At 74.7% G+C, this 82,596-nt stretch carries 66 protein-coding genes (1 of these 66 cut by a window edge); 39 read left to right on the forward strand and 27 right to left on the reverse strand.

The features are described from left to right. The 7 genes from IE180_RS18175 to IE180_RS18205 form a co-directional block, all read left to right on the forward strand. Window positions 1–528, forward strand: partial view of an energy-coupling factor ABC transporter permease gene (locus IE180_RS18175; protein WP_190157925.1) — the 3' portion only. It extends 171 nt beyond the left edge of the window; 528 of the gene's 699 nt are visible here — the last part of the coding sequence; the start codon falls outside the window, past its left edge; the stop codon is at window positions 526–528. Beyond that, window positions 525–1,259 (forward strand): energy-coupling factor ABC transporter substrate-binding protein, encoded by a 735-nt coding sequence (locus tag IE180_RS37515; protein WP_373302794.1) that lies wholly within the window; start codon window positions 525–527, stop codon window positions 1,257–1,259. The genes IE180_RS18175 and IE180_RS37515 overlap by 4 nt, the downstream gene beginning before the upstream one ends. 5 nt (window positions 1,260–1,264) lie before the next feature. Continuing rightward, window positions 1,265–2,014 (forward strand): cobalt ECF transporter T component CbiQ, encoded by a 750-nt coding sequence (gene cbiQ, locus IE180_RS18185; protein WP_190157926.1) that lies wholly within the window; start codon window positions 1,265–1,267, stop codon window positions 2,012–2,014. Beyond that, window positions 2,011–2,883 (forward strand): ATP-binding cassette domain-containing protein, encoded by an 873-nt coding sequence (locus tag IE180_RS18190; protein WP_190157927.1) that lies wholly within the window; start codon window positions 2,011–2,013, stop codon window positions 2,881–2,883. The genes cbiQ and IE180_RS18190 overlap by 4 nt, the downstream gene beginning before the upstream one ends. Window positions 2,884–3,010: 127 nt before the next feature. After that, window positions 3,011–5,032 carry an NADPH-dependent 2,4-dienoyl-CoA reductase gene (locus IE180_RS18195; protein WP_190157928.1) on the forward strand — a complete coding sequence of 674 codons (2,022 nt, stop codon included), beginning with the start codon at window positions 3,011–3,013 and terminating at the stop codon, window positions 5,030–5,032. A gap of 46 nt (window positions 5,033–5,078) precedes the next feature. After that, window positions 5,079–5,618: a PadR family transcriptional regulator gene (locus tag IE180_RS18200; RefSeq protein ID WP_190157929.1), complete on the forward strand. Its 540-nt coding sequence runs from the start codon at window positions 5,079–5,081 to the stop codon at window positions 5,616–5,618. A 161-nt stretch (window positions 5,619–5,779) separates the two neighbouring features. Further along, window positions 5,780–7,174 (forward strand): NAD(P)/FAD-dependent oxidoreductase, encoded by a 1,395-nt coding sequence (locus tag IE180_RS18205; protein ID WP_190157930.1) that lies wholly within the window; start codon window positions 5,780–5,782, stop codon window positions 7,172–7,174. 99 nt (window positions 7,175–7,273) lie between these two features. On the opposite strand, the gene IE180_RS18210 is transcribed toward IE180_RS18205, so the two are convergent. Next, window positions 7,274–8,614: a DUF2252 domain-containing protein gene (locus tag IE180_RS18210; protein ID WP_190157931.1), complete on the reverse strand. Its 1,341-nt coding sequence runs from the start codon at window positions 8,612–8,614 to the stop codon at window positions 7,274–7,276. A gap of 183 nt (window positions 8,615–8,797) precedes the next feature. Between IE180_RS18210 and IE180_RS18215 the strand changes: the two genes are divergently transcribed. Next, window positions 8,798–9,553, forward strand: coding sequence for a GntR family transcriptional regulator (locus IE180_RS18215; RefSeq protein ID WP_190157932.1), 756 nt, complete (start codon window positions 8,798–8,800; stop codon window positions 9,551–9,553). An 82-nt stretch (window positions 9,554–9,635) separates the two neighbouring features. Here the strand turns inward: IE180_RS18215 and IE180_RS18220 are convergent, their stop codons facing one another. Then, window positions 9,636–11,165 (reverse strand): amino acid permease, encoded by a 1,530-nt coding sequence (locus tag IE180_RS18220; protein WP_190157933.1) that lies wholly within the window; start codon window positions 11,163–11,165, stop codon window positions 9,636–9,638. Window positions 11,166–11,227: 62 nt separating this feature from the next. Beyond that, on the reverse strand, window positions 11,228–12,202 hold the full coding sequence (locus tag IE180_RS18225) for a hypothetical protein (protein ID WP_190157934.1): 975 nt from the start codon (window positions 12,200–12,202) through the stop codon (window positions 11,228–11,230). A 302-nt stretch (window positions 12,203–12,504) separates the two neighbouring features. Here IE180_RS18225 and IE180_RS18230 point away from each other — a divergent pair, with 302 nt between their 5' ends. The 5 genes from IE180_RS18230 (at window position 12,505) to IE180_RS18250 (ending at window position 17,589) form a co-directional block, all read left to right on the forward strand. Continuing rightward, window positions 12,505–14,046, forward strand: coding sequence for an FGGY family carbohydrate kinase (locus IE180_RS18230; protein ID WP_229860570.1), 1,542 nt, complete (start codon window positions 12,505–12,507; stop codon window positions 14,044–14,046). Further along, window positions 14,043–15,479 carry an FAD-dependent oxidoreductase gene (locus tag IE180_RS18235; protein ID WP_190157935.1) on the forward strand — a complete coding sequence of 479 codons (1,437 nt, stop codon included), beginning with the start codon at window positions 14,043–14,045 and terminating at the stop codon, window positions 15,477–15,479. Before IE180_RS18230 ends, IE180_RS18235 begins: the two co-directional genes overlap by 4 nt. A gap of 66 nt (window positions 15,480–15,545) precedes the next feature. Further along, window positions 15,546–16,751, forward strand: coding sequence for an FAD-dependent oxidoreductase (locus IE180_RS18240; protein ID WP_190157936.1), 1,206 nt, complete (start codon window positions 15,546–15,548; stop codon window positions 16,749–16,751). Between the two features lie 53 nt (window positions 16,752–16,804). Next, window positions 16,805–17,281 carry an NUDIX hydrolase gene (locus IE180_RS18245; protein WP_190157937.1) on the forward strand — a complete coding sequence of 159 codons (477 nt, stop codon included), beginning with the start codon at window positions 16,805–16,807 and terminating at the stop codon, window positions 17,279–17,281. Window positions 17,282–17,343: 62 nt separating this feature from the next. After that, window positions 17,344–17,589, forward strand: a complete 246-nt coding sequence (locus IE180_RS18250) for a hypothetical protein (RefSeq protein ID WP_190157938.1) — start codon at window positions 17,344–17,346, stop codon at window positions 17,587–17,589. A gap of 12 nt (window positions 17,590–17,601) precedes the next feature. On the opposite strand, the gene IE180_RS18255 is transcribed toward IE180_RS18250, so the two are convergent. Further along, window positions 17,602–18,807 (reverse strand): cytochrome P450 family protein, encoded by a 1,206-nt coding sequence (locus tag IE180_RS18255; protein ID WP_190157992.1) that lies wholly within the window; start codon window positions 18,805–18,807, stop codon window positions 17,602–17,604. A 289-nt stretch (window positions 18,808–19,096) separates the two neighbouring features. Next, window positions 19,097–19,822, reverse strand: a complete 726-nt coding sequence (locus IE180_RS18260) for an SDR family NAD(P)-dependent oxidoreductase (RefSeq protein ID WP_190157939.1) — start codon at window positions 19,820–19,822, stop codon at window positions 19,097–19,099. A gap of 106 nt (window positions 19,823–19,928) precedes the next feature. Here IE180_RS18260 and IE180_RS18265 point away from each other — a divergent pair, with 106 nt between their 5' ends. The 3 genes from IE180_RS18265 (at window position 19,929) to IE180_RS18275 (ending at window position 23,039) form a co-directional block, all read left to right on the forward strand. Beyond that, window positions 19,929–20,786 carry a LysR family transcriptional regulator gene (locus IE180_RS18265; RefSeq protein WP_190157940.1) on the forward strand — a complete coding sequence of 286 codons (858 nt, stop codon included), beginning with the start codon at window positions 19,929–19,931 and terminating at the stop codon, window positions 20,784–20,786. A 168-nt stretch (window positions 20,787–20,954) separates the two neighbouring features. After that, window positions 20,955–22,226, forward strand: a complete 1,272-nt coding sequence (locus IE180_RS18270; protein WP_190157941.1) for a D-alanyl-D-alanine carboxypeptidase family protein — start codon at window positions 20,955–20,957, stop codon at window positions 22,224–22,226. A 156-nt stretch (window positions 22,227–22,382) separates the two neighbouring features. Continuing rightward, window positions 22,383–23,039 (forward strand): DUF6058 family natural product biosynthesis protein, encoded by a 657-nt coding sequence (locus tag IE180_RS18275; protein ID WP_229860572.1) that lies wholly within the window; start codon window positions 22,383–22,385, stop codon window positions 23,037–23,039. A 48-nt stretch (window positions 23,040–23,087) separates the two neighbouring features. Here the strand turns inward: IE180_RS18275 and IE180_RS18280 are convergent, their stop codons facing one another. Beyond that, complete coding sequence (locus IE180_RS18280) at window positions 23,088–25,475, reverse strand: excinuclease ABC subunit UvrA (RefSeq protein ID WP_190157994.1); 2,388 nt, start codon at window positions 25,473–25,475, stop codon at window positions 23,088–23,090. A 19-nt stretch (window positions 25,476–25,494) separates the two neighbouring features. Continuing rightward, entirely contained in the window at window positions 25,495–25,734 is a 240-nt protein-coding gene (locus tag IE180_RS18285) for a DUF5133 domain-containing protein (protein ID WP_190157942.1), read from the reverse strand. 143 nt (window positions 25,735–25,877) lie between these two features. Here IE180_RS18285 and IE180_RS18290 point away from each other — a divergent pair, with 143 nt between their 5' ends. Then, a complete protein-coding gene (locus IE180_RS18290) occupies window positions 25,878–26,915 on the forward strand; it encodes an NAD-dependent epimerase/dehydratase family protein (protein ID WP_190157943.1) in 1,038 nt (345 codons plus the stop codon). Between the two features lie 131 nt (window positions 26,916–27,046). Here the strand turns inward: IE180_RS18290 and IE180_RS18295 are convergent, their stop codons facing one another. Next, a complete protein-coding gene (locus tag IE180_RS18295) occupies window positions 27,047–27,910 on the reverse strand; it encodes a glutathione S-transferase C-terminal domain-containing protein (RefSeq protein ID WP_190157944.1) in 864 nt (287 codons plus the stop codon). Window positions 27,911–28,403: 493 nt separating this feature from the next. Between IE180_RS18295 and IE180_RS18300 the strand changes: the two genes are divergently transcribed. From IE180_RS18300 to IE180_RS18315, 4 genes are all read left to right on the forward strand, one after another. Beyond that, complete coding sequence (locus IE180_RS18300) at window positions 28,404–28,859, forward strand: RrF2 family transcriptional regulator (RefSeq protein WP_190157945.1); 456 nt, start codon at window positions 28,404–28,406, stop codon at window positions 28,857–28,859. 159 nt (window positions 28,860–29,018) lie between these two features. Beyond that, window positions 29,019–30,359: an acyl-CoA dehydrogenase family protein gene (locus IE180_RS18305; protein WP_190157946.1), complete on the forward strand. Its 1,341-nt coding sequence runs from the start codon at window positions 29,019–29,021 to the stop codon at window positions 30,357–30,359. 138 nt (window positions 30,360–30,497) lie between these two features. Next, window positions 30,498–31,370, forward strand: coding sequence for a universal stress protein (locus tag IE180_RS18310; RefSeq protein WP_190157947.1), 873 nt, complete (start codon window positions 30,498–30,500; stop codon window positions 31,368–31,370). 137 nt (window positions 31,371–31,507) lie between these two features. After that, the gene (locus IE180_RS18315) at window positions 31,508–32,185 is read left to right on the forward strand and encodes a CAP domain-containing protein (RefSeq protein ID WP_190157948.1); all 678 of its coding nucleotides are present in this window, start codon (window positions 31,508–31,510) and stop codon (window positions 32,183–32,185) included. A gap of 16 nt (window positions 32,186–32,201) precedes the next feature. Here IE180_RS18315 and IE180_RS18320 read toward each other — a convergent pair whose 3' ends face one another. The 5 genes from IE180_RS18320 to IE180_RS18340 form a co-directional block, all read right to left on the reverse strand. Further along, entirely contained in the window at window positions 32,202–33,725 is a 1,524-nt protein-coding gene (locus tag IE180_RS18320) for a sigma-70 family RNA polymerase sigma factor (RefSeq protein ID WP_190157949.1), read from the reverse strand. 88 nt (window positions 33,726–33,813) lie between these two features. Then, complete coding sequence (locus tag IE180_RS18325) at window positions 33,814–34,104, reverse strand: hypothetical protein (protein ID WP_093877461.1); 291 nt, start codon at window positions 34,102–34,104, stop codon at window positions 33,814–33,816. 96 nt (window positions 34,105–34,200) lie between these two features. Then, window positions 34,201–36,426: an NADP-dependent isocitrate dehydrogenase gene (locus IE180_RS18330; protein WP_190157950.1), complete on the reverse strand. Its 2,226-nt coding sequence runs from the start codon at window positions 36,424–36,426 to the stop codon at window positions 34,201–34,203. A gap of 43 nt (window positions 36,427–36,469) precedes the next feature. After that, window positions 36,470–37,543, reverse strand: a complete 1,074-nt coding sequence (locus IE180_RS18335) for a phosphatase PAP2 family protein (RefSeq protein WP_190157951.1) — start codon at window positions 37,541–37,543, stop codon at window positions 36,470–36,472. 238 nt (window positions 37,544–37,781) lie between these two features. After that, window positions 37,782–39,629 (reverse strand): glycoside hydrolase family 15 protein, encoded by a 1,848-nt coding sequence (locus IE180_RS18340; protein WP_190157952.1) that lies wholly within the window; start codon window positions 39,627–39,629, stop codon window positions 37,782–37,784. A 219-nt stretch (window positions 39,630–39,848) separates the two neighbouring features. Here IE180_RS18340 and IE180_RS18345 point away from each other — a divergent pair, with 219 nt between their 5' ends. From IE180_RS18345 to IE180_RS18360, 4 genes are all read left to right on the forward strand, one after another. Then, window positions 39,849–40,652 carry a glycosyltransferase family 2 protein gene (locus tag IE180_RS18345; RefSeq protein WP_190157953.1) on the forward strand — a complete coding sequence of 268 codons (804 nt, stop codon included), beginning with the start codon at window positions 39,849–39,851 and terminating at the stop codon, window positions 40,650–40,652. A 686-nt stretch (window positions 40,653–41,338) separates the two neighbouring features. Beyond that, window positions 41,339–43,183, forward strand: a complete 1,845-nt coding sequence (locus tag IE180_RS37205) for a glycosyltransferase family 4 protein (protein ID WP_190157954.1) — start codon at window positions 41,339–41,341, stop codon at window positions 43,181–43,183. After that, window positions 43,165–43,692: a hypothetical protein gene (locus tag IE180_RS18355; RefSeq protein ID WP_190157955.1), complete on the forward strand. Its 528-nt coding sequence runs from the start codon at window positions 43,165–43,167 to the stop codon at window positions 43,690–43,692. The genes IE180_RS37205 and IE180_RS18355 overlap by 19 nt, the downstream gene beginning before the upstream one ends. Beyond that, window positions 43,679–44,770 carry a glycosyltransferase gene (locus tag IE180_RS18360; RefSeq protein WP_190157956.1) on the forward strand — a complete coding sequence of 364 codons (1,092 nt, stop codon included), beginning with the start codon at window positions 43,679–43,681 and terminating at the stop codon, window positions 44,768–44,770. The genes IE180_RS18355 and IE180_RS18360 overlap by 14 nt, the downstream gene beginning before the upstream one ends. 94 nt (window positions 44,771–44,864) lie before the next feature. On the opposite strand, the gene IE180_RS18365 is transcribed toward IE180_RS18360, so the two are convergent. The 5 genes from IE180_RS18365 to IE180_RS18385 form a co-directional block, all read right to left on the reverse strand. Beyond that, entirely contained in the window at window positions 44,865–45,635 is a 771-nt protein-coding gene (locus IE180_RS18365) for a class I SAM-dependent methyltransferase (RefSeq protein WP_190157957.1), read from the reverse strand. Further along, on the reverse strand, window positions 45,635–50,116 hold the full coding sequence (locus IE180_RS18370) for an aminotransferase class I/II-fold pyridoxal phosphate-dependent enzyme (RefSeq protein ID WP_229860574.1): 4,482 nt from the start codon (window positions 50,114–50,116) through the stop codon (window positions 45,635–45,637). Before IE180_RS18370 ends, IE180_RS18365 begins: the two co-directional genes overlap by 1 nt. A 138-nt stretch (window positions 50,117–50,254) precedes the next feature. Then, window positions 50,255–51,289, reverse strand: a complete 1,035-nt coding sequence (locus IE180_RS18375) for a LacI family DNA-binding transcriptional regulator (protein WP_190157958.1) — start codon at window positions 51,287–51,289, stop codon at window positions 50,255–50,257. Between the two features lie 106 nt (window positions 51,290–51,395). Then, a complete protein-coding gene (locus tag IE180_RS18380) occupies window positions 51,396–51,725 on the reverse strand; it encodes a putative quinol monooxygenase (RefSeq protein ID WP_190157959.1) in 330 nt (109 codons plus the stop codon). A gap of 45 nt (window positions 51,726–51,770) precedes the next feature. After that, window positions 51,771–52,529: an IclR family transcriptional regulator gene (locus tag IE180_RS18385; RefSeq protein WP_190157960.1), complete on the reverse strand. Its 759-nt coding sequence runs from the start codon at window positions 52,527–52,529 to the stop codon at window positions 51,771–51,773. A 467-nt stretch (window positions 52,530–52,996) separates the two neighbouring features. Between IE180_RS18385 and IE180_RS18390 the strand changes: the two genes are divergently transcribed. The 3 genes from IE180_RS18390 to IE180_RS18400 all read left to right on the forward strand — a co-directional run bounded on the left by IE180_RS18390 (window position 52,997) and on the right by IE180_RS18400 (window position 56,640). Then, window positions 52,997–54,763: a VanW family protein gene (locus IE180_RS18390; RefSeq protein ID WP_190157996.1), complete on the forward strand. Its 1,767-nt coding sequence runs from the start codon at window positions 52,997–52,999 to the stop codon at window positions 54,761–54,763. A gap of 103 nt (window positions 54,764–54,866) precedes the next feature. Beyond that, window positions 54,867–55,898 carry a serine hydrolase domain-containing protein gene (locus tag IE180_RS18395; protein ID WP_190157961.1) on the forward strand — a complete coding sequence of 344 codons (1,032 nt, stop codon included), beginning with the start codon at window positions 54,867–54,869 and terminating at the stop codon, window positions 55,896–55,898. Window positions 55,899–55,998: 100 nt separating this feature from the next. Continuing rightward, window positions 55,999–56,640 (forward strand): GNAT family N-acetyltransferase, encoded by a 642-nt coding sequence (locus IE180_RS18400; protein ID WP_190157962.1) that lies wholly within the window; start codon window positions 55,999–56,001, stop codon window positions 56,638–56,640. Between the two features lie 181 nt (window positions 56,641–56,821). Here the strand turns inward: IE180_RS18400 and IE180_RS36495 are convergent, their stop codons facing one another. After that, window positions 56,822–60,175, reverse strand: coding sequence for an AfsR/SARP family transcriptional regulator (locus tag IE180_RS36495; RefSeq protein WP_268255468.1), 3,354 nt, complete (start codon window positions 60,173–60,175; stop codon window positions 56,822–56,824). Between the two features lie 138 nt (window positions 60,176–60,313). Here IE180_RS36495 and IE180_RS18415 point away from each other — a divergent pair, with 138 nt between their 5' ends. The 4 genes from IE180_RS18415 (at window position 60,314) to IE180_RS18430 (ending at window position 64,513) form a co-directional block, all read left to right on the forward strand. Beyond that, a complete protein-coding gene (locus tag IE180_RS18415; RefSeq protein ID WP_123458539.1) occupies window positions 60,314–61,759 on the forward strand; it encodes a glyceraldehyde-3-phosphate dehydrogenase in 1,446 nt (481 codons plus the stop codon). A 121-nt stretch (window positions 61,760–61,880) separates the two neighbouring features. Beyond that, the gene (locus IE180_RS18420) at window positions 61,881–62,696 is read left to right on the forward strand and encodes a DUF817 domain-containing protein (protein WP_229860576.1); all 816 of its coding nucleotides are present in this window, start codon (window positions 61,881–61,883) and stop codon (window positions 62,694–62,696) included. Window positions 62,697–62,838: 142 nt separating this feature from the next. After that, a complete protein-coding gene (locus IE180_RS18425) occupies window positions 62,839–63,042 on the forward strand; it encodes a cold-shock protein (protein ID WP_003991681.1) in 204 nt (67 codons plus the stop codon). 94 nt (window positions 63,043–63,136) lie between these two features. Then, the gene (locus tag IE180_RS18430) at window positions 63,137–64,513 is read left to right on the forward strand and encodes a DEAD/DEAH box helicase (RefSeq protein ID WP_190157963.1); all 1,377 of its coding nucleotides are present in this window, start codon (window positions 63,137–63,139) and stop codon (window positions 64,511–64,513) included. Window positions 64,514–64,702: 189 nt separating this feature from the next. Here the strand turns inward: IE180_RS18430 and IE180_RS18435 are convergent, their stop codons facing one another. Together IE180_RS18435 and IE180_RS18440 are read right to left on the reverse strand one after the other, a co-directional pair. Continuing rightward, window positions 64,703–65,314 carry a hypothetical protein gene (locus IE180_RS18435; RefSeq protein WP_190157964.1) on the reverse strand — a complete coding sequence of 204 codons (612 nt, stop codon included), beginning with the start codon at window positions 65,312–65,314 and terminating at the stop codon, window positions 64,703–64,705. A 114-nt stretch (window positions 65,315–65,428) separates the two neighbouring features. Beyond that, window positions 65,429–68,020, reverse strand: coding sequence for an MFS transporter (locus IE180_RS18440; RefSeq protein ID WP_190157965.1), 2,592 nt, complete (start codon window positions 68,018–68,020; stop codon window positions 65,429–65,431). 547 nt (window positions 68,021–68,567) lie between these two features. Here IE180_RS18440 and IE180_RS18445 point away from each other — a divergent pair. The 3 genes from IE180_RS18445 to IE180_RS18455 are packed head-to-tail and all read left to right on the forward strand — an operon-like array spanning window position 68,568 to window position 69,968. Further along, on the forward strand, window positions 68,568–69,008 hold the full coding sequence (locus tag IE180_RS18445; RefSeq protein ID WP_190157966.1) for a DUF3995 domain-containing protein: 441 nt from the start codon (window positions 68,568–68,570) through the stop codon (window positions 69,006–69,008). Then, entirely contained in the window at window positions 68,995–69,516 is a 522-nt protein-coding gene (locus IE180_RS18450) for an RNA polymerase sigma factor (RefSeq protein WP_190157967.1), read from the forward strand. Before IE180_RS18445 ends, IE180_RS18450 begins: the two co-directional genes overlap by 14 nt. After that, entirely contained in the window at window positions 69,513–69,968 is a 456-nt protein-coding gene (locus IE180_RS18455) for a hypothetical protein (RefSeq protein WP_229860578.1), read from the forward strand. The genes IE180_RS18450 and IE180_RS18455 overlap by 4 nt, the downstream gene beginning before the upstream one ends. On the opposite strand, the gene IE180_RS18460 is transcribed toward IE180_RS18455, so the two are convergent. The 5 genes from IE180_RS18460 to IE180_RS18480 all read right to left on the reverse strand — a co-directional run bounded on the left by IE180_RS18460 (window position 69,965) and on the right by IE180_RS18480 (window position 74,772). Then, window positions 69,965–71,386 carry an amidase gene (locus tag IE180_RS18460; RefSeq protein WP_190157969.1) on the reverse strand — a complete coding sequence of 474 codons (1,422 nt, stop codon included), beginning with the start codon at window positions 71,384–71,386 and terminating at the stop codon, window positions 69,965–69,967. The genes IE180_RS18455 and IE180_RS18460 overlap by 4 nt on opposite strands. Window positions 71,387–71,468: 82 nt before the next feature. Beyond that, the gene (locus IE180_RS18465) at window positions 71,469–72,590 is read right to left on the reverse strand and encodes a chitinase (RefSeq protein WP_190157970.1); all 1,122 of its coding nucleotides are present in this window, start codon (window positions 72,588–72,590) and stop codon (window positions 71,469–71,471) included. A 133-nt stretch (window positions 72,591–72,723) separates the two neighbouring features. Further along, window positions 72,724–73,545 (reverse strand): YhjD/YihY/BrkB family envelope integrity protein, encoded by an 822-nt coding sequence (locus IE180_RS18470; RefSeq protein WP_190157971.1) that lies wholly within the window; start codon window positions 73,543–73,545, stop codon window positions 72,724–72,726. Window positions 73,546–73,602: 57 nt separating this feature from the next. Further along, window positions 73,603–74,298 carry a DUF6766 family protein gene (locus tag IE180_RS18475; protein WP_190157972.1) on the reverse strand — a complete coding sequence of 232 codons (696 nt, stop codon included), beginning with the start codon at window positions 74,296–74,298 and terminating at the stop codon, window positions 73,603–73,605. A gap of 81 nt (window positions 74,299–74,379) precedes the next feature. Then, window positions 74,380–74,772, reverse strand: coding sequence for a hypothetical protein (locus IE180_RS18480; protein WP_229860592.1), 393 nt, complete (start codon window positions 74,770–74,772; stop codon window positions 74,380–74,382). 277 nt (window positions 74,773–75,049) lie between these two features. Between IE180_RS18480 and IE180_RS18485 the strand changes: the two genes are divergently transcribed. Continuing rightward, window positions 75,050–75,403: a PRC-barrel domain-containing protein gene (locus IE180_RS18485; RefSeq protein WP_190157973.1), complete on the forward strand. Its 354-nt coding sequence runs from the start codon at window positions 75,050–75,052 to the stop codon at window positions 75,401–75,403. Here IE180_RS18485 and IE180_RS18490 read toward each other — a convergent pair whose 3' ends face one another. Beyond that, complete coding sequence (locus IE180_RS18490; RefSeq protein WP_229860579.1) at window positions 75,404–76,702, reverse strand: MFS transporter; 1,299 nt, start codon at window positions 76,700–76,702, stop codon at window positions 75,404–75,406. Between the two features lie 570 nt (window positions 76,703–77,272). Here IE180_RS18490 and IE180_RS18495 point away from each other — a divergent pair. The 3 genes from IE180_RS18495 to IE180_RS18505 form a co-directional block, all read left to right on the forward strand. Beyond that, window positions 77,273–77,872, forward strand: a complete 600-nt coding sequence (locus tag IE180_RS18495; protein ID WP_190157974.1) for an RNA polymerase sigma factor — start codon at window positions 77,273–77,275, stop codon at window positions 77,870–77,872. Further along, entirely contained in the window at window positions 77,869–78,222 is a 354-nt protein-coding gene (locus tag IE180_RS18500; protein WP_190157975.1) for a hypothetical protein, read from the forward strand. The genes IE180_RS18495 and IE180_RS18500 overlap by 4 nt, the downstream gene beginning before the upstream one ends. Window positions 78,223–78,601: 379 nt before the next feature. Next, window positions 78,602–82,596, forward strand: a 3,995-nt coding sequence (locus IE180_RS18505; RefSeq protein WP_190157976.1) for a type I polyketide synthase, incomplete at its 3' end; no start/stop codon positions are given.

Consider the following 82,596-nt stretch of genomic DNA (forward strand, 5'->3'; position numbering starts at 1 on the left):
CTCAAGTTGCCTTCGGTCACCGGCAGTTGTTCGCACCCGACCGGTACGGGGCTCGGCGCGATCCTGTTCCGGCCGCCGATCATGGCGGTCCTCGGGACGATCACCCTGCTCTTCCAGGCCCTGCTGCTCGCCCACGGCGGGCTGACCACGCTCGGCGCGAACGCCTTCTCCATGGCGATCGTCGGCCCCTGGGCGGGGTACGGGACGTACCGGCTGCTGCGGCGGTTCGGCGCGCCCCTGATGGTGGCCGTCTTCTTCGGCGCGTTCGTCGCCGACCTGTCCACGTACTGCGTCACCAGCGTGCAGCTGGCCCTGGCGTTCCCCGACCCCGGCAGTGGCGTGCCCGGCGCGCTGGCCAAGTTCGGCGGGATCTTCGCCGTGACCCAGATTCCGCTGGCGGTGAGCGAGGGCCTGCTCACGGTGCTCGTGATGCGGCTGCTCACCCAGTCCAGCAAGGGCGAGCTGACGCGCCTCGGCGTCCTCGACCGGCCGCGGGCGGAGCGGCCCGAGGAGGTGGCCGCGCGATGAGCCGGAACGCGAAGGTCAACACCCTGCTGCTGCTCGTCGTCGCCGCGCTCGCGGTCCTGCCGCTCGCGCTGGGCCTCGGCGACCACAAGGAGCAGCCGTTCGCCGGGTCGGACGGGGAGGCGGAGACCGCGATCACGGAGCTCCGGCCGGACTACGAGCCGTGGTTCAGCCCGCTGTACGAGCCGCCGTCCGGCGAGATCGAGTCGGCGCTCTTCGCCCTCCAGGCGGCGATCGGCGCCGGGGTCCTGGCGTACTACTTCGGCCTGCGGCGCGGCCGCCGGCAGGGCGCGGCCCGCGCCGAGGCCGAGGCGGCGGGGACGAAGGGCGCGGCGGAGGAGGGCGACCCCGTCGGGGGCGGTGGTTCCGACGGGGCGCGGGGCGGGCCTGGCGCCGACGCCGCGAGCGGTGGGGCGGCCTCCGTCGACGCGAGCGGTCGAGCGGCCTCCACCGGTCCGAGTGCCGGGGGCGGCGCGGGTGCCGGGGCGGGGACGGGTGCCGGCGGAGCCGGGGCCGCCGGCGGCGGCGCCCGGGCGGATTCCGGCGCTCCGAGCGGCGGCGCCGGATCCGTCGTCCCGGGTCCCGGCGCCCCGGGCGCCGGCTCGGCTCCCCGTGGCACCGGTGCCCGCGCCGCCGACCTCGGCGCCCCGGGTCCCGGGGCCGGGGCCGGTGGCGGTGGGGCGGAGGCCCCCTCCGGTGACGGCTCCGTGCCGTTCGACGGCACGGGCGCGTAGCACCGATGCTGCCGATCGACGCGGCGGCGCACAGCAGTCGCTGGCGCCGCCGCCATCCCGTGGAGAAGGCCGCCCTCGGCTTCGGCCTGACGCTGTGCGCCGTGTCCCTGCCGCCGTGGCCGGGCGCCGTGCTCGTGGCGGCGGCCACGCTCGCGGTGCTGCTCGGTCCGGCCGGCGTGCCGGGTCGTCAGCTGTGGCGGGCGTTCCGCATCCCGCTCGGTTTCTGTGTCACGGGCGCCGTTCCGCTGCTCTTCGAGGTGGGCGGTGCGCGCGGGCCCGTGGCCCTCGCGCCCGGCGGTCCCGCGCACGCGGGCGAGCTGCTCCTCCGGACCGCCTCGGCCTCGCTGGGGGTGCTGCTCTTCGCCTTCACGACGCCGGTGTCCGACGTGCTGCCCCGGCTCGTCCGGGCGGGCGTCCCGGCGCCCGTGGTGGACGTGGCGCTCGTGATGTACCGGATCATCTTCCTGCTGCTCGACTCGCTGGCGAAGATCCGGCAGGCCCAGGCGGCCCGGCTCGGACACACCTCCCGGGCCGCGACCTGGCGTTCGCTGGCGGGCCTCGGCGCGACGACGTTCGTGCGGGCCTTCGACCGGGCGCAGCGCCTGCAGTCGGGGCTCGCCGGGCGCGGTTACGACGGGACGCTGCGGGTCCTGGTGCCGTCCTGCGCGGTCTCCCGGCGGTTCCTCACGGCGACGGGCGTGCTCCTCGCGGGGCTCGTCGCCCTCACCCTCGTACTGGAAAGGTTCCTTCCGTGACGTCTCCGACGCCGACGAAGCCCGTCGTGGAGCTGGTGAAGGCGGGTTTCGCCTACGAGGACGGGCCCGCCGTCCTGTCGGGCGTGGACTTCTCGGTGGCGGAAGGGCGCGCGATCGCGCTCCTCGGCCGCAACGGCAGCGGCAAGACGACGCTGCTGCGGCTCCTCAGCGGGGGGCTGCGGTGCGGGAGCGGGTCGCTGCTCCTGGACGGGGCCGAGGTGGCGTACGACCGGAAGGGGCTGACCCGGCTGCGGACCACCGTGCAGCTGGTCGTGCAGGATCCTGACGACCAGCTGTTCGCGGCCTCGGTCGGCCAGGACGTGTCGTTCGGTCCGACGAACCTGGGGCTGCCGGAGGAGGAGGTGCGGCTCCGGGTGCGGGAGGCCCTGGAGGCGCTGGACATCGTGGCCCTGGAGGACAGGCCGACGCACCTGCTGTCGTACGGGCAGCGGAAGCGGGCCGCGATCGCGGGCGCCGTGGCGATGCGGCCCCGGGTGCTGATCATGGACGAGCCGACGGCCGGGCTCGACCCGCACGGGCAGGAGCGGCTGCTCGACGCCCTCGCCCGGCTGCGGGAGACGGGGACGACGGTGGTGATGGCGACCCACGACGTGGACCTGGCGCTGCGCTGGGCCGACGAGGCCGCGGTGCTCTCCCCCGCCGGCCTGCGCACCGGTCCGGTCGCCGGGCTCCTCGCGGACGACGACCTGCTGGCCGCGGCGCGGCTGCGCCGGCCGTGGGGCACGTCGGTGGCCCGTCTCCTGCGGGCGCACGGTCTGCTGGGCGCGGGCGGGGCGGAGCCCCGGACGCCGGAGGACCTGGACGCGTGGCTCGCGGCCGGGGCGGCCGGGCCCCGCGGCTCCTCCTGAGGGCCTGCCCGGACCTTTGCTACCGAGTAGTAGACATCACTCCCGGATTCTTCTGCAACTAGTTGCAGAAGACGCGCGGGGTCGCCTAGAACTGAGGTCGACGACCCCTGCGCGAGGAGGCGCCCCCATGACCCCGACCCCGTACCCGCACCTGCTGAGCCCGCTCGACCTCGGGTTCACCACCCTGCCCAACCGGGTGATCATGGGGTCGATGCACGTCGGCCTGGAGGAGACCGAGCACGGCTTCGAGCGCATGGCCGCCTTCTACGCCGAGCGCGCCCGCGGCGGCGTGGGGCTCATCGTCACCGGCGGCATCGCCCCCAACGAGGCCGGCCGCCCCTGGGACGGCGGGGCCAAGCTGACCACGGCCGAGGAGGTCGCCGAGCACCGGCTGATCACCGACGCCGTGCACGCCGAGGGCGGCCGGATCGCGATGCAGATCCTGCACTTCGGCCGCTACGCCTACCACCCCGGTCTCGTCGGCCCCAGCCCGATCAAGGCGCCCATCAGCCCCTTCGTACCGAACGAGCTGACCGACGCCGAGGTCGAGCAGACCGTCGAGGACTACGCGCGCTGCGCCGAACTGGCCAAGGAGGCCGGATACGACGGCGTCGAGGTGATGGGCTCCGAGGGCTACCTCATCAACGAGTTCATCGCCTCCGCCACCAACCGGCGCACCGACCGCTGGGGCGGCTCGTACGAGAACCGGGTCCGCTTCCCGCTGGAGATCGTCCGCCGGATCCGCGAGCGCGTCGGCGAGGACTTCATCCTCGTCTACCGCCTCTCCATGCTGGACCTCGTCCCCGGCGGCTCCACCCTCGACGAGGTGATCTCCCTCGCCAAGGAGATCGAGGCCGCCGGCGCCACCCTCATCAACACCGGCATCGGCTGGCACGAGGCGCGCATCCCCACCATCGCCACCTCCGTGCCGCGCGGCGCCTACACCTGGGTGACGAAGAAGCTGATGGGCGCGGTCTCCGTGCCGCTCGTCACCTCCAACCGCATCAACACCCCCGAGGTCGCCGAGGAGATCCTCGCCGACGGCCGCGCCGACCTGGTATCGCTGGCCCGTCCCTTCCTCGCCGACCCCGCCTTCGTCGCCAAGGCGACGGCCGGCCGCGCCGACACCATCAACACCTGCATCGGCTGCAACCAGGCCTGCCTGGACCACACCTTCAACCTGAAGATCACCTCCTGCCTGGTCAACCCGCGCGCCTGCCACGAGACCGAGCTGGTCCTCTCCCCCACCCGCCTCGCCAAGCGCGTCGCCGTCGTCGGCGCGGGCCCGGCCGGACTCTCCTGCGCGGTGTCGGCGGCCGAGCGCGGCCACTCCGTCACCCTCTTCGACGGTGCCGCCGAGATCGGCGGCCAGCTCAACATCGCCAAGCGGGTGCCGGGCAAGGAGGAGTTCGACGAGACGCTGCGCTACTTCCGCGTGCAGCTCGCCGAGCACGGCATCGACGTCCGCCTGAACACGTACGTGTCCGCCGCCGACCTGGAGGAGTACGACGAGGTCGTCGTCGCCACCGGCGTCACCCCCCGCACGCCGGGGATCGCGGGCGAGGACCACCCGAGCGTCCTCAGCTACCTCGACGTGCTGCGGGACGGCGCCCCCGTCGGGGACCGGGTCGCGATCATCGGCGCGGGCGGCATCGGCTTCGACGTCGCCGAGTTCCTCACGGACGGCGGCGAGGGCGCGAGCCAGGACCCCGAGACGTACTTCCGCCAGTGGGGCGTCGACACCTCCTACGAGAACCGGGGCGGACTGCGCGCGCCCGAGCGGAACGCGCCGCCGCGCCAGGTGCACCTGCTCCAGCGCAAGACCACCAAGGTCGGCGCGGGCCTCGGCAAGACGACCGGCTGGATCCACCGCACCGAGCTCAAGCACCGCGGGGTCACCATGGTGGCGGGCGTGTCGTACGAGCGGATCGACGACGCCGGCCTGCACGTCACGATCGACGGCGAGCCGCAGCTGCTCCCCGTCGACACGGTCGTGCTCTGCGCCGGGCAGGAGCCGCGCCGCGACCTGTACGAGGAGCTGGTCGCCGCGGGCCGCCCGGCGCACCTCATCGGCGGCGCGGACGTCGCCGCCGAGCTGGACGCGAAGCGGGCCATCGACCAGGGCACCCGGCTCGCCGCCGCCCTGTGACGGCCGCTCCGTGATCACCGTGGCCGGCCGAACCTAGGATGCGAGCATGTCCCTCCCGCACGCGATCCTCACCGCGCTGCTCGAAAAGCCGTCCTCCGGCCTCGAACTGACGCGCCGCTTCGACAAGTCGATCGGCTACTTCTGGTCGGCCACGCACCAGCAGATCTACCGCGAGCTCGGAAAGCTGGAGCGGGCGGGGCACATCCGCGCCCTGCCCGCCCCGGTGCCCGCGCGGGGACAGAAGAAGGAGTACGAGGTGCTGCCCGCGGGCCGGGCGGAGCTGAGCGACTGGGTCGCGAGGTCCGAGGACCCGAAGCCGCTCCGGTCCGCGCTGCTGCTGCGGATGCGGGCCGCGGCGATGGTCGGGACGGCGGGGCTGCGGGCCGAACTCTCGCGCCACCTGGCCCTGCACCGGGCCCAGCTGGACGAGTACCTCGCGATCGAGGCGCGGGACTTCCCGGCGGAACGCCGCCGCACCGAACCGGACCGGCTGCAGCACCTCGTCCTGCGGGGCGGGGTCGAGCTGGAGCGGTTCTGGGTGGAATGGCTGACGAGCGCCCTGACGGAACTGGGCCCGGAGCGGTAGCCCGCACCCGGCGGGCCTGCGCGCCGCCCCCGCACGCGTGAGCTCGCGCCCCCGGGGGGGGGCGTCCACCCCGTCGAGTGCCTGTGGCTCGACGCACGCGACGGCGCACGCACCGACGTGGATACTGGGCAGTCGTAGGTCCACGACACGAAGGGGCGAGTATGGCCGACGACTTGGAGCGCCGCGCGACACGTCACGCGGTGGTCATCGGGGGAAGTCTCGCTGGACTGCTTGCCGCTCGGGTACTCGCCGAGCACGCCGAGAAGGTGACGGTCGTCGAGCGCGACCGCTACCCGGAGGGGCCCGAGGCCCGGCCGGGCGTCCCGCAGGGCCGGCACCTGCACGTGCTCATCGCGGGCGGCCAGGAGGCGTACGACGAACTGCTCCCGGGATTCATGGAGGAGCTGCGGGAGCTCGGCGCGCCCAAGGTGGGCGTGCCCGAGGACATGGTGCAGTGGCAGAACGGCAGGTGGATGCAGCGGTGGCCCGCCACCGTCCACTTCTACTCGGGCTCGCGCCCGCAGCTCGAATGGCTGGTGCGACAGCGGGTGCTCGCCGACCCCCGGATCGAACTGGTCGAGGGCCACGAGACGGTGGGCCTGGTCGGCGACTCCTCGCGGGTCCGCGGAGTCCGGCTGCGGGAGCGCGGCGCGGGCGCCGGGAAGGAGAACCGCGTCCTGGAGGCCGATCTGGTCGTCGACGCCTCCGGCAGGTCGACGAAGGCGGCGGACTGGCTGGCCGCGATCGGTGCCGAGGCACCGCACGAGGAGACCATCGACACCGGCCTCGCCTACAGCACCCGGGTCTACCGCGCCCCGGAGGGGGCACTGGACAGCGACGCCACGGGCTACTTCATCGTGCCCAACCCCGAGCAGGAGTACGGGGCCGTCGTGCTGCCCGTCGGCGACGGGACGCACCTCGTGACCCTCTCGGGGCTCCGGGGCAGCGAACCGCCCACGGAGGAGGGGGCGTTCGAGGAGTACGCGAAGCGGATGCCGCACCCGCTGATCAGCGAGTGGCTGGCGCGGGCGGAGCCGGTGTCCCCGGTGTACGGCTTCCGCAGGACCGCCAACGTCCGCCGTCGGTACGACCGTCCGGGCCGCCGCCCGGCCGGTTTCCTCGCCACCGGCGACGCGCTCTGCGCCTTCAACCCGGTCTACGGACAGGGCATGGCGGTGGCGGCGATCTCCGCCGTCGCCCTGCGCCGGGCCCTCGCCGACCCGAAGCGCACTCCGACGACCCGGCGGGTGCAGCGCGCGGTCCTCGACGCCTCCCGGCAGGCGTGGGACGTCTCGACGGGCGCCGACAAGAAGATGCCCGGTGCCGTCGGCGGCGCGGACGTCCCCAGCGTGCTGGACAAGGCGGTCGGCTGGTACATGGGCCGGCTGCAGGAGCGGGCGGCGGGCGACCCGGTCGTCGGCGCGGCCTTCCGCAAGGCGATCACCCTCACCCACCCGATGACGGTCCTGTTCGCCCCCGCCGTGGCCCGGGCGGTGCTCTTCGGCCCGATCCACGAGACGCCGGCCGAACCGCCGCTGCGCCGTACGGAGGGCTGACGGCACGAGGGGCGGCGGTGGACCCCCGTCGCCCCTCGTGCCGGCTCACGTGCGGCCGGGGTGGGGGTCCCACCGCCCGTGGCCTCCGCCCGGAGCAGTTCAGGCGCCCGGGGCCGCCGTCACCATGCCCGCGGCGATGGCCGCGCCGAGTGCCGCGTAGTCGTCGGCGTTCTGCCTGGCGTAGGAGAGCGCGAAGTCGGCCACGGCGCGGTCGAAGACGTCCGAGCTCCCGAGGTAGGCGGCGATGGCGACGCGGTCGCCCGAGCGGGCGTGGGCGCGGGCCAGGGCCCGGCCGCAGAGCCGCGCGTAGTCCCGCAGGGCGGCCGGGGACATGGTCTCCACCTCGGCGGAGCCCTTCATGTCGCGCAGCTGCCGCCAGTAGAAGTGGCGTTGCTCGGGCCCGGTAATCCAGCCGAGGAAGATGTCGCTCGCCGCCTGGGTCAGCCGCTGGCCGCAGACGACGCGGCGGCCCTGGTGGGGGTAGGCGGTCGGGGCCAGGTACGGCTCCAGGACGGAGCGGCCGGCCTCCTTGATCTGGAGCATGAGCGGGTCGGTGTCGTCGCGTCCTTCGAGGAGGAGGACGAAGCAGCGGGTGCCGACGCTGCCGACTCCGACGACCTTGCGGGCCGCGTCGAGGAAGCGGTAGCGGTCGAGGAGGACGCGGCGCTCCTCGGCGAGGGAGCTGCGGTAGTCGCTGAAGATCTTGCCGAGGGTGACCCGGTCGACGTCCGTGACGCGTTCGAGGAGCGGCGGGTCGTTCATGAGGCGCCGGTTCCCGGCCTCGTCGGTCTCGGTGAGCTTGGCGAGGGCCTGGAGGCTGGTGCGGCGGCGGGCCCGTTCGAGGCGGCGGGCGACGCGGGGCCGCTGGTCGCCGTGGACGAGCGGCAGCAGGTCGTCGGCCGCGATCCGCTCGTACCAGACGGCGAGTTCTCCGAGTCCGGCGAGGCGGCGCATGGACGTGCGGTACGACTCGACGGCGACGAGCGCGGCGCGGTGGGCCTTGGGCTTGGCGCTGCCGTTCTGGAGGGCGGCGACGGTGATGCTGGCGGCGAGCCTCTTGACGTCCCACTCGAAGGGGCCGGGGAGGGTCTCGTCGAAGTCGTTCACGTCGAAGAGGAGCGTCCGTTCGGGTGAGGCGTAGACCCCGAAGTTGAGCAGGTGGGCGTCGCCGCACAGCTGGACGGTGAGCCCGGTGTGGCGGTCGGCGCCGAGGTCGGCGGCCATGACGGCGGCGGCGCCGCGCAGGAAGGCGAAGGGGGAGGCCGCCATCCTGCCGTAGCGGAGGGGGACGAGGTCGGGGAGCCGGTCCAGGGACTGGCGCTCCAGGACGTCGAGCGGGTGGGGGCGCTGTGAGCTGGGTATCCAGCGGCCGTGGGAGGTGCGGGGGACGCGCTTGCGGGCCGCCCTGCCCCGAGCGGCGCGCTCCGACGGTGTCGTCATCCGGCCTCACCCGCCTTCTTCCGCCGCCACGTGACCGGCCTGTCACCTGGAACCTCATTACAAGGCGCCTCGCTCGTTTCGGCCACTCTGCCGGACCGGTCTGGATAAATGGTTTAGACCAATGATAGGAATTGATCACCCAGGCGCACCCTGTCGTCACGCTGAGCAAAGAGAGGGTTGATCATGGTCGAGCCCGATTCCGAGGCGGCGGAAACGCCGCTCTACCTCCGGGTCGCCGCCGCCCTGCGCGAGGACCTCGCCCAGCGGCGCATCTCCCCCGGCAGCCGGCTCCCGTCGGAACGAACGCTGTCCCAGCGCCACCACGTCAACCGGCAGACCGTCCGCAGCGCGCTTCGACTCCTCAGGGAGGAAAGGCTCGTGGTCACCGACCGGCGCGGCACCTTCGCCGCCGTCGAGGGGACCGGGCCCGAGCCGGCCCACCCCGTCCTCGCGGCCCGCCGGCCGACGTTCCCCGGCGGACCGCGGGCGGCCGAGGCGCTCGTCCGGGCCTCCCTCGCCTGGGAGCCGCCGCCCGCCGCCCTGGCCTCACGGCTCCTGCTCACCCCGGGAGAGCCGACCCTCGTCCACCGGCACACGGTCCTCGGACCGCACGGGGCGACGCTCCAGCGGGCGGTGTCGTGGTTCTCCCGGCCGGCCCTCGCCGAGATCCCGCAGCTCTCCCGGTACCGCCGGGGCAGGGACTGCCTCCGCCAGCCCGACCTGCGGCTCCTCTATCACTGGATGCACCAGGCGGGACTGCGGATCATCCACCGCGAGTCGGTCGGCGTCCCTCCCGGTCCGGCCACGACCACGGCCGGCGGCGCCGCGCGGCTGCTCGTCCACCGGGTCGTCAGCGACCAGCACGGCCACGCCCTGGAGATCACGGACATCGACGTCTCGGCCCGGTCGGCCGCCTGGACCTACGAGTTCAGCGCCTGACCCCGACCCGTCCGGTCCGCGGTACGCGGACGGGGGCGTGCCCGATCGGATCGGGCACGCCCCCGGGGGCCGGGCTCCGTCGTCAGACGATGCCCTCGGCGATCTCGGCCTCCTCGCGGGCGGTGCCGTACGCGGTCGGCGTGCCGTACGAGCGGCGGGCGACGTACCACCAGACGCTGGCCAGGAGCAGGACGACGACGAGCGCGATCGCGGCGTAGTTCATGGTGTCGACGTTCACCGGGGACTTCTGCGGCAGGCAGAAGAGGACGGTCACGAACGCCACCCAGACGACGGCGATCCAGCCGATGGGCCTGCTCCAGCGGCCCAGGCTCCACGGGCCGGGGACGAAGCGGTCTCCGGCGCGCAGCCGCAGGTAGATGGGGATGGCGTACGCGGGGGTGATGCCGATGACGTTGATCGCGGTGACGGCGCCGTAGGCCGTGGCCGAGTACAGCGAGGGGACGGCGAGCAGCGCGGCCACGACGACCGCGAGCCAGACGGCGGGGACGGGCGTCTGGGTGCTGCCGCTGACCTTGCGCCAGAGCGCGGAGCCGGGAAGGGCGTTGTCGCGGCTGAAGGCGAAGACCATGCGGCTGGCGGCGGCCACCTCGGCGTTGCCGCAGAAGAGCTGGGCGACGATCACGACGAGCAGCAGGGCGGCGGCGCCGCCGGAGCCGAGCGCGTCCAGGAAGATCTGGGCGGGCGGGACGCCGGTGGCGCTGTTCTGGGTGGCCGCGTAGTCCTGGATCGCGAAGGTGAGTCCGGCGAGGAGCGCGAAGCCGGCGAGCCAGGAGACCCAGATGGCCCGGACGATGCCCTTGGCGGCGGTGACGGAGGCGTTGGAGGTCTCCTCGGACAGGTGGGCCGAGGCGTCGTACCCCGAGAAGGTGTACTGGGCGAGGAGCAGGCCGATCGCGGCGACGTAGAACGGGTTGGCCCAACCGGTGTCGTCGACGAACTCGGTGAAGACGAACTCCACGGACTGGTGCCGGTCGGGGACGAAGGCGAGCGCGCCGACGATGACCGCGACGCCGATCAGGTGCCACCAGACGCTGACCGAGTTGAGGACGCTGACGAGGCGGACGCCGAAGAGGTTGAGTCCGGCGTGGAGCAGCAGGATGGCGAGGAAGATGAGGAAGGTGGAGCCCGGGGTGGGCACGAAGCCCCACTGGAGGTTGAGGAAGGCCCCGGTGAAGAGGGCGGCGCCGTAGTCGATGCCGGCGATGGCGCCGAGCAGACCGAGCAGGTTCAGCCAGCCGGTGTACCAGCCCCAGCGGCGTCCGCCGAGCCGGTCGGCCATGTAGTAGAGGGCACCGGAGGTGGGGTAGGCGCTGGTGACCTCGGCGAGGGCGAGGCCCACGCACAGGACGAAGAGACCGACGCCGACCCAGCCCCACAGCATGACGGAGGGGCCGCCGGTGCCCAGGCCGAAGCCGTAGAGGGTCATGCAGCCGGAGAGGACGGAGATGACGGAGAAGCTGATCGCGAAGTTGCCGAAGCCGTCCATGCGGCGGGCGAGGACGGGCTGGTAGCCGAGCTCTCTGAGTCTCGCCTCCTCGTCCTGGGCCGGCGGTGGCTTGCGTATCGCGTCGACGGGGGCGGTGCGGGACATGGGACCTCCGGGGGACGGGGGGAGCGGGGGCGGGGGGTGGAAGCGAGGGGCGCGGGGGCGCGTCAGCCGCCGAGACAGCGGGCGCGGGCGCGCAGGAAGACCTCCTCGGCGCGGGCCCGGTCGTCCGGGTGAGCGGTGCGATACGCCCACGGGAGGGTCGTGTAGTACGGACCGAGGGCCTCGAAGACCCGGGCCGCGTCGGCGAAGCGGAGGGCGCCGAAGAGGGCGTGCGCCAGGTGGTTGAGGTCGAGCAGCGAGGCCTCGTCGGTGGCGCAGAAGAGGAACCAGGTGTCGAGGGCGCGCTGGGCGTCGCGGACGGCGTCCTCGGCCACCCAGTGGAGGTCGAGGGCGCGCTCGTGACCGCGCTCGCGCCGGTAGCGCTCGACGCGGACGTAGAGCGGGAGGGCGTGCAGGGCGGAGCCGACGGGAGCCGAATTGGCGGCCCAGTAGCAGTAGTTGACCGCCTCGGAGAGGGGGCCGGACTGTCGGGAGTAGACGAACTGCAGCATGCGGTGGTGGGCCTCGCGGTTGTGCGGGTCCCGCTTCTCCACCTCGGCGAGCAGGCCCCAGGGGCCGGGCGGCAGCATGGGCGCCGGCGGGGTGAGCCGGTGCTCGGCCATGCGCTGGCGGCCGTCGAGGACGGCGAGGGCGATCAGGCCGATCCAGGGCACCGGGTCGGCGGGCGCCCGGTCGGAGGCTTCGCGGCAGGCGGTCAGGGCCTCCTGCCAGAGTTCCCGGGTCCGGGTGTGGCCGGCCCGGTGGGCGCGGACGGCGCGCTCGACGGCGACCCGGCTGTGCATCACGGCGGCGGCGAGGCTCTCGGGCTGCTCGGCGCGCCAGATGGGGACGACGTCGCTGCCCGCGGCGACGGCGGCGAGGACCTGGGTGCGCCGGGTCCAGGCCTCCCAGTCGGAGGTCTCGTCGAGGAGACGGGCCATGGACACCCAGCGGCCGGTGCGCAGGTCCTGGACGGCGTTGCGCAGGGCGTGGTCATGGCCGGCGGGGTGGTAGACGGGTCGGAATCCGTGTCCGGCCATCAGGGGGTGGGGAGTGGTGTGGGTGACATGGGTCCTCGGTGGATGGAGGGGGTGGTCAGTCCCCCGGCGGGCGTCCCGGCCGTTGATCGGCGATCACTATAGAGGGCTCTGGACGCGACCGGTCCACTTTCTTTTGCGACAGTAATTATTGAGCCAACGACTGAATTTGACTTTCTGTCAGGTATTCCGAGGGACCTGACGTGCTCGGCCGCCGACCCTTGACGAAGGGCTCCGGCGACGGCACTCTGACCCCTTTCGGTGACCGGACGATCACCGAGCGGTTCGAGCGAGGGAGCAGCGGGATGACGGGCGGAGCGGTACTCGCCGTCGACCAGGGCACGTCGGGCACGAAGGCCCTCGTCCTCTGCCCCGAACGCGGTGTCGTCGGCACCGGGACGGCACCCGTCCGGCCCCGCCACCTCCCCGGCGGCCTGGTCGAGGTCGACCCCCGTGAGCTGTACGACTCCGTGGTCACCGCCGGCCGGGCGGCGCTCGCCGAGGCGGACGTGCCGGTCGTCGCCGTGGGCCTCGCCAACCAGGGCGAGACCGTGCTCGCCTGGGACCCCGCCACCGGGGAACCGCTCACCGACGCCCTCGTCTGGCAGGACCGCAGGGCCGCCGCGATCTGCGCCGGTCTCGACGACCGCGCCGAGGAACTGCGCCACCTCACCGGCCTTCCGGTCGACCCCTATTTCGCCGCGCCCAAGATGGCCTGGATCCGCCGCCACGCCACCGGCTCCGGAGTGGTCACCACCAGCGACGCCTGGCTCGTCCACCGGCTCACGGGCGCGTTCGTCACGGACGCTGCGACCGCCGGACGGACCGGCCTCCTCGACCTCGACACGGTCGCCTGGTCGGAGACCGCCCTCGACCTCTACGGACTCGGCGGCGAGGCCCTCCCCCTGGTCGTGGACTGCGACGCCCCGGTCGGCACCACGACCGCCTTCGGCCCCGCGCTGCCGCTCACCGGCCTCCTGGTGGACCAGCAGGCGGCGCTGCTCGCCCAGAGCGCGGACGACCCCGCCGCCGCCAAGTGCACCTACGGCACCGGCGCCTTCCTCCTCGCGCGGACCGGCCCCGAACCCCGGCGCACCGCCTCCGGCCTGGTGTCCTGCGTGGCCTGGCGGCTCGGCGGACGCGTCACCCACTGCCTCGACGGACAGGTGTACACGGTCGCCTCGGCCGTGCGCTGGCTCACCGACCTGGGCGTGATCTCCGGCGCCGGGGAGCTCGACGCGGTCGGCGGCGGCGTCCCGGACACGGGCGGCGTCACCTTCGTCCCGGCGTTCGCGGGGCTCGCCGCGCCCTGGTGGCGGGGGGACGTGCGCGGCTCGCTCAGCGGCCTCGGCCTGGACACCGGGCCGGGCCATCTGGTGCGCGCCCTGTGCGAGGGCATCGCCGCCCAGGTCGTGGAACTCGCCGCGGCCGCCGCCTCGGACCGGGGCGCACCGCTGACCTCGCTGCGCGCCGACGGCGGTCTGACCCGGTCGGCGCTGCTCATGCAGACCCAGGCCGATCTCCTGCAACTCCCCGTCGAGGTCTCCTCGTTGCCCGACGCCACGGCACTCGGGGTCGGCGCGGTCGCCCGGCTCGGACACCAGCCGGGGCTCACGCTCCGCGAGGCCGTGCCGGAGTGGAAGCCCTCGGCCGTGTACGAACCCCGGATCTCGGGCGACGAGGCGGCGGCGCGCCTCGCGCGCTTCCGCGCGGAGGTGTCGGCCCTGGTGGGGCGGGCGGCGGGCGCGGGCGACGGCTCCGGCGGCACGCCCGGTACGGACGGCGCCGGTGCCGGCGCCCACGACGCGGCCGGCGCGGGCGGTGGCGTCGGCGGCGGGGCCGCATGAGCGTGACGCGGACCGGGCCGCTGCCCGCCGGCGAGGCCGCGGAGTACGACGTCGTGGTCGTCGGCGCGGGCGTCGTCGGTTCCGCGATCGCCCGGGCCCTGGCCCGCCATCCGCTGCGGATCGCCCTCGTGGAGGCCGCGGACGACGTCGGCGACGGCACCTCGAAGGCCAACACCGCCATTCTGCACACCGGTTTCGACGCGGTGCCCGGCACTCTGGAGGCCCGGCTGGTGCGCGAGGGGCACCGACTGCTCGGCGCGTACGCGCGGGAGGCGGGCATCCCGGTCGAGCCGCTCGGGGCGCTGCTCGTCGCCTGGGACGAGCAGCAGCGGGCGGCGCTCCCCCGGCTCGCGGAGAAGGCGGAGCGCAACGGCCACCGCACCACCCGGCTGCTCGCCGCCGAGGAACTCGCGGCGCGCGAGCCCCACCTGGGCCGCGGCGCCCTGGGCGCCCTCGAAGTGCCGGGCGAGGCCGTGATCTGCCCGTGGACGACCACCCTCGCGTACGCCACGCAGGCCGTCCGCTCCGGGGTGGACCTGCATCTGAACTGCCGGGTGGAGAAGGTGCGTCCGGGCGGCCCGTACCACCGGCTCGTCACCCGGCGCGGGGTGCTGCGGACCCGTCTCCTGGTGAACGCCTGCGGCCTCCACGCCGACGCGTTCGACGCGCTGGTCGGCCGGGAGGACTTCACCGTCACCCCGCGCCGGGGCCAGCTGCTCGTCTTCGACAAGTTCGCCCGCGACCTGGTCCGGCACATCCTGCTGCCGGTGCCCGGGCCGCTCGGCAAGGGCGTGCTCGTCTCGCCGACGGTGTACGGGAACGTCATGCTCGGACCCACCGCCGAGGACCTGGACGACAAGACCGCCACGGGCACGACGGCGGAGGGGCTCGCCGGGCTGCGCGAGCAGGGCGGCCGGATCCTCCCCGCGCTCCTCGACGAGGAGGTCACCGCCGTCTACGCGGGGCTGCGGGCCGCCACCGGGCAGGAGGACTACCGGATCGCCGCCCACCCCGGGCTGCGGTACGTGACGGTGGGGGGGATCCGTTCCACCGGGCTCACCGCCTCCCTGGCCATCGCCGAGCACGTGCTCGGCCTCCTCGCGGACTGCGGCCTCGATCCGGGGCCGGCCCGCCCGCTCGCCCCGGTCCGGATGCCGAACCTCGGCGAGGCCTTCCCCCGCCCGTACCGGGACGCCGGACTCATCGCGCGCGACCCGGAGTTCGGGACGATCGTCTGCCACTGCGAGCGCGTCACCCGGGGCGAGATCCGGGCCGCGCTCGCCTCGACGATCCCGCCCGGCGGCCTCGACGGACTGCGCCGGAGGACCCGCGCCCGGGGCGGCCGCTGCCAGGGCCACCACTGCGGCGCGGAGGTGCGGGCGCTGTTCGGTGAGGCGGCGCGGGAAGAGGACGGGAAGAGGGCGGCGCGGTGAGCCGGGCGGTGCGGTACGGGGAGGGAACACGGTGAGCCGGGCGGTGCGGTACGGGGAGGGGGCGTCGTGACCCGTACGGTCGACGTCCTCGTCGTGGGCGCGGGGCCCGCCGGGCTCGCCGCCGCCGCGCGGCTCGCGGCGGCGGGCGCGGGCCGCGTCGAGGTCCTGGAGCGGGAGGCCGCGGCCGGCGGGGTGCCGCGCCACTGCTCCCGGCCGGGGTTCGGCGCGGACGCCCGGGGGCGCGCCCTGGACGGCCCGGCGTACGCGCGGCGCGCGGTGCGGGAGGCCCTGCGGGCGGGGGCGACGATCCGTACCGGCGTCTCGGCCACCGGCTGGGCCGGGCCCCTCACCCTGGACGTCACCGCCCCCACCGGCCTCGAACGCGTCCGGGCGGATGCGGTGGTCCTCGCCACCGGGGCCCGCGAACGGCCCCGCAGCGCCCGGCTCGTCCCGGGCACGCGGCCCGCGGGGGTGCTGACCACCGGCGAACTCCAGCGGACGGTGCTGCGCTTCGGGCCGCGACGGGAGCGCATCGGGCGCAGGGCCGTGGTCGTCGGCGGCGACCCGGTGGCCCGGGGCGCGGCGCGCACCCTGCGCGCGGCCGGAGTGGACGTGGTGGCCGTCGTCACCGGACTCCCCTCCCCCGCCGTCGCGTTCGCCGGAGCGCCGGTCCTCGTCGGCGCGGTCGTGACGGAGCTCCTCGGACGCGGTCGGCTGACGGGGGTCGCGGTGCGGGGCGGGGACGGCCGGACCACGGTGCTGCGGTGCGACACGGTGGTCTTCACCGGGGACTGGATCCCGGACCACGAGCTCGCCCGCGCCCGCGGGCTGCCGCTCGCGCCCGGCACCCGGGGCCCCGTGACGGACCGGGACTTCCGCACCGCCGAGCCCGGCGTCTTCGCCGTCGGCAACCTCCTGCGCGGGGTGGAGCCGGCGCTCGTGGCCGCCGCCGAGGGGCGCGCGGCGGCCGGGGCGGTGCTCGAACGGCTCGGCGGCCGCCCCTGGCCCGCCCCCGGAGTGCCCGTGACGGCGGCGGGCCCGCTGCGCTGGGTGACGCCCGGTCTGCTGGGCCCGGAGGCCGCCCCCCTGCTGGTACGGCCGGAGCGGCGGCTCTCGCGTCCGGTCCTGACCGTCGCCCAGGACGGCGTCCCGCTGCGGCGGGAGCGGCTGGGCGGAACGCTCGTCCCGTGGCGTTCGGTGCGGCTCGGGCCCCGGTGGACGAGCGGCGTGGACCTCGCGGGCGGCCCGGTGGCGGTGGACGCGGAGGAGTAGGGACGGCGCCGCGGGGGCTGCGGCGGGCGGGCCCTTCGGCCACACTGGAGCGCATGCCGGACAAGCGCAGCGCGGGTCTCCTGGTCTTCCGCCGTACGGCGGCCGGGGGCGTGGAGGTCCTCATCGGTCACATGGGCGGGCCCTTCTGGTCGTCCCGCGAGGAGTCGGCCTGGTCGATCCCCAAGGGGGAGTACGAGCCCGACGAGACGCCCGAGGCCGCGGCGCGCCGCGAGTTCCAGGAGGAGCTGGGCCTCCCGGCACCCGACGGCGCGTGGTTCGCCCTCGGCGAGGCCCGCCAGCGGAACGGGAAGCTCGTCACCATGTGGGCCGTCGAGGGCGACCTCGACCCGGCCGAGGTGGTGCCGGGGACCTTCGTCATGGAGTGGCCGCCCCGGTCGGGCGTCCGGGAGGCGTTCCCGGAGATCGACCGGGTGGGCTGGTTCACTCCGGAGGCTGCCGCTCCGCTGCTCGTCTCCGGGCAGCGGGTGTTCCTGGAGCGGCTGACGGCCCACCTCGACGGACGGGCCTGAGCCCGATTGTCAGACCCGTGCGAGAGGGTGGTGAGCGCCGAACTGTCGAGAGGGAGCCCGACATGACCACGATCACCGCCAGCGAGCGCGCGGCCGCCCAGGCGTACCTGCGGCTGCTCGAATCCACTCAGGCCGTGCTGACCGACCCGCAGCTCGCCCCGTACGCGGGAGCGATGCTCACCCACCCGATGGCGGAGGCCGACGAGGCGCTCCGCGCCGCCGGTCTCGCCGGGAACGAGGACCGGTTGCTGCGCCTCGTCTCCTCCCTGCGGGCCTCCCCCGCGAACGCCTGGGGGCGGACCGGCTGAGGGCGGGGGCGGTCAGGCGCCCGGGCGGACGGGGAGGGCCCGGACGCTGTTGCCGACGAAGCCGGAGTGGCGGGTCAGCTCGGCCTCCGGGACCGCGAGGTCCAGGTCGGGGAAGCGGGTGAAGAGCGCCTCCAGGGCGATCGCCGCCTCCATCCGGGCGAGCGGGGCGCCCAGGCAGTAGTGGGGGCCGTGGCCGAGCGAGAGGTGCTTCACCGCCCCGGCGCGGGTGATGTCGAAGCGGTCGGCGTCCGGGCCGTGCGCCTTCGTGTCGCGGCCCGCCGCCGAGTACCCGGCGAGGACGGGGGTGCCCCGCGGGATGAGGGTGCCGTCCACGGTGAGGTCACGGGTGGGGTAGCGGAACGGGAAGTAGCTGACCGGGCTGTCCCAGCGGAGGGTCTCCTCCACCACGTCGGCCCAGCCGGCGCGGCCGTCGAGGACGAGGGAGAGCTGCTCGCGGTGGGCGCAGAGCGCGCGGACCGCGTTGGTGACGAGGTTCAGGGTGGTCTCGTGGCCCGCGATGATCATCAGGAGCAGCGTGCCGATGAGTTCGTGCTGGCCGAGCCGGTCGCCGCCCTCGTCCCGGGCGGCGATGAGGGCGCTGGTGAGGTCGTCGCCGGGCGCGGCGGCCTTGTCGGCGGCGATGGAGCCCAGGAGTTCGACGAGCTCGCGGTTGGCGGCGACGGCCCGCGCGGGCTCGGTGTCGGTGGCGACGACCAGGCTGGAGAGGTGGTGCAGCCGGTCCTGGTGGGCCGGGTCGACGCCGAGGAGTTCGCAGATGACGCCGAGCGGCAGGGGCAGCGCGTAGTGGCGGCGCAGATCGGCGACGCCGCCGTCCGCGCGGGCGGCCTCCGCGAGCCCGTCGAGGAGGCCGGCGGTGACGGTCTCGACGCGCGGGCGGAGCTCCTCGACCCGGCGGGCGGTGAAGGCGCTGCTGACGAGGGTGCGCAGCCGGCGGTGGTCGGCTCCGTCCGCGGTGGTCATGCCGGGCACGGTGGCGAAGGTCCGCAGCGGCCAGCCGTCGGGTATGCGGCCCTCGGCGAGGGCGGTGAAGTGCTGGGGGCCCTTGGCGACGTCGGGGTGGGAGAGGAAGTCGCGCAGCGCGTCGTGGCCGAGCACCGCCATGCCCTCGATCTCGCCGGGCAGCACCACGGGGGCCACGGCGCCCTCGGCGAGCAGCCGGGCGTTCGCCGCGTGCGGGCAGCCGCCGGCCGGGTCCATGCGGTACGGCGGGGCGGGGTGCGGGGTGTTCAAGGAAGGGACTCCTGACTGCGGGGCCGTCTCGGCAGGTGGGCGGTCAGATCCTACGGTCAACCCCGGTCTTTTCGTACGGAGTTGCCCGACGGGAACCGTACTCCGGCCGACGTTCGGGACGCGTCACGGCGGCGCTGCCCGTCGGCGCCGGCGCGGGCTTGTTCGCGGACCCCGGGTCGTCCGGCAGGCCGGCCGCGGCACACCGGGCCGGGTCGTCCGCCCGGGAACGCGGAACGTACGGCTCGCGGTCCACGCATCACCAGGGCACTGTTCCGCCGTCGTCGAAGAACCCGCCGGTCGGTCCGTCGTCGGGCAGGGTCGCGAGGTGGATCGCGATCGCCGCGCCCTGGTGGGGGGTGCGGACGCCCCGGAAGCCGTTGAGGCCGGTGGCGGTGAAGCCGGGACAGCCGGAGTTGATCAGGATGCCGGTGTCGCCCAGTTCCCTGGCGTATTGGACGGTGACGGCGTTGAGGAAGGTCTTGGACGCCAGGTACGCGGCGGGGACCGGGCCCATGTCGATGCCGGGCGTGGTCTGCAGGACGAGCGAGCCGACGCTGCTGGACATGTTGACGATCCGCGGCGATGCCGAGGCGCGCAGCAGGGGCAGCATCGCGTTGGTGACGCGGATGACCCCGATCACGTTGGTCTCCACGACGCCCCGTACGGTCGCGGGATCGACCGCGGTGGGCGTCTGCGGCATGCCGCCGGTGATCGCGGCGTTGTTGACCAGGACGTCGAGCCCTCCGGCGCGGTCGGCGATCAGTTCGGCCGCGGCGGCCGCACTCGCGTCGTCCGTCACGTCGAGCGGAACGCCGAACGCGTCGGCCCCGGCCGCGCGCAGCTTCTCCACCGCGGTGTCGCGGCGCTGTCGGTCCCGCGCGCCCACGCCGATTCGCCAGCCGAGGGCGCCCAGGCCCGCCGCGATCTCGTACCCGATTCCTCTGTTCGCGCCGGTCACCAGCGCGATCGTCTGTTCGCTCATGCCACCGAGCGTGGCGCGGACCCGGACCGGACGTCCAAGACCGACCGGGTGGGCGTCGATACCGCACGGATATCGGTCGTGGTGAGCGGGCGGATACGATGACGCGGTGGAGACGCGGGAGTTGCGGTACTTCGTCGCCGTCGCGGAGGAGCTGCACTTCGGGCGGGCGGCGCGGCGGCTCGCCATGGCCCAACCACCGCTGTCGCGGGCGATCCAGCGGCTCGAGCGGCGGCTCGGGGTGGTTCTGCTCGACCGCACCGCTCGCGCAGTCGCCTTGACCGAGGCCGGGTCGGTGCTTCTGCGGGAGGCCCGGGCCGCACTCGACGCGGTCGAAGCCGCCGAACGCCGCACCCGCCGCGCAGCTGCCGCACCGTCCGGCGTGGTGCTGGCCACGAAAGCCGGAGCGGCCGGCGAACTGTTGGCGAAGCTGCTGGAGGCCTACGCCGCCGAGCCCGGCGCGGTCGCCGTCGAGGTGGTGCTGTGCGGGCCCGGCGAGCAGGAGGGGCTGCTGCGCGACGGGCGCGCCGACGTCGCCCTGCTCCAGCGGCCCTTCGACACGACGGCCGGACTCGACACCGAGGACCTGTACACCGAACGGCAGGTCGTGGTCCTGCCCGCGGGGCACCCCTTGGCCGGCCGACCCCATGTGTCGATGGCCGAGGTCACCACGCTGACGGGCCTGCCCCTGCCGCGCTGGCCCCGGCGGGGCGGGGCGCCTCCGGACGGCCCCGGCCCGCAGGTGCGCGACCACACCCAGTTGTTCCAGCTGATCGCGCTCGGACGGGCCTGCGCGGTCGTGCCCGAGTCCCTCCGCGTCCACCTGCGCGACGATCACGCGACGGTGCCGGTACCGGACGCGCCGGCCGTCACGACCGTCATCGCCTGGCCACCGCACAGCAGGTCCAAAGCCGTCGCCGACCTCGTCCGCACCGCGACACGCCTCCGGGGCGCGTCCGGAAAGTAGCGCCGTCCGCCCGGAGGGCGGGGCTCGCGGCGTCCGGCGCGTGCGCGGGCCCCGGCCGCCGGGGTGCCACCCGGGCGGAGGCACGACGCGCCGCCGTACGCCCCACCCGCTACGCCGGTCGGCGCACTCCGATCTGCGCGCTCCGCACCTCCTTCCTACGGTGACTGAATGATCGTCACGTCAGCTGTCCGTCATGCCGCCGCCGGTTCCGCGGCGCTGCTGTTCGTGCTGCCCGTTCCGGCGGCCGCCGCCTCCCCCGCCACCCCCGTCACGTCCTTCGTCGGGGAGCCCACGCCGCCCGCGCGCCAGTACGTCGACCCGGTGCGCCTCGACCGGCAGGGCACGCAGGTGCAGCGGCTGCCGGGAGCCCCTTCCCTGCCGTCGGTCTCCGCGCTGTCGTGGGTCGTGGCGGACGCCTCCTCGGGCGAGGTGCTCGCCGCGCGGAACGCGCACCGGAAGCTGCCTCCGGCCAGTACCCTCAAGGCGCTGTTCGCGCTCACCGCCCTCCCCCACCACGCGCCGTCCGAGCGGCACACCGTGGCCGATGCCGAGCTGACCGGGATCGGGTCCGGAAGCAGCCTGGTCGGGGTGAAGGAGGGGTACACGTACAAGGTCTCGGACCTGTGGAACGGCGTCTTCCTCAGCTCGGGGAACGACGCCGTGCACGTGTTGGCGGCGATGAACGGCGGCTGGGAGTCGATGACCCGGCAGATGCAGGAGAAGGCCCGCTCCCTGGGCGCCCAGGACACCCACGTGGTCTCCCCCGACGGGTACGACGCCCCCGGGCAGGTGTCCTCCGCGTACGACCTGGCGGTGTTCGGCCGGGCCGGGCTCCAGGACCCGGAGTTCGCCCGGTACTGCTCGACGGCGTACGCGGACTTCCCGGCCGGCTCCTGGTCGTACGGCATCGCCAACACCAACCGGCTCCTGACGGGCGCGGACGGGGTGGGCCGCTACCCCGGACTCCTCGGGATCAAGAACGGCTACACGAGCAACGCGGGCAACACCCTGATCTCGGCGGCCCGGCGCGGTGACCGGACGCTCGTGGTGTCGGTGATGAACCCCCAGGAGGGCGGCGGCTTCGCCGTGTACGAGGAGGCCCGGTCGCTGCTCGACTGGGGCTTCGGGGCCGCGGGCCGGGTGCGGCCGGTGGGCTCGCTCGCGCCGGTGCGGGCGAAGGCAGCGGTCGATCCGGGCGCGCGGGCCGTGTCGGTGGCCCGGGAGGGACGCGGCGCGAAGACGGCGGACCGGGAGGGGCGGGGCGCGGCGGCGGCGCCCCGGCCCGGGGCCGAGACGGCGGCCGCGCCCGCGAGGAGGACCCTGGAGGCGGGGTCCTCGGGCCCGTCGGCCGGCCTTCCGCTGACCCTGGTGGGCTCGGCCTGCGCCGCCGCGCTCGCCCTGTGGGGGTGGCGGCGCAGGGCGGCGGCCCGGCGGGCCTGACGCCCGCCCCGTGGACCGCCGGTCGTGCGGCGCCGCTGGAGACACCGGGCCCGGGTCGTGCCGGCGACGGTTCGGTGGGCGCCGCACGGTCCGGCTCCTAACCTGCGGGAAGACCGCCCGGGGCCGGCCCGGGCGGCTTTTCCGAGGAGCGACGCGATGACGGACCGGGCACTGACGGACCGGGCGGCGGCGGAGGACCGGGCGGCGGAAGAGGCGGTGCCGTCCGTGCGGATCGCCGAGCGGTTCCGCGAGCTGAACGGCGACCATCCGATGACCGCCGCCGACGACGCGTACGTCACCGCCCAGTTCGTCCCGCTGGACGCGTTGTGCGCCGCACTCGGCCGGGACCCCGACGAGGTCCGGTCGCTGATGCTCGCGGGACTGCTGCCGCTGCCCGGCTACCTGCGGTCGGACGGCGCCGAGATGGTGCCGCGCGATCTGTTCGCGCTCGCCGACGCGGCGGGCGGCGTCGACCGCCTGCGCGCGTGGTTCACCGGGCACTGGGAGGACCCGGACCGGGGCGAGGAGGAGTGGGCGGCGTATCTGAGCGGCCGGTACGTCTGCCTGCACGCGGTCACTCCGGCGAACATCCACCGGAAGGACGAGCTGACGGCGGAGATCACCGCGCGCCTCGCGGAGGCCGGGGACGACCCCTCGCCGGAGTGGCGCGCCGCCCTCCACGCATGCGTGGACGAGCTGGACGCCCTGGAGCCCGCGTTCACGGCGTACGACCGGCTGCGGTTCGGCGGACCGGTCTCGCGGGACGCCTGTGTGGAGGTCCCCAGGGCGCTCTTTCCCCTCGCGTCCCGCTGAGCGGCGACCCGGCGGGGCCTGGGCCCCGGGTCGCCGCCGTCGGACGGGTCAGGCGCCGACGTACTCCGCGAGGTGCTCGCCGGTGAGGGTCGAGCGGGCCGCGACGAGGTCGGCGGGCGTGCCCTCGAAGACGATCTTCCCGCCGTCGTGGCCCGCGCCGGGGCCCAGGTCGATGATCCAGTCGGCGTGCGCCATGACGGCCTGGTGGTGCTCGACGACGATGACCGACTTGCCGGAGTCCACGAGCCGGTCGAGCAGGCCGAGGAGCTGCTCGACGTCGGCGAGGTGGAGGCCGGTGGTCGGCTCGTCCAGGACGTAGACGCCCCCCTTGTCGCCCATGTGCGTGGCCAGCTTGAGGCGCTGTCGCTCGCCGCCGGAGAGCGTGGTGAGCGGCTGGCCGAGGCTCAGGTAGCCGAGCCCGACGTCGACGAGCCGGGCCAGGATCCGCCGCGCGGCCGGGGTGCGCGCCTCTCCGGAGCCGAAGAACTCCTCGGCCTCGGTCACGGACATGGCGAGCACCTCGCTGATGTCCCGGCCGCCGAGGAGGTGTTCGAGCACCGAGGGCTGGAACCGCTTGCCCTCGCAGTCCTCGCAGGTGAAGGAGGTGCCGGCCATCATCCCCAGGTCGGTGTAGAGGACGCCCGCGCCGTTGCAGGTGGGGCAGGCGCCCTCGGAGTTGGCGCTGAACAGCGCGGGCTTCACGCCGTTGGCCTTGGCGAAGGCCTTGCGGATCGGGTCGAGCAGCCCGGTGTACGTGGCGGGGTTGCTGCGCCGGGAGCCGCGGATCGCGCCCTGGTCGACGGAGACCACCTCCTCGCCTGCGGGGATCGAGCCGTGCACGAGCGAGCTCTTGCCGGAGCCGGCGACGCCGGTCACGACGGTGAGCACGCCGAGCGGGATGTCGACGTCGACGTCGCGCAGGTTGTGCGTCGACGCGCCGCGGATCCTCAGGGCCCCGGTGGGCCTGCGGACCGATTCCTTGACGGCGGCCCGGTCGTCGAGGTGGCGGCCGGTGACGGTGCCGGAGGCCCGCAGTCCGTCCACGGTGCCCTCGAAGCAGACGGTGCCGCCGGCCGTGCCGGCGCCGGGGCCGAGGTCGACCACGTGGTCGGCGATCGCGATGGCCTCCGGCTTGTGCTCCACGACGAGCACCGTGTTGCCCTTGTCGCGCAGCTGGAGCAGCAGGTCGTTCATCCGCCGGATGTCGTGCGGATGCAGGCCGATGGTGGGCTCGTCGAAGACGTACGTGACGTCGGTGAGCGAGGAGCCGAGGTGGCGGATCATCTTGACGCGCTGTGCCTCGCCGCCCGACAGCGTGCCCGAGGGGCGGTCGAGGGAGAGGTAGCCGAGACCGATCTCCACGAACGAGTCCAGGGTTCGCTGGAGCGCGGTGAGCAGCGGGGCCACCGAGGGCTCGTCGAGGCCGCGGACCCAGGCGGCGAGGTCGCTGATCTGCATCGCGCAGGCGTCGGCGATGCTGATCCGCCCGATCTTCGACGCCCTGGCGCCCTCGCTGAGCCGGGTGCCGTCGCAGTCGGGGCAGGTGGTGAAGGTGACGGCCCGCTCGACGAACGCCCGGATGTGGGGCTGCATGCCCTCCTTCTCCTTGGCCAGGAAGGACTTCTGGATGCGCGGGATCAGACCCTCGTAGGTCATGTTGATCCCGGCGATCTTCATCCGGACCGGCTCGTGGTGGAGGAAGGCCCGGAGTTCCTTCTCGGTGTACTCGCGGATCGGCTTGTCCGGGTCGACGAGGCCGGACTCGCTGTAGAGGCGGTGGTTCCAGCCGCCCGGGGTGTAGCCGGGGACGGTGAGCGCGCCCTCGGCGAGCGACTTGGAGTCGTCGTAGAGCCGGCCGAGGTCGATGTCGGAGACCGTGCCCCGGCCCTCACAGCCCGGACACATGCCGCCGGTGCGCTCGAAGGTCGTCTTCTCGGCCTTCCTGTCGCCGCGCTCGACGGTGATCGCGCCGCTGGCCCGGACCGAGGGGACGTTGAAGGCGTAGGCGCCGGGCGGGCCGATGTGCGGCTCGCCGAGGCGGCTGAAGAGGATCCGCAGCATCGCGTTGACGTCGGTGGCGGTGCCGACGGTGGACCGGGGGTCCGCTCCGAGGCGCTGCTGGTCGACGATGATCGCGGTCGTCAGGCCTTCGAGGACGTCGACCTCGGGCCGGGCGAGCGTCGGCATGAAGCCCTGGACGAAGGCGCTGTACGTCTCGTTGATCAGCCGCTGCGACTCGGCGGCGATCGTGTCGAACACGAGGGAGCTCTTGCCCGAGCCGGAGACGCCGGTGAAGACCGTGAGCCGGCGCTTCGGGATCTCGATGCTCACGTCCTTGAGGTTGTTCTCCCGCGCGCCGTGCACGCGGATCAGGTCGTGCCGGTCGGCGGCGTGGGGGGCGGGCGTCCGCTCGTCCGCACCCGGCGCTCTGTTCATCGTGTTCATGGCAGTCACGCTAGTGGCGGCACGGGGGGCGTGCTTCTCGATTCCTGATCTCCGCGGTCGTCACGTAGCGCTCCGCGGCGAGGACGGCCTCGCGGGCGGTGCGCACTCCCATCAGGACGCACAGGGTGTACGCCGTGTCCTCGAAGCGCCGGCGGGCCGACAGGTCGCACGGCCTGTCCAGCACGGTCCGCTCCTGGGCGCGGAAGTGCCGGAGCAGCCGGTCGACCGTGTTCCTGTCGGGCAGCAGCATGGCCGTTCTCCTGTCTCCTGAGTCGCTTCATGTTCCCGGCCGTCGGCCGTGTCCGCGACCCATACGGACACGCTGGGTGACAACGAGGGCCAGGGGTGGTTGCCGGAATGCGCTTCCGCCGCCCATGGCGGAGGGTCGGAGACATGAATCCGAGCACGATTTCGCGCGTCGTCGTCACGGGCGCCACCGGCAACGTCGGCACGAGTCTCGTCCGGCTCCTGGCAAGCGAGCCGGAGGTCGGCTCCGTCCTCGGCCTCGCCCGCCGCCGGCCCGGTTTCGACCTTCCCGGGGTGGAGTGGGCCGAGCTGGACCTCTCCCGCGACGGGGACGAGCCCCGGCTCGCGCAGTACCTGTCGGAGGCGGACGCGGTGGTGCACCTGGCCTGGCGGTTCGGGCCGACCCACGACCCGGTGGAGACCTGGCGGACCAACGTCCTGGGGTCGGTCCGCGTCTTCGACGCGGTGGCGGCGGCCCGGGTGCCGGTCCTGGTGCACGCCTCCTCGGTGGGCGCGTACTCCCCCGGCCCCGAAGGCGGCTCCCCGGTGTCCGAGGCGTGGCCGACGCACGGGTGGCCGGGTGCCGCGTACACCCGGGAGAAGGCCTATCTGGAGCGGGTCCTCGACACGTTCGAGCGGGACCATCCGCTGACCCGGGTGGTCCGGATGCGTCCGGCGTTCCTCTTCAAGGAGGAGTCGGCGAGCGAGCAGCGGCGGATCTTCGCGGGGCGGTTCTTCCCGGGCCAGCTGATGCGGCCCGAACTGCTTCCGCTGCTGCCGGAGTTCGAGGGGCTCCGTTTCCAGGTCCTGCACACCGAGGACGCGGCGGACGCCTACCGCAGGGCGCTGCTGCGGGACGTCCGGGGCCCGTTCAACCTCGCCGCGGACCCGGTGATCGACGGGGCGACGCTGGGCGAGCTGTTGAACGCCCGGCCGGTGAAGGTGCCCGCCGGCGCGGTGCGGGGCGCCCTGTCGGCGGCCTGGCGGCTGCGGCTGGTCCCCGCCTCCCCGGGTCTCTTCGACGCGCTGCGGCACCTGCCGCTGCTCGCCACCGAACGGGCCCGGCAGGAGCTGGGCTGGGAGCCGGCGGCGAGCTCGCTGGAGGCCCTGGAGGCGTTCCTGCGCGGGGTCCGCGGGGGCACGGGCGACGACACGGCTCCGCTGGCGGGACGCCGCATCGGCTGACGGCGCCCGCCGGAGGCGGGGGCGGGCGCGTCGGGGGGAGGGACGGGCCCGCCGGAGCCGGGGCGGGCGGCGTCGCTCCCCGGGCGGCCGACGGCGCCCGCCGGAGGCGGGGCGGGCGGTGTCGGTGCCCGTCAGCGTCCGGCGGACCAGTCGACGAGGCGGATGGCCGCGCCGGCGGCTTCGCGGCCGCGGCAGTGGGCGCGGTGGCGGCGCAGGAGGGCGTCGACGTCGAGGTGGCGGGCGAACTCGGGGCGGGCGGCGAGGCGCTGGGCGTAGGCCCACAGGGCGGGGTGGGCGGCGACGCGGTCCATGGCGGCGGCGTCGAGGTGCCAGCGGTGCACGGTGTCGAGCTGGACGAGGGTGACCCAGACGTGCACGTCGGCGGCGGTCGGGGCGTCGCCGAGGACGTACGGCCGGTGGGTGAGGCGGCGCTCCAGGGAGCCGAGCGCGGCGAGGAGGACGGTGAGCGGGTCGTGGTGGGCGGATTCGCCGTCGAGACCGAGTTCGCCGGCGCGCTGGGCCGCCCGGTTGACGCTCCGCTCGCACAGGTCGGCGATCGCGTCGACGTCGTCGCGGTGCGCTTCGGGCAGCAGGTCGGGACCGTCTCCGCGGAAGCGCAGGGCGAGGTCCCGGAGGATGTCGGGGACGTGGGTGCTGACGATCCGTCCGGTCCAGCCGTCGCTGAGGACGGGTGCGGCGGCCGGGCCGGTGTAGAGGTGGGCGCTGGCCTCGTACAGCGGGCGGAGCGCGGCGTACCCGCCGTCGGGCGTGTCGGGGGTGCCGGGGAGCACGGTGAGCGGGAGCGTGGCGTCGAGTCCGAGCAGGCCGTGGGTGAGGGCGATGCTCAGACACCGGGGGTCGGACGGGTCGACGTGGAGGCGGTAGCGGTGCGGGACGGCGTAGTGGCCGCTGTTCGCGTCTCGGCCGATCCGGCCCCGGAAGACGGGCACGGCGGCGGAGGCGGGCAGGAGCCGGGACGGGACGACGACGGACATGGTTCTCCCTCGGGGGTGCTCGGTGCCGGCTCGGGCGGCGCGCGACGGCGCGACGCGGCGGTGCGACGCGGCGGCGGCCGCGCGGGGCCCGGGGCGGCAGAAGTACGGGAAGAGGAGACGGGCGGACCGCGGCGGGCGTCTCAGCGGACGGGGTGGACGCCCGCGCGGGGACGGCGACTCGCCGCGCTGCAGACCCGCAGCAGATCGATGTGCCGGCGGGAGGTCAGGGACGGCGGACGCGGGAGGGACGGGGCGGGCGGGGTGTCCCTCCGGCCGGTGCGTCCCATGGTTCCCTACCTGTTCGCTCGGTTTCCCGTCCTCGAGTGTCCGGCGGGCCGCGGTTGCCGTCAAGGGTGCGGTACGGGCCGTCTCGGGGTGCGGTACGGGCTGTCTCGGGGTGCGGTACGAGTCGCCGCGCGGGCGGCCGGAACGCCCACGGGCGCGCGGAACCGGGTGCACGGCTCCGGCCGCACCCGTGCGGGATAATGCGCGCATGCGCATTTCAGCCAGGGCCGACTACGCGGTGCGGGCCGCCCTCCAGCTCGCCGCAGCCCAGGACGCGGGGCCGCTCAAGGCGGAGGCCATCGCGGTGGACCAGGACATCTCGCACAAGTTCCTGGAGGGCATCCTCGGCGACATGCGCAAGGGCGGTCTGGTGCAGAGCCAGCGGGGCGGCAACGGGGGGTACTGGCTGGCCCGTCCGGCCGAGACGATCTCGGTCGCGGACGTCATCCGCTGCGTGGACGGCCCGCTGGTCTCCGTACGGGGAGAACGGCCGCCGGACCTGTCGTACTCGGGGCCGGCCGAGTCGCTGCTGACGTTGTGGATCGCCCTGCGGGCCAGTGTCCGGGGCGTGCTGGGGGTGTCCCTCGCGGAGCTCGCGGCGGCGAAGCTGCCGGCCGGGATCGTGGCGCTCGCGGACGATCCGGAGGCCTGGACGAACCCCTGACCGACCGGGGTCGCCCTCTCGCCACCTGCGTCGATCCGACGCGGTCTCGCCCATCGACACGACCTTGTCCGACCCGTGGACGCCCCTTGGGGTCGCGCGGCCGCCTCTGCCAGTATCCCTACTATTCCAGTGGGGATACTAGGGATCGGGTGAGGTGACGTGAGTACGCCGAGGAGATCGCCGAGGAGAACAGCGATACGGACCGCCTCCGCACCGGCCGGCGGACCCGTCGACCGGCCGGGCGACGACGAGATCTGGCCCCGCGTCACCCGCGAGATCGCCGACGACCTCGCCGTCGACGCCCTCGCCCGGGACCGGGCCGGCAAGGCGCCCTTCGACGAGGTCGCCCGCCTCCAGGAGGCGGGCCTGCCCGGCCTCCTCACCGCGCCGGGACCGACCCGGCGGGGCGCCGACTGGCAGGCCGCCTGCGCGGTCGTGCGGGAGATCTCCGCCGCCGACAGCTCGGTGGGCGAACTCCTCGCCCACCACTACGCGTTGTCCTGGAGCAGCCGCTTCTTCGGCCCCGCGCCCGGCACCGGCGGCACCCGCTCCCCCGCGCTCGCCCTCGACGTGTGCACGGCCGAGGAGCGCTGGCTGCTCGCCGGCGGCATCGAACCGCCGCCCTCCGAATCCACCCCCGGCCTCACGCTCACGCCCGCCGAGGGCCCCGGCGGCGGCTGGATCCTCGACGGGCGCCGGGCCTTCGCCTCCGGCGTCACGGTCGCCGACCGGCTCGTCGTCGGCGCGCGGCCCGGCGGCTCCGGCGACCTCCTCGTCGTCCTCGTGGACCCGGGGCACCCGGGGGTGTTCACGGAGGCCGCCGCGGACCGGGTCGGCCAGCGCCTGGCCGGGGCCGGCACCGTCACGTTCGACCACGTCCCGGTGGAGGCCCGGCACGTCCTCGGGGCCCTCCCGCACGACGAGCACGCCGTCGCGCCCTTCACCGCCCTCGCCCCGCTCGCCCTGCGGCTGCTCCTCGTCCACGTCGGGCTCGGCATCGCCGAGGGGGCGCTCGCGGAGGCCCGGGACGTCAGCCGCGCCGGACAGGCGGGCGCCGTCCCCGCCGACCGGGCCGGAGGCCCGACGGGCGCGGACGGCGCCCTCGGCGCCGGGGACGACCCGTACCTGCTGCTCGCCTACGGGGAGCTGGCGACGGCCGCGCACGCCGCCGCCGCGGTGGTGGAGCGGGCCACGCACGCCCTCGCCGGGGGGCTGCCGGCCGAGTGGTCGCTCGGCCTGGAGGAACGCGCCGACATCGCCGTCCTCGTGGCGGCGGCCGAGACGGTCACCGGACGGGCGGCCGTCCACATCACCACGCGCGTCCTCGAACTCGTCGACGGCGCGGCGGGAGCCGGCGCCCAAGGCGGCGGACCGGGTTTCGACCGCTTCTGGCGCAACGCCCGCGCGCTCACCGCCTCCACCCAGGCGGCCCACCGGCTGCGCGACATCGGGGACCACTACCTCCACGGCACCCACGCCCGGCTCACGCTGCTGGCCTGAGCGGAAAGGCACCGGAGGACGGACGGACCGGCATGTCGGGACGTCCGTCCCCCTCGTCGAGCCGTCGATGGGCCCAAGCTGGAGGGAGGAGGGCCCGCCGGCCGGCGGGCCCGTCACCGCACCGACGGAGGCAGCCCGATGAGTCGTGAGATCGTCGCAGGAGTGGACGGCTCCCCCGAGAGCCTCGCCGCGGCCGACTGGGCCGCCCGGGAGGCCCTGCACCGGGGCCTCCCGCTACGGCTCGCGCACGCGTGGCGCTGGGAACCGCTCGACCTTCCCCTCGTCCAGGACCCCGACGCCCAGCAGCGCGCGGCGTACGCCGTCCTGCACGAGGCCGAGGCCACGATCTCCGCCCGCCACCCGGGGCTCGCGCTCACGGCCGAACTGCTCCCCGACGTCCCGGTCACCGCGCTGCTCGGCACCGAGGACCGGGCCGAGATGCTCGTCATCGGCTCGCGCGGCCACGGCGCCGTCGCCGGATTCCTGCTCGGCTCGTACGGGCAGCGGATCATCGCCGCCTCCGCCCGGCCGGTCGTCGCCGTCCGGTCCCGCGACGGCGAGCAGGCCGAACCGCCGTCGGGATACGTGCTCGTCGGTCAGCTGGGCAGCCCGGAGGACAGCGCCGCCCCGCTCGGCTTCGCCTTCGAGACCGCCGCCGCGCGCGGGGCGGGCGTACGGGCCGTGCGCGCGTGGAGCCTGCCGCCGCTGTACGCGTACAGCCCGGCCTCGATGCGGCTCGCGGACGAGGCCGGCGGGCTCGTCCCGTACGAGGAGAAGGCGTTGCGCGAGGCCCTCGCCCCCTGGCGCGAGCGGTACCCCGACGTGCCGGTCTCCGAGCACGTCGAGCTGGGCAGCGCCGGTCAGGTGCTGCTCTCCGTCTCGGGCGGTGCCCAGCTGCTCGTGGTCGGCCGGCGGGCCCGGCGCGGGGCCGTCGGGTCGCGGATCGGCTCCGTCGCGCACGCGGCGCTCCACCTCGCGCCCTGCCCGGTGGCGGTCGTCCCGCAGGGCTGAGAGGCTCGGACACGGGTTGACGCGCCGTGTTGACGAGGGGTGTCGGGGCCGCGGTGGCCGGAAAGCCTTACCGCCGTCGCCCCGGTGGTCCTCCCGGCACCGGCCGCCCGGCGATCCCGGCGAGAGAACGGAGCTCCATGCGGCACCACGACCGTCCCGGCCACTCCGAAGACCTTGAGGGCCCGGCGCGCCCCGACCGCCTCGACGGCCTCCGGCCACGCGCCGGGGGCCGGCACCGCAGACCCGGCGGGGCGCGGCGACGCGGCCCGCGCCGTCCGTCGTTCCGTACCGCCGTCGTCCTCGCCGGTTCCGCGGCGGTGGTCCTCACGGTGGCGGCCGGGATGTACGTGGCCGCCCCGGCCACCGGCACGCCGGCCGCCGCGGCCCCACCCGGGGCGGCGGCCCCGGACCGGGCCGCCACCGGGAAGGCCGCGCGGTTCGTGCGGGACGTCGTCGCGCTCGTCAACGCCGAGCGGGGAAAGGCCGGTTGCGGTCCGCTGCGCCCGGAGGAGCACCTGCGCGACGCGGCCCAGGGGCACGCCGACGACATGGCCGCCCGCGGCTACTACGAGCACCACAGCCCGGAGGGCCGGGACGCGGGCGACCGGATGAACGGCGCCGGATACGAGTGGGCGGCCTGGGGGGAGAACATCCACCGCGGGCCGAAGACCCCGGCCCGCGCCATGGAGGACTGGATGGACAGCCCCGGGCACCGGGCGAACATCCTCAACTGTTCCTTCGAGGACATCGGCGTCGGGGTGTCCCTCGCGGCCGGCGGCCCCTGGTGGGTGCAGGACTTCGGCGCCAGGCGCTGAGGGGCCCGCCCGCCGTTCAGGAGGCGGGGGCGGCCAGTTGCTGCACCCAGATCCTGCCGCCGGGACCGGGCACCGACGCCACGCCGGTGTCCCGGTACCGGCAGTCGAGCATGTTCTCCTCGTGCATGGCCCCGTCCCGCCAGTCCTCGACGACGCCCTCCGGGTCGGCCGCGCCGCGGGCCAGGTTCTCCGCCCAGGCGCTCCAGTCGTATCCGGCGGCGGTGATCCTGGCGTCCGCGAAGTCGCCCTCGGGGGTCCTGTGCCCGTAGTAGCCGCGCGCCACCATGTCGCGCGCGGAGGCGCGGGCCGCCTCGACCAGCCGGGGGTCGGTCCGCAGCGGAGCGCAACCGGCCGAGGCCCGGAGCCGGTTGACGAGCGCGGTGACCCGCTCCCCCGGGTCGGGGGCCGGCCTCGGGCGCGGGGTGCGGCGGGGCGCGGGCGCGGTGGTCGTGGGCGGGGGCGCGGGGGCGGCCGTGACCGACGGGCTCGGGGCGGCCGTGGCCGGAGTGACCGCGGGGGCGGCGACGGTCCGGTCGGGCCGGAGGTGTGCCTCCGGCCGCGGCGGTACGAGGAGGGCGGCCGCCCCGAGGACGGCGACGGCCGCGACCCCGGCGGCGAGGGCGCGCCGCGGCGGGGTCCACCGTCCGCCGGTGCCGGTGCCGGTGCCGGTGGTGGTGCCGGTGGTGGTGCCGGTGCCGGTGGCGTCGGGCAGCTCGGTCGCGTGGGCGGTGTACTCCGTCGCCGGCGTGTCCGTGAGCGTGGCGGCGGCCGTCAGGGGCGGGACGAGGCCGATGCCGACGAGCAGGCCCTCGACGGGGGCGAGGCCGCTGCGGCCCGCCACGCGGGAGGTGCAGGCGGCACAGGTGCGCAGATGGCGGGCTATCCGCTTGCGCCAGAGCGGGGAGGGGCGGCCGTCCCAGGTGGTGAGGGCCTCGGTGAGCTCCGGGCACGGCGGCAGGGCGTCCAGGGCGCGGACCACGGCGCGGCCGGTGTCCAGGCGTTCCTTCATCCGCTGGACGCGGACGGCGGCGTGCTGCGGGGTGATGCCGAGGCCTTCGGCGAGCTCGGCGCGGGTGAGTTCGCCGGCGGCTTCCAGCCACCACAGGGCGAGGAGTTCGGCGTCGTCCTCGTCGAGCCAGCGGGTCGCGCGGGCCACGTCGCGGCGCTGCCCGGAGAGGCCGAGGCGCAGGATGGTGAGGTCGGTGAAGTCGCCGGCCGGGTCGGCGAGGTCCGTGGCCCGGTCGAGGCCGGGCTCGGGCGCCCGCCGGCGCTCGTGCCAGCGGCGCCGTATCCCGTTCATGGCGATGGCGACGAGCCAGGACCGGAAGCGGGACGGGTCCCGGAGGCCGGTCAGGCCGTCGAGGGCGCGGACCATCGTCTCCTGGACGATGTCGTCCGTGTCGGCGTGGCCGTCGAGGGCCCGGCCGACGATGTCGTGGACGAGCGGCAGATGGGCGCGGACCAGCGCGTCCCTGGCGTCCGCGTCACCCGCCCTGGCCGCCTCCACGAGGGCGGTGGTGCGTCGCTCGTCGCTGTGCATGGGTGTTGCTCCCTCATCCCTGGTACGAGTCCCCCGGCATGGGAGACCCGTGGGTACGGGAGGGATAACACTTCTGTGGGGACGGCGGCTATCTCGGGGGTACGGGCAGGCTCGGGACCGTGGCCCCGTTCCCCTCCCGGACGGCTGCCACGACGGCGTCGTGGAGCTCGCGGCTCTCCTCCTCCGATCCGCACGGAACGGGACTGCCCGACATGGTGAACCAGTCGGATGCGCCGCTGTACTGCACGGCCACGCGTGCCTCGCGGTCGGCGAACGTCGTGTGCACGGTCAGATCGCCCGTGACGACGCCCACCTCCTCGGTCAGCACCCCACCTCGCCCGGTGTAGACACCGGCGGTCGTCCAAGATGCCCAGCTCATGCCCTCCAGGGTCACACCGGGGGGTGAGATGCGCCACCGACGGGACCGCCCCGGCCGGAGGAGTTCCGGCCGGGGCGGTGCGGGTGCCGCGCCGGATCAGGCGAGGGACGCGACGGCCTCGTTGAACGTGGCGGACGGGCGCATCACGGCCGCGGCCTTGGCCGGGTCGGGCTGGTAGTAGCCGCCGATCTCGGCCGGGGAGCCCTGGACGGCGACGAGCTCGTCGACGATCTTCTGCTCGTTCGAGGTGAGGGTCTCGGCGAGCGGGGCGAAGGCCTTGGCCAGCTCCGCGTCCTCGGTCTGGGCGGCCAGCTCCTGGGCCCAGTAGAGGGCCAGGTAGAAGTGGCTGCCGCGGTTGTCGATACCACCGAGGCGACGGGTCGGCGACTTGTCCTCGTTGAGGAAGGTGCCGGTGGCGCGGTCGAGGGTGTCGGCGAGGACCTGGGCGCGGGTGTTGCCCGTGGTGGTCGCGAGGTGCTCGAAGGAGGCGGCCAGGGCGAAGAACTCGCCGAGGCTGTCCCAGCGGAGGTAGTTCTCCTTGACGAGCTGCTGGACGTGCTTCGGGGCGGAGCCGCCGGCGCCGGTCTCGAAGAGGCCGCCGCCCGCCATCAGCGGGACGACCGACAGCATCTTGGCGCTGGTGCCCAGCTCCAGGATCGGGAAGAGGTCGGTCAGGTAGTCGCGCAGGACGTTGCCGGTGACCGAGATGGTGTCCTCGCCGCGGCGGATGCGCTCCAGGGAGAACTTCGTGGCCTCGACCGGGGACAGGATCTTGATGTCCAGGCCCTCGGTGTCGTGCTCCGGCAGGTACTGCTTCACCTTGGCGATGAGCTGCGCGTCGTGGGCGCGGTTCTCGTCCAGCCAGAAGACGGCCGGGGCGCCGGTGGCGCGGGCGCGGGTGACGGCCAGCTTGACCCAGTCCTGGATGGGCAGGTCCTTGGTCTGGCAGGCGCGGAAGATGTCGCCCTCGGCGACCTCCTGCTCCAGGACGACGCCGCCCTCGGAGTCGACGAGGCGGACGGTGCCGGCCTGGGCCATCTCGAAGGTCTTGTCGTGGGAGCCGTACTCCTCGGCCTTCTGCGCCATGAGGCCGACGTTCGGGACGGAGCCCATGGTCGACGGGTCGAAGGCGCCGTGGGCGCGGCAGTCCTCGATGACGGCCTGGTAGACGCCGGAGTAGCTGTGGTCCGGGAGGACCGCGAGGGTGTCGGCCTCCTGGCCGTCCGGGCCCCACATGTGGCCGGAGGTGCGGATCATGGCCGGCATCGAGGCGTCGACGATGACGTCGGACGGCACGTGCAGGTTGGTGATGCCCTTGTCGGAGTCGACCATCGCCAGGGCGGGGCCCTCGGCGAGCTCGGCCTCGAAGGAGGCCTTGATCTCGGCGCCGAGGCCGTGCGGGATGGCGTCCAGGCCGCCCAGGACGGTGCCGAGGCCGTCGTTCGGGGACAGGCCGGCGGCGGTGAGCACCTCGCCGTACTTGGCGAAGGTGTTCGGGAAGAAGGCGCGCACGACGTGGCCGAAGACGATCGGGTCGGAGACCTTCATCATCGTGGCCTTGAGGTGCACGGAGAAGAGCACGCCCTCGGCCTTGGCACGGGCGACCTGCTCGCTGAGGAAGGTGCGCAGGGCGGCGGCACGCATGACGGCGGCGTCGACGACCTCGCCGGCGATGACCTTCAGCGGCTCGCGGAGCTCGCTGACGGTGCCGTCGGCGGCGGTGAATTCAAAGCGGAGGGTGTCGTCCTTCTCGATGACGGCGGACTTCTCCGTGGAGGCGAAGTCGTTCTCGCTCATCGTGGCGACGTTCGTCTTGGACTCGGGGGTCCAGGCGCCCATGCGGTGCGGGTGGGTCTTGGCGTAGTTCTTGACCGAGGCGGGCGCGCGGCGGTCGGAGTTGCCTTCGCGCAGGACCGGGTTGACGGCCGAGCCCTTGATCTTGTCGTAACGGGCGCGGACGTCCTTGTCCTGGTCCGTACGCGGGTCGTCCGGGTAGTCCGGGAGGGCGTAGCCCTGCGCCTGGAGCTCGGCGATCGCGGCCTTGAGCTGCGGGATGGACGCCGAGACGTTCGGCAGCTTGATGATGTTGGCGGCGGGCGTCTTGGCCAGGTCGCCGAGCTCGGAGAGGGCGTCGGGGATGCGCTGGCCCTCCTCCAGGAACTCGGGGAAGACGGCGATGATGCGGCCCGCGAGGGAGATGTCACGCGTCTCGACCGTGACGCCGGCCTGCGAGGCATACGCCTGGATCACGGGCAGGAACGAGTACGTCGCCAGGGCAGGCGCCTCGTCAGTGTGGGTGTAGATGATGGTCGAGTCAGTCACCAGGTGCTCCGCTCCACGTCTGCGTATGCGAGATTGCTCGACATCAAGATATCTCGTGATCGCCGTCCTCGGTAAAGGGCCCCACGACCTCTCCGTCGTGCGGGACGCCCGCGGCCTCGACGAAGGGGCCGCCGAGCCGGTACGGGGCGGGGGCGCCGTCCACGTCGACGCGGCGGAGCAGGAAGAGCGGGATCAGACCGGCGGCGGCGACCACGCCCGCGGCGAGGGCCTGGCCGCAGCGGTGTGCGAGCCGCAGCTCCGCCGGGTCGTACGGGGCGGTGGCGGGCAGCGCGAGGGTGTCGCCGAGCAGCCACAGTCCGGCGCCCAGGCCGGCCGCGGCGAGGAGGGCGAGCGGGACGGTGGCGAGGAGGCCGGGCAGGGCGGATCCGCGTCGCGGAGCGGGGCGGACCTTGCCCTTGCGGGCGATGACGGCGAGGAGGCCGGAGGTCACGGCGAGGACGACGAGGGCGGCGGCGATGACGTCGCCGGGCCGGTGACGACCCGACGCGATGGTGTACGTGCCGACGGCGGCGGCCCAGAGCGTGGCGGCGCCGACGGCGAGGGCGCGCTGCCGGTGGGGGACGACGAGGACCAGACCGAGGGCGACGCCGAGGGCGAGCGTGGTCTGGGCGCTGGGGAATCCGCTGGGGACGAGGGCGCCGGCGGTGTCGACGAGCCGGGGCCGGGGCGCGTACCGCTGGAGGAGTCCGGTGAGGGCGAGGGCGGTGACGACCGCACCGACGGCGGCGGCGGTGAGGGCGTACCGCCTGCGTATGAGTCCGACGGCGAGGAGGAGGACGCAGCCGAGGGCGAGGGAGACGGTGGTGAGCCCGGCGAGGGAGGGATGATCGCGGAGCACCGTGACGGCCGCGGAGTCGGCGCGCCGGCCGGTCACGGCGGCGTCGCCCCAGCGGCGGCCGGTGGCGGTGAGCACGAGGCCCGCGTAGACGACGGTGAGGACGAGGACGGCCCCGAGGCAGGCACGCCGGGCCCGGGTGCGGGCCCGTGTGCTGAACGAGCCGGCGGCTTCGCCGGCCACGGCGGCGTACCACCAGGTGTCACCGGTCTTCAGCGGCCTCGGGGGGCCGCCGGCGCGGAGCCTGTCGTAGGAAGCCATGCCCCGATTCGAACCCACGCGCGCGCGTGGCGCCCGCTGGACGCACCCGAACGACACGCCGACGGGCGGGAACGGGGCGGGCGGGGCCCGCGGCCGCCCGGGAGGGCACGCGGCGGCACCCCCCGGAGCCGGGGCACGGCCGGTCGGGCGGCCCCCGGGGGCGCCCCCGGCGCTCGGAAGCGCGGGGTACCGGGACATGGCCCCCGAGCCTCCGGCACCGTGCCGGAGGCCGACGCGATCACGCCACGGCGAGGCGGCCCCGGTCGCGGTCGTGGCGACGGGTGCCGTAGAGGGTGAACGCCGTGTTCACCAGGGCGACGTGGCTGAGCGCCTGGGGCGTGTTGCCGAGCTGGCGGCCGGCCACGGGGTCCCACTCCTCGGCGAGGAGCCCGACGTCGTTGCGGACGTCGAGGAGCCGCTCGAAGACGGCCCGGGCCTCGTCGGCGCGGCCCGTCACGGCGAGCGCGTCGGCGTACCAGAACGTGCAGGCGACGAAGGTCCCCTCGGTGCCGCCGAAGTCGTCGAGGTCGTGCGTGCCGCCGTCCCGGACGTCGCCGTACCGGCGCAGGAACCCGTGGTCGTCGAGCCGCCCCATCGCCCGGACGGTGTCGAGGACGCGGGGGTCGCCGGCGGGCAGGAAGCCGAGCCGGGGGATCAGCAGGGCGGTGGCGTCGACCTGCCGGCTTCCGTAGTACTGGGTGAAGGAGCGCTGTTCCTCGCTCCACCCGCGGGCGCAGATCTCCGCGTGCAGTTCGGCGCGGAGCGCCTGCCAGTGCCCGAGGGAGCCGCGCAGCCCGGCGACGCGGGCGAGGCGGACGGCCCGGTCGGCGGCGACCCAGGCCATGACCTTGGAGTGGACGAAGTGGCGGCGCGGGCCCCGGACTTCCCAGATGCCCTCGTCGGGCTCCCGCCAGCGCTTGCCGAGGTACTCCAGGAGCGAGGCGACCAGGGCCCAGGCCGCGGGATCGAGGACGACGCCCGCGCGGACGGCCGAGTAGACGGTGCTGAGCACCTCGCCGTAGATGTCGAGCTGGAACTGGCCGACGGCCGCGTTGCCGAACCTGACCGGTTGTGAGTTCTCGTAGCCCGGCAGCCAGTCGGCGTGCGTCTCGGGGAGCCGTCGCTGGCCCTCGACCCCGTACAGCGGCTGGAGGTCGGCGGGGTCGCCCGCGACGGCGCGCAACAGCCACTCGGTCCAGGCCAGCGCCTCCCTGCGGTAGCCGCTGCGGAGCAGACAGGAGAGGGTGAAGGTGGAGTCCCGCAGCCAGCAGAAGCGGTAGTCCCAGTTGCGGCCGCCGCCGATGGACTCCGGGAGGGAGGCGGTGGCCGCGGCGACGATGCCGCCGGTGGGGGCGTAGGTGAGGGCCTTGAGGGTGAGCAGGGAGCGGAGCACGGCCTCGCGCGCGGGGCCCTCGTAGCGGAGGGCCCCGGCCCAGTCGTTCCAGAAGTCGAGGGTGCGGGTGAGCGCGTCGGCCACGTCGGCGGGCGAGGCGGTCGGCGGCGCCGGGGCGTGCGAGGGGCTCCAGCCGAGGACGAAGGCGACCCGCCGGCCGGCCGTGACGGTGAATTCGCAGCTCGTGCGCTCGGGGGTGACGTCGAGTTCGACGCCGGGCCCGCAGGAGAGGCGGGCGGAGTCGGGGCCGGCGACGGAGACGACGGTGCGGCGGTCCGTCGAGCGGGTCCAGGGGACGATGCTGCCGTGGTGGAAACGGAGCCTCAACTCGCCGCGCACGGCCACGCGCCCCGCGACGCCCTCGACGACGCGGATGATCCTCGGGCCGCCGTCGGCCGGGAGGCCCAGCGAGCGCGGCGGCATGAAGTCGGTGACCCGGACCGTGCCGGAGAGGGTCTCCCAGAAGGTGTCGAGTACCAGGGTGTCGCCCCGGTAACTCCTGCGCGTGCAACGGCTGTTGCCGACCGGGGCGAGGAGCCAGCTGCCGTGGTCCGGACCGCCGAGGAGGCCGGCGAGGCAGGCGGGCGAGTCGAAACGGGGCGCGCACCACCAGTCGACGGACCCGTCGGTCCCGATGAGCGCGGCGGTCTCCAGGTCACCGACGAGGGCGTAGTCCTCTATTCGCCCTGCCATGACCGGATTGTATGCCTCTCGGAGAACGCGTGCAGAAACGACCGCGCGACAGGACGGTCCTTACCGCACGGCGGAGCGGTTCGTCCCTTCGCGGAAAGCCGCACGTCCTTCCGCTTTCCTTGACGGCGCCGCCCCGGGCGCAGGATTCTGAGAAACGCGGTCCGGTCACCGGAAGGCCGGACCGACGAGCCAGGGCGTACCGATGAGTAGCGGTTCCCGATGAGCAGCGATTCGCATCCCCTGCGCCGGTCGACCGACCGGACGCCCCGTTCCGGCACCCGGACGGTGAGCCTCGTCCTCACGGCCCGTCCCGGCGGCGGGCGTCCGGGAGCGGCGCTCGACCGGCTCCTCGACCAGGTGCCGTCGAGCGTGCGGGAGGTCGTCCTGGTCGGCGGAACCGCCGGGGAGGGCGTCGCGCGCGAGGGACTCCGCGTGCTCCGGCTCGGCGCGTGGGACTCCGCCCGGGGCGACGTCCCGCACGCGGCCCTGCTCGCGGCGACCGGGGACCTGGTCGTCCTGATGAACGCCGACGGGACCATGTCTCCGCACGAGATCCCGCATTACCTGCACTATCTGGAAAGCGGTTACGACTTCGTGAAGGGCTCGCGTTTCATCGCGGGCGGCGACTACGCCGACTATCCGCTGGCACGGCGCCTCGGGCACCGCGCGCTGCTGCGGATCGCCCGTCGGCTGTACGGCCAGCACCTCACGGACCTCTGGTACGGATTCTGTGCGTTCCGGCGCCCATTCGTCGATCTCCTCGACCTGCGCGAGGACGGCGTGGAACTCGGTGCCGAACTCGTCACGCACGCGCTGCACTACGGGCTGCGCGTCGCCGAGGTGCCGAGCCTCGAACTGCCGCGCCTCCACGAACGCCGCCACGGTCCGTCGCATCCCCGCACGGTCCGCGACGGCGCCCGCATCCTGGGCGCGCTCCTCGCCGAGCGGCCGCACAACGTCCTCTCGCGCCTGGCGCGCGGGCCTCTCCGCGGCTCCCGCGGCGTCCCCGACGGTCCCGGTTGACGAACCATATCGAACAGTGCTATCGCTAAGAAAAGCAACATTTCAGGACAGACCAGGCCCTGAGCGCACACCCTCGGCAGGGTCGGTTGACGGAAGAGGCTCGTCGTGACCTCCAGCCCCCTCAGCCGAACGCCGGTGGCACCCGTTCCGCACCCGCTGCGACGCGTGACCGACTGGCCCCTCGCCGATGCCCGGCGCCACCCGCTCCACCGCTCCCCGCGCGCCGCCACCGCGCACCCGGCCCGCCGGGCCTCCGACCGGATCTGCCCTGCCGTCCCTCCGCCCCGGAGCCGGGTGTGCCGGCCCCGGGGCGCCGGACGCCGGCGGCGCACCCGTACGGCCCGCCCGCACACCGCGCGCCGCGGCAGCGGCTCAGGCCCATCGGCCCGCCCGCCCGGACCGGCCGCGACGCCCCGGCCCTCCACCGCCGCGGCCCCTCCCCCGCGCGACCGCGAACCCTCCCGCGCCCCGGTCCCCCCGCGCGACCGCGGACCCGCCCACGCCCCGGTCCCCCTGCGCGACCACGGACCCGCCCACGCCCCGGTCCCCCCGCATCGCATGCCCGGGCCCCGGGTGCCCGGACCCTGCCGGACCCGGCGTGCGGTCCGTGAGACCTTCCCCCGGGACCCCCGGCTCCTCACCCGGCTCCTCTCGGCGACGGCCGAGGAGCGGCGGAGGCGGACGCCATGACCACCTCCCGACGGCCCCTGCTCGTCGCGGTGTCGGGACCCGACACCGCGGGCACCTCCTCGCTGGTGCGCCGGCTCGCGGCACTGCTGCGCGAGGGCGGGGCCACCGTCGTCGTCCTCCCCTGCCACGGCTGCCTCCTGTGCCGCCGTCTCCCGGCCACGCCCCGTGGGGGGGACACGGCGGGACCGGGCCGGGGCGCGTGGGCGCGACGCGCCACGGATCCCGAGCGCCGGGGCCCCTGGCCGCGCCGCGTCCACGCCTCCCTCGACGCGGCCGGGCTCGCGGCGCGGATCGCCGTGGCCCGGCTGCTGGCACGGGCGCGGGCGCGCGGCGGGCAGGCCGTGGTCCTGACGGACCACGGGCCGCTGGACGGACTGGTGAGGTTCGGCCTCCCCGCCGTTCCCGGCGGCGCGGCCGGTTTCCGCCGGATCGCCGAAGGCTACGGCCTCACCCTCCTCCTGGAGACCGGTCCCGAGACGCTGTGGAGCCTCGGGCCGAAGAGCGCCGCGGGGTCGCCGGCCGCCTGGTGGGACCGCTGCCGCGACTGGTCCCGGCGGCTTCCGGGGACCGCCTGGCTCGACGGCGACAAGGCTCCGTCCCTGGTGGCCGAGGCGGGCCTGGAACGGATCCTCGACGTGCTCCGGGAGCGGGAGCGGGCGGCCGCCGTGCCGGGGTCCGGCACGGCCGGAGAGCGGCGGCACGTGGTGGTGTCGGTCTACGACGGCGCGGACGCCCCCGCCTGCCGGAGCGGCGGAGCACTGGTGGCCGGCAAGGTGGCCCGGCGGCTCGCCGAGGACTTCCGCGTGACCGTCGTGACGGCGGGCCGGCGCGGCGGCACCGAGGACCGGGACGGCATCCGTTACGTCCGGCTCCCGGTGGGCCGGGCGGGCCCGCGCGCCGGCCGGCTGCTGTTCCTCGCGCTACTGCCGCTCGCGGCCCGCCGGATCCGCCACGACCTGTGGCTGGAGAGCTTCACTCCCCCGTTCTCGACGAGCTTCCTGCCCCTGACGACCGGCGCCCCCGTGATCGGCATCGACCAGGGCCGCCCCACGGAGTCCCCGTGGCGGCCGTACCGCGCCCCGTCCCTCCTGGTCGAGCGGCTCGGCCTGCGCTGCTACCGGCACATCGTGGCGCTGAACGCCGCCGACGGATCGACGATCCGCCGGCTCAGCCCCCGGGCCGACGTGCAGGTCATCCCCGACGGGGTCGACCAGCCCCTCCTCGACGAGGCCCTGCTCGGCTCCGGGCAGTTCATCCTCTTCCTGGGCCGGATCGACACCTGGGTCAAGGGCCTCGACCTGCTGCTCGACGCCTACGACCGGGCGCGGCCCCCGCTCGACCTGCTGCTCGCGGGCAGCGGCGTCCCCGCCGAGGAACGCCGCCTCGCCGCGCTCGTCGCCGCGCACGCCCCCGGCCCGGAGCCCCGGATCCACTGGGTGGGGTACGCGGGGGAGGAACGCAAGCGCCAACTGCTGCGCGACAGCGCCTTCCTGGTGGTGCCGTCGCGGCACGAGGCCTTCGGCCTGGTGGCCCTGGAGGGCATGTCGTACGGGAAACCCGTGCTGCACTTCGACCTGCCCGCGCTGCGCTGGATGCGGGGCAACGGCGACGTGGCCGTGCCGCCGTTCGACGTGGCGGCGTTCGGCTCGCGGATGACCGAGCTGGCCACGGACGCCGCGCTCCGCCGCCGTCTCGGCCACCGCGCCGGGATCGCCGCACGGCACTACGCGTGGGACGAGATGACGGGCCGCTACCTGGCGCTGGCCCACCGGCTCCTGGACTCACCCGCCGCCGCGCGGCGACCGAGGAGGAGGGGTGCGCCATGGCAGACGACCCGCTGACCGCCTTCGTCCGGACCGTCCTCGGCTCCGGTGCGCCGGTGATCGTGCTCCCGCCGCACCTGGACGACGCCGTGCTGTCCTGCGGCGCGCTGCTCGGCCGGGCGGGGCGGCGGGCGCCGGTGACGGTCGCCACGCTGTTCACCGAGGCCGCGCCCCCTCCGTACGCCCTCTCCGCCCGTCGGCACCTGAGGCGGGCCCGGGCCGGTGACGCGGAGTCCACCGGCCGGCACCGCCTGACGGCCCGTGCCGGGGAGCGGGGCCCCGGCCGGAAGGCGGAGCCGGTCCGGGGCTACCGGGCGCAGGCCGACGCGCTGTTCCCCGGGGGCCGCGTCCCGCACGCCCCCGGGGTGCACCTGCTGACCGACGTCGGCCGGGGACGCGGACGTCTCCCGGGACCCCGCCCGGCCGCGCGGCACGCGGACCCGGACCGCCGGCGGCGTGCCGTGACCGGGCCGCACGCCCCGGCCTCCGTGCCGGCCGCCGCGGAGGTGCCCGATGCGCCGCGGTGAGCGGCCCCGGGTCCTGCTCCTGACCGGCGGCCCGCTGGACGGGGCGGAGGGCGGCGCCCTGCGGCTGGCCTCCGACGTCCTCGGGTCGCTGCCGGACGTGGACTTCGTGTGGTTCGCCCAGGGGCCGAAAGGGCACCGGCCCGCTCCGGAGCACGGACGGCCGGTCCGCATCCTCTCCCGGGGCGGCGTGCCGCACGCCCCCGCGCGGACGCAGTCCGCGCTCGCCGGGACCCTGTTCGCCCACCGGGTCGACCTCGTGCACGCCTTCCTGACCATCGGCCGCACCTTCCCGGTCCTCTCCCGGCTGCGCCCGCTGCTGTTCGGCGGGCGGCCGGTCGTGCACACCGTGCCCGGCGTGACGGACAACCGTTTCCTCGGCCCCTCCCGGCCCCTGGGGACGACGGTCGCCCTGTCCGAGTCGATGGCCCGTCTGCTGCGGGCCGCCGACTTCGGCGACGTCCGTGTCGTCCCGCCGATGATCGCCCTCGACGAGTGGCCGTACCTGCCGCGGCCGGAGGGGTTCCCGGCGGTCCTCTTCGCCGGACGCCACGATCCGCACGGCGGGGCGGAGACGGCCATCGAGGCGGCGGCGGAGGCCCACCGGGAGGGGGCCAGGTTCCGGCTGGTGCTCGCGATGCGGGGACGGCCGGGGCAGGACGCCGTGGCCCTCGACGAGGCGCTGCGGGAGCGGGCCGGGGCGGCCGGACTGCCCGACGTCGAGGTGCGGGGGTACGTCGACGACATGCACGCGCTGCTCGCCTCCGTCCAGGTGCTGCTGTATCCGCCGGTCGTGCTCGGCGGCGCTCCGGACATCCCGTTCACCGTGCTCCAGGCGCTGGCCACGGGCCGGCCCTCGATCCTCAGCGACCTCCCCCAGTTCGCCGACTTCGGCCACGCCGTGCTGCGGGCCCCGGCGGGCGACGGGCGCCGCACCGGGCAGCAGCTGGCGTGGCTGCTCGACCGGCCGCGCTCCTGGGACATGCTCGCGGAGCGGGGGCGGGCCCTCGTCGAGGACCACTTCGGCCCGGAGCGGTTCGCCTTCCGGTACGGGGCGCTCTACCGGGAGCTGCTGTCCTGAGGCGCCCTGACGGGCGGGGCGGGCCGTGGCGGGCGGAGACGTCCGTACGGGCGGGGGCGTACGGGCGGGGCGGCGTCGGGGCCGGGCGGACGCGTCAGGCGGCGGGCCGTTCCGCGGTGAGCAGCAGGACGCCGGTGTCCCCGTACTCGGGCAGCGTGCGGTCCTTCGCGAGCCCGACGATCCGCAGCCCGGTGGTACGGGGGGCGAACACGGCCCGCAGGGCGGCCTCGTCGACCGGGCAGGCCGGCCAGACCGGGCCGGACCCGATGCGGTAGCTCGGCATGCGTTCCATGAAGGCGGCGAGGAGCGTGCCGCCGGGGCGGACGGCGCGGACGAAGGCGTCGCAGAGGGCGGTGAACTCGCCGAAGTCCTCGGTGACGCTCTCGGCGACGAAGTTCATCGAGGCGAGGTCGTAGGTCCCGGGGACCAGGTCGTCGGCGGTGCCCCGGACGACCCGCACCCGGCGGAGCGCCTCCGCGCAGTCCGCCGGGAGGCCGGGGTCGAGGGAGCGGCACAGGGCGTAGAAGGGCCGCCAGCTGTCGTCGACGCCGTGGGCGAGCTGTCCGCGCAGGTAGCGCACGCTCGCGGCACTCGGTTCGAGGGCGTCGACGCCGCGGCTCGCGGCGCCCGCGAGCATCAGCGGGTACAGGTTGGGTCCGGCGCCGAGTTCCAGGGTACGGGGCAGACCGCCGGGGGCGAAGCGCCGGTAGACGGCGGCGTGGTGGCGGATGACGCCGATGTCGCAGGGGTGGAGCCCGCGGTAGTTCTCGGCGAGGTAGTCGGCGACGGGCCAGTCGTTCCAGTCGGCGTCCCGGTTGCGGCGCACCCGGCCCGCCCCCGGGGGGCCCGGCGGGGTCCGGCCCATCACTCCTCCGCGGGCCGGCCGGCCGGGACGGGACGGACGGCCGCGACGGGCTGCAGGACGAACCGCGCGGCGAGCTCCGTGAGGGCCGCGCACAGCTGGTCGATCTCCTCGTCGGTGTTGGCGGCCGTGATCTGGACGCGGAAGCCGACCCGGTCGCGCGGGACGAGCGGGTACGACGCGAGCGTCACGTAGATGCCGCGCTCCCAGAGGAACGCGGCGACGGCGTCGAGGTCCCCGGCGTCGCCGAGGGGGATCTCGATGATCGGGAGCCCGTCGGTGTTGGGAGTGCCGATGCCCAGGCCCCGCACGTGGGCGAGGACGCGGGCCGTCCTGCGGTGGAGGCGGGCCCTGATCTCGTCGCCGCGCTCGTCGTTCAGGTCGAGTCCGGCGAGGGCGGTGGCGAGCGAGGCGGTCGGCGAGGGTCCCGAGTACAGGTACGGGGCCGCCGCCACCTTGAGATGGTCCTTGAGCCACTTCGGTACGGCGAGGAAGGCGAGCAGCGAGGAGAAGGCCTTGGAGAAGCCGCCGACCAGGATCAGGTCGTCGTAGCTCTCGCCGAGGTGGCGGACGATGCTGTTGCCGCGCGAGCCGTACGGGCTGGTCTCGTCGGCGCGGCGCTCCCCGATGACGCCGAAGCCGTGGGCGTCGTCGATGTACAGCAGGGCGCCGTTCTCCCGGCAGACGCGGGCGAGGGCGGGCAGGTCGGGATAGTTGCCGGTCATGCTGTTGACGCCGTCCATGCAGACGAGCCGGCCGGCCCCGGCGGGCGCGCCGCGCAGCAGGCCCGCCAGCTCCTCCGGCCGGTCGGCGCGGAAGCGGTGGATCTCGGCGCCCTGTCCCCGCGCGCCGACGCAGCCGTCGTACACGGTGCGGTGGGCCTGTGCCTCCACGAAGACCTGACCGGTGCCGGCGAGGAGTGGGATGACGGACTGGTGGATGAGGGTGATGGTGGGCAGCAGCAGGGTGTCGGGGGCGCCGAGGAGTTCGGTGAGCCGCTCCTCGATGCGGGGGTAGATCCGGGGGCTGCCGATGAGCCGGGACCAGCTGGGGTGGGTGCCCCACCGCCGGACCTCGGGTTCGATGGCCTCGATGATGGCGGGTTCGAGGTCGAAGCCGAGGTAGTTGCAGGAGGCGAAGTCGACGAGCCAGTCGTCGCCGACCCGGATGCGGCGGCCGTCGATCTCGTCGATGACGGCGTCGCACATGGGGCTGGTCCGCTGGAGGTGTTCCAGGTCCCGCCAGCGGGCCTCGCGCGGGGGCCGGGCGGTGCCGCGGACGGCCGAGGCGGGGCCCGCGGGCCGGACGGCCCGACGGGTGGCGGGCCGGGGGGCGGCGGGCGGGGCGCGGTGCAGATAGGACTCGGCCTGGCGGGCGGTCATGGGGCGGGCGAAGAGGTAGCCCTGCCCGAAGCGGCAGCCCATCTCGGCGAGCAGTGCCCGTTGTTCCTCGTGCTCGATGCCCTCGGCGACGACCTGGAGGCCGAGGACGTCGGCGATGCGCACGATGCCCTCCACGAGCGCCACCTGCTGCGGGTCGGTGGTGATGTCGTCGATGAACGACTTGTCGACCTTGAGGACGTCGATGGGGAACTCGCGGAGGTAGCTGAGCGAGGAGAAGCCGGTGCCGAAGTCGTCGATGGCGATCCCGACACCCAGGTCCTTGAGGGCGGACATGGTGGTCCCGGTCTGGGCGTCCCTGCGCATGAGGACGGTCTCGGTGAGTTCCAGGACGAGCGAGCCGGGCGCGAGTCCGGAGGAGTGGAGGGCGCGCCGCACCCCTTCGAGGAAGCCGGGGTCGCGGAACTGCCGGGCGGAGACGTTCACGTTGGCCCGCAGCGGGGCGCGGCCGGGGTCGGCGCGCTGCCAGCGGGCGATGTCGAGCGCCGCGTGCTCCAGGACCCAGGCGCCCAGCGGCATGATGTGGCCGCTCTCCTCGGCCAGGGCGATGAACTGGTCGGGCGGCACCATGCCGCGGCGGGCGTGCGGCCAGCGGATGAGCGCTTCGAGACCGGCCGGGGCTCCGCCGTCCACCTCGACGATCGGCTGGTAGCGCAGGGCGAAGTCGTGGTCGGCGATGGCCCGGTCCATGCCCGCCTGGAGTTCGTGGCGGGCGACGAGCCGGGAGTGCAGCTCGGGGTGGAAGAGCCGCCACCGCTTCTTGCCGGCGGCCTTGGCCGCGTACAGGGCGAGGTCGGCGTGGCCGAGGAGTTCCTCGGCGTGGGCGCTGTCGAGCACGGTCGCGATGCCGACGCTGGTCGACACGGAGACGGCGCCGTCGGTGAGGGTGAACGGCCGGCCCAGGGTGTGCACGATCTCGGCCGCGAGGGCCTCGGCGTCGCGGGGCTCGCGCGCCCCTTCGATGAGGACGGCGAACTCGTCGCCGCCGAGCCGGGCGGCGGTGTCGGTGAGCCGCAGGACCGAGGTCAGGCGGCGGGCGACGGCGACGAGCAGCTCGTCGCCGACGGAGTGCCCCATGGTGTCGTTGACGACCTTGAAGTCGTCGATGTCGACGAAGAGCATGCAGGTCAGGGTGGACTCGCGGCGGCCGCGGAGCAGCGCCCGCTCGATGCGTTCGAGGAGCAGGACCCGGTTGGGGAGGCCGGTGAGCGAGTCGTGGAACGCCCGGTGGGTCAGTTCCCGCTCCAGTTTCCGCTGCTCGGTGACGTCGCGGAGGGTGAGGACGAGGCCGTGGACGGTGCGCTCGTCGCGCAGGTTGCTGCACCGGACCTCGGCCTCCAGCTCTCCGGAGCCGCCGTGCACCAGCTTCCAGTCGTCCCGGGCGTCGGCGGCTCCGCGGGCGCGCGCGTCGGCGACGAGGCGCAGGGCGCTCGCCGTGTCGGTGGGGGCGAGGAGTTCGGTGAGCGGCGTGCCGGGGAGCAGGGAGCGGCCGAACATGGACTCGGCCGAGGGGCTGGCGTACCGGATGGTGTCGTCGTCGTCCAGGATCAGGATGACGTCCGAGGTGTTGTGCACGAGGGTGCGGAAGTAGGCCTCGCTGGTGCGGCGGTTGACCTCCTCGCTGAGCCCGAAGCGTTCGAGGGCCAGGGCCGCCTGGGAGGCGAGGGACTGGGCGGGGCCCGAGATCTCCGCGAGCTTCTTCTCGGGGCCCGCGAAGAGCAGCACGCCGAGCAGCGGTTCGCCTCCGGAGGGGGCCTGGAGCTGCAGGGGGCAGAGCAGGACGTGGGTCTCGGGCGTGATCTCGGCGGCGACGGACGGGTCGAGCCGGGTCAGCGGGAGCAGCCGGGCGCCTTCGGCGACCAGCTCGGGCCAGGGGGTGCCGCGGGGCCGGATCAGCTCGTCGGTGCGGCAGCTCCAGGGGTGTTCCGGGGTGGCCACGGCGGTGAGGCCGCCGCGGCGGTCCCGGGCGAGGAGGAGGACCCGGTGGGAGGTGCCGGCGCCGAAGAGGGTCGCGGAGGCCGTCTCGACCGCTCCGGCGACCTCGCGGGGGCTGAGGGCGGCGACGAGGGAGGCGGCGGCGACCCGGAGGCTGCGCTCGTGGGCCTCGGCCTTGCCGTGGTCGCTCATCATGCCCCAGAGCCGGGCGAGGACCAGCAGGAACATCAGGGCCGAGAAGATCGCGATGACGGCGATGTCCTTGCTCTGCGCGTGGCGCAACGACTGGAGGAGCAGCAGGGCGGGGGCGACGAGGGAGGCCCCGGCGAGCAGCGCGAGCCGCCGCTCGGCGACGCGCGGGGCCGGTTCGGGGGCGCGTTCGGTGAGTCCGGTCATGGAGGGGTGGAGGGCGGCGAGGCCCCAGGCCGTGAAGAAGACGACCCAGCCGAGGTCCCAGGGGGTGCCGACCTGCCAGGTGCCGTCGAGCTGCTTGATGCCGTAGACGACGTCGGAGGCGAGGATGCCGCAGGTGCCGAGGGTGAGGAGCTGTACGGCCCGGGAGCGCAGCCCGCCGGGGACGAGGAGCCGGGCGAGCATCGCGAGCATCAGCACGTCGCCGAGGGGATACGCGATGGAGATGGCCTTCTCCGCCCAGGTCATGTCCTCGCTCCTGGCGAGCGGGGTGATGAGGTTGACCCAGCAGAGCAGCGCGAGCCCCGAGGTGAGGATCAGCGCGTCGAGGACGACGCCGAGGTCGCGGCCCACCGCCCGGTAGCGGATGAACCCGAAGAGGCCGATCGCGAACAGCGGGTAGGTGACCAGGTAGAGGGCGTCCGCGACGGACGGGAAGGGTCTGGTCTGGCCGAAGAAGGCCTCCAGGGCGTTGTAGGCGGTGTCGCCGCCCACGAAGGTGAGGTTGGCGGCGGCGAGCACCAGCCAGGGCCAGCGCCGGGACGGCCGGTTCAGGCGGACGCCGACGAGGATGGCGGCGACGCCGCTGAGTCCGATGAGCGCCCACAGGATGGTGTGCCGGGCGGGGACCTCCAGGTACGCGACGGTCAGCGCGGCCACGAGCAGGAGGTACACCAGGATCGAGGTGCGCAGCGCACCGGGCGCCTCGGGCGGCCGGTTCGGCCTGCGCAGCGACATCGTCCACCGCCCCCTTGCCGGGTCGGACGCCGTCGGGAGCGCCCTGTTCGCGGATACGGGCCCCGTAGGTGTCCATTCTCCGGGGCCCCCGGAAGGGCTGCATCTCGGCACCGGCGGGGCCGGCGGGAGGGGTGGGCGTCAGGAGGAGGCGCGGACGACGAGTTCGGTCGGCAGCATGCGGCGGGGCTGGTCGCCCGCGTCGCCGGGCGAGGCGATCTCCTCCAGGAGCATCCGCGCCATGGTGCGGCCCATCTCCTCGATGGGCTGGCGCACGCTCGTCAACGGCGGGTCCATGAGCCGGGCGACCGGCGAGTCGTCGACCCCGACGAGGGCCACGTCCTCCGGGACCCGGCGGCCCGCCTCGCGCAGGACGCTCCGCGCGCCCGCCGCCATCACGTCGGAGGCGGCGAAGACGGCGTCCAGGTCGGGCCGGCGGTCCAGGAGCTCCCGCATGGCCCGCCGGCCGCCCTCCTCGGTGAAGTCACCGTGGGCGACGAGCGTCTCGTCGGGCGCGAGTCCGGCCTCCGTGAGGCCCTCGCGGTAGCCGTCGAGACGGCAGCGGGCCACGTACATGTCGAGGGGGCCGGTGACGGTCGCGATCCGCTGCCTGCCGCGGGCGGCGAGGTGGGCGACGGCGGTCCGGCCGGCGCCGGTGTTGTCGGAGTCGACGAAGGCGACGCGCTCGGCCTCGGTGCGGCGGCCGTTGAGGACGGCGGGCAGGCCGAGGGCGCGGACCTGGTCGGGCAGCGGGTCGTCGCCGTGCACGGAGACGAGGAGGACGCCGTCGACGCGCTGGGCGGCGAGGTACTGCTCGAAGCGCTGCCGCTCCTGCTCGCTGCGGATGAGGGTCAGCAGCAACTGCTTGTCCGCGGAGGCGAGTTCGGCACTGACCCCGCGGATGATGTCGAGGAAGTACGGCTCGGCGAAGAGCCGCGCCTCGGTCTCGGGGATCACCAGGGCGACGGCGTCGGTGCGACTGCCCGCCAGGGCACGGGCGGCCCGGTTGGGGACGTAGCCGAGTTCGGCGACGGCCCGTTCGACGGCGGCCTTGGCCTGTTCGCTCACCTTCGGGGAGCCGTTGATGACCCGGGAGACCGTGCCGCGCCCGACCCCGGCCCTGGCCGCGACCTCCTCGAGGGTGGGCCTGCCGGTCTGTCGCCCGCTCACCGCCATGTGCCGCCTCTCCCCTCGGGGCGCCGCCCCCGCCCGCGTCCCACGTGACGTTCCACGCGAACCTATCAGGCGGGGCCGGGCGCCCCGGGGGTGTCGGCCGAGCTCCTCAGACGCCGGTCGGCGAGAGCTCGGCCATGGCGCCCCAGCCCTGCTGCGGGACCTCGACGTTGATGATCTCGGGGGTGGCGGCGATGGCGTCGGCCATGGCGGAGAGCCCGGTCGTGAAGTGGTCGGAGGCGACGTGGGCGGCGCCCGCCTCCGCGTCGGCGAAGGCCTCCAGGAGGACGAAGACGTTCGGGTCGTCGACGCTGCGGGACCAGTCGAAGAAGAGGTTGCCGGGCTCCGCGCGGGTGGCGCGGGTGAACTCGTCGACGAGGTCGAGCCAGCGGTCGGCGTGGTCGGGGCGGACGGTGAACCGTACGGCGATGAAGATCATGGGTCCATCCTGCGGCGGCCGGGGGCGGCGGGCGAGCGGGACGGCTCAGGATTCCGGCAGGATCGGAAAGTCGGGCACCGCGCGGATCAGGGCGGCCCGGATCTCGCCCCGGCGCCGCCCGAACTCGGCGGTGGGCAGGGAGACGGACAGGGCGTGCACGATGCCGTCGCCACGGCCGCGGCCGGGCAGGGCGACGGCGAGACAGGTGTACGCCAGGTCGGCCTCCCCCACGGACACGGCGAAGCCCTGGCCGCGCACCCGGTCCACCTCGGCCTCGAAGCGCTCCGCGCTGGTGATCGTCCGCTCGGTGAGGCGGGCCATGCCGTGCTCCGCCAGATAACGGCGGCGCAGCGGGCGCGGCAGAGCGGCGAGCAGCGCCTTGCCGTGGGCGGTCGCGTGGGCGCGGGGCTCCGGGCCCGGCGCGAAGGGGTGGCCGGCGTCCGTGACGGGGGCGGTGGTGTCGACGACGGTGATCAGGCCGTCGCGGTAGGCGGTGTGGTACGCCTCGGCACCCGTGGCCCGCCGCAGCCTGCCCAGGAGTTCACCGGTCCCGGCGCCGAGCCCGTGGTGGCGCTGGTGGGAGCGGTGCAGGGCCGGGACGCGGGGGCCGGGCGCGTATCCCTCGGCGGTGCGGACGAGGTAGCCGCGGGCGAGGAGGGGGCCGGTCAGGTGGTAGACGGTCGAGAGGGCGCAGCCGAGCTCCCGGGCCAGCGCCTTCGCCCCGACGGGCCGCTCCGCGTCGGCGACGGCGTCGAGCACGGCGAGGGCTCGCTCGACGGACCGGGGGCCGGGGGTGGGGGACATCGCTCCAGCTTAGGCCCGGGGCGACCGCGCCCCCGTCGTGGGCCGCACCCTCCGGGCCGGCACCCGCCTCCGCTCCCGCCGCCCCTGTTGCGGGCTGCGCCCGTCCCGCCGCTGTGGGCGGTGCCCACCCCCGCCGTTGTGGGCAGTCGTTCCGCTGGGGCGAGGGGGCCCCTGCTCGAGCGGAGCCGAGAGCTTGGGGGAGGGTGGGCACAACGGGACGATTGCCCACACGGGCGGGGTGCGGGGAGGGGCGCCGCCCGTGGGGGCGGGCCCCGGGCTCGGAGGCCTTCGTGCGAGCGGGCGTGCGGTGCCGGTGGTGTCCGTCCACACCCGTTCGGGCGTACGTTCCGTGACCCATTCGCCTCACTCCGTATCACCGCAGGTCAAACCGTCCTTATGTGCATAAGACACTCTTTCGGCGTACCGTCGTGTGGTTGCCCCAGTCCCTCGACGCCCCGGGAGAGCGCGTGCCCCGCTCCAGGACCGACCTTGCCCCGACGCCCCGCGAGGGGCGCCGCCCGCTTCTTCGGACGGCGGTGATCGCGACGGGTGTGGTGGCCGTCGCCGCGGGGGGCCTGTACGTGGCGGGACTGGCCGCCACCGGGGACGACATATCCGCCGGCACCCGGGTCGACGGCGTGGACATCGGCGGCATGAGCCGCGCCGAGGCCCGGGCCCGGCTGACGGCCGCGGCCCCGGCGTCCTGGAAGGCGCCGATACCCGTGCGGGTCGGGGACCGCGCCGCCACCGTGGACCCGGCCTCCGCCGGCCTGACCGTGGACGTCGCGAAGACCGCCGACCTGGCGGCCGACCCGTCCCGCGACCCGTTCACCGTGATCGGGCGGCTGTTCTCCTCCCACGAGCGTGAGATCCGGCCGGTGCTCGCGTACGACGAGGCCAAGACCCGGGCCGCCGTGGCCGACCTGGCCGAGCGGAACGACCGGGCGGTCCGCGAGGGGTCCGTCGCCTTCCGGGACGGCAAGGCCGTCGCGACCCGGCCCGTCACGGGCAGCAAGCTGGACACGGACCGCGCCGCCGAGTCCCTGCGCGCGGCCTACCCGGTCACCACGGGCGCCGCCGCGGTGACGCTCCCCGTCTCGGTGACCGAGCCCAAGCTGCCCGCGACCGAGGTGTCCCGCTTCCTGGACGCGTACGCGAAGCCCGCCGTCTCCGGCCCCGTGACGCTCACGGCGGCCGGCCAGCGGCTGCGGATCTCTCCCTACACGCTCGCCGACCACCTCAGCGTCAAGAACGACGGCGGCCGTCTCACCGCCGCCCTCGACGAGCAGGCGCTGCGCCGCGACCCGGACGTGGCGCGGCCGCTCGCCTCGCTGACGAACGCGCCGGTGGAGGGTTCCCTCGGGGTGCGGGACGGCAAGGTGGTCGTGGAGTCGGAGGGCCGGCCGGGTCACGAGGTGACCGCGAAGGCCCTGGGCGACGCCGTGCGCCCGCTGCTCACCAGAACGGGCGAGGCGGCCCGTACGGCTCCGGTGGCCACCACGGTCACCGAGCCCGGGCTGACCTCCGCCTCGCTGGCCCGGCTGGGCATCACCGAGCAGATGTCGACGTTCACGGTGAACTTCCCCACCGCGCCGTACCGGACGACGAACATCGGCCGGGCCGCCGAGCTCATCAACGGCTCGCTGGTGCAGCCGGGCGAGGTGTGGAGCTTCAACAAGACGGTCGGCGAGCGGACCCCGGACAACGGCTTCGTCGACGGCACGATGATCCTCGACGGCTCCTACCGCTCCGCGCCCGGCGGCGGCGTGTCGGCCATGGCCACCACCGTCTACAACGCCATGTTCTTCGCGGGGGTGCAGCCCGTCGAGCACGGCGCCCACTCCTTCTACATCGAGCGCTACCCGGCCGGCCGGGAGGCGACCGTCGCCTGGGGCTCGCTCGACCTGAAGTTCCGCAACGACACGGGCAAGCCGATCTACATCAAGGCGAGCGCCACGGACTCCTCGGTCACCGTGAGCTTCCTCGGCACGAAGAAGTACGACTCCGTCGAGGCGGTCGCCGGGCCGCGCACGAACATCACGCAGCCCGCCAAGCGCGAGGGCACCGGCAAGGCCTGCGTGCCGCAGACGCCCCTGGAGGGCTTCGACATCTCGGTGGACCGCGTCTTCAAGAACGACGGCGTCGAGGTCAAGCGGGAGACCTACAAGACCCACTACACCCCGCGTGACGAGGTGACCTGCGTGCCGACCGCCCCGGAGGGCGAAGGCCACTGACGGAAGGGTGTCTTCCGGTACGCCCGGGGCATGACTTCGGAGCGCGGCCCGTCGGTCTCCCGACGGGCCGCCCCGAACCTCCCCGGACCGTCGGAGGCACGCCTTGGCAGAACGCAGCGACCCCTTCGAGCGGCTCCTCGGCGAGGCGGCGCGGACGGGCACGTACCCGGGCGCCGCATGGGCCGTGGGTGACGCCCGCACGACCCTCTCGTCCGGGGCGGTCGGACTGCTCGACCCGGCGCACCCCGGCGAACCGACGCGCCCGGACACCCTCTTCGACGTCGCGAGCCTCACCAAGATCCTCGCGGTCTGGGCGGTCGTCGGCACGCTCGTCGACGCCGGGAAGCTCGACCTGTCCGCCCCGCTCGGCTCGTACTGGCCCGAGGCCGCGGGCCGGCCGCTCGCCGGGGCGACGGCGCACCACCTCCTCACCCACACCGCCGGCCTGCCGCTCCGCGCCAACCTCCGGCACCTGTACGGCTCCGATCCGCAGGACGTCCGCGACGGCGTCCTCGCCGAGCCCCTGAGACACCGGCCCGGCGGGGCCGTCGCGTACACCGACCGGGCGGCGCTGGTCCTCGGCTACCTCGCCGAGCACCTCACCCGGCAGCCCCTCCCCCGGCTCGCCCGGGACCGGGTCTGGACGCCCCTCGCCATGACGGAGACCCGGTACGGGCCGCTGCCCGCCGAGGCCCGGGAACGGTGCGCGCCCACCGAGTACGACGAGGAGGGCGGCGCCCCGCTCCGGGGCACCGTCCACGACTTCTCGGCCCGGCTCCTCGGCGGCGCCTGCGGGATCGCGGGGGTCTTCACCACCACCGCCGACACCGGCCGGTTCCTGCGCCACCTGCTCGTCCCGGTGCCCGGCACCTTCTCCGCCGGGTGGACGGCCGCCTCGCTGCGGGTCCGCACCGGGCGGCTCGTCCCGCCGCGCGGGCTGTTCTGGCACCCGGCGCCGGGCACGGCACCGGCGGAGGACGTCTGGGCGCACTTCGGTTTCACCGGCACGGCCCTGTGGGTGTCGCCCGCCCGCGGCCGCTGGGCCGTCCTGCTCACCAACCGGCTCCGCCTCACCCGGGACCCCGGCCCGCTGACCCGGGTCAGGAACGACTTCCGGGCCCTCGCCTTCGCCTGAGCACCGGGCGAAATCGAGGTGCCGCCCGGGCCTCCGCCCTGCGACCCTGCACCCTGATCGGACGATCTCGGACAGCTCGACGCGTACGGAGTGCGGACTGATGGGTTTCACGCTGGAAGGGCCGGTTCTGGAGGGCGCGTTCGTCCGCCTGGAGCCGCTGGGGCACCACCACGCCGCCGGCCTCGCGCGGGCGGCGGAGGAGAACAGGGACTCGTACGGCTTCACCTGGGTGCCGCGCCGGGAGGAGGCCGGGGCCTACGTCGACGCGCAGCTCGGCCGCGCCGCCGACGGCGGGGTCATCCCGTACGTCCAGGCCGACCCGGCGACCGGCCGGGTGGTCGGCGCCACCGCCTTCCTGGACCCGCGCCCGTGGCCCTCCGGGGAGGGCCTGTGCGCGGTCGAGATCGGCTACACCTGGCTCGCGGCCTCCGCCCAGGGCACCGGGGTGAACACCGAGGCCAAGTACCTGCTCTTCCGGCACGCCTTCGAGAACTGGGGCGTGGCCCGGGTCGACCTCAAGACCGATGCCCGCAACGCCCGCTCGCGGGCCGCGATCGCGGGCGTCGGCGCGAGCTTCGAGGGCGTCCTGCGCAACTGGGCCGCCTCCTGGGCCCCGGGCGAGGAGGGCCGCCTCCGGGACTCCGCCGTCTTCTCGATCGTCGCCGAGGAGTGGCCCGGGCGCCGGGCGGCGCTGGAGGAGCGCCTCGCCGCCGTCCGGGAGCGCCGCGCGTCCGCCCGGTGACGGACGCCGCTCCCTGATCCGGCCCGATCGGCAGGCCCCCCGGGGTCCGACCGGCAGGACACCCCCCGAGGCCCGACCGGCAGGACACCCCGGGAAGGCCCCCCGTCCCCGGGGGAGGCCTTCGTCCCCGGGGGAGGCCCCCGTCCCTGAGGGAGGCCCCCCCGGGGAAGGCCCCGCGCCCCTACGGGCCGGGGGGCGTGTCCGGTCGGGACGCCAGGGCCTGGGAGGCGAGGGCCTTCAGGCCCTCCAGGCACTCGTCGATCCGCTGGGCGATGTCGTACCGGCGGGCGAGTTCCAGGCACCGCTCCCAGGTCTCGCGGGCCGCGTCCCACTCCCCGAAGTGGTGGTGGGCCCGGGCCGTGAAGACCAGGCAGTCGGCCGTGCCCCCGTGGTCGTCCATCCGGAGCCGGATGGCGAGCGCCTCCGCCAGGACCTCGAAGGCCTCGTCCCGCTCGCCGAGGAGGCGCAGCACGTCGCCGTAGTTGGTGAGGGCGGTGGCGAGGAACACCCCGTGTCCGGTCCCCCTGATCAGCTCGATGACCTGCCGGTAGCCCGCGGCCGCCAGGGCCGGCTCGCCGCGCGTCTTGTGGACGTCCGCGATCCGGCTGAGGAGGAGCGCCTCGCCGCGGGGGCTGTGGAGCGCGCCGCGGAGGTAGAGGTCGCGGGAGCGCTCGGCGTGGACGAGGGCCTGCTCGGGGTCTCCGGCCTGCAGGTACAGCGCCGACATGTTGCCGAGGATCGACGCCTGGGCCGTGAGGTCCGCGCGCTCGGTGAAGAGGTCCAGGGCGATCCTGAGGTGCTCCAGGCAGGCCTCGTTCCGGAAGGCCATGCCGTGGGCGACGGCCGTGCGCCGGTGCAGCCAGGCCTGCCCCAACCGGTCGCCGTGCCGCCGGGCGATGTCCATGGCCTGCTCCAGGCAGGCGTCCCACTCCCCCGTCCACCAGTGCGTGCTCGCGTGGCCGAAGAGGCCCACCGCGATCCGCCAGGCGAGGTCGGAGCGGCCGAGTTCCCCGGCGCGGGTGAGGGCGTCCCGGACGGCCGGCAGCTCCCTCGCGGTCCACCGGATCGCCTCCTCGTCGTCCGCGAACTCGGGCAGCGACAGGTCCTTCACGGTCTCCCCGTCGAGCGGCGGCGGGGACTGCGTCTCGCGGGTGGCGGCCGCCGTCGCCGCGGCGAGGGCCGCGGCGTACCAGGAGAGCAGCCGGATCAGGGCCGTGGTGCGCTCCTGCTCGGTGTCCTCCTCGTCCCGCTGCGCCGCGTACTCGCCGAGCAGGTCGTGCAGCAGGTACCGGTCGGGCTCGGGGTTGAGGACGAGGTGGGCGTCGGCGAGGACGTCGAGGACGGCGGCGGCCCGGGCCTCCGTGACGTCGAGGAGCGCCCCGGCGGACTGCGGGGTGACCGCGTGGGCCGGCCACACCCGGCCCAGGAGCCTGAAGGCGCGGGCGGCCTCGCGCTCCAGGGTCTGTTCGCTGTCCCGCATGGCCACGTAGCTCATGGCGAAGGTGCGGCGGACGTCGAACTCCCCCATGGCGAGGGTGTCCAGCCGGCCCTGGTGGGGGGTGAGTCGTTTCGCCAGGAGCGCGAGGGGCCAGGAGGGCCGGGAGGCCAGCCGGCCGCCGACGATGTGCAGGGCGAGCGGCAGGCCTCCGCAGGCGGCCATGATGGCGGCCAGGGCCTCGGGCTCGCTCCGTACCCGCTCGGCGCCGGCGAGCTTGGCGAGGAGCGCGTACTGGTCGGGCTCGGGCAGCGGGGACAGCGGGACCCTGGCGGAACGCGGCAGGTCGGCGAGCAGCTGGCGGCTGGTGATCAGGGCGGCGCTGTGCCCGCCGGCCGGCAGCAGGGGGGCGACGTGGGCGGCGTTGCGCGCGTTGTCGAGGACCAGGAGCACGCGGCGCTCGGCGAGCGCCGAGCGGAAGAGGAGGGCGCGGTCGTCGGTGTCCTCGGGCAGGGCGTCCTGGTGGACGCCCAGGTCGGACAGGAACCGGGCGAGGAGTTCGTGGGCCGTGCGCGCGCCGCCGGCGCCGTAGCCGCGCAGATCGGCGTAGAGGGCGCCGTCCGGGAAGGCCTCGCGCACCCGGTGTGCCACGTGCATCGCGAGAGCGGTCTTGCCGACCCCGCCCATGCCGGAGATCACGACGGTCCGGGCCCGAGCGGCCCCGTTCCGGGTCCCGCCGCCCGTACCCGCGCCCGCGGGGCCGGCGGCGTGGGCGTCCGTGCCCGCGCCCGCGGGGCCGGCCGCGGGGGCGTCGACGCCCGCGCCCGTACGGCCGGTCCCTCCGGGGTCCGTGCCCGTGCGGAGACCGGCGCCCCCGCCCGTACCACGGGCCCCGCCCGGGTCGGCGCCCGTGGCCGCGCGGGCGGCACCCTCCGTGTCCGTGCCCGTGCGGAGGCCGCTCTCCCCGCCCCCACCGCCGACACCCGGGCCCGCGCCCGGCCCGCCGACTCCCCCGGGGGCCGCGCCCGCGCGGAGGCCGGCGCCCCGGCCCGTACCGCCGGCCCCGCCGAGGCCGATGCCCGCGCCTCCGCGGCCGGCGCCGTCAGACGTCGCGTCCGTGTCCTCGGGCGTGCCGCTGTCGCCTTCCGCGCCGGGACCGGCGCCCCGGGCCGGGGCGCCGACCGCTCCGGCGGGCTCCGGCCCGCCGTCCTCGGGCCGTACTCCCAGCAGCGCCATCACGGTCGCCGCCTCCGTCTCCCGGCCCGTGAAGGCCTCGCTCTCGCAGGGCAGCTGGAAGGGCGTGCGGACCGGAGCGGAGCGGGGGGCGGGGGCGGGCGCGGGTTCGACCGCGAGCATCTCCGCGTAGGCCTCCCGGACGGCGGCGCCGGGTTCCGTGCCGAGTTCGTCGACCAGGTTCCGGCGCAGCCGGTGGAAGACGGAGAAGGCCTCTGCCTGGCGGCCGGAGCGGTGGAGGGCGAGCATGAGGCGCCGGTGGAAGCCCTCGCGCAGCGGGTGTTCCCCCGCCAGGGTGGCGAGCGGGGCGACCGCCTCGTGGTGGCGGCCGAGGCACAGCTCGGCGTCGAAGCTCCATTCGAGGGCCTGGAGGCGTGCCTCCACGAGCTGGTGCACACGGAGCGCGGGCCCCTCGGTGTCGGAGAAGGGCGCGAGGTCCGCCAGGGGGGTGCCGCGCCACAGGGGCATGGCGAGGGCGGCCTCCCTGCGGACCGCTTCCCAGTCCTCCCGCCGGTGCGCCTGCCGCACGGCCCGGACCCGGGCCTCGAAGGCGTCGGCGTCGAGTTCGCCCTCGTGGACGATCAGCTGGTAGCCGGGGGCGACGGTGCGCAGCCGCTCGTCGGTCCCGCCGTCGGCGGCGGCGAGGACGCGGCGGAGCCTGGTGAGGTGGTTGGCGAGGGCCGCGTCGGCGCTGGCGGGGATCGAGTCGCCCCAGAGGGCTTCCTTGAGGGCGTCCCGGGACACCGTGCGGTTGGCCTGGAGGAGCAGTGCGGCGAGGAGGAACCGGACCTTGGGGCCGGACACAGGCCGCAGCTCCGTCCCGTCGTGGACGACGAGTGATCCGAGCAGCCCGAACTTCACCACCATGCCCCCGCGTCCTGGTAGGTGGGTCCGCCCGACAGCGGCGGCTCCCGACGTGCCCCATCGTACGGTTCGGGACCCCTTGATTGATCAAACCGGCCGGGGGTTACCATATGAGCGCCGCCTAGCTCGAAAGATAATCTTGTGACTGTCAATGACGACTCGTTCACCAGCTGGAAGAACCGCGAGGAGATCGCGGAGTCGATGATCCCGATCATCGGGAAGCTGCACCGGGAGCAGGACGTCACCGTCCTGGTCCACAGCCGCTCCCTGGTGAACAAGTCGGTGGTCAGCATCCTCAAGACCCACCGCTTCGCCCGGCAGATCGACGGCGAGGAGCTCTCGGTCACCGAGACGCTGCCGTTCCTCGAGACGCTCACGACGCTCGACCTGGGCCCGTGCCAGATCGACATCGGCGTGCTGGCCGCCGACTACAAGACCGACGACCGCGGCCTCTCGGTGGCGGAGTTCACCGCCGAGGCCGTCGCGGGCGCGATCGGCGAGAACAAGATCGAGCGCCGTGACGGACGCGACGTCGTCCTCTACGGCTTCGGCCGCATCGGCCGCCTCGTCGCCCGCCTCCTCATCGAGAAGGCCGGCTCCGGCAACGGTCTGCGCCTGCGCGCGATCGTCGTCCGCGGCGGCGGCGACCAGGACCTCGTGAAGCGCGCCTCGCTGCTGCGCCGCGACTCCATCCACGGCCAGTTCCAGGGCACGATCACGGTCGACGAGGCGAACGGCACCATCGTCGCCAACGGCAACACCATCAAGGTGATCTACGCCAACGACCCCTCCGAGGTCGACTACACGGCGTACGGCATCGAGAACGCCATCCTCATCGACAACACCGGCAAGTGGCGGGACCGCGAGGGCCTCTCCAAGCACCTGCGCCCCGGCATCGACAAGGTCGTCCTGACCGCGCCCGGCAAGGGCGACGTGCCGAACATCGTGCACGGCGTCAACCACGACACGGTGAAGCCGGACGAGCAGATCCTGTCCTGCGCCTCCTGCACCACCAACGCGATCGTCCCGCCGCTGAAGGCCATGGACGACGAGTACGGCGTGCTGCGCGGCCACGTGGAGACCGTCCACTCGTTCACGAACGACCAGAACCTGCTGGACAACTACCACAAGGCCGACCGCCGCGGCCGCTCCGCGCCGCTCAACATGGTCATCACGGAGACGGGCGCCGCCTCCGCCGTGGCCAAGGCGCTGCCCGACCTGAAGGCGCCGATCACCGGCAGCTCGATCCGCGTCCCCGTCCCGGACGTCTCGATCGCCATCCTGAGCCTGCGCCTGGGCCGCGAGACCACCCGCGAGGAGGTCCTGGAGTACCTCCGCGACGTCTCGCTGCACTCGCCGCTGAAGCGCCAGATCGACTTCACCACGGCCCCCGACGCCGTCTCGATGGACTTCGTGGGCTCGCGCCACGCGTCCATCGTCGACGCCGGCGCGACCAAGGTCGACGGCGACAACGCGATCCTGTACCTGTGGTACGACAACGAGTTCGGCTACTCGTGCCAGGTCATCCGGGTCGTCCAGCACGTCTCCGGCGTGGAGTACCCGACCTTCCCGTCCCCGGCGGTCTGATCTCCACCGCGTCCGACGGCACGGCGGCGCGCCGCACCCCCTCTCCGGGGTGCGGCGCGCCGCCGTTCCCCCTCCGCCGGGGGCCGCGAACCGATCACGGCCCGCCGGCGTCCCTCCCGCCATGGAGAAGCTCACCCACGGCATGCGCCAGCTGCTGCGCTTCGCGGTCCTGGAGGCGCGCTGCTGCGCCTTCGCCGTCGCGCTCGTCGGCGGCATCGGCGTCTCGGCCCTGCTGCCCGAACTGCCGGTCGCCCGTTACGACCTGCTGCTCCTGTACGGCGTCGGACTCACCGTCCTCGCGTGGAAGGTCGGCTGGGACAGCGGCCGGGACGTCGCCGTGATCGCCGGGTGCCACGCCATCGGCCTCCTCTTCGAGCTGGTCAAGGTGCGGATGGGCTCGTGGAGCTATCCGGAGGAGGCCCTGACGAAGTTCGGCGGCGTGCCGCTGTACGGCGGGTTCCTGTACGCGGCGCTCGGCAGCTACGTCTGCCGCGCCTGGCACCTGTTCGACCTGCGGCTCACGGGCTACCGGCCCCGGATCACGGCGGTCCTCGCCGGGGCCGTGTACGTGAACTTCTTCACCCACCACTGGCTGCCCGACGCCCGCTGGGTCCTGGCCGTGCTGCTGCTCGCCGCGACGGCGGGGACCCGGGTCCGGTTCCGGGTCGGCGGGAGCGACCACCGGATGCCCCTGGCCCTGTCCTTCGTCCTGATCGGCTTCTTCCTCTGGGTCGCCGAGAACGCGGCCACGTACGTCGGCGCCTGGAGCTACCCGGACCAGCTGGACGGCTGGCGGCCGGTCCCCCTCACCAAGTTCGGCGCCTGGGCGCTGCTCGTCACGGTCACGTTCACCCTCGCGGCAAATCGGACATTCTTCATGCGCGGCCGCCGGAACCGTGCTACAGTGGAGATCAGTTGCAGTCGTGGTTCCCATTGAACTTACAAGTGCCTCCGACGATTCGACATCGTCAGGCACTTGATGTGTTTTCGGTGCAGTTTTCCGGACGGGGCAATCATCACGGCGACGCCGGGATCCGCACAGTGCGGTTCCCAGGGCTACGCCCCGAAGGAGACAAGACATGGCTACTGGCACCGTGAAGTGGTTCAACTCGGAAAAGGGCTTCGGCTTCATCGAGCAGGAGGGTGGCGGCCCGGACGTGTTCGCCCACTACTCCAACATCGCCACCTCCGGCTTCCGTGAGCTCCAGGAAGGCCAGAAGGTGACCTTCGACGTCACGCAGGGCCAGAAGGGCCCGCAGGCGGAGAACATCGTCCCCGCCTGACGTTGACACGTCCGACGCGGCCGGGGCCCCCACCCGTGTGGTGGGGGCCCCGGCCCGTCGTGTTTACCGGACTTCCCCACGGACCAGGTGCCGCATGAACACCACGCCCCACAAGGACGCCTCCGCGGCGGCCGTGACCTTCGCCGCCTTCGACCTGCCGGCCGACCTGCTCGCGGAGCTCACCCGCCGCGGCGTCGAGACGCCCTTCCCGATCCAGGCCGCCACGCTCCCGGACGCCCTCGCGGGCCGCGACGTCCTGGGGCGCGGACAGACCGGCTCCGGCAAGACGCTCGCGTTCGGCCTGCCGCTCCTCGCCCGCACCGCCGGGCGCAGGGCCGAGGCCCGCAAGCCGCTCGCCCTGGTCCTGGTCCCCACCCGCGAGCTGGCCCAGCAGGTCGCCGACGCCCTCACCCCGTACGCCGAGGCCCTGGGGCTCCGCCTGGCGACCGTGGTCGGCGGCATGTCGATCGGACGGCAGGCCACGGAGCTGCGCGACGGCGTCGAGGTCCTGATCGCCACCCCGGGCCGGCTCACGGACCTCGTCGAGCGCAAGGACTGCCGTCTCGACCGGGTGGCCGTCACCGTCCTCGACGAGGCCGACCGGATGGCCGACATGGGCTTCCTGCCCCAGGTCACGGAGCTGCTCGACCGGGTGCCGGGCGGCGGCCAGCGGATGCTGTTCTCGGCCACGCTCGACCGTGATGTCGACCAGCTGGTCGAGCGCTACCTCCAGGACCCGGCCGGCCACTCCGTCGACCCCTCGACCGCCGCCGTCTCCACCATGGAGCACCACGTGCTGCACGTGCACGGCGCCGACAAGTTCGCCACCGCCACGGAGATCGCCGCCCGCGACGGGCGCGTGATCATGTTCATGCGCACCAAGGCCTCCGTCGACCGCTTCGCCAAGCACCTCCTCGGCAGCGGCGTGCGGGCCGCGGCGCTGCACGGCGGCAAGTCGCAGCCGCTGCGGACCAGGACCCTGGAGCGCTTCAGGAGCGGCGAGGTTCCCGTCCTGGTCGTCACGGACGTGGCGGCCCGCGGCATCCACGTCGACGAGCTCGACCTGGTCGTCAACGTCGACCCGCCCGCCGACTCCAAGGACTACCTGCACCGCGGCGGGCGCACCGCCCGCGCGGGCGAGTCGGGCCTCGTCGTCACGCTGGTCACGCCCGAGGAACGCCGTGACGTGGCCCGCCTCATGACGGAGGCCGGCATCCGCCCCCGCGAGACCCGGGTCCGCTCCGGCGAGGCCGAGCTGACCCGCATCACCGGCGCCCGCAAGCCCTCGGGCGCGCCGGTCGAGGGCAGTGCGCCGAGTCAGGAGGGGGACCGGCGCGGCGGTGCGGCCTTCCGGGGCATCGGCACCGTCCCGGGCCGTCCGGGGCGCGCGAAGAACGAGTCCCGCCGGGCGGCCGAGGCGCGCAGGACGGCGGAGGCCCGCCGGGCGGCGAAGATCCGGCGGGGCGGCTGACCGGACGGCTCGGCGCGTCCCGGAGCCACGGCCCCGACACGACGGCCCTTCGTCGAGCCCCGTGACGGCGAAGTCCCCCGGGCGCTGGAAAGACCGTCCGGCCGGAGTCCGGACTCCGGCCGGACGGCGGAGCTGCGAACTCCGGCCGGACGGCGGGCGTCCGGGCTCCGGCCGGGTCGGCCGGCGCCGTCAGACGCTCCAGATCTCCTTCATGGTCTCCACTTCGCCCTTGGCGTTCAGCGTGACCTCGTAGACGTTGCCGTAGCAGCCGTAGGGCTCCTCCACCTTGGGGTAGTCATCGGGGGCTCCGTTCTCCTGGGCCAGGCAGCGGTCGACGTGCAGGGCCAGCTGCTCGTGGTCGACCCGCTTCGTCTGGCCGGGGCCGGCGGCCAGGGCCAGGGAGGCCTCGACGTTCTCGGGGAGGACGTAGTGCTTGGTCGGGTCCCCCTCGTCTGCGCCGTAGATCCAGTCGTTCGGCGTGCAGTGCGGCTTGGCCTCCGCGGCCTCGAAGCCGCCGGCGTCGCGCATCAGCCGGACCTTCAGCTTCAGGTGGCCGGCGGGCAGCGTCGGCGGCGTGCCGCAGTCGCCGCCCTTTCCGTCACCGTCGACGTCGTCGGCCGGGGCGCCGTCTCCGGCCTCGCCGGGGCCCGATGTCGTGGACGCCGTGGCCGACGGCGAGGCGCCGCTGCCGGAACCTCCGGCCGGGCCTCCGGCGGTGGGGTCCTCCGGGCCGCAGGCGGCGACGCCGCCCAGGGCGGCGAGAAGCGCCATCGCGCTGAGGACACGGCGAGTTGAGGTCATTCTTCCATTCCCCCGAATGCAGAGAGCTCGATGTCGTGATCATGATTGATCGACGGAGCTTTCTACCTCGGGGAGTTGCGGAAAGGCCAATCGGCGCGACCGGGGCGAGGCGTGTCAGCCCCGCCCCGGGGCCCTCGTCGTGACCAGCAGGCCCGTCAGGAGGCTCGCGAGGACCAGGAGACCGGCCGTCGACCAGAGGACGACGGAGTAACCGCCCAGGACGGCCGTGTTCGCCTGCTTGATGAGCGGGGACAGGGATTCCGGCAGGCCCTCCGGGTTGATCAGGACGCCGCCGCGCCGCACCCCCTCCGGAAGGCCCGTCACCCCGTCGAGGCGGCCCGAGGCCACCGCGGCGACGACGCTGCCGGACAGCGGGACGGCGAGCCGGCCGCCGAGGCCCTGGACCGCGAGGACCGCCCCCGCCGTGCCGCCGGAGCCCTGCGGGCCGCTCGCGCCGGTCGCGGTGGCGAGCAGCGGCCCCAGGGCCAGGCCGAGGCCCAGGCCGACGAGGAGGATCCCGGGCAGGACCACGGCGGCGTACGAGCCGTAGGCCTCCAGGCCGGTCAGGAGAGCCGTGCCGACGGCCGCGAGGACCAGGCCCGGGACGACGAGGTGGCGGGGTGCCAGCCGGGCCTGGAGACGGCCGGAGATCTGGGCGGCGACGAGGACGGCACCGGCCATGGGCAGCAGGTCGAGGCCCGTCCGGGACGGGCTGCGGCCGAGGGCGGTCTGGAGGTACAGGGACAGGATCAGGAACAGGGGCGGGGTGCTCAGGCCGACGAGCCCGAGGACGAGGAGGGAGACGGCCCGGTCCCGCTCCCGGAAGAAGCGGAGCGGGACGAGCGGGGTGCTCGCCCGGGTCTGCCACCACACGAAGGCCACCAGCAGGGCCACGCCGGCGAGCAGGAGGACGACGGTCGTGGGCGCGGTCCAGCCACGGGCGTTCATGCCCTGGACCTCCTGGGCCCGGTCGAGGCCGAAGGTGAGGGCGGCCAGCGCGCCGGTGCCGAGCAGCAGGCCCGGTCCGTCGAGCCGGGCGGAGGCACGGACCGGCCGGTCGTCCGCCAGCAGGGCGGCCGGGACCACCGCGACCAGGGCGAGCGGGACCGCGGCGTACAGACACCAGCGCCAGCTCAGGGTCTCGGCCAGCCAGCCGCCGGTGAACACGCCGACGGCCGTGCCGCCGCCGGCGATCACGGCGTAGACACCGAAGGCGGTGCCGCGCTCCTTCGGGTCGGTGAAGCCGCCGCCCAGCAGGGCGAGCGCGGCCGCGGAGAGCAGCGCGGCGAAGACGCCCTGAAGGGCGTGCGCCGTGATGAGCACGCCGGCGGAGGGGGCCGCTCCGCCGAGCGCGGAGGCGAGGGCGAAGCCGGCAAGGCCGATGAACGCCGTCCGCCTGCGGCCCAGGAGATCGGTGAGGTGTCCGCCGAGCAGGAGCAGGGCGCCGAGGGCGAGCCCGTGGGCGAGGGTCACCAGCCGGAGGTCTTCGACGGAGATCCGGAGGTCGGCCTGGATGGTGGGCAGCACCACGTTCGTGCTCGCGGCGCCGACGAGGACCAGGAACTGCGCCGCCGCCGCGAAGGCCAGGCCCCACCACCGGCGGGGCGACGGCCCGGCCTGGCCGGTCGGGGTGGTGGGCGCCCCCCGGGCGCCGGACGCGGCGCCGACGGGCGGCCCGAAGCCCGGCGGCACCGGGCCGTGGCCCGCCGGCGCCGTCGGGGAGTACGCGGGGTGCGGAGGGAGCGACGGTCCGGGGTCGGCCCGGTGCTGGGCGGGGATCCGGGGGTCCTGCGGCGTCACCCGCGCCTCGGGTGCGAAGTCCAGCAACCGGGCCGCGTGTCGGCCCAGTCGGGCGAGGACGGCGCCGGGCAGCCACTCCTCGTCCCGGTCCGTCGCCGTGCGCGCCGCCACGTCGGCGGGTGTCGGTCGCAGGGCCGGATCCTTGTGCAGGCACTCCCGTACGAGATCGAGCAGCGAGTCCGGCACGCCCGTCAGGTCCGGCTCGTCCTCCGCGATCCGGAACAGGTGGGCGCCGAGGCCGCTGCCGGTGGCGCCGAAGAGGAGCCGGCCGGTGGAGGCGTACACCAGGACGGCTCCCAGGCAGAACACGTCGCTGGCCGGGGTGAGTTCGAGCCCGCGGACCTGCTCGGGCGACATGAAGCCCGGCGAGCCGATCAGCATGCCCGTACGGGTGTGGAGGCTGTCTCCGCCGAGGCCGTCCATCGCCCGCGCGATGCCGAAGTCGATCACGCGCGGCCCGTCGACGGTCACCAGCACGTTGGACGGTTTCAGGTCGCGGTGGATCAGTCCCGCCGCGTGCACGGATCGCAGTGCCGCGGCGAGCCGGTTGGCGAGGACGCGGACCGAGTGCTCGGGCAGCGGGCCGAATTCCTTCGCCACCACGGTGGTCAGGTCGGGGCCGGGGATGTACTGGGTCGCGACCCAGGGCACCGGCGCGTCGGTGTCGGCGTCGAGCACGGCCGCGGTCCATTCGCCGCCGACCCGGCGGGCGGCCTCCACCTCGCGCGCGAAGCGCCTCCGGAACTCGGGGTGTTGGGCGTGCTCGGCCTGCACCACCTTCACGGCGACCGTCCGCCCCGCTTCGGACCGGCCGAGGTACACCAGTCCCATCCCGCCCGCGCCGAGCCGGGCGATGAGGCGGTAGGGGCCGATGCTCGTCGGATCTTCGGTGATCAACTGGTCCACGTCACCAACATAGTTGAGGCGGGAGCGGCCCCGTGCGGGATCACCCGAACCGCGGGCGTCCGAGCCGGTCGCGGTGCCGCCGGCGCGAAGGGCGGCATGCGGGCTGCGGCCGCGGCTCGTCGTGGACGGTGCCCGGAGCGCCGAGCAGATCCGTCCGCCGCTGCCCGCGGGGCCGGGAAGCCGCGTCCTCGTGGCGGGACGGCAGCGCCCGCCCGGCCTCGACGCCGATGTGCGGCTCACCGTGGAGCCGCTGGGGACCGGCGACGCGGTCGGCCTGCCGCGCACGCCCGTCGGGGAGTCGCGGGCGGACCGCGGACCCGGGGCCGCCCTGGAGCTCGCCCGGCGTTGCGCCGGCCTGCCGCCGGCGGTCCGGGGCCGGCCCGGCCGCCGGAGCGGGCACGGGTGGCCGGCGTCGGGAAGGCGACGGGCGGGCGCGTGTGAGCCGTATCACAGGGAACCCCCTCGCGGTTCGGGTCCTCCTTCAGGTGTCGGCGTCCCGTGGCGCCGGGTCCGGGCTCGTTCACCATCCCGATACGGAGGGGACCCCATGGCGGTCATCGACATCCAGCGGCCTCGTGCGGCGGCCGGCGGGCGTGCCGTCGCCGCGCTGCTCGCCGTCCTCGCACTGACGCACGTCTACTGGGCGACCGGTCTGACCTGGCCCGCCGCCGACGAGCGGAGCCTCTCGCTCGCCGTCCTCGGCAGCGTCGTGCCCTTCGGGCCGGCGGTGGTGCTGCCGCTGGCCGTTCTCGAAGGGGGCGCCGCGGTGGCCGTGGCCGCGCACGCGCGCGGGGTGCGCGGTCGCCGGCTCCCCCGCCTCGTCACGTACGCAGCGGCCTGCGGGATGCTGGTGCGCGGAGCGGCCGGTCTGGTGTGGATCGTCGTGGGCCGGGAGGGCTCCGGGGCGGCCTTCCCGTGGCTGAACGCGCTGCTGTACACGCCGCTGAGCCTGTTCTTCGGCTGGACGGCGCTGCGTGCCGCCCGCTGAGGCCGACGGTCCCGTCGACCGGGGCGTCGCGCTCGTCCGGGCCGCCCGGCGCGGGGACACCCTGGCCCTGCACGACCTGCTCGACCACCTCACCCCGTACATCGCCCGGATCTGCCGGCCCATCGCCCTGGAGGACGGACCGGACGCCACCCAGGAGGCCCTGGTCGCCGTCTTCACCTCGCTGCGGTCGCTGCGGGAGCCCGAGGCGCTGTACGGGTGGGTGCGGGCGATCTCCGTACGGGAGGCGGTGCGGGTGGCCGGGCGGGCGGCGCGGGCGCGGCCCGCGGAGCTCCCGGACGTGCCGGAGCGGGGTGATCCGCAGCTGGCCGCCGACATCGACGACGTCCTGGCCCGGCTGTCGCCCGCGCACCGGGCGGTGCTCGTGCTGCGGGACGTCGAGGGGATGGACGAGGAGGCCGCGGCGGCGCTCCTCGGGGTGCCGGCCGGCACGGCGAAGTCCCGGTTGCACCGGGCACGGCAGAGCTTCCGAAGGGCGTGGTCCGCGTGAACGACGGTGACGGGGTGGTGATCGACGACGTCCGGCGGCTGCGGGTCATGGGCGCCGGTGTCCGGGGGGCGAGGATCGTGGAGCGGGTGCTGCCCGTGCCGCTCGACGTGGTGTGGGGCGTCATGGGCGATCTGGAGGGCGGCTTCGGGGAGTTCCAGCCCGACATGCGGTCGGTGCGGGTGCTGCGCAGGGACGGCGACCGGGTGGAGGCCCTCGCCCGCAGCCGCTACGGCCTGCGGGCCCGTTTCCACGGCGTGCTGCGGCCGGGCTGGTGCTGGCTGCAGAGCCGGTTCCTGGTCATCGGGATGGCGGCGGTGGACGAGGGCGGCCGGACCCGGGTGGCGCTCACCGGCGGCGTCCGCGTCCCGGGGCGCGCCGCGCTGGTCCCGTTCGGGGCGCGCCGGGAGCTGGAGCGTGCCATGGCGCGCCTCGCCGAACGGGTCGTCCCCTAGACGAGGCCGTCCTGGATCCGGCGGAACGGACGGTCCGCCTCCAGGGTGAACGCCACGTCCAGCAGGGTCCGTTCGCTGCCGGGGCGGCCGGAGAACATGACGCCGACGGGCAGTCCGCCGTCCGTCGTCCGGGTGCTGGGCAGCGAGATCGACGGGGTGCCGACCACGTTGTCGACGGGGGTGAACGCGACGTACGCGAGGATCCGTTCGACGAGCTCCGGGTAGGGCACGGTCGGTGCGAGACGGCCGATCGGCGGTGCGGGGTGGGCGAGGACGGGGGTGAGGAGGAGGTCGAGTCCCCGGAACGCCGCCGCGTACGCCACCTTCGTGCGCTTCAGCCTCCGCAGCACGCCCGGGGTGTGCCGCCAGTTCTCCAGGTAGGTGGCGCGCAGGCCGCGGCTGAGGCCGTCCATGCGGTGCCGGTCGAAGTCCGCGCCGAGGGTCCGGCCGGTGGCGCCGAGGAGGAACGACAGCATCCCCCAGTAGGTGAGGAAGTCCTCGGTGAAGCGCGGGTCGATGGTCATCTCGACGGGTTCCACGCTGTGGCCGAGCCGTTCGAGCGTCGTCGCCGTCTCCGTGACGGCCTCCCGGGTGACGGTGTCGGAGGCGACGCCGTTCGGCGAGTCCAGCAGGAATCCGATGCGCAGCCGTCGCCCGGAGGGGCCTTCGACCAGGCCGAGGGGCGGCAGCTTCGGGTTGCGCCAGTGCGTCTCGGCGGCGGCGAGGAACGCGGCGCTGTCCCGTACGGAACGGCTCACGACGCCGTCGACGACGAGGTCCAGGGGCAGTCGGCGGCTCTGGTCGTTGGGCACGACCCTGCCCCGGGTGGGCTTGAGGCCGACGAGCCCGCAGGCGGCGGCGGGGATCCGGATGGAGCCGCCGCCGTCGTTGGCGTGGGCGATCGGTACCGCTCCGGCGGCGACGAGGGCCGCGCTGCCGCCCGAGGAGCCGCCCGCGGAGTGGCCGGTGTGCCACGGGTTGCGGACGGGTTCGGCGGCCTCGTACTCCGTGGTGGGGCTGAAGCCGAACTCGGGCAGCCGGGTCTTGCCGAGCACCGTGACGCCGGTGCTCAGGAACTGCCGGGCGAAGGGCGCGTGCCGTCGCGCCGGGCCCGGGGTGAAGGCCGCGCTGCCGTGGCCGGTGGGCAACCCCTGGTGGTCGGTGTTGTCCTTGACGAAGGTCGGGACGCCCGCGAGGGCGCCGCCGGTCGCGGCGCCGGGCACGGGGGCGTCGACGTGCGTCTGGACGGCGTGGAGCCGTTCCTCGACGGCCCTCACCCGCTCGGCCGCGTCCCGGGCGGCCTCGGCGGCGCCGACCTCGCCGCGCCGGATGGCCTCGGCGAGTCCGACGGCGTCGTGTTCTCCCAGGGCGTCGTCCCGGAAGGCGTGCACCCTGGTCCTCTGGTCGAAAGTCGTCACCGCTGCCTCAGCCCCCGGCCGTGTGGATGGTCTCCCGCCATCATCGCCTACCAGCGGGTAACGGGCGAGGGGTGGGCGCGGGTCAGCGTCCCTGGAGCGCCTTCACGTTGTCGCCGAAGGTCCAGCCCTTCGAGCCGTCCCAGTTGGCCGACCAGGTCATCAGGCCCTTGAGCGAGCCGCCGTAGTGGTTCCACGCCTGGGCCACCGCCGACGGCGCCATGTGTCCGCCGCCGGCGCCCGGCTGGGCCGGGAGGCCGGGGACCTGCTTGTCGTACGGGACCTTGACGGTGGTGCCCTGGACGACGAGTCCGCGGTTCAGGCAGTCGGTCTGGGCGACGAACCCGGTGACCGTGCCGGCGGAGTAGGAGTCGCCGGAGCACCCGTACATGCTGCCGTTGTAGTACTGCATGTTCAGCCACCACAGGCGGCCGTTGTCCGCGTACTTCTTGACGATCGGCAGGTACGCGCCCCAGATCGATCCGTAGGCCACGCTGCCGCCGGTGACGTACGCGGTCTCCGGCGCCATCGTCAGTCCGAAGCCCGCGGGCATCCGGGCCAGGACCCCGTCGATGATGCGCACCAGGTTGGTCTGCGAGGGGGACAGGGTGCCGATGCTGCCGCTGCCGACGAGTCCGGTCTCGATGTCGATGTCGATCCCGTCGAAGTTGTACGTCTTCAGGAGGGGCACGACGGTCTCGACGAAGCGGTCGGCGACGGCGCGGGAGCTCAGGTCGATCCCGGCGGCGGCTCCCCCGATCGACAGCAGGATCGTCGCCCCGGCCGCCTTGGCCCGGCACATCTCCGCCGGGGTGGCGACGCGGACGGTGCTGTCCATGCCGTCCTCCCACAGCACGGTCCCGTCCGAGCGGATCACGGGGAAGGCGGCGTTGAGGACGTTGTAACCGTGGGCGGCGAACCGGGGGTCGTCGATGGGCGCCCAGCCGAACGGCGGGTGGACGCCGTTGGCGGAGCCGTCCCAGTTCTCCCAGTACCCCTGGAGCACCTTCCCGGCGGGCTTGGGCTTGAGGGCGCAGGTGTCCGCGGCGGCGGACGGGGAGGGGGCGGGCCGCGCGTCGTCGGCCGTGGACGACGGGGAGGGGGCGGGCTTCGCGTCCCCGGCGGCGGCGGGGCCCGCGAGGGCCGCGGCGGCGAGCAGGGCGGCGAGCCCCGCTCCGAGGACACGGGGGATCCGGGGGCCTGGCATGCGTGCTCCTGGGGACGTGGGGGGTGGTCCTGGACGTGGCGCGCGCTCCAGGAGACCGTAAGTTGGTCCAGACCTTTAGTCAACCACCTGCAGGGGCAAGGGAGTTACGGCTCCCGGGACGGACGTCCCGCCGTCACCGCCGCTTCCGCGCGTGCGTCACGCGGGCCAGCTCCTCGTCGACCAGCCGGCCCGTGAGCGCGCCGCCGAACACGACGACGCCCACCGCGACGAGCCAGGTCTGGATGACGAGGAACGCGCCGAACGGCCCGTACGTGACGGCGCTGGAGGCGATCAGCGGGGAGAAGACGAGCCGGGAGAAGACCCTCAGGCCGAGCAGTCCGAGCGTGGTGCACGCCGCCCCGGGCAGCAGGGCGACCCACGGGACGCGTCCGTCGAGCAGCAGCCGCTGCGACCACCAGAAGAACAGCGTGCCGATCAGCAGCGTGACGGCGTCGCTCACCGGGGTGTCCTGCCAGAACGGGAAGACCGCGAAGAGGTGGAGGACCCCGATGAGCACGGCGAGCCACAGCACGTGCCGCCACCGGGCCCTCCAGTGGGCCGGAGGGAGGTCCCAGACCTTCTCGTACCCGCTCTGCACCGCCGTGCCGAACGTGACTCCGAAGACGGTGAGCAGCGCGAGGCCGAACGCCGTCGTGGTCCGCCGCACCTGGCCCGGCAGCGCGAACAGCCGCTCGATCTCGGCCCTGGCGGCGTCCGAGACCCCGATGCCGTCACCGAGCCACTGCGCGAACCCCTTCCCGCCGCCCGCGCCCGCCGCCGACACGACGATCAGGAGCGGCACCAGCGTGAGGAAGGAGAGCGCCGCGAACCCCAGCGAACGCTGCCACAGCCCGAGGTCCCTGGCCGGCGCCCACCGGTGTCCGGCCCGGAAGCGGCGGATCGCACTCCGCGTCCGCCCGACCCGGGGCCATCGCCCGGCGGGACGGGAGACCATCCCTCCACGGTAGGACCGCCCCGCGCCGGCGACCAGCGGGACCGTCCGGCACCGGCGTCAGCCCTCGACGCCGGTGGCCCCGTGCGAGGCGCCGACGGGCTTGGACTCGGGGGAACCGCGCTGGCGGAGGTAGACGGAGAGGATGGCCATCGACGCCACGGCCAGGAGTTCCGACTGCCAGTTCTGCAGGGACCGGTTCCAGAAGTCGGCGGAGGCGAGGTAGGAGGCCCAGGAGACGGGGGCCTGGAGCTGCCGCAGCCGCAGTTCGTTGAAGGCGGCCGCGCCGGAGACCGACTGGGCCAGCCAGGACAGCAGGAAGAAGACGGCCATGACGAGCCCGAGCGACCGCGAGTAGACCGCCTGCCGCCAGTCCTTCGTGGCCGCCCAGCGGGGCGAGTCCGGCCGCGCGTGGTCACCCATGTGCTGGTCCCGTTCGCTCTCCGTACCCGCCTTGTGCAGCTCCTTGGACTCCGGCGAGCCGCGTTGGAGCAGATAGACCGTGCCGAAGATGTAGAGGAAGAACTGCAGGAACTCCGACTGCCAGTTCTCGGTGACGTCGACGGCGAAGTCCGAGGACATCAGGTAGTCGCCGAGACCGATCTGCTGGAGCCCCTGGACGGCGAGCTGTTCGTTGAACTCCGCGCGCCCGGAGACCGCCTGGGCGCCCAGGACGACCAGGAAGGCCGCCCCGAAGGAGAGGGTGAGGCTGTTCGACCGCCAGAACCCGCGCTCCCGGGATCCCTCCGCCGTCACCGCTGCATCACCCCGATCACGGTGAAGTAGGCGAGGCCGCCCACGATGGTCACCACGCACGCCACGAACAGGGACTTCACGTCATGCCCCCTTCAGTACACAGCTGTACGGCGTGTCGCCCGGTTCGGGCGCGCACCCGGCGGCGGTGACCCGCCACCCCTCGTCGAACTGCGAGAGGAACAGCGTGTCGCCGTGGAGGCGGAGCAGCGCCTGTCTGCCGTGCACGTCCACGCTCCGCACTCCCCCGCCGCGCGGCAGGTCCTGCGAGGCCAGGGCCTGCGCGCAGGGCTTCTTCTCCTCCTCCTCCAGCTGGTCACGACTCTCGGGAGCGAGCAGTTCGCAGGCCACCCGGAAGTTCCCGGAGCCGAGGGACTCCTCGAAGAACCGGCCCGCCTCGGTCGCCCCGTCCCGGCGCGCCTGCGACGCCCCGCAGGCGGACAGGGCGGCCACGACCGCCACCGCCCCGAGGAGCATCGGCACCCGCCGGAGCGAGGACGCCCGCCGGAGGGCGGGGGGCCGTCGGAGGGCGGGGAGCCGTCGGAGCGGAGCGATCCCCGGGAACGGAGGGACCCGCGGGGGTGGGGGGACTCGCAGGAACAGGGTGGCTCTCACTCTTTCAGCCTGGGGCCGAGGGCGGCCGCGGCAAGCGGCGGGGGCCGAACGGGGGACCGACCCGCCCCTCCGGGCCGCGGGCGACGACGTGCGGGCGCCGGGGGGCCACGGGAGGATGGAGGCGGAGGAAGGTGCCGCCATGAGTGAGTTCGACATCTGGAACTACCGCCCGAGCACGGGGTACCGGCAGGGCGCCGACCTCGTCGGCTACAAGGTCGAGGCCACGGACGGCACCATCGGGAAGATCGACAAGCACTCCGAGGACGTCGGCTCGTCCTATCTGGTCGTCGACGTGGGGACCTGGATCTTCGGCAGGCGGGTGCTGCTCCCGGCCGGGACGATCGAGCTGATCGACGCGGCCGAGGAGAAGGTGTACGTGGACCGCACGAAGGAGCAGATCGAGGCGGCCCCCGAGTTCGACGAGGCGAAGCAGGGCGGCGAGCCCGACTATCTGGAGCAGTTCTCCCGGCACTACGGACAGCCGCACATGTGATCACACCCCGCGCGGGCCCTCCGTCCGGCGGTCGCGCCGGGCCGGGGCGAGGGCCGTGAGCATCAGGACGGCGGTGAGGGCGAACGCCCACGGGTAGCCGGTCCGGCCCGCGAGGAACCCGAAGCCGACGGCCCCGACCCCCATACCCGCGTCGAAGGCGAAGTTCCACAGGGCGCTGACCGTTCCGTAACCGGAGGCGGGGACGCGCGCGTACATCAGCGTCAGGGTGGTGTTCTGCGTGACGCCGAAGCCGATCCCGAACAGGGCCACGCCGATGACGACGGCGACCGGGCTGTGGGTGAGGGAGACGAGCAGCGTTCCCCCGGCCGCGACGACGAGGCCGGGGACGAGCAGCGCGGCCGGCCCGTGCCGGTCTCCGTGCCGGCCGGCGACCCAGCGCGCCCCGGTCGCCGCCGCGGTCTGGGCGAACAGGGCCGTGGCGACGACGCCCCCGGAGGCGGACGGCACGGCGAGGGGGAGGAAGGTGACGAGGATCCCGGCGGCCAGCGCGGTGACGGAGAAGACGAGAACGGGCCGTGACAGGGCGGGCGTACGGAACCCCGCCACCACCCCGATCGGCCGCCCCGGCTCCGGATCGCGGCCCGGGCCCGCGCCCGCGTCGCGGTCCGGATCACGGTCGGGGTCACGCGGACCCCGGCCCGCGTCCCGGTCCGGGGCGCGGTGCGGGTCCGATCCCGCGTCGCGGTCCGGCAGGCCCGGCACCGAGGCGACGGCGGCCAGCGCGGCCACGGCCCCGGCGGCGAACACCGGCCCGTACCCCACGTGCGCCGCCAGCCACACCCCGAGCGGGAGCGCCACCAGCGAGGGGCCCCCGGTCACGATGCCGACGAGCGCCAGCCCCTCCCCACGGCGCTCGGCCGGAATGAGCGAGGCCGTCAGGGCGCCGCCCGCGACGACCGTGAACGCGAAGCCGATCCCGCGCAGGAGACAGACCGCCGTGATCCGGACCGCGCCGCCGGAAGCGGTGAGCGCGAACGCGGGCACGCCGAGGAGGAGGAGCCCCGCCACCAGGACGAGGCGGTAGCCGAAGCGGGCGACGAGCCGGGGAGTGGCCAGCTCGCCTCCGACCGTGGCCAGCATCAGCGCGCCCGTGGCGAGCCCGGCGGCGTTTCCGCGGCCGCCTCCGGTGGCCTCGGCGTAGAGGGGGACGACCGACAGGAGCAGATAGAAGCTCGTCGAGGCGCCGATGATCGAGACGAAGCGCAGCAGCAGGGGCCGCGTCACCAGAGGGGGCCGTGAACCGGCGCCCTCCGCCTGGGAGTCGAATAACTTGGTCACCCGGACGACGCTAGGGGGCCGGGCAGGTCCTCAGTAAGATCCGGTCCCATCCCTCCGGAGCGGTCCGGTCCCTCCCCCGAGCGGAGCGACTGCCGTCCTCCCGGGAACTCGCCCGGCCGCTCGGGCTCTCACGCGGTCTCGTGCAGGAGTGCTGCGCCCGGCTCCGGGCCGAGGGGCACCTCGTGACCCGCGCGCCGGCTCCGCCACCCGGGTCGCCGCCGACGGGGCCGGTGCGGCTGGTCCTGGGCTTCGGCGGCGTCGGCGAGCGGCCGTCGCCGCAGGTCCCGCGGCTGCCGGCGGCCTCCTCGACGGCCGGTGGCGCGTGCGCGGACCGGTTCGGAAAAAAACTTCGGAGGAACGCGAATCCTCTCGGCACCTCCCCGTCTCTTATGTGCGTACCGGCCGAACGGGCCGGAGGAAAACGGAGGGAACAGTAACCATGTGGACTGCCATCATCGTGGTCGGCGTCGTGCTCGTGGGTGCGTGCAGCTGGCACCTGATGCGGCGCTTCAACAAGAGCCGTACCTGACCAGCGCCTGCAGGCGCGGCGCCTTCCGGTATGAGTAGCACATGAACCAACGCTTCCCCTGGCCCGACGAGCGGCTGATCAAGGCCGCTCAGGACGGCGACGTCACGTCGCTCACCACCGTCGTCATGGAATCGCAGCCGCATGTGCGCAAGTTCGCCATATCGCTGTGCGCCTCGCCGCAGGACGCGGAGGACGCGGCACAAGAGGCGCTGATCATCCTCTACCGGAAGATCGGCACCTTGCGGGCCACCGGCGCGCTCGCCTCGTGGATGTTCCGGATCGTCCGCAACGAATGCCTCCGGCAGGTGAGGCTGCTCATCGCCATGCGCGACGAGCCCTCGTCCGAGCCGGAGGCGTGCGCGGAGCCGTCCGCCGAGGAGGCCGTGCTGTACCGGCTGGAGGTGGAGCGGATCGCGGCCGCGGTCAGCGCCCTTCCCCGTGAGCAGCGGCAGGTCCTGATCATGCGGGATGTGCAGGGCCTGCCGGGCAAGACCGTCGCCCGCACGCTCGGTCTGAGCACCGCCGCGATGAAGTCACGGCTGCACAGAGCACGCGCGGCGCTGCGTCACGCGCTGGAAGCGACCGACCAGGCACCAGATCGAGCCATCGACCGACCAGTCGAAGGAGAATCACGCCCATGAACACCGTGAACATCGTGAAGCCCCCCGAGGGCACGAAGTCCCCGGTCATCGCACCGACCGCGATCGAGGCGCCGTCCGCGGCGCCGAACTTCGCCAGCAAGTCCGTCCCGCGCCACCTGGCGCGGGGTGTCATCGGCTTCGGGCTCATCATCGGCTCGATCGCGATGGTGCCCGTCGCCGGCCCGGCCACCCTGCTGGCCGCCCCGCTGGCCCTCATCGCCTTCCGCGGCTGCCCCACCTGCTGGATGGTCGGCCTGGCCCAGACCATCTCGCGGGGTCGGCTGGAGCGCCAGTGCGTGGACGGCGTCTGCACGCTCACCAAGGCCGACCCCGCGGCGAAGGCCACGTAGGGTCCCCGGCTCCAGGCCTCCCGCCCCGGCCCGACACCCGCCCTCCCACCGGAGGCGGAGTCACCGGGCCGGGGGGCTTCGGCCGTGCGCCGACACGACGCGCGCCGGCATGGCACGAGCCGTGCGCCGGCATGACACGAGCTGCGCGTCGTCACGGCGTGGACCGTGCATCGGCATGGCCTGAAACGACTCCCCCGAGAAGCCCCCAAAGCTTTCCTTTGATTACCCATCACATTCATTTCCGTTCCCCAACTCCCCGCTCTGGCCATTGGTTTACGGAGCGCCGCCTCGGTGCTAGGGTCCGAAACGAGATTGAGACGGGCAGGGCCGCCGAGTCGGCAACGCCGTTGATCGTGCTTCACGGGGGGAGCAGAACACGATGATCCGCCATGCCCAGATTGAGGCGGCAGCACCACAAACCGACACGGGGAACCTGACGTCCGATCAGGTCGACGACCGGACCGTCGCCGTCGTCGGACTTTCGTGCCGTTTTCCCGGCGGGGCGAACCCTGCCGAATTCTGGAATCTGCTCAGGAACGGCCGTGACGCCATAGCGGAGCCGCCCGCGGATCGCGCGCACCTCGGCGTCCTGGACGACGGCTCGTCACGCCCTGGCGGTTTTCTGCCCGGCGTCGACGCCTTCGACGCCGAGTTCTTCGGCATATCCCCGCGCGAAGCCGCCGCGATGGACCCGCAGCAGCGCCTCGTGCTGGAGCTCGCCTGGGAGGCGCTGGAGGACGCCCGCATCGTCCCGGCCACGCTCGCCTCCACCCCCACCGGCGTCTTCGTCGGCGCGATCGCCGACGACTACGCGGCCCTCACCCACGCGGCCGGCCCCGAAGCCACCTCCGCGCACACGGTGACCGGCTTGCACCGGAGCATCATCGCCAACCGGGTCTCCTACGTCCTCGGACTCCAGGGACCGAGCATGGTGGTCGACAGCGCGCAGTCGTCTTCGCTGGTCGCGGTGCATCTGGCCTGCGAGAGCCTGCGGCGCGGCGAGTCCGTGACGGCGCTGGCCGGCGGCGTCAACCTCATCCTCGCGCCGGAGAGCACCCGGGCCCTGGCGGCCTTCGGCAGCCTTTCGCCCGACGGGCGATGTCACAGCCTCGACGCCCGGGCGAACGGCTACGTCCGGGGCGAGGGCGGCGGCGTGGTGGTGCTGAAGCTCCTCAGCCGGGCCCTCGCCGACGGGGACCGCATCCACTGCCTGCTGCACGGCGGGGCCGTCGGCAGCGACGGCGCGAGCGACACCCTCCCGACCCCCGACGGAAAGGCCCAGGAGCGCGTCATACGTGACGCCTGGGAGAACTCCGGCATACCGCTGGAAGAAGCGCAGTACGTCGAAATACACGGGTCGGGCACCCGGGTCGGCGACCCCGTAGAAGCCTCTGCTCTGGGCGCCGTATTCGCCTCCTCCCGCACTCCGGACAATCCGCTTCTCCTCGGATCCGTCAAGACGAACATCGGCCACCTCGAAGGTGCCGCAGGCATAGCGGGACTCGTCAAGACGATTCTCTGCCTGAAAGAGCGGGAACTGGTTCCGACTCTCAACTATCAAACCCCTCATCCGGAGATCCCCTTCGAGGAGTTACGGATCGCCGCCGCCACCGAAACCGGTCCGTGGCCGCATCCCGACGGTCCGCTCTTCGCAGGCGTGACATCGGTCGGAATGGGCGGTACGAACTGCCACCTGGTCCTCGGAGAATGGCGGGAAGACGCCTTCCCCACCGTCGAGGACAAGCCGGGGGAGACAAAGGCGTCGGACGCGTCCGATGCCGTCGCATGGGTGATTTCCGGCCGTGGCGACAAGGCCCTGCGCGCCCAGGCCGCCCGGCTCCGCGACCACCTCGCCGAACGTCCGGACCTCGACGTCGCCGAGGTCGCCCGGGCCCTCGCCCACGATCGCACCGCCTTCACCCACCGCGCCGTACTGACCGGCTCCGGCCGCGAGGAGCTGCTGACCGCCCTGGACGCGGTCGCCGGCTCCCGGGGCACCCAGGCCGCGGTCGAGGGCGGCGGCCACCGGTCCGTCCGCGAGGCGGTGTTCGTCTTCCCCGGGCAGGGTTCGCAGTGGGCCGGCATGGCCGCGGAACTCCTCGACGGCTCCCCCGTGTTCGCCCGGGTCGTCCAGGACTGCGAGCGCGCGCTGCGTCCGTACCGCGACTGGTCGCTGACCGATGTGCTGCGCGAACGCCCCGGCGCGCCCGCCCTCGACCGCGACGACGTCGTACAGCCCGCGTTGTGGGCCGTCATGGTCGGACTCGCCGCGCTGTGGCGGGCGGCGGGCGTCGAACCCTCCGCCGTCGTCGGCCACTCCCAGGGCGAGATCGCCGCCGCCACCGTCAGCGGCGCCCTCACCCTGGACGACGCCGCCCGGCTGATCGCCGTACGGAGCACCGCCCTCGGCGCGCTCGCCGGGCGCGGCGGCGGCATGATGACCGTGGGACTGCCCGCCGATCGGGTCCGCGCCGACCTGGCCGGATTCCCGCGTCTGAGCGTGGCGGCCGTCAACTCGCCCGGCATGACCGTGGTGGCCGGTGACGGGGACGCCCTGGACGCCCTGGCCGCGCGGTACGGCGAGGAGGTCCGCACCCGGCGCGTCCCGGTCGCCTACGCCTCGCACAGCCCGCACGTCGACGCCGTGCGCGACACGCTGCCGGCCGAACTGGCCGGGATCGCGCCGCGCGCCGGGAGCGTACCGCTGCACTCCACCGTGACCGGCACCGCCCTCGACGGCTCCGAGCTGGACGTCGACTACTGGTACCGCAACCTGCGCGAGCCCGTGCGGTTCGAGCCCGTCGTGCGGGCCCTCCTCGACGCCGGACACGAGCTGTTCATCGAGATGAGCCCGCACCCCGTCCTGGCGCTCGCCGTCCAGCAGACCGCCGAGGCCGCCGACCTCCCGGTCGCCGCCCTCGGCACCCTGCGCCGCGGGGAGGGCGGACGACGACGGCTGCTGCTCGCGTTCGGCGAGGCGTTCTGCCACGGCGCGGAAGTGGACTGGTCCGCCGTCCTGCCCGCCGGCACCACCCGCGCCGAACTGCCGACGTACGCCTTCCAGCGCCGCCGCCACTGGATCACCGGGCAGCCCCGCGCCGCCCGGGCCCTGGCGCCGGCGCAGCGGCCCGCGGTGCTCCCGGAGGACACCGCGGACGCCCCCGAGGCCGGGGCGGACCGCTCGCTGACCGGCCCGGCCGCCCTGGAGCTGGTGCGGGCGCACACGGCCGCCGTGCTCGGCTACGACTCCGTCGCCGAGGTCGAACCCCGGCGGACGTTCAAGGAGCTGGGCATCGACTCGGCGATGGTCGTCGAGCTGCGCAACCGGCTCGTCACCGCCACCGGACGCAAGCTTCCCACCACCGTGGTCTACGACCACCCCAGCCCCGCCGCGCTCGCCGTCCTGCTCGCGGACGCGCCGCAGGAGGCCGTGCCGGCGCCCGCGGCCCGTACCGACGAGGACGACCCCGTCGTGATCGTCGGCATGGGGTGCCGCTTCCCGGGCGGGGTGGACTCGCCCGAGGCGCTGTGGCGGGTCGTCGCCGAACAGCGCGACGTCATCTCGGGCTTCCCGGTCGACCGGGGCTGGGACCTCGACGGCCTCTACCACCCCGACCCCGCGCACGTGGGCACCACCTACGTCCGCGACGGCGGATTCCTCGAAGGCGCGGCGGAGTTCGACGCCGAACTGTTCGGGATCTCGCCGCGCGAGGCGCTGGCGATGGACCCGCAGCAGCGCGCCTACCTGGAGGTGTGCTGGGAGGCCCTGGAGCGGGCCGGGATCGCTCCCGACTCGCTGCGCGGCACCCAGACGGGCGTGTTCGCCGGTGTCATGGCCCAGGAGTACGGTCCGCGGCTCGGCGAGGCGGGCGCGGGTGCCGCCGGGTTCGGTCTGACGGGCACGACGTCCAGCGTGGCCTCGGGCCGCGTCGCCTACACGCTCGGCCTTCAGGGCCCGGCCCTGACCGTCGACACCGCGTGCTCCTCGTCGCTGGTCGCCCTCCACCTCGCCGTCCGCGCCGTCCGGTCGGGCGAGTGCTCGCTGGCGCTCGCCGGCGGTGTGACGGTCATGTCGACGCCGGGCATCTTCGTGGAGTTCTCGCGTCAGCGGGGTCTCGCGGCCGACGGCCGGTGCAAGTCGTTCTCGGCGGACGCGGACGGCACCGCCTGGGCCGAGGGCGTCGGCGTCCTCGTCGTCGAACGCCTCTCCGACGCCCGCCGCCTCGGCCACAACATCCTGGCCGTCGTGGCCGGCACGGCCGTCAACCAGGACGGCGCCTCCAACGGCCTCACCGCCCCCAGCGGCCCCGCCCAGGAACGCGTCATCCGCGCCGCCCTCCAGGACGCCGGAATCACCTTCCCCGACGTCGACGC

It is taken from the genome of Streptomyces litmocidini, assembly GCF_014649755.1.
GTDB classification, from domain to species: Bacteria; Actinomycetota; Actinomycetes; order Streptomycetales; family Streptomycetaceae; genus Streptomyces; species Streptomyces litmocidini.

Coding starts and splice junctions, on each gene's coding strand:
- IE180_RS37515 (WP_373302794.1), top strand. CDS start 525: ATGAGCCGGAACGCGAAGGTCAACACCCTGCTGCTGCTCGTCGTCGCC.
- IE180_RS18195 (WP_190157928.1), top strand. CDS start 3,011: ATGACCCCGACCCCGTACCCGCACCTGCTGAGCCCGCTCGACCTCGGG.
- IE180_RS18280 (WP_190157994.1), bottom strand. CDS start 25,475: ATGAACAGAGCGCCGGGTGCGGACGAGCGGACGCCCGCCCCCCACGCC.
- IE180_RS18205 (WP_190157930.1), top strand. CDS start 5,780: ATGGCCGACGACTTGGAGCGCCGCGCGACACGTCACGCGGTGGTCATC.
- IE180_RS18335 (WP_190157951.1), bottom strand. CDS start 37,543: ATGGCTTCCTACGACAGGCTCCGCGCCGGCGGCCCCCCGAGGCCGCTG.
- IE180_RS18325 (WP_093877461.1), bottom strand. CDS start 34,104: ATGAGCTGGGCATCTTGGACGACCGCCGGTGTCTACACCGGGCGAGGT.
- IE180_RS18225 (WP_190157934.1), bottom strand. CDS start 12,202: ATGGCCGGACACGGATTCCGACCCGTCTACCACCCCGCCGGCCATGAC.
- IE180_RS18295 (WP_190157944.1), bottom strand. CDS start 27,910: ATGTCCGTCGTCGTCCCGTCCCGGCTCCTGCCCGCCTCCGCCGCCGTG.
- cbiQ (WP_190157926.1), top strand. CDS start 1,265: ATGCTGCCGATCGACGCGGCGGCGCACAGCAGTCGCTGGCGCCGCCGC.
- IE180_RS18290 (WP_190157943.1), top strand. CDS start 25,878: ATGAATCCGAGCACGATTTCGCGCGTCGTCGTCACGGGCGCCACCGGC.
- IE180_RS18270 (WP_190157941.1), top strand. CDS start 20,955: ATGATCGTCACGTCAGCTGTCCGTCATGCCGCCGCCGGTTCCGCGGCG.
- IE180_RS18230 (WP_229860570.1), top strand. CDS start 12,505: ATGACGGGCGGAGCGGTACTCGCCGTCGACCAGGGCACGTCGGGCACG.
- IE180_RS18315 (WP_190157948.1), top strand. CDS start 31,508: ATGCGGCACCACGACCGTCCCGGCCACTCCGAAGACCTTGAGGGCCCG.
- IE180_RS18470 (WP_190157971.1), bottom strand. CDS start 73,545: ATGGTCTCCCGTCCCGCCGGGCGATGGCCCCGGGTCGGGCGGACGCGG.
- IE180_RS18380 (WP_190157959.1), bottom strand. CDS start 51,725: ATGATCTTCATCGCCGTACGGTTCACCGTCCGCCCCGACCACGCCGAC.
- IE180_RS18250 (WP_190157938.1), top strand. CDS start 17,344: ATGACCACGATCACCGCCAGCGAGCGCGCGGCCGCCCAGGCGTACCTG.
- IE180_RS18285 (WP_190157942.1), bottom strand. CDS start 25,734: ATGCTGCTGCCCGACAGGAACACGGTCGACCGGCTGCTCCGGCACTTC.
- IE180_RS18430 (WP_190157963.1), top strand. CDS start 63,137: ATGAACACCACGCCCCACAAGGACGCCTCCGCGGCGGCCGTGACCTTC.
- IE180_RS18275 (WP_229860572.1), top strand. CDS start 22,383: ATGACGGACCGGGCACTGACGGACCGGGCGGCGGCGGAGGACCGGGCG.
- IE180_RS18370 (WP_229860574.1), bottom strand. CDS start 50,116: ATGTCGCTGCGCAGGCCGAACCGGCCGCCCGAGGCGCCCGGTGCGCTG.
- IE180_RS18480 (WP_229860592.1), bottom strand. CDS start 74,772: ATGCTCCTCGGGGCGGTGGCGGTCGTGGCCGCCCTGTCCGCCTGCGGG.
- IE180_RS18435 (WP_190157964.1), bottom strand. CDS start 65,314: ATGACCTCAACTCGCCGTGTCCTCAGCGCGATGGCGCTTCTCGCCGCC.
- IE180_RS18235 (WP_190157935.1), top strand. CDS start 14,043: ATGAGCGTGACGCGGACCGGGCCGCTGCCCGCCGGCGAGGCCGCGGAG.
- IE180_RS18420 (WP_229860576.1), top strand. CDS start 61,881: ATGGAGAAGCTCACCCACGGCATGCGCCAGCTGCTGCGCTTCGCGGTC.
- IE180_RS18210 (WP_190157931.1), bottom strand. CDS start 8,614: ATGACGACACCGTCGGAGCGCGCCGCTCGGGGCAGGGCGGCCCGCAAG.
- IE180_RS18200 (WP_190157929.1), top strand. CDS start 5,079: ATGTCCCTCCCGCACGCGATCCTCACCGCGCTGCTCGAAAAGCCGTCC.
- IE180_RS18355 (WP_190157955.1), top strand. CDS start 43,165: ATGGCAGACGACCCGCTGACCGCCTTCGTCCGGACCGTCCTCGGCTCC.
- IE180_RS36495 (WP_268255468.1), bottom strand. CDS start 60,175: ATGGTGGTGAAGTTCGGGCTGCTCGGATCACTCGTCGTCCACGACGGG.
- IE180_RS18375 (WP_190157958.1), bottom strand. CDS start 51,289: ATGGCGGTGAGCGGGCGACAGACCGGCAGGCCCACCCTCGAGGAGGTC.
- IE180_RS18215 (WP_190157932.1), top strand. CDS start 8,798: ATGGTCGAGCCCGATTCCGAGGCGGCGGAAACGCCGCTCTACCTCCGG.
- IE180_RS18385 (WP_190157960.1), bottom strand. CDS start 52,529: ATGTCCCCCACCCCCGGCCCCCGGTCCGTCGAGCGAGCCCTCGCCGTG.
- IE180_RS37205 (WP_190157954.1), top strand. CDS start 41,339: ATGACCACCTCCCGACGGCCCCTGCTCGTCGCGGTGTCGGGACCCGAC.
- IE180_RS18340 (WP_190157952.1), bottom strand. CDS start 39,629: ATGGCAGGGCGAATAGAGGACTACGCCCTCGTCGGTGACCTGGAGACC.
- IE180_RS18345 (WP_190157953.1), top strand. CDS start 39,849: ATGAGCAGCGATTCGCATCCCCTGCGCCGGTCGACCGACCGGACGCCC.
- IE180_RS18260 (WP_190157939.1), bottom strand. CDS start 19,822: ATGAGCGAACAGACGATCGCGCTGGTGACCGGCGCGAACAGAGGAATC.
- IE180_RS18465 (WP_190157970.1), bottom strand. CDS start 72,590: ATGCCAGGCCCCCGGATCCCCCGTGTCCTCGGAGCGGGGCTCGCCGCC.
- IE180_RS18360 (WP_190157956.1), top strand. CDS start 43,679: ATGCGCCGCGGTGAGCGGCCCCGGGTCCTGCTCCTGACCGGCGGCCCG.
- IE180_RS18400 (WP_190157962.1), top strand. CDS start 55,999: ATGGGTTTCACGCTGGAAGGGCCGGTTCTGGAGGGCGCGTTCGTCCGC.
- IE180_RS18485 (WP_190157973.1), top strand. CDS start 75,050: ATGAGTGAGTTCGACATCTGGAACTACCGCCCGAGCACGGGGTACCGG.
- IE180_RS18500 (WP_190157975.1), top strand. CDS start 77,869: ATGAACACCGTGAACATCGTGAAGCCCCCCGAGGGCACGAAGTCCCCG.
- IE180_RS18255 (WP_190157992.1), bottom strand. CDS start 18,807: ATGGACCCGGCCGGCGGCTGCCCGCACGCGGCGAACGCCCGGCTGCTC.
- IE180_RS18445 (WP_190157966.1), top strand. CDS start 68,568: ATGGCGGTCATCGACATCCAGCGGCCTCGTGCGGCGGCCGGCGGGCGT.
- IE180_RS18220 (WP_190157933.1), bottom strand. CDS start 11,165: ATGTCCCGCACCGCCCCCGTCGACGCGATACGCAAGCCACCGCCGGCC.
- IE180_RS18495 (WP_190157974.1), top strand. CDS start 77,273: ATGAACCAACGCTTCCCCTGGCCCGACGAGCGGCTGATCAAGGCCGCT.
- IE180_RS18310 (WP_190157947.1), top strand. CDS start 30,498: ATGAGTCGTGAGATCGTCGCAGGAGTGGACGGCTCCCCCGAGAGCCTC.
- IE180_RS18320 (WP_190157949.1), bottom strand. CDS start 33,725: ATGCACAGCGACGAGCGACGCACCACCGCCCTCGTGGAGGCGGCCAGG.
- IE180_RS18300 (WP_190157945.1), top strand. CDS start 28,404: ATGCGCATTTCAGCCAGGGCCGACTACGCGGTGCGGGCCGCCCTCCAG.
- IE180_RS18245 (WP_190157937.1), top strand. CDS start 16,805: ATGCCGGACAAGCGCAGCGCGGGTCTCCTGGTCTTCCGCCGTACGGCG.
- IE180_RS18365 (WP_190157957.1), bottom strand. CDS start 45,635: ATGGGCCGGACCCCGCCGGGCCCCCCGGGGGCGGGCCGGGTGCGCCGC.
- IE180_RS18425 (WP_003991681.1), top strand. CDS start 62,839: ATGGCTACTGGCACCGTGAAGTGGTTCAACTCGGAAAAGGGCTTCGGC.